This is a genomic window from Variovorax sp. V116 (assembly GCF_041154435.1).
GTDB classification, from domain to species: domain Bacteria; phylum Pseudomonadota; class Gammaproteobacteria; order Burkholderiales; family Burkholderiaceae_C; genus Variovorax; species Variovorax paradoxus.
Map to the genome: position 1 here is coordinate 4,801,688 of NZ_AP028661.1, position 111,930 is coordinate 4,913,617.

The window sequence follows — 111,930 nt, forward strand, 5'->3', positions numbered from 1 at the left end:
TGGGTCAAGTACTACCGGCAGGACGAGCAAACGCCCAACGGCACCGTCAGCTACTACACCAAGGGCGCGCTGGTGGCGCTGTGCTTCGACCTCAGCTTGCGCCGCGAAGGCAAGGGCACGCTCGACGACGTGATGCGCCACCTGTGGACCCAAGGCGGCGGCCCGATCAGCGAAGCCGACATGGCCGCCGCGCTCCAGGCCGTGGGCGGCCGCTCCTATGCGGCGGAAATCGCGCAGTGGATCCACTCGACCGACGAGCTGCCGCTGGCAGATTTGCTGCGCGCGCACGGCGTGGCTGCGCTCGAGGATCCGTCGCAGCAGGCGCAGGCGCTGGGCCTGCGCGTGGCCGAGGCCAACGGCAGCGTCCAGGTCAAGGTAGTGCTGCGCGGCGGCGCCGCCGAAAAGGCCGGCTTCTCGGCCAACGACGAATGGATCGGCATCGAACTGCCCGCCATCGGCCGCAAGGGCCAGCAGCGCCCCGCGCAGGCTTGGCGCATCGCCAAGCTCGACGACCTGGCGCTGTACCTCGGCGACGCCACCCGCTGCACCGCGCTGGTGGCGCGCGACCGCAAGCTGCTGAGGCTGCCGCTGGTGCTGCCGGAGGGCGCCACCACCTGGCGCCTGTTCTCGCACGACGCAGCAAAGATCGCGGCCTGGCTCGCGCCGGGCGCGCGGCGCTGATCCGCGCCTATAGCCTGTATACAGTGAATCGCGTATTCACCTTCCCTTGGAGACACCCATGAGCTACGAAAACATCGAAGTGCGGACCGAAGCAGGCAAGGTCGGCATCATCACCCTCAACCGGCCCAAGGCGCTCAATGCGCTCAACGACGCGCTCATGACCGAGCTGGGCACCGCGCTCAAGGCCTTCGATGCCGACGACGCCATCGGCTGCATCATCGTGACGGGCAGCGAACGCGCCTTTGCGGCCGGCGCCGACATTGCCGCGATGGCCAAGTACAGCTTCATCGACACCTACAAGGGCGACTACATCACGCGCAACTGGGAGACCATCCGCTCGATCCGCAAGCCCGTGATCGCGGCCGTGAGCGGCTTTGCACTGGGCGGCGGCTGCGAGCTCGCGATGATGTGCGACTTCATCATTGCGGCCGACAACGCCAAGTTCGGCCAGCCCGAAATCAAGATCGGCGTGATCCCCGGCGCCGGCGGCACGCAGCGCCTGCCGCGCGCGGTGGGCAAGAGCAAGGCGATGGACATGGCGCTCACCGCCCGCATGATGGACGCCGCCGAAGCCGAGCGCGCGGGCCTCGTGAGCCGCGTGGTGCCTTATGCGCAGTTGGCCGACGAAGCGCTCGGCGCTGCGCTGATCATCGCGGGCTACTCGCAGATCGCGGTGATGGCGGCCAAGGAGTCGGTCAACCGCGCGTTCGAGAGCGGCCTCTCCGACGGCGTGATGTTCGAGCGCCGGCTGTTCCATGCGCTGTTTGCCACGGCCGACCAGAAGGAAGGCATGGACGCCTTCCTTGCCAAGCGCCAGCCGGACTTCAAGAACGCCTGAGCGATCAGCGCGCGAGCAGCGCCTTCAATTCGGCCAGCGCCTGCGCCGGCGGTGTGCCGACCGAGGCGCCGGCTGCCGTGCCCTGCGGCGTCCAGCGCACCTTGTTTCCCGCGATCTCTAGCACTGCGAGCAGGGTGGTGCCGCGGTAGAGCTCCAGCCGCGTCTCGACGGGCGCGGCCGGTTCAGCGCCCGGCGCGGTGGCCGAACGAGCCAGCGTGTTGACCAGTGCGGCCAGCCCCTCGGTGTCGCCGCGGGCATGGCGCACGCTCTGCCCGGCGCGTGTTGCGTTCAACGACGTCCATTGGTCGAGCGCCGAGAACGCACCTTCAGCCGGACTTGCCGCGGCCTTGCCTGCCATCACGGCCGCGCGCGGCGCGGGGGCCGAGCGCAGCATGCCGGAGGCGGCGTCGGCGCTGGGGCTGCGCTGCGGTGCCGACAGGGCTGGAGAAGACGCAGAAACGCCTCCACCGGCGGCCTCGCGGGTGGCGGGCGGCGCTGCGGGGGCCATGGGCGCAGGAGGCAGCGGCGGCGCGATCGCTGCTGGTGATGATGCTGGTGCCGGTGGAACTGCTGCAGGTGGCGCAGGTGCGGGAAGCGACGCTGGCAGGGGCGGCGGCTCTGGCGCGACCTGGCTGGCCTGGGGCTCGGGCGCTGGTGCAGCAGCCTGCTTGCCGGAGGGCGGCGGCGCCGATCGGCGCACTGCGATCTCCCTGCTTCGCATGGACTCTTCGCTCACCGTGTCTCGCGCCGCTTCGGCCTGCAGCTGCGGCTGGGCTTGCGCTGGTGCCGGTGGCGGGGCCGATGCGGTAGCTGGCGCGGGCGCGGGTGCCGCGGCCGGTGCCGGAACCGCAGCCGCAGACGGCGCCGCCTCCTGAGCAGTCGCAGGCGCGGAGGCAACTCCCGCCTCTCCATCCAGCCGCGCATCGGGCACCGGTTCGCGATGCCAGAGCACGGTCACGAAGGTGGCCAGCAGCACGGTCGCAAAGGCCGCGTTCCACGGCATGCGGGCATGCGATCCCCCACCGCCGAACAGCCGGCGCCACCACGGCACGGCACTCTTGTCTTCGGCCGCTGGCGCCGCCGCGGGAACGGGTGCGAGGTTGTGCGCCATCTTCCGGATCGCGTCGCGAGTGCGCGGATCGGGCAGTGCGTCGCTGTCAGGCGCGTGGTCGAGCGCACGGCGCAGTGCGGGATCTCGCAGCGCCGCGTCCTCGCCGCCATCGTCGAAGCCGGGGGTGCCGTTGCCGCCGCCGGTGTTCATGCGCGCTGCTCCAGCACCGACAGGTAGCGCTCCATGCAGCCGCGCAGTTTCTGCAGCCCATAGCGCAGGCGGCTGCGCACGGTCTCGAAGCCGATCTGCAGGCTGGCCGCGAGCGCTTCGACCGTCAGCCCGTCTTCGTGGTGCAGCAGGAACGCGGCGCGCTGCTCGGCAGGCAGTTCGTCGAGGCAAGCCAGCAGGCGCCGGCCGGCGGCGCGCCAGAACGCGAGTTCTTCGGCCGATGGATGCGCCGCGGCATCCATCGCGCCGCGCACGCCGCGGTCGAGCGTGGGAAAGGCGTCCTCGCCATCGTCCGGATGCGCGGCGTCGAGCGCCACCTCGCGCCCGCTCACGCGCAGCCGGTCCATCGCCAGGTTGTGCGCGATCGTGAAGGCCCAGGTGCGCCAGGCGGCGCCCTGCGGCGAAAAACTGTCGCGCGCCGAGATGATGCGCACCCAGGTGTCCTGGAACACCTCGTCCGCCTGCGCGGCCAGCCGGGCGCCCAGCAGCCGCTTGACGAAGCGGAACAGCCCGCCCTCGTGGCGCGCGTAGAGCACGTCGAACGCCGCGCCGTCGCCGCGCGCGTAGGCCAGCATCAACTGGTCGTCGGGCATGGCGTCGCGCTCGGTGGCGGCTTTGGCGGAAGGGGCGCGGGGCAGCGCAGACATCGGCGGATTTTCACCCGGGGTTGTACGGGCGGCGCCCGGCTTCGGGGTTGGCCATCGCAAAAAAGACACCGTGTGCGGCTCGGCGGGCTTGATTCCGGGCCCGCAGCCTGCGCTATAATCTTGGGCTCGGCACAAAACTGTGCCGAACGGCTCTTTAGCTCAGTCGGTTAGAGCGATGGAATCATAATCCACAGGTCCGCGGTTCGAGTCCGTGAAGAGCCACCAACACCACTTCTGCGGTGCTCCGCAAAAGTCAAAAAGCCCTAAGTAAATCAACTACTTAGGGCTTTTTTGTTTGGGGCTTCGCACGCCCCGAGCAAGGGCCCGGCGGCGCAGCAAAGCCTGGCGGCGGCCTATTCGCCGCCCAGGCTCACCAGCACCCAGCCGGATTCATCCAAATGGAAATTGGCTTCCTGGCCGTGCCCCTCACACCTTCATGCCGCCGGCAGCCGCCACCCTGCGGTAGTCCAGCCATCGGCGTCCGCCGATCGCGTAGATGAGCACGGCCCACGCCAAAGCGCCGAGTGGCTGATACGTGAACACGATGCCGGTGAACACCACATTGAACAGCATCGCGAAGTAGAAGAACGGATTGATCGTGCCGTAGTACCGCGTGTCGTCGCCGACCTGCACACCCATCACGATCTTGCCGCCGTTGAGAAACCAAAGCCGCGTGGCCTTCTCCGTCTCGACCCCGTCCTGCAGGAAGTTGTTGAGCTTGCGGTCGATCATCACGTTCGTCAGCGTCTTGTCGCCGATCTGGATGAGCGAATACTTGACCACCTCGTTCTTCATGTTCACGGTCGACTCGCCCAGCCGCGTGAGCCTGCCTTCGATCAGTTTCATTGCGTCCCCTCCTTCAGTTCTTGTCGATCTGCTTGATGAGGACGGACGCCTTGGGCGTACCGATGGCGTTCGCATAGAGCGTCGCCAGCACGGGCCAGAACTCCGGCCCGATGGCCCCGTCGTCATCGCCAAAGCCCTTGAAGTGGGTTGCAAGGCCCAAGGCATGCCCGATCTCGTGGATGACGATGGCGCCGTCTGCCACGCATTGCGGGTTGTCCAGGTTCACGTACATCCGCCCAGTGAGTTCGCCCGGGTTGAGCAATGAAGCGGACCAGCCGCCACCAAAGGGCGCATCGCTGACGTTGGCGCAGAAGCCCTGCGGATTGGCGCCGGGCGGCAGATAGGCCGTGCCCTGGCGGAACACGATGCCGCGGGTGATCGTCGCCTCGTCGGCGGCGGCGATGCTGGCGCGGTCGAAGACGGCAAACCCAAGCTTCGCTTCGATCTCGTCCATCGCAGGCACCGCGCGGGCTTCGCCATTGGTCTTGACCGGGATGGGCAGGCTCCAGCGCTTCACCACGCCCGCGTACCGGCCGTTCCACGGGTAGCCGGCGCTGGAGAGATTGGTGGAATCGACGAGGCCGAGGATTTCGGTATCGGTCGGGCCGGCGGAAGCGACTGGCGCCACGGGCTCGGCCGGAGCCTGTGCCTCAGGTGTCGCCGGTGCCGTGGGCGTCGTCGTTTGCGCCGGCGTGGAGGGAAGCCCCGCGACAGGTCCCATTGGCGCGCCACCACCTCCACTTCCGCCGCCGCAAGCCGCCAGCACGAGGGCGGTGCTCAAGAAAACCATCCTGCTTTTCATTTTTGATCCCTGATTTCTATCGATAAAAAGGCCAAAGTGACATCATTGGCTCGAGAGAATCATAATCATAAAAGGTCAAAATGGCCTTTTTCGGGGCGGCAATGAGCATCGATGAATGCTGCTGTCCATCCACCATCGCCGATACGAAGTCCTGCGCAACCACCTGCGTGCGGTACGGCTTACCGCAGGGCTGACGCAGGCCGAACTGGGCGCGCGGCTAAAGGTCGACCAGTCCTATGTTTCGAAGGTCGAACGGGGCGAGCGATACATGGACGTCTTGTTCTATTTGGACTGGTGCCGCGCCTGCAAACTCCGACCGGAGAGCACCATCGTGGATCTGATAAAGGCCGGGGCGTAGCAGTCCACGGCTGCACCTGTGGTCAACCCTGCCGCGCCCTGCGGCAAGCGTGAGCAGGTTGTCCACGAGCAGACGAAGCTAAGCGGTGGGCTGCGGAAAAATCCAGAGGGCAGCAGCGTGCGGCTACAGTCGGCTGAGAACTAGCCGCTCGCTTGGTTGCATCAACCGGGTGAATCCGCAACTGTTTGCGGAGATTCGCGTCGTGCCCGCCTCGGCGCAAGCGTTCGGCGTGGTGGGAATTTTCGATCTAGCTCGCACGCGCGAGGATCGGCTCGAACCGAGCCCGAAGTCGCTCTCGTCGCGCGTTGTAGAAGGCAAGAAACTCCTGGTGAGTTGCAGGCGCGAATCCGAGGTCATGCCGATCCAGTACAGCCCCGCGGATGGCAGGATCCTGATAAGTTGCTTCAAGCCATGGGCCGGGCAAGCTGTCGTTCTTTGACACGTTTAGCAGTCCTTCAAGCAGTTGCAGGTTAGCCAGGCGATCACGAGCGGCGAGGGATTCTTCAACGTACACAGCGTCGCAGCCAGCTCGCTCCAGCTTCCGGCGCTGCAGTTGGCTTTTCGGGAAGAAGTGGTCTATGTGGTGCAACTGACGCACGTCGATGAACGGGAACAATATCGAGAGTGCCGGAAACAGTCGGCGGTCGCCATATTCCATGTCCAGCAGGTCTTCCACCTCTTCAGGCCCAAATGACAACGACTTGCCGCGGCCGGCCATGACCTTCTCCAGTGCCTCGCTCGGGAAGATCTGATGATCGATACGGATCACGTCTCGCAAGGCTGTGAGCAGCGTGTCAAGGCCGCTTCCCCAGATTCCGGAAGACTTCAATAGCGAACGAATCAGCCAGCTCCGGATGCTCTCGCGCTCTGCCGCATGGGACGGGTGGCCTAGCCAGTTTTCGGGCGGCTTCCGCTTGAAGATGTAATACGCAATCGGCAGGAGCGCGCTGTCGGCGCGTAGCGTCTGCTCCGCAAGGCCAAATGAGGCGGCTAACTCCACCGTAAGGATGGTGGCACGGCGAACGTCAGACCACACGTTCTCGAGCGTGATCATGTTGGCACGATTGAAATTCTCCACCTTGAAACCAACACTAGCGATGTCCGCGAGCATCAGACCGGCCTTGAGCACGAAATCCTTCGAAAGATTGAATCCGGCGCCGATGTTGTTGATTTCATCAACCAAGCCATGGATCTCCTGCCGTGCGTCGAGCTTCGACCACTGCGCAACGGCAATGCTGAGCAGCAGGTCCGAGTACGACAGCACCGTACCGCCAGAATTCATCCGAATGAAGATGCGCAGGACTCTATCAAGTTCTTGGCTGCGCTCGGTGTAGAAAGTCAGTGTCGGAGCGACTTGAACAACCTGATAGAGCTGATGCAAGGTATCGCTCGCGCGATTGAACACATCGCTGTCCGCAGTGATGCCGCGCGCGGTCAACTTGCCGTAAAGCCATTGGGAAAGCTTGGCGGTATTTGGGACCATCAGAATGTCGGGAACCGGATACCACAAAGCTCCATCATCAGCGGCGGCCTTCTGCGTTTCGAGAAACCGGAACCGGTAGGCCTCGCCTTCGTCGTCCTCCCCGCGGGATGCCATCAGATCGAGGTGAAGAATTTTCTTCGGGAACGCATTCGGATTCGAACGCCACTTGTTCGGCTCCTTGATCGATACTGATCCGCGAAGGCCGATGTTTAGCGCGGTCAGGCGTTGCTGTCCATCCAGGACCGCGGTCAACTCGCGATTCGGCAAGGTGCCCAATTCGGGGCAGTGGGCTGCGTCGCGCTCGTGGAAGTTCTGAACGAAGCCAAAGAACTTGAACTCAGCACTCTTTTCTGGCTCGACCTTCCAGAAGAGAAAGGTACCGAATGGATAGCCCTGCATGAGGCTGTCGAAAAGCCTGCTGATCTGCTCTGGCTTCCACACGAATTCCCGCTGGATTGCGGGCAGAACATAGTGGTTCTTGCTCACCGCGTCGAGCGCGTCCTTGATCGTCAATCCCGACTGGTACATATTTTCAAGCCTCCCAAATCAAAATCTTATTGCTCTCGCAGGAATCTTTTCCGGATCGTTCTGGCCGAATGCAAAGTCTAAGTGCGGTAGTCTTGGACGGTATCCTCACAGAAGGCCGTAACCTGCGGAATGCGCTCCACGCGCGGTTCAAAGTGCACCATCCCCCTGATGTCCCTAGCGGTTCATGCTGAAAGCACCTTATGCATCGGACGGATGTTTGTGCTGTGACGGTATTGCACAGAGGAGGAGAAGAACCCACCGCAATCGGCCTTGCGCTCGCAACTCTCGCATTCATCCAGAAATTCGTTCTTCCAGTCGGAGATTGACTTCTTGTAGATGGGGTACACGTCAGGATTCACTAGACAAAGCTGATGGTTGTAGATCGACGTGTTTATCCCGTAGTCCGTCAACACCGCCGCCGCTTCAGAGAGCGTGTCTCGGTATTCGACTGGGTCGATCCAAAGCTGATCGAGATTGGCACGCGTAAATCCCGTGATCTCCAACCCCATCAGCGCGACATGTCTAACAAAGAGGAGATTGCGAGCAATGAAGCGGCAAGTTTGTACCAAACGCGGAAGTGTTTCACGATGGATGACGATGCGCAGTTCAACGCCAACATTTGCTCGCCTCAGGTTCAGGATGCCCCGCACCGTCTCATCGAAAGCTCCAGAGGATTGCACCACAAAGTCGTGGCGCACGGGATCGTCGGAATACAGCGGGATGCCCAGAAGGAGACTTGGATGGCGAACATCTCCGAGAGCGTCGGCGAAGCCTTGGTCCTTAAACGCCCGCCCATTGGTCAGGATATCGACGTGTGTGTGGGGAAGATGGTTCTTCACGTGGCGAACCAGACGCACAAAGCGATCACCGTAGAGTGTTGGCTCTCCTCCCGAGAATCCAAGTGAGGGCGTACCTGGAGGAATCAGGCGGATTAGCTCAAGAACTTCTTCCATGATCCAAAAATCGTCGACTGCCCTCGGTGGCTGCGAGCACATCAAGCAGTAGTGATTGCACTGCTCGGTCAGAAGAATCGTGTTGTTTGGTGATCTGACCCGAAAGAGGGCGCCCAAGGTATCCTGAGCCGGATTGAGGCGAACAATGTCACCTTCATCAAGGTAGTGATATTCATCGCCCAGTCTGTACACATCGGTGGCGCCGGACGCATCCAGTTGTGCATCGCTAACCGCCCCTCGTACCAGCACTGCCGCAAAGCCTTCCGAACTCGGCAACTCGCTATCGGTAAGAAAGGCGAAGTTGGCCCGCAGCCTCTCAGGGATGTCGGCTCTGTATGTGATGATGAGGAGTCTTGGCTCTTGAAACGATTTCCTTAGGGCGACTGTTCGTCCACGTAGCTTTAGCATGAGATCTTCCTATTGTGCCCACGTCGTGAACAACCGTTTGATCCCGGCATCGGACTCCATGAGCTTGATGAGATGCTTGAAGATCGCCATATTTCTGGCGCAAAACTCGGACTCGGTCTTCCGTCCCACAAAGTCCTTCTGCAAACCCCAGTGTTGCACGGGGTCGGCACCACAGTATGGTTCAAAAGCGCAGTCGGTGCACATGGGGACGCTGTAACTGAAGCTGGCCTCCAATGCCTCAAGAAGCGTCTCGTTTAGAAAGATCTCCTCATAGGTGTTCTCGAGCACGTGGCCAAGGCGAAACTTATCGTCCCCCATTTCGGCGAGCATTCGGGCTTCGTCGGAAGCGAATACCGCCCCGTCGTAGTTGTAGACAATAGCGCCCAGTGCAACACCTGCCGGGCTCATCAAGTCAACGTAGCCTGGGTCTTCAAAAGTCAGCATCTTTTTCAGGACCATTGACGCATAGAACTCCCTGAAGGCAATCCCCTTTCGGTTGAGTTCAATAACGTAGTCCAAACCCTCTTTGTAGAACTCGAGCCAGCGGTCAACGCTATACGCCCGATAGGACTTGGTTTTGATCGCGAACCCATATGGCGACAACGGGCGCAAGAAAATACCCTTGAAATCGAGCGCGAGATACTCGTCGATGATCTCCTTAACGTGACCAAGGCTAGCCTCAGTAGTGGTCATCAGCGCAGAGACATTCTCTTTTCCAATCGCGTCGCGAGCCCGTTTGATGCCGCTAATGGCTCTCTGATAGCTATCTCTACCGGTACGCGGGCGGTTTTTGTTATGCAGATCCTGCGGGCCGTCCAGCGACGTCGAGATGCACACGCCCTCTTCGCGGCAAAATTCGAGCACCTCGTCAGTGACGATGGCTAGATTCGTAGCGATCACAAAACCGAGCTCTCTGCTTCCCTGCGCCTTTCGCTTCGTCTCTGCGACGATGTAGCGAATCAGTGGAAAGTTGAGCAACGGTTCCCCACCCTGAAACTCAATCTTGATTGCCTTGGAAGGCGACCGCAAGGCGAGATCGATGGCAGCATCGGCCTGCTCACTCGTCATGTCAAAGGCGCTGCTGTCCTCTGATTGCCGCGAGACTTGACAATACGGACATGAATGCTCGCATCGCAGCGTGACGACGAAAATATGTAGGCCCGTGAAGTTTGCTACCCGCTCATATCGGGTGCGAACCTTGATAGCCAGCAGTTCCTTCGCTACGTTTGTGTGAGCGTCGATAAGAAACTGATGCGAACGCAGATCAAGATATGCCTCTGTCGTGGCATCGAGCCTGTGTTCGGCGAAGTCGTACAGATCCTTTTTTGGCAAGACCAGATACTCTCCAGCCTGATTGCTTAGCACGAAACGCTGCGGGTCCAACTCTGTGAATCGGAACGGCATCAATTCGTAGCTTGGTTTGCCAGCACCGCGCCCGGCACCTCCATTGCGATCGTAGAAGGTGAGAGGCTGAAATTTGCTCATGACGGCTACTGGTTGACTAGGCCCGTCCGCGAAAAAGCATGCGCCAGAATGAGGTTGCGCACGCTCTCAGTTTCTGCTCTCACCTTCTCTCTCAAATTCTGGTCCAGCACTTCTGTCCGAAAGTCCTGCATCGCCAAATGCAGCGCTTCGGGGCTGATGTCATGTCGCCTGCTTTCGACGTGGACTTCGATCTTGCTGGACTCCGACTTGACGTCAAAGACAAACCGATCGCTGAATCGATAGCAAGCCTTGAGCAAGGCGGGAGTCGAGTAGACCTGGGGATCGAAACTGAGCAAGGTAGTTGACATACAGGACCTGAAGCTATCGCTGAGTTGCGCGTTCGTTACGAGGCTAGTTGCCAATAGTCATTTGTCAGCGCGCATGGGGCCGCTCAACCTTTTGCACCGTCACTCGCCAGCAGGACATTCGCTCGACGATCTGCGCTAGTTCTGCTGCGCCAATGCGCATCAGTACGCTGAGGATCGGTGAGACGAATGGGACGAGTGACTGGAATGCGAGGAGTGGGACTGGTGATAAGCCATCACAACGCCAGTGTCATCCCGCTGCATAAGCATTAGGTGCCGTTCGCCACCACGAAGGTACTGCAGGTACTGCGTGGTGGACGTGTCGCCAAGGCCCAGCTCGGGCATCGATTTGGCCGCGGGGGCTTGCTGCTCAAGCGCTTTGCTCGTGTTTGCAGCAATGGCGCCCGTGGCGAGAGACGCCACTGCACTCGCGACAGGGATCAGAAACGAATACTTGATCATGGGTCACTCTCTCCGTTCTCTCTGAGCAAACAGGCGCTCACGGCCTTTGGTAGCACCCAGTATTACAAAAAATGTGAAAAAAAGTAATTCATTGGCATTCTGAATACTTTCTCGCGCAATATTTCGCTTTTTTAACGGCGTTTTCCCTCTTCCGGATCAGGCGCCAGTCTGCTAGGGCTCTGATCTCTTGCTCTGAAGCTGAATCCCCTTCGCTTCCTCCTACAACTGCCGCTCCGGTCCTGCCATGGCGCAAGGATTTTTTTGTTTTTTTCGAGACGCCCGTTCCACGCGCCCCCGATTTTTCCACCGCCCCACCCCCTGCCCATTCCGCAGGCAACCTAGTGCCAACCCCCGTCAATGCTGGCTCTGGCGACTCCGGTCCTCAGACAACCCACAGAGTTGTGCACAGAAAAAAGGAACAAGTCATCAATTTGACTTGAGCGGCCGCTTCATCCCGCTTTGCGAAAAGTCAGGTTGATGCGCCGGCTGCCCAGCAGCGTGTGCGGCCGGTCTTCGAGCGGCAGCACGCCGTGGTAGCGCAGCCGGTCGGGCCCGCCCCACACCACCACGTCGCCGTGCACCAGCGGAATGCGCGCGGCCTTGTCGCTGCGGGCGAGTCCGCCGAAGAGAAAGGTGGCCGGCATCCCGAGCGACACCGAGACGATGGGCGCGCCGTAGTCGCGCTCGTCCTTGTCCTGGTGCAGCGACAGCCGCGTGCCGGGCTCGTAGCGGTTCACCAGGCAGGCGTCGGGCTGGAAGCCCGCAAACCCGGCCTCGGCGGCCGAGGCTTGGGCCAAGCGCGCAAAGGCCGCTGGCATGGCGGGCCAGGGCAGGCCCGTTTCGGGATCGTGTTCGCCATAGCGGTAGCCGCGCCGGTCCGAGATCCAGCCGAGCCGGCCGCAGTTGGTCATGGCGACCGACATCGTGAAGCCGCCGGGGGTCACGAGGTGGCGGAAGGCGGCGCGCTGCTCGACCTCGTGCAGCGCGGACAGCAGTTCGTCGACATACGGCAGCGCAAACCCGCGCAGCACGAACGCGCCAGGGCCGATCGCCTCCTTGCCGCGCGGCAATGCGGCGTCTTCGAGGTCATCGGAGAAAAGATCGAAGGTCACGGCAGCGCGATTTTCTCGCGCGGCGGGCTGCCTGCCGCGGCGGCTGCCACCAATCGCCCCAGGGTCTGCATCGCCTTTTCGCTCTGCGCGTCCCAGGCATGCCCGTAGTTCAGGCGCAGGCAGTGCGCGAAGCCGCGCGTGGCCGAGAAGATGGGCCCGGGCGCCACGCTGATGCCGCGCTCCAGCGCCTGGGCATGGATGGCGAGCGCATCGACCTGCGCCGGCAGCTCGACCCACATGAAGTACCCACCCAGCGGCCGCGTGGCGCGCGTGCCCGCGGGAAAGTAGTGGCCCACTGCCTGCGCAAAGCTCGCCTGCTGCACGGCCAGGACCTGGCGCAGCTTGCGCAGGTGCTTGTCGAGGCCGCCTTTTTCCAGGTAGCTTGCGAGCGCGAGCTGCGCGGGCACCGAGGTGCTGAGCGTGGTCGTCAGCTTCAAGCGCGCCACGTTGCGCGCAAAGCGCCCGGCCGATGCCCATCCGATGCGGTAGCCCGGTGCCAGGCACTTCGAGAACGACGAGCAATGCAGCACGAGCCCCTGCGCGTCGAAGGCCTTGGCCGGCGGCGGGCGGCGGTCGCCGAAGTAGAGCTCGGCGTACACGTCGTCCTCGATCAGCGGCAGCGCGTGCCGCGCGAGCAGTTCGACCAGCGCCTTCTTCTTCGCGTCGGGCATCAGGCTGCCGAGCGGGTTCTGGAAGGTGGTCATGAGCCAGCAGGCCTTGGGCTGGTGGGCCGCGATGGCGAGCTCCAGCGCGGCCAGGTCGATGCCTTCGCCGGGATGCGTCGGCACCTCGATGGCGCGCAGGCCCATGCGCTCCAGCGCCTGCAGGGCCGCATAGAAGGTGGGCGATTCGACGATCACCGAATCGCCGGGGCGCGTGACCGCCGCGAGGCACAGGTTGAGCGCCTCCAGCGCGCCGTTGGTGACGACGATTTCGTCGGCCGCCACCTGCATGCCGTCGCCCAGGTAGCGCAGCGCAATCTGCCGGCGCAGCGCCGCGCTGCCGGGCGTGAGGTCGTCCACGGTGCTCCACGGGTCGAGCGACTTGGCGCTCGCGGCCATGAACTGGCCCAGCCGCGCCAGCGGAAACAGGAGCGGGCTCGGAAAGGCCGAGCCGAAAGGAATCACCTTGCGCGACATGCTGGCTTCGAGGATGTCGAACACGTGGTCGCTCACGTCGAGCGACCTGGGCCCCTCGGCCGGGCGCGAGGTGAGGTTGGCCTCGGGCGGCGCATCGCGCAGCCCACCGCCGGTGACGTAGTAGCCCGAGCGGTCCCGCGCGCGCACCAGCCCGCGCGCCTCCAGCAGGTAGTACGCCTGGAACACGGTGGAAGCGCTCACGCCCCGGCTCTCGCCGGTGTGCCGCACCGAGGGCAGCCGGTCGCCGGTCTTGAGCGTGCCGTGGCGGATCGATGCCTCGATGTCGGCGGCAAGGGCTTCATAGCGCTTCATGGCGGGGCGGTCTTCATTCGGTGGTGGGACTTTATCTGCTCCGGTGATTTGGTTTGGAACTGCATCTGTTTTTTTGGCTGCGCTTGCGGCACAGTCGGTGCATGTCCAATCTCATGCGCGCGGTACGCGCGGTTCTCTGGAGTTTCATCGGGCTGGGCGGCCGCCGCGCGGATGCGGACCGGCGCACCGCACAAGTCGGGCTGCTGCCGCTCGTCGGCGTCGCGCTGGCCACGGTGCTGCTGCTCATTGCGGGGCTGCTGGCGCTGGCGCACTTCGCAGCCGGCACATGACGAAGAACAACGTCGTCCGCCGCATCGTCGCAATTGCATTGCTGCTGCTGAGCCACGGCATCTGCGCCATGGCGGCAACACCTGCCCCGCCAGCCGCCCCTTCCGCGAGCGGCATCGAGCAGCGCGTGGCCGCCTGCATCGCCTGCCACGGGCGCGAAGGCGCGACCACCAATGCCGGCTACTTTCCGCGCCTCTCGGGCAAGCCCGCGGGCTACCTGTTCAACCAGCTGCGCAGCTTTCGCGACGGCCGGCGCTTCAATGCCGACATGAACTACATGGTGCAGCACCTCTCCGATGCCTACCTGATGGAAATGGCCGAATACTTCGCGGGCCTGGACCTGCCCTACCCGCCCGTCTCGCCCGTGAGCGACGCGCCACCCGCGCAGCTGGCGCGCGGCCGCCAGCTGGCGCTCGAAGGCGATGCGGCGCGGCAAATTCCCGCCTGCGTGCAATGCCACGGCGCCGCGCTCACCGGCGTGCAGCCGGCCATTCCGGGGCTGCTGGGGCTGCCCCGCCTCTACGTGTCTTCGCAGCTTGGCGCCTGGCTCACCAGCGAGCGGCATGCGCTCGCACCCGACTGCATGGCCGACATCGGCCGCCGCATGACCACGGCCGACATCAACGCCGTGGCCAGTTGGCTCGCGGTGCAGCCGATGCCGGCCGATCCGAAGCCTGCCGCATCGCTGCCCGCCGCACTGCCGATGCGCTGCGGCGGCATGCCGAAGTGAGGCGCCGATGAAGATGCGACACCTCGGCTGGACGCTGCTGGTTCTGGTGCTGCTGCTGGGCGCCGCGGCCGGCGGCATCGTCGCGCTGAACCTGCGCGGCGAAGACCCGCTGCCCGAACAGGCCGAAGCCTTCAATGCCACGCCGCAGCGGGTCGAGCGCGGGCGCTACCTTGCACTGGCCGGCAACTGCGCCGGCTGCCACACCACGCGCGGCGGCCAGCCCTATGCCGGCGGACTGCCGATCGAGACGCCCTTCGGCACCGTGTATTCGAGCAACCTCACGCCCGACGCGCAGAACGGCATCGGCAGCTGGAGCAGCGCGCACTTCTGGCGCGCAATGCACAACGGCCGCAGCAAGGACGGCCGCCTGCTGTACCCCGCGTTCCCGTATCCGAACTTCACGCAGGTCACGCGCGAAGACTCGGACGCGATCTACGCCTACCTGCGCAGCGTGCCGCCCGCGCCAGCGCCCAACCTGGCGCACCGGCTGCGCTTTCCCTACGACACGCAGGCCGCGCTGGCGGTCTGGCGGGCGCTCTCCTTCAAGCCCGAGGCTTTCGTGGCCAACACGGCCAAGCCGGCCGAATGGAACCGCGGCGCCTACCTGGTCGGCGGGCTGGGCCACTGCATCGCCTGCCACGGCAGCCGCGATTCGCTCGGCGCCACGCAGGTGAAGCTGGGCCTTTCGGGCGGGCTGATCGCGGCGGAGAACTGGTATGCGCCATCGCTTGCCGACCCGCACGAGGCCGGCGTGGCCGACTGGCCGACGGCCGACGTGGTGGCGCTGCTCAAGAACGGCGTGGCGCCGCGCGGCTCGGTCATGGGGCCGATGGCCGACGTGGTCTTTCGCAGCACGCAGCACCTGAGCGAGGCCGACCTGGCCGCGATGGCCAGCTACCTGAAGGACCTGCCCGGCGTGCCGGCGCAAGCCGCGGCCCCCGTGCGCCCGGCCGCCGCAACCACGCGCCGCGATGCCGGCACCATGGCCCGCGGCGCCAAAATCTACGACCAGCAATGCGCCTATTGCCATGGCGACCAGGGCCAGGGCGCGCCCGGCGCCTTTCCGCCGCTGGCGGGCAACCGCGCCGTGAACATGGCCGAGACGACCAACCTGATCCAGGTGATCGCGCACGGCGGCTACCTGCCCTCCACCGCGGGCAATCCGCGGCCCTACGGCATGCCGCCGTTCGGACAGGTGCTCGATGCGGGCGACGTGGCCGCGGTGCTGACCTTCATTCGCGGGTCATGGGGCAACGACAGCGCGCCCGTGACGCAGCTCGACACGATGCGGCGCTGAAGAAGAACCGGCAGGCGGGCCCGGCCCAGGCTCAGGCCGCGACGGCCTCGCGCGGCGCCCCCGCTTTGGCCGGCACCGGCATGTGCTGCGCCCAGTCGATGATCTCCAGCGTGCCATCGGCATGCTCGGCCAGCGCCGTGAGGCTCTCGACCCAGTCGCCGTCGTTGCAGTAGAGGATGCCGTCGATGTCGCGCATCTCGGCATGGTGGATGTGGCCGCAGACCACGCCCTGCACGCCGCGCTTGCGGGCCTCGCGCGCCACGGCGTTCTCGAAGTCGCCCACGTAGCTCACGGCGCGCTTGACCTTGCCCTTGAGGTACTTGGAAAGCGACCAGTACGGCAGCCCCATGCGCGCACGCAGCGAGTTGAGGTGGCGGTTGAGCTTGAGCGTGAATTCGTAGAGCGAATCGCCCACGTGCGCGAGCCACTTGGCGCACTGGATCACGCCGTCGAACAGGTCGCCGTGGATGATCCAGAGCTTGCGGCCGTCGGCGGTTTCGTGGATCCATTCCTCGGCCACGTCGATGCCGCCAAAGTTGTGGTTCAGGTACTTGCGCGCGAACTCGTCGTGGTTGCCCGGGATGAAGATCACGCGCGTGCCCTTGCGCGCCTTGCGCAGCAGCTTCTGGATCACGTCGTTGTGCGCCTGCGGCCAGTACCAGTTCCGCTTGAGCTGCCAGCCGTCGATGATGTCGCCGACCAGGAACAGGGTCTCGCACTCGGTGTGCTTGAGAAAGTCGAGCAGCGCGCGGGCCTGGCAGCCGGGCGTGCCCAGGTGCAGGTCGGAGATCCAGAGCGTGCGGCAGCGCAGCGGCGGGCGCGCAAGATCGTCGTCCTCCGGCTCGGGAGCCCGGGTCGCGGTGTCGCGCCATGCGCGCAGGAAAGCATCGTCGCGTTGCATGGACGGGTAGGCTCCCACCAACGCGTGACCGGGCGATGGCGGTCCCGTGACATATCGATGACGCGCCGAAGCCCGCGCTTCGGGGGCGTCCTCAGCAGCGCTGGATTTCCACGGTCGAGTGGCGGATCTCCTCGTGCATCGAGAAGCAGGCGCGCACCTCGTCCGCCGTGAGCGTGGGCGAATGCGTCACCACAGTGAGCGCGCAGGCATAGGCCTCGCGGCCCACGCGCCACACGTGCAGGTCGGCCACGCGGGTTTCCGAATCGGCCAGCATCGTTTCCACGCCTTCGCGGATCTCGGCCGTCACGGGGTGGTCCATCTCTCGGTCGAGCAGCACCTTGCCGGTTTCCTTGAGCAGGCCCTTGGCCCACACGGCCACCAGCACCGCGCCGACGATGCCCATCACCGGGTCGAGCCAGGACCAGCCGAAGAACCAGCCGCCGAGCAGCGCGCCGATGGCCAGCACCGAGGTGGCGGCATCGGCCACCACGTGCAGGTAGGCGGAGCGCAGGTTCAGGTCGTGGCCGTGTGCGTGGCCATGGTGGTCGTGAGAGTGCGCATGGCCGTGGTCGTGCCCATGCCCATGATGGTGCGCCGAGCCCAGCAGCCGCGCGCAGACCAGGTTGACCACCAGCCCGAGCACGGCCACCGCCACGGCTTCGCGGTAGTGGATGACCGAGGGCGAGAGGAGCCGCTCGATCGAGCCCACCACCATCAGCGCCGCAACGCCGAGCAGCATCAGCGCGCTCGCAAAGCCGCCCAGCACCTCGATCTTCCAGGTGCCGAAGGCAAAGCGCGGATCGCGTGCATAGCGCCGCGCCGCCGCATAGGCGAAGGCGCTCAGGCCGATGGCCAGCGCATGCGAGCTCATGTGCCAGCCGTCGGCCAGCAGCGCCATGGAGTTGAACCACCAGCCGGCGCCGATCTCGACCACCATCATCGCGGCGGTGATCCACATCACGAGGCGGGTGCTGCGCTCGGCCGATTCATTGCCTGCGCCGAAATGATGGTCGTGCTGCCAGGCACTCAGGTCATGGGTATGCATGGGTCGTCAGATTCCGAATAGGTCTTGTCCGTCGGAGCGGCTCGAAGGCGGCGTCACGCCCAGGTGGCGGTAGGCCGCCAGCGTGGCGATGCGCCCGCGCGGGGTGCGCTGCAGGTAGCCCTGCTGGATGAGATAGGGCTCGATCACGTCCTCGATGGTGTCGCGCTCCTCGCCGATGCTGGCCGCCACGTTGTCCAGGCCCACCGGGCCGCCGTCGAAGCGGTGGATCACGGCTTCGAGCAGCTTGCGGTCCATCAGGTCGAAGCCCTGCGGATCGACGTCGAGCATGGCAAGCGCCTTGTGCGCGATCTCTTCGGTGATGCGGCCGTTGCCCTTCACCTCGGCATAGTCGCGCACGCGCCGCAGCAAGCGGTTGGCGATGCGCGGCGTGCCGCGCGAACGGCGCGCGATCTCGAAGCCGCCGGCCGCGTCGGTGTCGACCTTGAGCAGGCCGGCGCTGCGCCGCACGATGAGCGCCAGTTCCTCGGGCGTGTAGAACTCCAGCCGCGCCACGATGCCGAAGCGGTCGCGCAGCGGGTTGGTCAGCATGCCGGCGCGGGTGGTGGCGCCCACCAGCGTGAAGGGCTGCAGGTCGAGTTTGATGCTGCGCGCCGCAGGCCCCTCGCCGATCATGATGTCGATCTGGTAGTCCTCGAGCGCGGGGTAGAGGATTTCCTCGACCACCGGGCTCAGGCGATGGATCTCGTCGATGAAGAGCACATCGTTGGGCTCCAGGTTGGTCAGGAGCGCCGCCAGGTCCTTGGGCTTCTCGAGCACCGGCCCGGAGGTCTGGCGCAGGTTCACGCCCAACTCGGCCGCGATGATGTGCGACAGCGTGGTCTTGCCGAGGCCGGGCGGGCCGAACAGCAGCACGTGGTCGAGCGCTTCCTTGCGCTTGCGCGCCGCGCCGATGAAGATCTCGAGCTGCTCGCGCACCTTGGCCTGGCCGACGTATTCGTCCAGCAGCTTGGGGCGCAGCGCCCGCTCGATGGCCTCTTCCTGGGGCGAAGCGGGGGCGGCGGACACCACGCGGGGCGGGGCTGGGGCGAAATCGTCGGTCTGGATGGTCATGGAATGAGAGGCTGCAAGGGCAAGTTTAGTGCCTGCCACACTGGCAGAATGCTTCGGCCATATAACAAACGAGGGGAAGCCGGCACGTGTCGATCTACGAACTGAAACCCCGGTTCCAGGGCCTGCTGCGGCCGCTCGTGGGGCGCCTGCATGCCATGGGCGTCACCGCCAACCAGGTCACGCTGGCCGCGTGCGCGGTTTCGGTCGCCCTCGGGCTCTGGCTTTTCTTTGCGGCGCCGTCGCTGGCCGCCTTCGGGCTGATCCCGGCCTGGATGTTCGTGCGCATGGCGTTCAACGCGATCGACGGCATGCTGGCGCGCGAGCACGGCCAGCAAAGCCGGCTCGGCGCCTTCCTCAACGAACTGACCGACGTGGTGTCCGACGCCGCGCTGTACCTGCCGTTTGCGCTGGTGCCGCCGTTCAGCCCGTTCTGGGTCGGCGCGGTGATCGTGCTCGCGGGGCTGAGCGAATTCGCGGGCGCGCTGGGCCCCACGGTGGGCGCCTCGCGCCGCTACGACGGGCCGCTCGGCAAGAGCGACCGCGCCTTCGTGTTCGGCGCGCTCGGCCTCTACGTGGCGCTGGGCTGGCCGCTGCCGGGCTGGGCGGCATGGCTGATGCCGCTGGCCGCGGCGCTCGTGGCCTGGACGGTGGTCAACCGCGTGCGCCGCGCGCTGGCCGAGGCGGCGTAGACCGCACACGACGAACAAACATATGAATAGCGACAGGGATCCGATGACCGATACAAGCACCCATCCACAACGCAGTCCGCAGGAGCGCCAGTTCCGCACGCACGACGGCGAATCGCTCTTCTACCGGCACTGGCCGGCCACCGGCGGCGCACGGCGCGGCGCCATCGTGCTGTTCCACCGCGGCCACGAGCACGGGGCGCGCATGGCGCACCTGGTCGACGAGCTCGACCTGCCCGACTTCGACTTCTTCGCCTGGGACGCGCGCGGCCACGGCCGCTCGCCGGGCCAGCGCGGCTTCAGCCCGAGCTTTTCCACGTCGGTGCGCGACGTGCAGACCTTCGTCCAGCACATCGGCAGCGCGCACGGCGTGGCGGAGCACGACATCCACGTGATCGCGCAGAGCGTGGGTGCCGTGCTGGTCTCCACCTGGGCGCACGACTACGCGCCCAAGGTGCGCGGGCTCACGCTGGCCTCGCCGGCCTTCAAGGTGAAGCTCTACGTGCCCTTTGCACGCGCCGGGCTCGCGCTGATGCACAAGCTGCGCGGCCTGTTCTTCGTCAACAGCTATGTGAAGGCGAAGTTCCTCACGCACGACCCCGAGCGCATCGCAAGCTACGAAAGCGATCCGCTGATCTCGCAGCCGATCGCGGTCAACATCCTGCTCGGCCTCTACGAAGCCGCCGACCGCGTGGTGGCCGACGCCAACGCGATCACGCTGCCGGTGCAGCTGCTGATCTCGGGATCGGACTGGGTGGTGCACCACAAGCCGCAGCACCAGTTCTTCGAGCGGCTGGGCAGCGCCGTCAAGACCAAGCTCGAACTGCCGGGCTTCTTCCACGACACGCTGGGCGAGAAGGACCGCGCGCCGGCGGTGCAGGCGATCCGCGAATTCATCCTGCAGCTGTTCGACCAGCCGCCCGCGCCGGTCGACCTGCGCACCGCGCACCTGGCTGGCAACACCGCCGACGAGTCGCGTGCGCTGGCCGAGCCGCTGGCGCCGCTCTCGCTGCGCGGCGCCTACTGGGGCATGACGCGCGCCAGCCTGCGCCTGGGCGGTGTGCTCTCGCGCGGCGTGAAGCTCGGTCACGACACCGGCTTCGATTCGGGCAGCACGCTCGACTACGTCTACCGCAACGAGCCGAAGGGCAAGGGCGCGCTGGGCCGCTCCGTCGACAAGACCTACCTGAACTCGATCGGCTGGCGCGGCATCAGGCAGCGCAAGATCCACGTCGAGGAGCTGATCCGCATCGCCATGGAGCGCCTGGCCGAGATGCACCGCGAAGTGCGCGTGATGGACATCGCGGCCGGCCATGGCCGCTACGTGCTCGACGCGGTGCTTGCGAGCCCGGTCAAGGCCAGCTCGATCCTGCTGCGCGACTACAGCGACATCAACGTGCGCGACGGCCGCGCGCTCATTGCCGAGAAGGGCCTGGAAGACGTGGCGCAGTTCGTGCAGGCCGACGCCTTCGACCGCATCAGCCTGGCCACCGTGACGCCGCGCCCCACGCTGGCGGTGGTGTCGGGCCTCTACGAGCTGTTCCCCGACAACGAAATGGTGCGGCGCTCGCTCGCGGGCGTGGGCGATGCGGTGGAAGACCGCGGCTACCTGGTCTACACCGGCCAGCCTTGGCATCCGCAGCTCGAGATGATTGCGCGCGCGCTCACCAGCCACCGCCAGGGAGAAGCCTGGGTGATGCGCCGCCGCACGCAGGCCGAGATGGACCAGCTGGTGGAGGAAGCGGGCTTCCGCAAGATCGACCAGCGCATCGACGAATGGGGCATCTTCACCGTCTCGCTCGCGGTGAGGGTCGCGTGAGCCACGGGCTGCGCGCCAGATGACCCCCCCGCCCGCACCACGGCCCTGGAAGCGCGCAGCCGCCTGGCTCGTGTTCCTGGGACCGCTGTTCTATGCGACCTACGGCCTGGCCAACTGGTGGGCCACCACGCGCGCGCAGGTGCCCTCGATGGCCTTCGAGTGGGAGCGGCAGCTGCCGTTCTGGGCCTGGACGATCTTTCCGTACTGGACGATCAACGTCTTCTACGCGCTCTCGCTCTTCCTCGCGCGCAGCAGGCACACGCTCGACCGGCACGCGCTGCGGCTGGTGAGCGCAACGCTCATCGCCTGCACCTGCTTCGTCATCTGGCCGCTGCATTTCAGCTTCGGCCAGCCGGCGGTCGAGGGCGCACCGGCCTTCCTGTTCAACGCGCTGCGCGGCTTCGACCAGCCCTACAACCAGGCGCCGTCGCTGCACATCGCGCTGGCGGTGATCCTGTGGGACTGGTATCGGCAGTTCCTGCGCGCCGCATGGGCCAGGCTGGTGCTGCATGTGTGGGCGTTCGCGATCTGCGCCTCGGTGCTCACGACCTGGCAGCACCATTTCATCGACATTCCGACCGGCGCGCTGCTCGGGCTGTTCTGCGTGTGGCTTTGGCCGCTGGAGCGCACGGTTTCGATGCCGCGCGCCTGGCGCTGCACGCGCGATGCGCAGCGCTGGAAGCTCGCGGGTTTCTACGCCGTGGGTGCGGCACTGTTCCTCGCCGTGGCCGTGCAGCTGGGCGGCGTTGCGCTGTGGCTCGCCTGGCCTTCGGCCTCGCTGGCGCTGGTAGCGCTCAACTACGTCGGCTTCGGCGCCCGCGGCTTCCAGATGGACGGCCAAGGCCGCATGGGCTGGGCGGCGCGCTGGCTGCTCGCGCCCTATCGCCTGGGCGCAGCCGTCAACGCATGGCTCTGGACGCGCAAGCTGCCGGCCTTCGTCGAAGTGGTGCCGGGCCTGCTGCTCGGGCGGCAGCCCACGCGCGCCGAATGGATGGCCGCCGGCCGGCCCCGGCTCGTGAGCCTGTGCGCCGAGCTGCAGATGCCGGCCGGCGTGCCGCATGCGCGCTGCGTGCCGATGCTCGACCTGACCGTGCCGCCGACCGTGCGCCTGCAGCGCGCGGCCGCGGTCATCGAAGGGCAGCGCCGCAATGCCGACGGCGCGGCCGTTTGGGTGTGCTGCGCGCTGGGCTTCTCGCGCAGCGCCGCCGCCGTGATCGCCTGGCTGGGCCGCTATGGCGCGATGGGCGGACTGGCGCAGGCCGAGGACGCCGTGCGCCTTGCGCGTCCGCAGGTCGTGCTGCGGCCGGCGTGGCGGATGTCGCTCGCGCCATTGGACACCGCGGTTCCAGGAGCACCACCCCATGACTGACGACGAACGCGCCACCTGCGCATCGCTCGCCGCACTGCTGCGCGCGGCGGCGGTGCTGGCGGCGTGGGGCTTCGCGCTCACATGCATCGCGGCGCTGGTGCTCGCACTCACGCTGCGCTCGCTGTCGAGCACGGCCGCCATGGCGTTTGGCGCGGTACTGGTGCTGGGTGCGCTCGAGCGCTATTTCGCGTTCAGGCTGCGCTTGGACCAGGCGCTGTTCGCCGACCTGGCGCGCGGCGCCATCGCCTCGCTGGACGCGCTCGACAACGCGCTCGACCGGCTGGGCCTGCGCAGTGCCGAGGCGTCGAAGGCGCTGCGCCCGCTCGACGACCGCGTGCAGGGCACGCGCCAGCTCATGCAGCGGCATGCCATCGTGGTCGCCTGCCAGAGCGCGATGTTTCTTCTTGCCTTGATGACACAGGATCTCTCTTGACCGAAGAAGACCACAACAACAAAAAAGACCGCCGCCCCGAAAGCACCGTGCTGCGCCGCGCACTGGCCGTGGTCGCGGGCAAGCTCATCATCGGCGCGGCCGGCCTCCTGACCGGCGTGCGCGCCATCTGGAGCGGCACCACGCCCAAGGCCGAGCAGACGCTCTACTTCGCCAACCACACGAGCCACGGCGACTTCGTGCTGCTGTGGGCCACGCTGCCGCCCGACCTGCGCGCGCTCACACGGCCCGTGGCCGGGCAGGACTACTGGATGGCTTCCAAGTTGCGCCAGTTCATCGGCGCCGACGTGTTCAACGCGCTCATGATCCGGCGCGACGGCTCAGGCCAGGGCGAGAACCCGGTCGAGCAGATGAAGGAGGCGCTGGACGGCGGCGACTCGCTCATCATGTTCCCCGAGGGCACGCGCAACACCGGCGACGAGATCCTGCTGCCGCTCAAGAGCGGCCTCTACCACCTGGCGCGCGCCTGCCCCAATGTGCGGCTGGTGCCGGTGTGGATCGAGAACCTCAAGCGCGTGCTGCCCAAGGGCACGCTGGTGCCGATTCCGCTGGCCTGCACGGTGCGCTACGGCACGCCGATCCGGCTCGAAGAAGGCGAAGACAAGAATGCCTTCATCGCCCGCGCGCGCGCCGCCATGCTCGACCTGCGGCCCGAGTACGACCGCCTGTCCGAACAAGAAAAAGCAGCAGCAGCAACGGCAACGCCATGAACATCTCCGCTTCCACCCAGACCACGCTGCAGTTGTTCGGCGGCGTGGCCGGCGTGCTGATCCTCGCCTCGGCCATCGGCGCGCTGCTCAAGTGGCGCGTGGCGGCCGGGCAGCCGAACTCGGTGATCGACAACCTCAATGCGCGCGTCAATGCCTGGTGGGTGATGGTCGCGGTGATCGGCCTGTCCTTCGCGTTCGGCAAGGGCGGCGTGATCGTGCTGTTCTACCTGATCTCGTTCTATGCGCTGCGCGAGTTCATCAGCCTGGCCTACACCCGGCGCGGCGACCATCATGCGATTGCGGCGGCTTTCTACATCGGGCTGCCGGTGCAGTATTTTTTGGTGTGGATCGACTGGTACGGGCTCTATTCGATCTTCATCCCGGTCTACGCCTTCCTCGTGCTGCCGATTCTCGCGGCCGTGGGCGGCGACACGCAGCGCTTTCTGGAGCGCACCTCCAAGATCCAGTGGGGCCTGATGGTCTGCGTGTTCTGCATCAGCCACGTGCCCGCGCTGCTCACGCTGCAGATCCCCGGTTTCGAAGGCCGCAACCTGCTGCTGATCGCGTTTCTCGTGATCGTGGTGCAGGGCAGCGACGTGCTGCAGTACGTGTGGGGCAAGCTCTTCGGCCGGCGCAAGGTGGCGCCCGAGCTCTCGCCTTCCAAGACCTGGGAAGGCCTGGTAGGCGGCGTGGCCAGCGCCACGGCATTGGGCGCGGCGCTCTACTGGGCCACGCCGTTCAACCCCTGGCAGGCCGCGCTGATGGCGCTCACCATCTGCCTCATGGGCTTCTTCGGCGGCCTCGTGATGTCGGCCATCAAGCGCGACCGCGGCGTGAAGGACTGGGGCTCGATGATCGAAGGCCACGGCGGCATGCTCGACCGGCTCGACTCGGTGATCTTCGCGGCGCCGATCTACTTCCACGCCTTGCGCTACTGGTGGGTGCCGTGAGCACAGCCCGCGCCCGCACGAAGAACCCCACGACCGCCGAGCGCGTCGCGCACGACACGCCGGTCGATTGCACCACCGTGGCCGGCTGGACGCGCTGGCTCAAGCGCCATCACGCCACCGCGTCCGGCGTGTGGCTGCGGATGGCGAAGAAGGACAGCGGCTTTCCCACCGTGAGTTACGCCGAGGTGCTCGAAGCCGCCCTGTGCTACGGCTGGATCGACGGCCAGCGCAAGAGCCAGGACGCGCAGTTCTTCCTGCAGCGCTTCACGCCGCGCACCGCGCGCAGCGTCTGGTCGAAGATCAACCGCGACAAGGCCCTGAAGCTGATCGACGAAGGCCGCATGCAGCCCGCCGGCCTGGCCGAAGTGGAGCGCGCCCGCGCCGACGGCCGCTGGGACGCGGCCTACGATGCCCAGAGCATTGCCACCGTGCCGCCCGACCTGCAGGCCGCGCTCGACGCCAACCCCAAGGCCGCCGTCTTCTTCGCCACGCTCGATTCGCGCAACCGCTATGCGGTGCTGTTCCGCACGCAGGGCGCGAAGAGGCCCGAGACGCGGGCGAAGCGCATTGCGCAGTTCGTGGAAATGCTGGCCAAGGGCGAGAAGATCCATCCCTGAGCGGGTCCGGCGCGGTTCATTGCGGCCCGGTGCCGGCCGCAATGTGCGCGAGCTTGTCCGGGTCCACGATGCGGATGCGCTTGTAGCTCATGTCGATCACGCCTTCGGCGACCAGCCGCCCCAGCTCCTTGTTGATGGTCTGGCGCGACAGCCCGAGCATTGCCGCCAGGTCGTTCTGCGACAGGCGCACGGGCAGGCTCGCCGCCGCCTTCACCTGCATGCCATAGAAGTGGATCACGCTCATCAGCGTGGCGGCCACGCGCCCGCGAACCGAGTTGAGCATCTGGTTCTGCAGCAGCACCACGCTGAGCCGCTGGCGCTTCAGCGCCATCTTGGCCACGTCGCGCCACAGCACGGGCTCGGCATCGAGCAGCGCGATCACGGCGTCGCAGGGCAGATGGACGATCACCGAGTCTTCGTGCGCGTGGTAGTCGTAGGGCAGCGGCACGTCCGCGAGCAGGCGCACCAGCGGCGCCACCTGCCCGGGCCCGAGCAGCGCGTTGACGTACTTGCGCCCCTGCGAACTCATGCTGCTGATTTCCAGGCAGCCCGACACCACCGCCAGCAGCTCGCGCTTGTGGCGGTCGCTCGCCAGCACCTGCGTGCGGCGGCGGTAGCGCACCAGGCGCGCCGACTTCATGAGCTCGGCGCGCAGCGCGTCGGGCCAGTGCGAGAAAAGTTCGTTCCAGCGCAGAGCGCGGTCGAGCAATTCGGCGCTCTCTTCGGCGTCTTGGGGGGAGGAAACAGTCGATCGGGCCAGCGGGTTCTCCCTGCCTTGATGTTCACGAATCTGTCAAGGCGTTGACAGATTCAGCGGGTCTTCATTTCTATCGTAAGCCCCGGACCTCGACAAGCACACAAGCGGCACCGCCCTGCACCCGCAGGCGGCAGCCACACCCGGAGACAAAGCAAATGAAGAAGACAGCCACCGCCGGCCTCGCGCTGACGGCCTGCGCCCTTGCGCTCGCGCAAAGCACCGTGACCATCTACGGCACGGTCGACCTGTACATGGCGCACGCCAAGTCGGGCGCCGCCTCCTCCACGCGGCTCGAAGACGGCGGCCAGACCGCCTCGCGCATCGGCTTTCGCGGCACCGAAGACCTGGGCGGCGGCCTGGGCGCGCACTTCACGCTCGAGAGCGGCTTTGCGCCCGACACCGGCAACGGCACGCTGCCCGGCCCCGCGATGTCGTTCAGCCGGCAGTCCTTCGTCGGCCTTTCGGCGCCGTGGGGGCAGATCGATGCGGGCCGCATGTACACGCCGATGTTCTACGCGCTGTTCAAGGCCGACCCCTACGGCCTGAACTCGGTGTTCTCGCCCATCAACCTGGTGGCGGCCACCGACGCACAGCCGGGCCTCACGCCCTTCGCGGCCCGCGCCAGCAACATGGTGCGCTACCGCACGCCGGCCAGCATGGACTTCTTTGCCGACATCGCCTATGCGCCGGGCGAATCGAGCGCGCCGAGCCACCAGAGCGGCAACGTCTACGGCGGCAGCATCGGCTGGGCGCGCAAGCCCTACTACATTGCATATGCATTCCAGCGCGCGCGCTCCGGCTCGGCCGCAGCGCCCGTGGCCTTGCCCGCCACCACGACCTACCAGGCGCTGACCGGCTCCTACGAGCTGCCGTCGATCGGCCTGCAGCTGTACGCCAGCTACGTGCGCAACGCATCGAGCCTGCCCGGCGTGCCGGCCGCGAAGCTCAGCAACCTGGGCCTCACCTACAACGTGACGCCGGCCTCGAACCTGATCTTCGGCGCCACGCAGCGCAAGGTGGCCGAGAGCGAACGCTCGCAGCTGGCCTGGACGCTGGGCTACGACTACTACCTGAGCAAGCGCACGGTGCTCTATGCGCGCTGGCTGCGCCTGCTGAACCGGCACGGCGCCTCGGCCTCGCTCGCCACCATCGCGGTCACACCCAACAGCGGCAACGACGTGCGCGTGCTCGCCACCGGCATCCGCCACAACTTCTGACAGCTGCCATGTCCATGGACTTCTTCTCCTCGCAAGCCGAATCCCTGTCGGCGCTGTTCGCACCGCGTGCCATTGCGGTGGTCGGCGCCTCGTCCAACGCGCAGAAGATCGGCGGCATCCCGGTCGACTACCAGCGCCGCTTCGGCTTCGACGGCCCGCTCTACCCGGTCAACCCGAACGCCGAGCGCATCCAGGAGCTGCCTGCCTTTGCGAGCCTGCGCGCCATCGGCCAGCCGGTGGACCTGGCCATCCTCGCGGTGCCGTCGGCGCTGGTCGACGGCGCGCTCGACGACGCCATCGCGGCGGGCGTGAAAGGCGTGGTGCTGTTCTCCTCGGGCTTCGCCGAAGTGGGCGCCGAGGGCGCGGCGGCGCAGGCCCGGCTCGGCGACAAGGCGCGTGCCGCGGGCGTGCGGCTGGTCGGCCCCAACTGCCTGGGCTTCATGAACATTGCACGCCATGTGTATGCGACCTTCTCCCCGGCGCCCAGCGTGGGCCGCGTGGTGCCGGGGCGCATCGGGCTGGTGAGCCAGTCGGGCGCGTTCGGCGCTTATGCGTACGCGATGGCGCGGGCGCGCGGCGTGGGCCTGTCGCTGTGGGCCACCACCGGCAACGAGGCCGACGTGCAGGTCGCCGATTGCCTGGCCTGGCTCGCGCAGGACCCCGGCACCGACGTGATCATGGCCTACATGGAAGGCTGCCGCGACGGCCCGCGGCTGCGCGCGGCGCTGGCCCTGGCGCAGGCCAACGGCAAGCCGGTGGTGATGGTCAAGGTCGGGCGCACCGCGCTGGGCGCCGAGGCCGCGGCCTCGCACACCGCCGCGCTGGCGGGCGACGACGCGGTGTACGACGCCGTGTTCCGCCAGTACGGCGTGCTGCGCGCGCGCAACCTCACGGAGTTCTTCGACCTGGCCCACAGCGCGGCCGTGGCGGGCCGCCCGCGCGACCGCTCGATCGGCCTGTTCACGCTCTCGGGCGGCGTCGGCGCGCTGATGGCCGACGAGGCCTCGGCGCAGGGCCTCGATGTCCAGCCGCTGGGCGATTCCGCGCAGGACACGCTGCGCAGCTGGGTGCCCTTCGCAGCACCGCGCAACCCGGTCGACATCACGGGGCAGGTCACCAACGACATGACGCTGATCGAGCGCACGGCCCGCGTGATGCTGGACGATCGCGGCTTTGCATCGTGGATGGGCTTTCTCGCGGCGGCCGGTGCGTCGGATGCGTTCTGGCCGGTGCTGCGCTCGCTGGTGACTTCGCTGCGCGAGGCGTATCCCGACACGCTGCTGGCGGTGAGCACGCTGCTGTCGCCGGAGCGCCGCGCCGAGCTCGAGGCGATGCGCTGCCTGGTGTTCGCCGATCCGTCGGACGGCATCCGCACGATCGCTGCGCTGGCGGGGCTGAAGCCTGCGTCCGCTGCTGCAGTGGCTGAGGCACCAGCCGCTGAACCGTTGACGCTCTCCCCCGGCGCGATGTCCGAGCCCGAAGCACTCGCCCTGCTGGCCGACGCCGGCGTGCCCGTGGTCGCGCACCGCGTGGTGCGCAGCGCCGACGAGGCCGCGGCCGCCGCCGATGCGCTCGGCGAGGCGGTGGTGGTGAAGATCGTCAGCGCCGACATTCCGCACAAGTCGGACGTCGGCGGCGTGGCGCTCGGCCTGCGCGGCGCGGCGCAGGCGCGCGCGGCCTTCGAGCGCACGCGCAACCACGCGCTCACGGCGCGGCCCGATGCGCGGCTCGACGGCGCGCTGGTGGCGCGCATGCTGGCAGGCGGCGTCGAGTGCATCGCGGGCGTGCACCGCGACCCGGTGTTCGGCCCGGTGCTGATGTTCGGCCTGGGCGGCATCCACGTCGAGACGCTGCGCGACGTGTCGCTGCGCGCGCTGCCCATCACGCGCGACGACGCGCTGGCCATGGTGCGCGAGCTGCGCGCCTTCGCGATCCTGAACGGCGCGCGCGGCCGTCCGCCGGCGGACCTCGCGTCGATTGCCGATGCGCTGTGCGCGCTCGCGGACTTTGCACAGCGCGCCGGCGACTCGCTCGACAGCGCCGAGATCAACCCGCTGATCGCACGGCCGCAGGCGGAGGGCGGCTGTGTGGCGGCCGATGCGCTGGTCATCGGCCGCGCGCCCTGACGAACGACAACCCCGGAGACATCGCATGACCACGACATCGAAGAACGGACTTGGACGCGCACTCAGCCTGGGCGCCGGGCTGGCCCTCGCGGCGGGCGGCGCGGCGTCGGCGGCGGAGCCGCCCTTCCCCTCCAAGCCGGTGCGCATCATCGTGCAGTACCAGGCGGGCGGCTCGACCGACATCCTCGCGCGGCTCCTGGCGGAGGGGCTGTCCAAGCGGCTGGGCCAGCCGGTGGTGGTCGAGAACCGCAGCGGCGCGGGCGGGATCATCGGCACCGACTACGTCGTCAAGAGCCCGCCCGACGGCTACACGCTGCTGCTCACGGTGCCGGGCCCCGTCACCGCGAACCTGGTGCTCTACAGCAAGCTGCCCTACGACCCGCGCACCGACCTGCGCATGGTGTCGGACATCGCCACCACGCGCACGGTGCTGGCGGTGCACCCTTCCGTGCCGGCCACCGACTTCAAGAGCCTGATCGCCACCGTGAAGGCCGCGCCCGGCAAGTATTCGATGGGCTCGTGGGGCCCGGGCACGCAGCCGCACCAGGTGCAGGTGTACATGGACAAGGCCTACGGCCTGCAGACGATGCACGTGCCCTACAAGGGCGAGAGCCCGATGGCGATCGACCTGATCGGCGGCGTGATCCAGATGACCGTGGGCTCCATCACCACGCTGCAGCCCTACATCAAGGCCGGCAAGCTGCGCCCGCTGGCCGTGGCCGGCACCCGGCGCGCCCGCGCGCTGCCCGAGGTGCCGACCTTTGCCGAGCAAGGCTATGCGGACGAGGTCTACGCGATGACCGGCCCGACCTCGCTGATGGCGCCGGCGAAGACGCCCGATGCCATCGTCGAGCGCCTGGGCCGCGAAGTCAGCGCGGTGGTGCGCCAGCCCGAGGTGAGCCGGCGCATCGAGGAACTCGGCGCCGAGCCCGTGGGCAACCTGCCGGCCGAAGCCGCCGCGGCCTACAAGGCCTTCCTGCCCGTGACGCTGAAGCTCACGCAGGCCACGGGCGTGAAGCTCGATTGAACCGTCTTCCCACATCTTCCTTTCGAACCCCAGCCCCGAGGTCCTCCCCCATGAACGCTCCCGTCTCCGTTCCCGACATCGCCATTGCCCGCAAGGCGCTCGCGCGCTCCATCGGCCTGGCCGCCTTCGTCTACGGCTATCCGCTCACCGAAACCTACCGCACCTGCGCCATGCAGACCGCGCCCCGCGCCGAACGCCGCAACGGCGCCTCGGCGGGCTCGGACGTGCGTGCGCCGATGAACACGCTGCACCATGCGCCGCGCCCCTCCACCCACGAAGACCGCGACGTGGTCACGCCCGCCAACGACCTGCTCTACACCATGGCCTGGCTGCACCTGGCCCATGGGCCGATGCTGCTCACGGTGCCCGCGTCGTCGCGCCATCCCGGGCGCTACTTCGTGCTGCCGCTGTACGACGCCTACACCGAAAACTTCGAGAATCTCGGCCCGCGCAACTGCAACTCCGAGGGCGAGACCGTGGTGCTCGTGGGCCCGGGCGGCACGGTGCCGGAGTCGCTCGCCGCCCACCGCGTGGTGCGCTGCCCGACCGATCTGGTCTGGCTCATCGGCCGCATCCTGGTGGGCGACGAAAGCGACTGGCCGGCCGCGCGCGCGCTGCAGTCGGAGATCCAACTGAAACCCGCGCCCGGCACCGTGCTGCAGGGCCGCCCAGCCGCCATCGAGCAATGGGCCGGTCCGTACGAGGACGCCATGGCCGCCGCCTTCGAGCATGGCGAGCCGGCCGCAGAAGTGGCGCCGCGCTTCTTCACCAACGTGTGCCACGCCCTGGCCGAGGCGCCGGGCCGCGTGGAAGACCGCGGCCTCGTGGCGTGGTTCGGCCAGGGCGGTCTGCTGGCGAATGCCGCGTTCTCGTGGGACGCGCTCGAAGCGCCACTGCGCGAAGGCCTCATCGAAGGCTTCGCCGAGGGCGTGCAGCTGGTCGGCGCGGTGGGTCGCAACCGCCGGCCCAAGCCCTGGTCGATGACGCCGGCCACCGGCCGCTACGGCAACGAGTTCCTCGGCCGCGCGCGCACGGCCTACCTGGGCCTGGGCGCGCTCGCCACCAGCGAGGCGGTGTACGCCGCCGCGCACCACGACGCCAACCAGGAGCCGCTGGACGGCCAGCGCCGCTACGCGATGCGCTTCGAGGCCGGCGACCTGCCGCCCGCGGACGCCTTCTGGTCGGTCACCCTGTACGGCACCGACCGCTTTCTCTACCCCAACGAGATCCGCCGCCACGCCATCGGCGACCGCACGCCCGGCCTGAAGCGCGCCGCCGACGGCAGCCTCGAGCTGGTGGTGAGCCACGCGCGCCCCGCCGACGCCGCCAACTGGCTGCCGGCACCGGCCGGACGCTTCTACCTGATCCTGCGCATGTACTACCCGCGCGAGGGCGTGCAGAGCTGGCGCATTCCGGCCTTGCAGGCGCAGCAGGACTGAGCACGATGCAGCCGCACACCGACACCCTTCAAGCCCTGGCCGAAGAGGCCGTGGTCTACGCCTACCCGCTCTACGAGATGTGCCGCATGCGCGCGGCCACCTCGCCGCAGCGCACCGATGCCGCCGGCGAGGCGCCGCGCCCGCAGCGCTGGTGCAACGTGTTCACGCACGCGCGCCAGCTGCTGCGCGCAGGCAAGAGCCGCGTCGTCACGCCGAACAACGACACGCTCTACACCAACGCCTGGCTCGACCTGGGCGACGGCCCGCTCGTGATCGACGTGCCCGACACCGCCGGCCGCTACTACGTGCTGGGCCTGCTCGACTTCTTCACCAACCCCTTCGCCCACCTCGGGCAGCGCCTCACGGGCACGGCGGCACGGTCCTTCGTGGTCACGCCGCCGGGATGGCGCGGCCCGCTGCCCGCGGCTTTCGACGCACCGGGCGCGCGCATCGAGGCGCCCACGCGCTGGCTGTGGATCATCGGGCGCCTGCTGGTCGATGGCCCGCAGGACGTGCCCGCCGTCAATGCGCTGCAAGACGGCTTTGTCGTGCGCACGCTGGCCGACTGGCAGGCCGGCCGCGCTTCGAAGCCGCGCGCCTTCGACCCGGCCTGCGATCCGAAGGCGCCGCTCACGGCCGATCACTTCGCCGCGCAGGTGAACGCGGCGCTGCGCGACAACACGCCGCCGGCCGGCGATGCGGCGCTGCTTGCGCGCTATGCCGCGCTCGGGATCGGCCCCGGCGCCGGCATGCTCGACGACGGCCAGCGCGCCGCGCTGCAGGCCGCGCTCGACACCGTGCTGCCGCGGTTGCGCGAAGCGCAGTCGGGCCGCACCACGGCCTCAGGCTGGGTGCAGATGCCGCTGGTGGAAGGTTCCTTTGGCGAGGACCACCTGGCGCGCGCGCTGGTCGCGCTCAAGTACATCGGCATGCTCGAAAGCCGCGAGGCCACTTACCCGATGGCCTGGCACGACGCCGCGGGCGAGGCCCTTACCGGCCAGCGCCGCTACATGCTGCGCTTTGCACCCGGCGCGCTGCCGCCGGTCGAGGCCTTCTGGTCGCTCACGATGTACGACACGCGCGACTACATGCTGGTCGACAACCCGATCGACCGCTACGCCATCGGCGACCGTACGCCGGGCCTGCGTCGCGATGCGGACGGCGGGCTCACGCTGCACATCCAGCACGCCCGGCCGGAGGGCGAGGCTGCGCAGGCCAACTGGCTGCCGGCGCCCGAAGGCCGCTTCTACCTCTGCCTGCGCGCCTACGTGCCGCGCGCCGAACTGCTCGAGGGCCACTACCTGCTGCCGCCCCTCACCGTCACCAAGGAAACCGCATGACCGCCACCGCTGAAAAGCCCTTCCTCATCGTCGGCACCGGCACCGAGACCGTGGCGCCGGGCCTGCACATCCTGCGCGGGCAGGGCCAATCGTTCGTGGCCGAGACCGACGCGGGCCTGGTCGTGGTCGACGCCGGGCCGGGCGGCTCGGTGACCGAGGGCATGATCGATGCGCTGCGCCAGCTCAGCGACGCGCCGGTGCATGCGCTGTGCTTCAGCCATGGCCACATCGGCTACAACGCCGGCGTGCCGATGTGGCTGGCCCATGCCGCCGCGCGTGGCGATGCGCCGCCGCGAATCATTGCGCACCGCAACGTGCCGCGCCGCCTGGCGCGTTACCGCGAGACGCTGGCCCTGCAGCACCGCATGGCCGAGATCCAGTTCAACCGCCCCGCGGGCTTCTTCGACCACCGCCTGGTGATGCACCCGCCGACCGAAACCTTCGACGGCCTGCTGCAGATCGGCAGCGGCGAGCGCCGCATCGAGCTGCGCTGGGCACCGTCGGAAACCGACGATGCGATCGCGCTCTGGAGCCCCGCGCAGCGCGTGCTGTACGGCGGCGCGGCGCTGATCGACTCCATTCCCAACATCGGCACGCCCTTTCGCACGATGCGCGACACGGTGCGCTGGGCCGACACGCTGGAGGCGCTGGCGGCGTTGAAACCGCGCAAGGCGGTGCGCGAATTCGGCGCCACGCTCGAAGGCGAAGAGCAGGTGCAGCACGTGCTCCTGCACACGGCCCGCGCGCTGCGCTGGCTGCGCGCCGAGGTGGTGCGGCTCATGAACGAAGGGCTCAACGAGCGCGACATCCTGGCGCGCATCCGCTTTCCCGACGAGCTCTTCGCGGTCGACTGGATGAAGCCCACCTACGGCGACCCCGGCTACATCGTGCGCGACATCTACCGCTCGGAGAACGGCTGGTGGGACCGCAACCCGACCTCGCTGCACCCGGCCGCGCCCGAGGCCATCGGCCGCGCCGTGGCCGACGCCATCACCGACAAGCGCGGCGTGGTCGACCAGGCGCGCAAGCTGGCGGCGGCCAAGCAGTGGCAGCTCGCGCTGCACGTGATCGACCTGCTGGCCACCGCCGAGGGCGACGCGCCCGAGATCGCCGAGGCGCGCTCGCTCAAGGCCGAATGGCTGCGCGAGCGTGCGCGCGAAGTGCCCAGTTACGTCTCGCGCAACCTGTACCGGGTCGGCGCGGACATGATCGAACAAGGCACGCAGGCGCGCTTCGGCATCCGCTGAAGCCTTTCCATCGGAGACACGGACTATGACAAGCACAACATCCTTGCGCCGCAGCCTGCGCACGCTCGCCGCCTGCGGCCTGGCCGCACTGACCGCCGCCAGCCATGCGCAGGCCGACAGCTACCCCGACAAGCCCGTGACGCTGGTGGTGCCTACCGCGCCGGCCGGCGGCACCGACACCATCGCGCGCCTGATCGCCGACGCACTCGGCAAGAAGCTGAAGCAGACCTTCATCGTCGACAACCGCCCGGGCGCCAACGGCATCCTCGGCACCGACCTGGCAGCGCGCGCAGCGCCCGACGGCTACCGGCTGCTGTTCACCTATGCCGCGGCCATGGTGGTGAACCCCAGCCTCTACAAGAAGCTGCCCTACGACCCTTTGAAGGACTTTGCGCCGGTGGCGCAGGTCGGGCGCGGCGGCAACCTGCTGCTGGTGCGCAAGGACCTGCCGGTGAAAACGATCCAGGAGTTCGTCGCTTACGCCAAGGCGCGGCCCGACAAGCTGAGCTACTGCTCCTGGGGCAACGGCTCGGGCGGCCACCTGGCGATGGAAAGCCTCAAGAAGCAGGCCGGCCTGGTGATGACGCACGTACCGTACAAGGGCAGCGGCCCCTGCGTGCAGGACCTGGTGGGCGGCCAGGTGGATGCGGCGTTCGCCGACATCTCGTCGACCGTGGAGATCGTGCGTGCCGGCCGCATCCGCGCGCTGGCCAACAGCGGCCCCTCGCGCATCCCGATGCTGCCCGACGTGCCGACCATGACCGAGAGCGGCTACCCCTTCACCACCTACGCCTGGTACGGCCTGCTGGCGCCGGCCAAGACGCCGCCGGCCGTCGTGAAGAAGCTCAACGAAGCCGTGAACCAGGTGCTGCGCGACCCTGCGGTGGTGCGCCGCATGTATGAGCTGAACTTCAACGACCTGCCGCAGAACACGCCCGAGCAGTTCGCGGCGACGATCCAGAAGGACATGCGCGACTGGGGCGCGCTGGTGAAGGAGATCGGGCTGACGCCCGAATGACCGGCGCCGCGCACGCGCCCGGTTATTTCGCCAATGCCCTCAGCGCCAGCTTGATCCCTTCGCTCACCGTCGCGTCCTTGGGCAGCGCCTTGAGCGCCAGCGCGGCTTCCTTGTCGCTGTAGCCCAGCGCAACCAGCGCCTGCAGGATGTCGGCCTGCGCGTCGGTGGCCGCATGGGCGGGCAGGCCGATGTCGGCGCCCAGCTTGCCCTTGAGTTCGAGCAGCAGCCGCTCGGCGGTCTTCTTGCCGATGCCCGGGATCTTCACGAGCCGGCCGAGCTCCTGCGTGGTGATCGCCTGCGCCAGCTCGCCCACGCTCATGCCCGACAGCAGGCCGAGCGCGGTGCGCGGGCCCACGCCGCTGATCTTGATGAGTTGCCGAAAGGCCGCACGCTCCTCGGCGGTGCCGAAACCGTAGAGAATCTGCGCGTCCTCGCGCACCACGAAGTGCGTGAGCAGCGAAACGCGCTCTCCGGTGCCGGGCAGGTTGTAGAACGTGCTCATCGGCACATCGACCTCGTAGCCGACGCCGTTGCAGTCCACCACCACCTGCGGTGGGTTGCGCTCGGCCAGGATGCCGGTGAGTTTGCCTATCATGGGTGCCCTTTTTCCTTGAAATGTCCGGCGTGATTCTGCGACACACCTTTGCTCCCCCCAACAACTCGCGCCTGGGCCACCTGTGCGGCCCGCTGGACGCGCACCTGCGCCGCATCGAGGAGGCCTTGGGCGTGAAGATCGCGCACCGCCACGAGCAGTTCAAGGTCGACGGCCCCAAGGCCGCCGCGCAGCGCGCCATGGACGTGCTGCAGGCGCTCTACGAGATCGCGCAGCGCCCGATCGATCCGGCCGTGGTGCAGCTCACGCTCGCGGGCGACGGCTCGATGAGCGACGAGGACTCGGCCCTGCTCGTCACCCGCCGCGCCGACCTGCGCGCGCGCACGCCCACGCAGGCGCTGTACCTCGACAACATCGCCAAGCACGACATCACCTTCGGCATCGGCCCGGCCGGCACCGGCAAGACCTACCTCGCGGTGGCCTGCGCGGTCGATGCGCTGGAGCGCGCCGCGGTGCAGCGCATCGTGCTCACGCGGCCGGCGGTGGAAGCGGGCGAGCGCCTCGGCTTCCTGCCCGGCGACCTGACGCAGAAGGTCGACCCCTACCTGCGCCCGCTGTACGACGCGCTCTATGACCTGATGGGCTACGAGAAGGTGCAGAAGGCCTTCGAGCGCAATGCGCTCGAGATAGCGCCGCTGGCCTTCATGCGCGGGCGCACGCTGAACAACGCCTTCGTCATCCTCGACGAAGCGCAGAACACCACGGTCGAGCAGATGAAGATGTTCCTCACGCGCATCGGCTTCGGCGCCAAGGCGGTGGTGACGGGCGACGTGAGCCAGATCGACCTGCCCAAGCAGCAGCTGAGCGGGCTCATCGATGCCGAGCGCGTGCTCAGGCGGGTGAACGGCATCTCGATCACGCACTTCACCAGCGCCGACGTGGTGCGGCATCCGCTGGTGGCCAAGATCGTCGATGCCTACGACGGGCAGCGCAAGCGCAGCGGAGCGCATTGAGATGGCGCTGCCCGCACTGTCCCTTTCGCTTCAGTTCGCGCGCTTCAAGGGCGTCGAACGGCACCGCGCCGCGCTGCCGCGCCACAGCGTCACGCGCTGGATCCGCCATGCACTCGAGATCGACGCGGAGATCACGGTGCGCATCGTCGATGCCGAGGAAGGCCAGCGCCTGAACCGCGAGTTCCGCGGCAAGGACTACGCCACCAACGTGCTGACCTTCGACTACACCCAGAGCCCGATGGTGATGGCCGACCTGGTGCTGTGCGCGCCGGTGGTCGCGAGCGAGGCGAAGGAGCACCGCAAGACCCTGGCCGCGCATTACGCGCACCTGCTGGTTCACGGCACGCTGCATGCGCAGGGCTGGGACCACGAGACCGGCGAGGCCGACGCCGAAGCCATGGAAGCGCGCGAGATCGAGATCCTCGCAGGCCTCGGCATCCGCAATCCGTACGGCCGCTGAGGCCCGCGCGCGGCGGCGCTACGCCATCTGCAGCGGGATGGTGACCGGCCCATCGTTGACCAGGTGCACCTGCATGTCGGCGCCGAACTCGCCGGTGGCCACCAACGGATGGGCGGCGCGGGCCCGGTCCACGAAATAGTCGTAGAGCCGCCGCCCCTCGTCGGGCGCTGCCGCCTGCGTGAAGCTGGGCCGGTTGCCGCCGCTCACGTCGGCCGCCAGCGTGAACTGGCTCACCACCAGCAGTCCGCCGCCGATGTCCTGCACGCTGCGGTTCATCTTGCCCGCCTCGTCCGAAAAGATGCGCAGCTTCAGGAGCTTGGCAAGCATGCGGTCGGCCATGGCATCGGCATCACCGCGCTCGGCGCACAGCAGCACGAGCAGGCCGGCGCCGATCGCGCCGACGGTCTGCCCTGCGATGTCGACGCGCGCGCTGGCCACGCGCTGGACGATGGCTTTCATGCGGCTTCCTCCTCGATGCGCGGCCCGCGCGCTTCCATGCCCAGCGGCAGCAGCTGAATGGTCACGCGCAGGCCCGGCACGGCGTCCATCAGTGCCTGTTCCAGCTCGTCGCGCATCGCGGCGGCATGCTGCAGCGTCCACTCGCCGGGCACATGCATGTGCAGGTCGGCAAAGCGGCGCTGGCCCGCGCGCCGCGTCACCATGTCGTCGAAGCGCATGCGCGTGCCTTCCGGCATGCGTGCGGCAAACTGGTCGAGCGTGGCGCGCAGCGTGGCAATGGTCTCGGCGTCGAGCGCCTCGTCCATCAGTCCCTGCGACGAGCGCCACACCAGCCTGACGCCTTCGCGCACGATGTTGAGCGCCACGCCAATGGCCAGCACCGGGTCGAGCCAGAGCCAGCCGCTGAAGTGCACGGCCACGATGCCGACCACCACCCCGGCCGAGGTCCACACGTCGGTCATCAGGTGCCGCGCATCGGCTTCGAGCGCAATCGAGCGGTGCGTCCGCGCGGCGCGGAACAGCGCAAAAGCCAGGGCCGCGTTGAAGCCCGAGCTGACCACCGAGAGTCCGAGCCCCCAGCCCAGCTGCTCGAGCGGCTGCGGCGCAAGCAGCCGCTGCACCGAGACCCAGAGGATGGCGGCCGCGGCGCCGACGATCAGGATGCCCTCGAAGCCCGAAGAGAAATATTCGGCCTTGTGGTGGCCGTAGGGATGGTCTTCATCGGCCGGCCGCGAGGCGATGGTCACCATGCCCAGCGCGAACATCGCGCTGGCAAGGTTGACGAAGGACTCCATCGCATCGGAGATCAGGCCCATCGAGTTTGTCACATAGCCCGCCAGGCCCTTGAGCAGGATGGTGACGAGCGCAACCACCACGGAAACACGAAGCAGCGTCTTGGGCGTGAAAGTCATGCAGGAAAGGCGTTGGCGATAAAAGTCGGCAAGAATGCGGCAAAGGTCCGCATCCGCGATCGAATTATCGAGCGCGGCCTCCATCCGCCGACTCCATGTATTTAATATTTGTGGCACCGCGAGACATTCGCAGAAGAATGATGATGAAAAAAATCCTGATCGCCGTGGGAGGCTTCGCCTTCTGGGGCGCAGCGGCGTTGGCGCAGACGCAGGCGCCTGCGCGTCCTGCAGGCTCCATGCCCACTGCAGAACCACAGGCAGGGTTCGTGAAATCGGTGCGGGGCAACGTGCAGCTGCTCAGTACCGCCGGCACGCCCCGCGCGGCCAATGCGGGCGATGCGCTGGCCGCCGTGGACCGCATCGTGACCGGCCCCGATTCTTCCGCCTCCGTGGTCCTGCGCGACGACACCACGCTGGTGGTCGGGCCTTCGTCGCGGCTGGACCTGAAGGAATTCCATTTCAACGCCACCACGCACGAAGGCGGCGTGCTGGTCTCGCTGCTGCGCGGCTCGATGCGCATGATCACCGGCCTGATCGGCAAGACCAACCCCGACGCGATACGGGTGGAGACGCAAACCGCCACCATCGGCATTCGCGGAACCGACTTCATCGTGCAGAGCGACGGCCAGCCATGAGGAAGACGACGACGGACCGGACCTTTCTTCTTGCTGCCACGCTGGCCACTGCGCTGCTGGCCGCATGCTCGACGCCGGGCACCCGCGTGGTGCTGCTGCCCCAGGCGGACGACAAGCCTTCTGCCGTGATCGTGCGCGCAAAGGACGGCGAGGAAGTTCTTTCCAGGCCCTATCAGCGCGCAACCGCTGCGGTAGGCGCCTCCGGCGCGCCGGTGGTCGACCAGGCCGACCCGGCCAAGGTGCAGGCGGACCACAAGGTCCTGTTCGACATGCGGCCGCCCGCGCCGCAGCGCTACACGGTGTATTTCGAAGTGGGCGGCACCACGCTCACGCCTGCGTCGCAACAGGTCATGAACGAAGCGCTGATGGCCGCGCAAAGCCGCAGCGGCAGCGACATCGTGGTGACCGGGCACACCGACACCAAGGGCGCGCTCGAGCAGAACGACATGCTCTCGCAGCGGCGCGCGCAGGAAGTGGTGCAGCTTTTCGTGGAACGGCAGTTCCCGGCCAAGCGCATCGAGGCCGTGGGCCGCGGCGAGCGCGAACTCGCGGTACCCACCGCCGACGAGGTGGACGAGCCGCGCAACCGGCGCGTCACGATCGAAGTCCGCTGACGGCCAAGCGCGCGGTGCGCCAGCCGGCGGCCCCTCAGCCGAGGGTCACGCGCGCGAACTTGCGCTTGCCCACCTGCACCACGTAGCGGCCCGCGGGCAGCTTGAGCGCCTTGTCGCTGACCACCACCGAGTCGACGCGCACGCCGCCGCCGTCGATCAGCCGGTTGCCTTCGGAGGCCGAAGGCGCGAGCCCGGCCTGCTTGAGCAGCTGCGCGATGCCCAGCGGGGCCCCGCCCAGCGACAGCTCGGGAATGTCGTCGGGCACGCCGCCCTTGCTGCGGTTGATGAAATCCTGTTCCGCGGTCTCGGCGGCGGCCGCGCTGTGGAAGCGCGCGGTGATTTCCTTGGCCAGCGCCACCTTCGCATCCTTGGGATTGCGGCCGGCCGCGATCTCGGCCTTGAGCGCCTCGATCTGCGCGAGCGACTGGAAGCTCAGCAGCGTGTACCAGCGCCACATCAGCTCGTCGGAGATCGACAGCACCTTGGCGAACATGGTGTTGGCGTCTTCGCTGATGCCGATGTAGTTGTTCTTGCTCTTGGACATCTTCTCGACGCCATCGAGCCCTTCCAGCAACGGCATAGTGAGTATGCACTGCGGTTCCTGGCCGTATTCCTGCTGGAGATGCCGGCCGACGAGCAGGTTGAACTTCTGGTCGGTGCCGCCCAGCTCGAGGTCGCTCTTCAGGGCCACCGAGTCATAGCCCTGCATCAGCGGGTAGAGGAATTCGTGCACCGAGATCGACTGGCCGGCCTTGAAGCGCTTGTTGAAGTCGTCGCGCTCCATCATCCGCGCCACCGTGTACTTGGCGGCCAGCTGGATCATGCCGCGGGCGCCCAGCGGGTCGCTCCACTCGGAGTTGTAGCGGATCTCGGTCTTTTCGGGGTCCAGCACCAGGCTGGCCTGCCGGTAGTAGGTCTGGGCGTTGGCCTCGATCTGCTCGCGGGTCAGCGGCGGGCGGGTGCTGTTGCGGCCCGAGGGATCGCCAATGGTGGTCGTGAAGTCGCCGATCAGGAAGATGACCCGGTGCCCCAGGTCCTGCAGCTGCCGCATCTTGTTGAGCACCACCGTGTGGCCGATGTGGATGTCCGGGGCGGTCGGATCGAGCCCCAGTTTGATGCGCAGCGGCGTCCCGCTGGCTTCCGAGCGCTGCAGCTTGCGCACCCATTCATCCTGCGGCAGCAGTTCGTCGGTGCCCCTGAGCGATATTTCGAGCGCTCGTCTTACACCATCCGAGAGGCTTGTGGATGTAACAGATTCGGCATTCATAGGCTTTTTTAGCTGATTTTCAGGTTGCCGAAGCTATACTCAGCCCGACTTTTCTAGCGCCGAATTCTAAGCGGCGCTTTTTCCGCACCGCCCTGCCGCCCCGTCCGACCTGGGCTTTGCAGCGCGGATTTGCAGAACCTGAGCTGGAATTCATAGTTTGATCAACGGCATTCTCGCCGCCGAGGAGCTTTTGGCTTCTCGCGTGGCCTATACATTCCGGACCTATCCCAAGCAGATCACCGCGCTCATCGCGGCTGCCTTGCTGAGCGCCGGAACCCTGGCGGTGGCCTCCCTGGGCCCCGACGCCGCCGACCTCCCGGTGCAGCAGGTCCTCGAAGCGACCGCTCCGCTGTCCTTCGCCGAACAGAGCGAATCGCTGGAAAACTTCAGCTTCACGCTGTTTCGCACCGACATCACGCGCTCCAGCGACACGGCCGAGGCCCTGCTGAAGCGCCTGGGCATCTCCGACCCGGCCGCCACCGCCTTCGTGCGCGGCAGCAGCGAAGCCCGCAATGCCCTGTTCGCCCGCGCCGGGCGCACCGTCACAGCCGAAGCCACGCAGGAAAACCAGCTCAAGAAGCTGAGCGCCCGCTGGATTCCCGACGGCGACGGCGGCTTCAAGCGCTTCGTCATCGAGCGCACGCCGGTCGGCTTCGTGGCGCTCACCGAGCGCGACACGCTGACGCCGGGCACGCGCCTGGCCAGCGGCGTCATCCGCACCTCGCTGTTCGCCGCCACCGACGACTCCCGCGTGCCCGACGCGGTGGCCAGCCAGTTGGCCGACATCTTCGCGGGCGACGTCGACGTGCGCGCGCTGCGCAAGGGCGACCGCTTCGCCGTGGTCTACGAAACCTTCGAGGCCGACGGCCAGGCGCTGCGCAGCGGCCGCGTGCTCTCGGCCGAGTTCGAGAGCGGCGGCAAGGTGCACCAGGCCGTGTGGTTCCAGCCCCAGGGCCAAAAGGGCAGCTATTACCGCCCGAACGGCGATAGCCTCCGCAAGGCCTACCTGAGCTCGCCGGTCGAGTTCTCGCGCGTGTCGAGCGGCTTCGCAATGCGCATGCACCCGATCCTCAACAGCTGGCGCCAGCACAACGGCATCGACTTCGCAGCCCCCACGGGTACCGCGGTGCGCAGCGTCGGCGACGGCACGGTCGATTTCGCGGGTACGCAAAGCGGCTACGGCAACATCGTCATCATCAAGCACCGCAACAACCAGCAGACGGCCTACGCCCACCTGAGCCGCATCAACGTCAAGGCCGGCGAGAGCATCACCCAGGGCCAGACGATCGGTGCCGTGGGCTCCACCGGCTGGGCCACCGGCCCGCACCTGCACTTCGAGTTCCGCGTGAACGGCGAATACCAGGATCCGACCTCCATCGCCCAGGAGGGCGGCGCGCCCATCACGGCTTCCCTGCGCCCGGCCTTCGAGCGCATTGCGGTCGGCGCGCGCACCGAGCTGGCGGCCGCCTTCTCGGTCATCCAGGCCAGCGCGGACTGAGCCCCGGCGCGCGGCTCGCCTTCCCATCGACGTGGCCGGCGAACTGTTCATCGGCCTGATGTCCGGCACCTCGCTCGACGGGGTCGATGGCGTGCTGGCCGATTTCGCGGATGGCCGCATCGCCGTGCGGGCCTATGCCACGGCGCCCTTTCCGGCCGCCTTGCGGGCCGAGCTGATGGCGCTCAACACCCCCGGCGACAACGAACTCCATCGCGCCGCGCTGGCCGGCAACGGCCTGGCCCGGATCTATGCCGGCGTCGCCAGCCAGCTGCTGGCGGACAGCGGCACTCCTGCCAGCCAGGTGGCGGCCCTCGGCGCGCACGGACAGACGGTGCGCCACCGGCCCACCGAGTTCGACGGCGTCGGCTACACCCTGCAGATCAACAACCCCTCGCTGCTGGCCGAGCTGACCGGCATCGACGTGGTGGAGGACTTCCGCAGCCGCGACCTGGCGGCGGGTGGACAGGGCGCGCCGCTGGTGCCGGCCTTCCACCGCGCACTGTTCGCGCGCGCGGGCCAACCCGTGGCGGTGCTGAACATCGGCGGCATTTCCAACCTGAGCCTGCTGCCCGCGGCCGATGCGCCGGGGGAGCCGGCGGTGCTCGGCTTCGACTGCGGCCCCGGCAATGCCCTGATGGACCACTGGAGCCAGCTCCATACCGGCCAGCCCTTCGACCGCGGCGGCCGGTGGGCCGCCAGCGGACAGGTGCTGCCCGGCCTGCTTGCGCGGCTGCAGGCCGATCCGTATTTTGCAAAGGCGCCTCCCAAGAGCACCGGGCGCGACCTGTTCAATCCTGCATGGCTTTCCGCCTGCCTGGCCCCGGCCATCGGCGCGGCGCCCGCCGACGTGCAGGCCACCCTGACCGAATTCACCGCCAGCGTATGTGCAGCCGACGTTCTCCGCTATGGAAGCGATAGCAAACTGCTGATCGTCTGCGGCGGCGGAGCGCTGAACGACCATCTGATCGAGCGCCTGCGCGCGCACTTGCCCGGCGTGGAAGTGGCCGCCTCCACGGCCCACGGCCTGCCTCCGCTGCAGGTCGAGGCCGCGGCCTTTGCCTGGCTGGCCCGCAGCACCCTGCGGCGCGAAGCCGGCAACCTGGCCAGCGTGACAGGCGCAAGAGGCGGGCGCGTGCTCGGGGCGATCTATCCGGCCTGACCGGGCGAAGTTGCCCTCACCCCTGGCCTGAAACTTCGGGCTGGGCGGGATGGGCGGCACGCACTTCTGCTGGCAAATGCCAGAAGATCAGCGCAGAAGCGATCGTGACGAGCCCCATGGTGGCAAAAGTGGCCTGGAAGGCATCGAGCGTCTGCTTTGCCGTCTCGAGGCCAAAAACACCGTTGTAGCCGGCCAGCACTGCGCTCGCAGCCGCCACGCCAAGGCTCATTGCAAGCATCTGGACCATCGAGAGCAGGCTGTTGCCGCTGCTGGCCATGCTGCCGTCCAGGTCCTTCAGCGTGATGGTGTTCATGGCCGTGAACTGAAGCGAGTTGACAGCGCCGAAGGCCAGCAACTGCAGGATGTGCAGCGCAGCCGGCTGGTCCGGCCCGGTCAGGCCGAAGCTGCCCATCGCCAGGCCCACCAGCACGGTGTTGGCCACCAGCACCTTGCGGTAGCCGTGGCGCGTGATCAGCGGGGTCGCGAAACGCTTCATGGCCATGCCGGCCAGCGCGATCGGCAGCATCATGAGCCCCGCCCGAAGCGGCGAATAGCCCAGCGACACCTGCAGCAGCAGGGGCACCATGAACGGCATGCAGCTGCTGCCGAGCCGCGAGAACAGGTTGCCGAGCAAGCCGATGCTGAGCGTGGGCACGCCGAACAGCGAGGGCGAGAACAGCGGCTCGGGCCGGCGCGCGGCATGCAGCCAATAGGCCACCACGCTCGCAAAGCCGAACACCAGCAACAGCAGCACGCTGACCTGGCGCAGCCCCGCGCCCGAGACACCGTCGAGCGCCAGCGAGATCGCGACCATGCCGAAGGCCAGCATCGCATAGCCCGCGCCATCGAAGCGGCGCTGGATGGCCCCGCGCAGGTCGGGCATGAAGCGCAGCGTTGCCAGGCAGCCCGCCAACCCCACAGGCACATTGATCAGGAAGATCCAGTGCCAGGAGGCGTACTGCACCAGCCAGCCGCCCAGCGTGGGCCCGAGCAGCGGCCCGATCAGCCCCGGAATGGCAACGAAGCTCATCGCCTGCAGGAACTCCCCGCGCGGCACCGTGCGCAGCAGCGTCAGCCGCCCTACCGGCAGCAGCAAGGCGCCGCCCAGGCCCTGCACCACCCGCGCAGCCACCAGCTGCCCCACGCCCACCGACAAGGCGCACAGGACCGAGCCGACGACGAACAGCACGATGGCCGAGAAGAACACGCGCCGCGTGCCGAACCTGTCGGCGATCCAGCCCGAGGCCGGAATCAGCATTGCCATGGTCAGCGCGTAGGCCACCACCACCGACTGCATGCGCAGCGGGCTTTCGCCAAGGCTCGCGGCCATGGCGGGCAGCGCGGTGTTGATGATGGTGGCGTCGAGCGTCTGCATGAAGAAGCCGATCGCCACGAGCCAGAGCAGGCTCTTGCGGGCAGGATCGATGGCCGTGGCGGCGGATGTCATGGGGCAGCGAGGGGGAAGGAAAAGCGGCAGGCAGCAAAAAGCCGCCCGAAGGCGGCTTTTTTCAAGGAACGAAGGCTGGCGGGGGCAGCATCAGCCCGGCATCAGGCCGAGAAGCTCGATCCGCAGCCGCAGGTGCTGGTGGCGTTCGGGTTCTTGATCACGAACTGGGCGCCCTGCAGGTCTTCCTTGTAGTCGATCTCGGCGCCGACCAGGTACTGGTAGCTCATGGCATCGATCAGCAGCGACACGCCGTTCTTGGTCATGGTGGTGTCGTCTTCGTTGGTGATTTCATCGAAGGTGAAACCATACTGGAAGCCCGAGCACCCGCCGCCCTGCACGAACACGCGCAGCTTGAGGTCGGGATTGCCCTCTTCGGCGATCAGGTCGGCCACCTTGGCAGCCGCGCTGTCGGTGAAGACGATCGGTTCGGGCATCTGGGTCTGGATGTTTTCGGCAACAGCGCTCATGGGGGATAACTCCTTGGGGGCCGTACATGCGGCCAATGAACCAATGCTACTGCAATGCCGCATTCCTGGCTGGCGGATGGCAGCGAGCACCCAACGCAAGTGGGGTCGAACGCACATCCGCCAAGGCCGCGGCAATGAAAAAGCCGCCCGGAGGCGGCTTTTGTTCGCAATGAACAGGATCAGCGCTTGCTGAACTGCTTGCGGCGGCGTGCAGAGTGCAGACCGACCTTCTTGCGCTCGACTTCACGTGCATCGCGCGTGACGTAGCCGGCCTGGCTCAGCACCGGCTTGAGGCTTGCGTCGTAGTCGATCAGCGCACGGGTGATGCCGTGGCGCGTTGCGCCGGCCTGGCCCGATTCGCCACCGCCATTGACGTTGACCATGACATCGAATGCTTCGAGGTTGTTGGTCAGCACCAGGGGCTGCTTGGCAATCATGATCGAGGTTTCGCGGCCGAAGAACTCTTGGATGTCCTTGCCGTTGACCGTGATCTTGCCGGTGCCCTTTTTCAGAAACACACGGGCGACGCTCGATTTGCGACGGCCGGTGCCATTGTTCCATTCACCAATCATTCTCAAGGCTCCTTACAGTTCCAGCACTTTGGGCTGTTGGGCGGTATGCGGGTGCTCTGCACCACCGTACACCTTGAGTTTCTTGATCATCGCGTAGCCGAGCGGGCCCTTGGGCAGCATGCCCTTGACGGCCTTTTCCAGGGCGCGGCCCGGGTGCTTGGCTTGCATGTCGCGGAAGTTCGTGGCCGTGATACCGCCCGGGTAGCCCGAGTGACGGTAGTAGACCTTGTCGATCGGCTTGGCGCCGGTGACGCGCAGCTGGGCTGCGTTGATGATGACGATGAAGTCACCGGTATCGACGTGAGGCGTGTAAATGGCCTTGTGTTTGCCGCGCAAACGGAGAGCAACTTCGCTGGCTACTCGTCCGAGGACCTTGTCGGTCGCGTCAATCACAAACCACTCGTGCGTCACGTCAGCGGGCTTGGCGCTGAACGTTTTGGTCATGAGTTTTCTCTATAAAGAGGGTTTGGCGAGCCCTTTTCCACGGTCGGCGTTCCTCTGACGGGAATCTCTTAGGTGGGGATAATCTCCGCCGCGGGGCTACAAAAACGCTGCGAAGCCCGCGATTATACGAAGAATCGGCCAATCGGGGCAAATTTGGGCCCAGCGGCCGTCCAAGCCGTTACCATCGACCCCATGTTCAGTTACCGCCACGCCTTCCACGCCGGCAACCACGCCGACGTGCTCAAGCACACGGTGCTGATTGCCACGCTCGACCACCTGCTCGAAAAAGAGGCAGCTCTGACCGTGGTCGACACCCACGCCGGCGCCGGCCTGTACCGCCTGGACGGCGACTACGCCGGCACCAGCGGCGAGGCCGCCGAAGGCGTGCTGCGCCTGCTGGCGGACAAGAAAGCACCTGCCGCCCCGGCCCCTGCCGCCAAATCCGCCGCCAAGAAGGCCGCCCCCGAAGCCGAGGCGCCCCTGGCCGATGCGATTGCGCGCTACCTGAGCGTGATCCACGACTTCAACCCCAAGGGCGGCGCCCGCATCTATCCGGGTTCGCCTTTCATCGTGCAGCACCTGCTGCGCGACCACGACAAGCTCAAGCTGTTCGAGCTGCACCCCACCGATGCCCGCACGCTGGACGCCAACATCGCCCAGCTCGAGGCGGGCCGGCAGATCGCGGTGCTGCGCGAGGACGGCTTCGGCAGCGCCACCAAGTTCCTGCCGCCGCCCTCGCGCCGCGCGCTGGTGCTGATGGACCCGAGCTACGAGATCAAGAGCGACTACGGCCGCGTGCTCGACTTCGCGGCCGAGGCGCTCAAGCGCTTTGCCACCGGCACCTACGCCATCTGGTATCCGATCATTCCGCGCCCCGAGGCGCACGACCTGCCGCGCCGGCTCAAGACCCTGGCCACCAAGGCCGGCAAGCCCTGGCTGCACGCCACGCTCACGGTCAAGTCGAGCAAGCTGACCACCACGCCCACGGGTGAAACCCAGCGTCCGGGCCTGCCGGCCAGCGGCATGTTCCTGATCAACCCGCCCTACACGCTGAAGCCGTTGCTGGCGGCCGCGCTGCCCCAACTGGCGGAGCGGCTGGCGCAGGACCGGCACGCCACCTTCTCGCTCGACGCGGGCGGCTAGGCCCGGCGGTCTTTCGCTGCTTCAGCGGCGGCGGCGCGATGGCACTTTCACCTGGCGGCGCGCGGGTGCGGGCGCAGCCGCCGGCGCCTGGGCCTGCGCCACGTCTTCCTCCACCTCGGAGCCGCCGCAGCGCATGCCTTCGCGGTCGATGATCGTCAGCGCCACCTGCTTGATGCCGAGCCCGATCAGCCCGATGCGCTCGGCCGCGCCGCGGCTCAGGTCGATGATGCGGCCCTGCGCATAGGGCCCCCGGTCGGTGATGCGCACCAGCACCTCGCTGCCGTTGACGAGGCTGCGCACGCAAACGCGGGTATTGAACGGCAAGGTCTTGTGGGCCGCCGTCATGGCCATCATGTCGAAGCGCTCGCCGCTCGCGGTCTTGCGCTGGTGGAACTGGATGCCGTACCACGAGGCCCCGCCGCGCTCGAAGATCTCGCGCGGGCCGCTGTCCCCGGGCACGCCGTCGTCGGCCTCGCCAATTCCCGATACCGCGAGGTCGTAGCGCACCGAAGGCACGCTCGAGCGGGCCGGGGCGCCCGGCGGCACCGCCAGCTTGCGCGGCAGGGGCAGCAGCTTGGCGTCCTCCTTGTCGGCCGGCCCGCCCTCGGTGGCCGGCGGCATGGCGCAGCCGGCCAGCACGCAGGTGGCCGCGACGAGCGCAATGCGAAGCGAAGTGAGCAGCCGATGGCCTGCCCCAGGACGCCACCCCTTCAACCGAGGCGCTCCAGTACAGCCAGCGTGGCCGCCGACTGGTTCATCGTGTAGAAGTGCAGCGCCGGTGCGCCTCCACCCTGCAGGCGCGCGCACAGGTCGGTCACCACGTCGAGTCCGAAGGCCTTGATGGAGGCCGTGTCGTCGCCGAAGCCCTGCAGCCGCAGGCGGATCCAGCGCGGGATCTCGGCGCCGCAGGCATCCGAGAAGCGCATGAGCTGCGTCGAGCTGGTGATCGGCATGATGCCCGGCACGATCGGCAGGTCGAGCCCGAGCTTGCGGCTGTCGTCGACAAAGCGGAAGTACGCCTCGGGACTGAAGAAATACTGCGTGATCGCCGAGTCGGCACCGGCCTTCACCTTGGCGGCGAAGGCCTGCAGGTCGGCCTCGGGCGAACGTGCCTGCGGATGCACCTCGGGGTAGCAGGCCACCTCGATGTGGAAGTCGCGCCCGGTCTCCTCGCGGATGAAGGCCACGAGGTCGCTCGCGTACTGGAACTCGCCGCCGATGCCATAGCCGCTCGGCAGGTCGCCGCGCAGGGCGACCAGGCGCTTCACGCCCATCGCCTTGAGCTCGGCCAGCTGCTCGCGCACGGTGGCGCGCGTGGCGCCGATGCACGAGAAGTGGCTGGCGGCATCGACACCCTCGGACAGGATCTCCTGCACCGCGCCGAAAGTGCCCTGGTGCGTGGAGCCGCCCGCGCCGTAGGTCACCGAGCAGAACTCGGGCTTGCGCGCATACAGCTGCTGGCGCACCGCGCGCAGCTTGACCGCGCCTTCGGGCGTCTTGGTCGGAAAGAACTCGAAACTCAATGGAAGGCGCACCTGCGTCTCCTAGGAACCGTTCGCAGTGTCCGCGCGAACGGCGTGAATGAAAAACTCGCGGTTGCCGTCGCCGCCCGCAATCGGGCTGTCGAACCACCGCAGCACGCGCAGCCCGAGCGCCTCGCAGGCGTCGCGCAGGCGCTTCTCGACCACCGCGTACATCGACGCGTCGCGCACGATGCCGCCCTTGCCGACCTGTCCCGGCTGCAGCTCGAACTGCGGCTTGACGAGCATCAGCAGCTGGCCGTCGCCGGCCAGGAACGGCACCACGGCCGGCAGCACCAGCGTGAGCGAGATGAACGACAGGTCGCCGACGATCAGGTCGAAGCGCAGGTCGGAAGGCGCTTCGCCTTCTTCTTCCTGCAGGTCGTCCGGCGACAACGCACGCGCATTGACGCCTTCGATGGCCACCACGCGCTCGTCCTCGCGCAGCTTCGGATGCAGCTGCCCGTGGCCGACGTCGACGCCCACCACCTTGGCCGCGCCGGCTTGCAGCAGGCAGTCGGTGAAGCCGCCGGTCGACTGGCCCACGTCGAGGCACAGCTTGCCGGCGGCGCTGACGCCGCTCGCCGCCAGCGCGCCTTCGAGCTTGAGCCCGCCGCGCGAGACGTAGCGCGCCTCGGCCGCGTCGTCGAGCTCGACCTCGGCGGACTCGGGCACCTCGTCGCGGTTCTTCACCACCGAGCGCCACGCGTCCGCGCTGCCCGCATCGCGCCAGCGCATGCCGCCGGCAATCAGCCGCACGGCCTGCGAACGCGACGCGGCCAGGCCACGCTCCACCAGCAATTGGTCGGCGCGCATCAGTACCGGTACGTGTCCGGCTTGTAGGGGCCGTTCTTGCTCACGCCGATGTAGGCGGCCTGCTCGTCCGTCAGCTCGGTCAGCATCGCGCCGACCTTCTTCAGGTGCAGGCGCGCGACCTTCTCGTCGAGGTGCTTGGGCAGCACATAGACCTTGCCGGCCTGGTAGGCGTCGGGCTTGGTGAAGAGCTCGATCTGGGCGATGGTCTGGTTGGCGAACGACGACGACATCACGAAGCTCGGGTGGCCCGTGCCGCAGCCCAGGTTCACGAGGCGGCCCTTGGCCAGGAGGATGATCTTCTTGCCGTCCGGGAAGGTGATGTGGTCGACCTGCGGCTTGATCTCTTCCCACTCGTACTTCTCGATCGACGCAACATCGATCTCGTTGTCGAAGTGGCCGATGTTGCAGACGATCGCCTGGTCCTTCATGGCGGCCATGTGCTCGTGGCGGATCACGTCGCGGTTGCCCGTGGTGGTCACGAAGATGTCGGCCTTGTCGGCGGCATATTCCATGGTGACGACCTTGTAGCCTTCCATCGCGGCCTGCAGCGCGTTGATGGGGTCGATCTCGGTCACCCACACCTGGGCGCTCAGCGCACGCAGCGCCTGGGCCGAGCCCTTGCCCACGTCGCCGTAGCCGGCCACGCAGGCCACCTTGCCGGCGATCATCACGTCGGTCGCGCGCTTGATGCCGTCCACCAGCGATTCGCGGCAGCCGTAGAGGTTGTCGAACTTGCTCTTGGTGACCGAGTCGTTCACGTTGATGGCGCGGAACAGCAGCGTGCCCTTGGCGCTCATCTCGTTCAGGCGGTGCACGCCGGTGGTCGTTTCCTCGGTCACGCCGATGATCTCGGCCGACTTGCGGGTGTACCAGGTCGGATCGACCGCCAGCTTGGCCTTGATGGCGGCGTAGAGGATGCGTTCTTCCTCGCTGGTGGGCTTGGCGAGCACGCCCAGGTCCTTCTCGGCGCGCTGGCCCAGGTGCATCAGCAGCGTGGCGTCGCCGCCGTCGTCCAGGATCATGTTGGGGCCTTCGCCCTGCGAACCCTTGGGGCCGAAATCGAAGATGGCGTGGGTGTAGTCCCAGTAGTCCTTCAGCGACTCGCCCTTGATCGCGAACACCGGCGTGCCGGCGGCGGCAATCGCGGCGGCGGCATGGTCCTGCGTTGAGAAGATGTTGCACGAAGCCCAGCGCACGGTGGCGCCGAGCGCCTGCAGCGTCTCGATCAGCACGGCCGTCTGGATCGTCATGTGCAGCGAGCCCGTGATGCGCGCGCCCTTGAGCGGCTGCGCCTTCGAGAATTCCTCGCGGATGGCCATCAGGCCGGGCATTTCGGTTTCCGCGATCTTGATTTCCTTGCGGCCCCAGGCGGCCAGCGAGAGATCGGCAATCGCCTGGTCGGCGGTGGAAACGGGGGTGGGCTTGAGAACAGCGCTCATGAGAACTCCAACAAAGCTAGTTTGAAAGGTGCCACTGCGTTCGGGGAAAAGACTCACCGCGAGAACAGCGGGTGAGCGTGGTTGCGATGTGGTCCGAGCCTCACGCCTGGCGGCGCTGCAACGCTCCTCGGAACCGCGGATTGTAGACGGGGCGCCAAGGCGAGCCAATCGCCGGGGCATCCCACATGCCGGAAAGCGCAATTCGCATCCGGGGCGTACATTGACTTGACCCCAACCCCGGAAGTTCCACCCATGCGCTTGTCCAGACTCTCCACTGCCCCTGCCCTGCTGGCCTCGGCCGCCTTCCTTCTTCTTGCCGCCGGCGCGCCGGTCCCGGCCTCTGCGCAGGCCGCCTCCGATCCGGTGCGCATCCGCGGCACCATCGTGCGCGTCGACGCCAAGGCCCTCGTGGTCCAGGACCGCGGCGGCGAGGTCGTCAGCCTGGCGCGGCCGGCCGACATGGCCGTGTCGGAGGTCTACCCGATCAAGCTGTCCGACATCAGGCAGGGCAGCTTCATCGGCACCGCCGCCATGCCGCAGGCCGACGGCACGCAGAAGGCGCTCGAGGTGGTGGTGTTCCCCGAGGCCGCGCGCGGCACCGGCGAAGGCCACCGCCCCTGGGACCTGCTGCCGCAGAGCACCATGACCAACGCCACCGTGGCCGACCTGGCCGCGGCGCCGAAAACCGTGCGCGGCGGGCAGCAGCTGCGGCTGACCTACAAGGGCGGCGAAAAAACCGTCATCGTGCCGCCCGACGTGCCGGTCGTGACCTTCCGCCCCGGTACCGAGGCGCTGCTGGTGCCCGGCGCCAAGGTGCTGGTCAATGCGCAGGAAAGGAACGGCGTGCCCACGGCGCTGCGCGTCACTGCCGGGCGCAACGGCTTCGCGCCGCCGATGTAGCCCAAGGGAAATCCCGCAGGCAAATCCTGCCGCCGCGGCGCCGCGGGCGGGCTGCCGCGGCGTATCGTGGCGAGGCCCGGCCCGCCGGTCCTTGCCATTCACCCGTTCCTTACCCGACACAGGAGATACCGCACCATGGCCACTGCCAAGAAAGCCGCCGCGAAGAAGACCACCGCCAGCAGCAGCACCCGAGCGGCTCCCGACGCCGCCGACATGCTCGACCCCATGAAGAATCTCAAGGCCATGACCGACCGCCTGCAGGACCTCAACCTGACCGGCGGCGCGAGCAAGCTGCTCGAGAGCGGCCAAAAGGACCTCCAGGCGCTGATGCAGGCGAACCAGAAGTCCTACCAGGGCCTGCAGACCGTGGTGCAGCGGCAGACCGAGATGATCAAGAGCGCCATCGCCGAATGGCAGACGGCCGCAAAGGAAATGCCCGGCAAGGATGCCAAGGCCAACCTCGCCAAGCTCGACGAGCTCGGCCGCCAGTCGTTCCAGCGCGCCATCGACGACATCAAGGAGCTGGCCAACCTGGCCGCCAAGTCGCAGGCCGATGCGTTCGAGCTGGTGCGCCAGCGGATCCAGGCCAATGTGGATGAAGTGACGAAGCTGCTGCAGCGCAAGTAAGGCGTTTTCGGCGGGTCGGGCAGGCGGCTCGGGGCTGCCTTCTAAAATCGGGCCATCCCCCCGCAGATTGCCCCATCTTGTCTTTTCTCTCCGAAACCCGCCGCCGTCGCACCTTCGCGATCATTTCCCACCCCGACGCCGGCAAGACCACGCTGACCGAGAAGCTGCTGCTGTTCTCGGGCGCGATCCAGATCGCCGGCTCGGTGAAGGCGCGCAAGGCCTCGCGCCACGCCACCTCCGACTGGATGGAGATCGAGAAGCAGCGCGGCATCTCGGTAGCCTCGTCGGTGATGCAGATGCTGTACCGCGACCACGTGATCAACCTGCTCGACACGCCCGGCCACAAGGACTTCTCGGAAGACACCTACCGCGTGCTCACGGCGGTCGACTCGGCCCTGATGGTGATCGACGCGGCCAACGGCGTGGAGGCGCAGACGCGCCGGCTGATCGAGGTCTGCCGCCAGCGCGACACGCCCATCATCACCTTCGTCAACAAGATGGACCGCGAAGTGCGCGAGCCGCTCGACATCCTCGACGAAGTGGAGCGCGAGCTCGGCATGCCGTGCGTGCCGATGACCTGGCCCGTGGGCCAGGGCAAGAGCTTCCGCGGGATCATGAACCTGCGCACGCAGACGATGACGGTGTTCGAGTCGGGCAGCGAGCGGCTGCCGCACGACTTCGAGACCATCGCCCTCACGGAGCGCGACACGCTCACCAGGCGCTTCGGCGCCGATTTCGAATCCGCCATGGACAGCATGGAACTGGCCACCGGCGCCTCGCCCACCTGGGACCGCGAAGCCTTCCTGGCCGGCAAGCAGACGCCGGTGTTCTTCGGCTCGGGCGTGAACAACTTCGGCGTGATGGAGGTGCTCGATGCGCTGGTCGACCTTGCGCCCTCCCCGCAGTCGCGCACCAGCACCACGATGGTCAACCGCCAGCCGGTGGTGAAGGAGATCCAGCCCGAGGACCGGGACTTCGCGGGCGTGGTGTTCAAGGTGCAGGCCAACATGGACGCCAATCACCGCGACCGCATCGCCTTCGTGCGCATGGCCTCGGGCAAGTACACGCCGGGCATGAAGCTCAAGGTGCAGCGCACGTCGAAGGAGCTGCGGCCGACCAGCGTCGTGACCTTCATGAGCCAGCGCCGCGAGGCGGTCGAAGAGGCCTACGCCGGCGACATCGTGGGCTTCACCACGCATGGCGGCGTGCAGCTGGGCGACACCATCACCGACGGCGCGAGCCTGCAGTTCACCGGCCTGCCCTTCTTTGCGCCCGAGCTGTTCATGACGGTGATCCTGAAGAACCCGCTGCGCACCAAGCAGCTGCAGCAGGGCCTGGCCCAGCTCGGAGAGGAAGGCGCCATTCAAGTGTTCCGCCCCGAGATCGGCGGGCCGATGCTGCTGGGCGCCGTCGGGCAGCTGCAGTTCGAGGTGGTGCAGCACCGCCTGAAGGCCGAGTACGACGCCGACGTGCGGCTCGAAGGCTGCCAGTACACCGGCGCACGCTGGATCACCGCCGATTCGCCGGCCGAGCTGCGCGAGTTCGTCAACGCGTACCCGCAGCGCATGGCCAAGGACGCGGCCGATACGCTGGCCTTCCTGTGTACCTCGCCCTACGACGTGCGGCTGGCGCAGGAGCGCTTTCCGAAGATCCATTTCCATCCGCTGCGGGAGCACGCGGGGCTGGCGCTGCAGAACGCGGGCTGACGCGGGCTCAGCTGCCCGTCGAGGCGTAGTGGCGCAGCCCGATGCGCCATGCGCCGAAAGCCGCCGCGAGGAACGCAAAGCCCGCGAGCGGCGACACCATGCCCACCCAGGCGGGCGCGCCCAGCGGATCCGGCTTGCCGAGGATCACGAGCGCCGGGTAGTACGCCACGCAGGCCAGCGGTACGATGAAGGTCAGCACGCGCCGGAACCACTGCGCATAGAGCGCCAGCGGGTACTGCGCCGCCTGCACGCCACCGTAGGTGAGCACGTTGGCGATCTCCAGGCTCTCGACGGTCCAGAATGACAGCGTGCCCTGCAGCACCAGGATGCCAAGGAAGAGCGCGATGCCACCGGCCAGCGCGAACAGGAAGATGGCCACTGCCCCGGGGGTCCACGCGATGTCGGCCTGCACGGTCGCGAACACCAGCACGCTCAGGCCCTGCAGCAGCCGGCCCAGGCGGCTGATGCGCACGTCGTGCCCCATGAGCTGCAACGCCAGCGGGCGCGGACGCAGCAGCAGCCGGTCGAAGGTGCCGGTGCGCAGGAACTCGGTGCCCAGCACGTCGAAGCCGCGGCCCAGCGCGTCGGCGATGGCGAACATGCAGTTGACCAGGCCGTAGAACAGCGCCACTTCGCCGATGGCCCAGCCCTGCACTTCGCCGAAGCGATGGAACAGCGCCCAGACGGCAACCGCCTCGATGCCTGTGCCGAGGAACTGGCCCAGGGTCAGCAGCAGGGCCGAGACGGGGTATCTCGCCTGGCCGCTGATCGAGGCGGCCATGAGGCGGAAAAAAAGAGGGAGCGAACCCATTTCAGTGGCTTCCGCTGGTTGTGTTTTTTGCGCTGCTGTTCTTGTTCAGGGCGCGTGCACAGGCCACCGGGTACTCCCCTCCGCGAATGTCCCCCGCCCTTCGGGCTCCTCCTTGATTTCGCTGCGGGGAGCACCCGATGCCCTGTGCACTGGGGCACGCTCGGTGTGCATCGCTGATCAACGACTGCTCCGCATAACGCTCCCGTCGATGGGGTGCCTTGCGCAGCGAAATAAAGGAGGAGGCCGCAGGCCGGGGGACATTCGCGGAGCAAGGTACCCCGTCGGCGGGAGCGCGCTCTGAACGACGGCGCGCAGCAAGGAAACAACAAGTCACCCTAGCCACCCTGCACCTGCAGACTGCGCATCGTGCGCCCCATCGCGAGGCGCCCGAACGCGACCAGCAGAGCGATCCAGAAGCACTGCAGCCCCAACGCACCCATGGCATGCCAGCCGCTCAGCTGCCCGAAGTACAGCCGCGCCGGAATGTCGAACAGCCCCGCCAGCGGCTGTACCAGCAGTGCGGTCTGCCAGGCGTCGGGCAGCAGCGCCAGCGGCAGCAGGTTGCCCGAGAACACGATGACCACGGGGGTGGCCACCGCGCTGATGCCGCGCTCGTTGAGCGCCGCCGTGGCCGCCACGTTGAGCAGCATCACCATCGCGGTGGACAGCAGCAGCGCGAGCCCGATCGACAGCAGGAACGCCAGGCCGGCCACCGCATTCGCGGGCGGCTGCCAGGCCCACTCGCCGAGCCCCGCCAGCGGCAGCGCGACCGCCGCGAAGGCCGCCATCAGCGCCACGCGCGGCAACAGCCGCGCCGCGATCCAGCCGGCGCTGCGCGCGAACCACAGCGCGTACGCATCCACCGGCCGCAAACGGTCGTAGGCGACCGCGCCGGTGCGCACGGCCTGCGCCACCTCCGGGTCGCCGAGCCAGGGCAGCAGCACCAGCAGGCCTTGTGCGAGCCAGGTGTAGCTGACGGCCTGGGCGAGCGACATCGGCGACGCCGCGCCTGCGACGGCGCTGCCGCCGTAGAACGCCGCGAACACCATCACCTTGATGCCGCCCCACCAGCACTGCGTGGCAAAGCCGGCGAGCGCCGCCGTGCGGTACTGCAGCATCTGCATGAAGCGCGACACGAAGGCCGCGGCATAGGGGCGCAGCAGCTCGCGCGGGCTCACGCTTCGGCCGCTCCGTGCATGGCATAGAAGCGCGCGATCACGGCCTCGATGGCCATGCCTTCGAGGCGGATGTCTTCCACCGCGTGTTCGGCTGCGATGCGTGCGATCAGCGCGGGGGCGGAGGTCAGCGCGGGATCGAAGTCGAGCACCAGCGTCTGGCCGTTGCGCGCGTGCACCGTGGCGCCGGGCACCTGGTCGGGCAGCGCCGCGTCCTGCGCAAAGTCGACCACCAGCCGGCGCTCGGCCATCACCTGCGCGCGCAGCGCCTCGACCGGGCTGTCGGCCAGCACGCGGCCATGGCCGATGACGATCACGCGCTCGGCCAGCGCCTCGATGTCGTGCATGTCGTGCGTGGTCAGCAGCACGGTGGTGCCGCGCTCGCGGTTGGCGCGGCGCACGAAGTCGCGCACCGCGAGCTTCGAGGGCGCGTCGAGGCCGATGGTCGGCTCGTCGAGAAACAGGATGTCGGGCTCGTGCAGCAGCGCCGCCGCGATCTCGGCGCGCATGCGCTGGCCCAGCGAGAGCTGGCGCACCGGCTGGCCGAGCACGCGCTCCAGGTGCAGCAGCGCGACCAGTTCGTCGCGCGTGCGCCGATAGCGCGCCGGCTCGACGCGATAGATGTCGCGCAGCAGGTCGAAGCCGTCGCCCACCGGCAGGTCCCACCACAGCTGCGTGCGCTGGCCGAAGACCACGCCGATGCGCGCCACGTGGCGCTCGCGGTCCGCGAAGGGATCGCGTCCGTCGATCTCCACGCGCCCGCCGTCGGCCCGCAGGATGCCCGAGAGAATCTTGATGGTGGTCGACTTGCCCGCGCCGTTCGGCCCGATGAAGCCCAGCAGCTCGCCGCGCTCGAGCGAGAACGACACGCCCGACAGCGCCTGCACCGTGCGGTGGCGGCGCCGCACGAGGCCGCGCAGCGCGCCCATCACGCCGGGGTCGCGCTCGGAGATGCGGTAGCTCTTGAGGAGTTGGTCGACGAGGATGTGGGGCATGGAAAAAAAGCGCCGCGCCGGCGTGAACGCGCGGCGGGGGCGGGATGCTACACGAAACCGCCGGTACGATCACGGGCTCTGCAGAGATTGCCCGCCCGCCATGCCCTCGCCGACTTCCCTTCCGCCCTCGCCCACCCACCTGCTGCCGCTGGACCGCTGGGCCGCGCCCACGCGCCATGCGCTCGCCGGCGTGTTCACCGACATCGACGACACGCTCACCACCGAGGGCGCGATCACGCCCGATGCACTGCAGGCCCTCGGCGCCCTCAAGGCCGCGGGCCTTGCCATCGTGGCGATCACGGGCCGGCCCGTCGGCTGGAGCCTGCCCTTCGTCAACACATGGCCAGTCGATGCCATCGTGGCGGAGAACGGCGCGGTGGCGCTGCTGCCCGCGGCCGAGGGCAGGATCGAGAAGCGCTACATGCAGGATGCGCCCACGCGCAGCGCCAACTTCGAGCGCATGCAGGCCGTGCTGGCGCGCATCGAGCGCGAGATCCCGGGCGCGCAGCGCGCCACCGATTCACCGGGCCGCGAGACCGACATCGCCATCGACCACAGCGAGTTCGTGCAACTGGGCGAAGAAACCATCGCACAGGTCGTCGCGCTGATGCGCAGCGAAGGCATGCACGCCACCGTGAGCAGCATCCACATCAACGGCTGGTACGGCGACAACGACAAGCTCGAAGGCGCACGCTGGATCGTGCGCGAGCTCTGGGGCCGAACGCTCGACGACGAACTCGACCGCTGGGCCTACGTGGGCGACTCCACCAACGACCAGCTCATGTTCCGCACCTTCGCGAGCAGCATCGGCGTGGCCAACGTCGCGCGCTTCGTGCCGCAGCTGGAGCACCTGCCGCGCTACGTGACCGAGGGCGAGCGCGGCGCGGGCTTTGCCGAGGCGGCGCGCGCTGTGCTGTCTGCGCGCTGACCGGCCCGTCGCGCCATCCCTGCAAGCCGGCTCACTTCTCCTTCGCCAGCCCCAGCTTCTCGATCACCGCCTTCTCGCGCACCACCGTGTCCTGTGCAAACTTGGTGTAGGCCGCCGAGCTCATGTAGTTGGGCAGCATGTCGTAGCGGCCGAGCGAGGCCACGTAGCTCGGCTCTTCCATCGCCTGTTTGAAGGCGTCGTGCAGCTTCTTCACCACCTCGGGCGGCGTGCCCTTGGGGGCGCCGATGCCGAAGGGCGAGTTCTGCACGATGTCGTAGCCCAGCTCCTTCAGCGTCGGGGCCTCGGGGAACTTGGCGAGGCGCTTCTCGCCCCAGGTGTTGAGCACGCGCAGCTTGCCGGCCTCCACCTGCGGCGCAAAGCCGGTGCTGTCGGCGGCGGCCATGAGCTGGCCGCTGACCACCGCGAGCATCAGGTCGGCGCTGCCCTTGTAGGGCACGTGCTGCAGCTGGATGCCGGCTTTCTGCGCGATCAGCTCGGTCGTGAGGTGCGGGCTCGTGAGGTTGCCGGTGGAGCCGTAGGTGAGCCTGCCGGGGTTGGCCTTGGCGTAGGCGACGAAGTCGGCCCAGGTCTTGAACGGGCTGTCGGCCGGCACCACGATGCCGAAGGCATAGCCCGTGACGTTGAGCACGTAGCTGATGTCCTTGAGCGGATCCCAGTTGATCTTGGTGGTGTAGCCGAGGCGGAACACGCCGAGCGGGATCTGCGCGACGGTGTAGCCGTCGGGCTGCGCGGTCTGCAGCGCCTGCGCGGGCAGGGTGCCGCCGGCGCCGGGCTTGTTGTCGATGATGACGGGCTGGCCGAGGATCTTGCTGGCGTTGTCGGCCAGCTGGCGCATCGTGATGTCGGTGGGCCCGCCCGCGGGGAAGGCGATGACCAGCTTGACCGGCTTGGAGGGAAAGGCCTGCGCGAGCGCCGCCAGCGGAGAAAGAAGAAGCCCGCAGGCTGCGGCAAGCGTGGCGGCACGGAAAAGGGATCGGCGGGGCATGGTGGCGGGTTCCTGGAACGGGAAAAAAAGCAAAGGGCGCATTGGGCCCTGCCCTTGGCGCGGCGGCAATCGGTGCTCACCCGACTGCTGTCGCCTGCGGCTCAGCCCGCGGCCTGCTGCTCGAAACCCTGCAGCACGTTGACCGCGTTGACACCCACCTCGGCCACCGCATAGCCGCCCTCGAACACGAACACCGTGGGCAGGCCGGCGCGCGCCAGGTCTTCGCCCATGCGCAGGTAGTCGTCGCTCCGCAGCCGAAAGCCCGCGACCGGGTCGCCTTCGAAGGTGTCGAGGCCGAGCGACACCACCAGCGCGCCTGCGCGCACCGCGGCAATGCCGTCGAGCGCGGCCTTCAGCGCCGCGCGCCAGATGGCGAAGCCGGTGCCGCGCGCGAGCGGCAGGTTGTGGTTGAAGCCGAGCCCGGCGCCCGCGCCGCGCTCGTCGGCATGGCCCAGGTAGTAGGGATAGTCGGTCAGCGGATCGCCATGCAGGCTTGCGAAATGCACGTCGCTGCGCTCGTAGAAGATGGCCTGCGTGCCGTTGCCGTGGTGGTAGTCCACGTCGAGCACCGCCACCCGCTCCACGCCCGCATCGCGCAGCGCCTGCGCGGCCACCGCGGCGTTGTTGACGAAGCAGTAGCCGCCGAAGAAATCGGCGCCCGCATGATGGCCGGGCGGCCGCGTGAGCGCGAAGGCGGCGCGCTCGCCGCCGATGACGCGCTGCGCCGCGGTCCAGGCGCAGGCGGCGCCGTGGCGCGCGGCGGCCCAGCTGCCGGCCATGAGCGGCGTGCCCGCGTCGAAGGAGAACAGCCCCATGCGCGCGGGAAAGCTCTTCGGCAATACATCGGTGCGCATGCCGCGCGTGGGCCAGTACGAAGGCAGCGCATCGCGCGATGCGTTCGACGGATTGAGCGCCACCCACTCGTCCCAGGCATGCGCAATGAAGTCCAGGTAGCGCGGCGCGTGCACCCTGGCCAGCAGCGCCTCGTCGAAGGCATCGGGCACCTGCAGCGGGCCCAGGCCGCGGCGCTCCAGTTCATGTTTCACATGGTCGACGCGGGCGGGCACCTCGAAGCACGGCACCAGTTCGCCGCGGAACATCTCGACTTTGCCCTGGTGCAGCGCGTGCCGGTCGTTGTAGATGGTGAGCATGCCGCCCATCATGCCGCACGCCGCAGCACGGCACGGCGCCGGCCGGACGCCGTCAGCCCGAACAGGTCCTTCGGGTCGTCGAGCTCGGGCACCAGTGCGATCTGCTGGCCGATGCCGCGCTCCAGCGACAGCTGGTGGATATAGCGCAGCGCCGTGTAGTCCTCCAGCGCAAAGCCGACCGAGTCGAACACCGTGACCTGCTCGGCACTCTCGCGCCCGGGCACGCTGCCGAGCAGCACCTTCCAGAGCTCGTGCACCGGAAAGTCGGCCGGCAGCTGCTGGATCTCGCCCTCGATGCGGGTCTGGGCTTCGTACTCGACGAACACGCGCGCGAGGCGCAGCACGTCGGGATGCAGCTCGGTCTTGCCGGGGGAATCGCCGCCCACCGCATTGATGTGCATGCCCGGCTCGATCATGCCGGGCGAAAGCACGACCGCATGGCCCTGGTGCGCCGTGACCGTGGTCACGATGTCGGCGCCGCGCACCGCATCGGCGACCGATGGCGCGCGCACCACCTCGAGCGGCGTGCAGGCCGACAGGTGGCGCACCAGCTTGTCGGTGGCGCGCGGATCGATGTCGAACACGCGCACCTCCTCGATGCCCAGCAGCGCATGGAAGGCCAGCGCCTGGAACTCGCTCTGCGAGCCGTTGCCGATCAGCGCCATGCTGCGCGAGCCGGGCCGCGCCAGCGCCTGCGCCGCCATGGCCGAGGTGGCGGCGGTGCGCAGCGCGGTGGTGAGCGTGAGCTCCGACAGCAGCACCGGGTAGCCCGTATCGACCTCGGCCAGCACGCCGAAGGCCATGACCGTGGGCAGGCCCACGGCCGTGTTGTGCGGATGGCCGTTGACGTACTTGAAGGCGTAGGCGCCGTCGTCGGCCACCGGCATCAGCTCGATCACGCCGAGGTGCGAGTGGCTGGCCACGCGCGCCTTCTTGTCGAACTCGCGCCAGCGCATGAAGTCGTCGCGCAGCGCGTCGGCCAGGGCCTTGAGGAATTGCGGAACGCCGGTTTCGTCCACCAGGCGAACCAGGCTGTGAACATCGATGAAGCGGGTCATGGCGCGGCTCCTTGCGTAGCCCGGACGCGGCGCTTCATTCCTTCAAGTATTCACTCCACCATGGCTGATCCAGGATGCGCCTGCGCCAGGGGTTGCAGCCATTGTGCGCCTGCTTGCAGGCCATGGCGAGCCCCCGCCGGGTCCTGGCGGAAGCACGGCTTCAGTCGTGCCTGTGCTCTTCGATGCTGCGCTCGAGGAAGCGCCAGAGCCGTTCGTCTTCGCTGAAAGCCACGTTGAAGCGCAGCCAGCCGGTGGGATGCGGGTTGACCAGGAACAGCTGGCCCGGGCCGAGCATGATGCCTTCGGCCGCGGCGCGGCGCGAGAGCTCGGCGCTGTCGGCAATGTCCGGGTGCCGGGCCCACAGGTACATGCCAGCCGCGGCTTCGTGGAACAGCTCGAAGCCCAGCCCGTCCAGCCGCCGCGCGACGCTGCCCTGCGCCTGCGCGAGGCGTTCGCGCAGCGACTTGAGGTGCTTGCGCCAGCGGCCATCGGTCACGATGCCGAAGGCCAGCCGCTCGGTGATGTCGGACGAGGTCAGGCCCGAGATCATCTTGAGCTGCGCCAGCTCTTCGAGCAGCTCCGGCCGGGCGACCACGTAGCCGACGCGGATGTTGGGCGAGATGGTCTTCGAGTAGCTGCCCACGTAGACCACGCGGCGCAGCTGTCCCAGGCTGGCGAGCGAGGGGCGCATCGAGGCGTCCATCTCGGCATAGATGTCGTTCTCGACCAGCGTGAAGTCGTGCGCCTGCGCGAGCTGCAGCAGTTGCACCAGCTGCGGCAGCGATGCCATCGAGCAGGTCGGGCTCTGCAGCCGAGGCTGGGTGAAGAAGGCCTTGGGCCGATGCGCCGCGAGCAGCGCCTCGAGCGCCGGCATGTCGTAGCCCGTGGGGATGCGCGGCACGCCGACGATCTCCACGCCCAGGAAGCGCAGCATGAACATCAGGTTCGGATAACCCGGATCGTCCACCAGCACCGAATCGCCCGGCTTGAGCAGGCGGCGCGCCACCAGGTCCAGCGCCTGGCTGGAACCCTGGGTCAGCAGCACCTGGGCGGCGTCGACCACGATCTGCTGCTCCGAGAGCGCCTCGGCCGTCGCCATGCGCAGCGCCATGTGGCCGAAGGGCAGGCCGTAGCCGCCGATGTCGGCGCCTTCGGAGGCCAGGTGGCGAAGGCTCCGGCGCATGCCGTCCTCGAACAGCCAGTCGTGCGGCAGCCAGCCACAGCCGGGTTTGAGCGGCAGGTTGCGGTTCTCGAAGATCTGCTGCAGGTACCAGCGGGCGTCGAAGCGGGGGTCCGGGCGGGGCGCACTGGCCGCGCCGGCGGCGCTGTCCTCGATGCGCCGCTTGACGAAGAAGCCGGCGTTGGCGCGCGAGACCAGGAGGCCCTGCGCCACCAGCCGGTCGTAGGCCTCGACCACCGTGAACACACTGACGCCGTGGGCCGCGGCAAAGGCGCGGATCGACGGCAGCTTGCTGTCGGCCTTTAGCTTCTGGGAGCCGATCAGTCCGCGCAACCCTTCCACGATCTGGCTGACCAGCGGCGTCGGCTGTTCGGGGCGAAGAATGAGCATCGGGGGCGTCTGCAGCAGTCCGGCCTGCACCATATTGAGGAAAGTATGTACAGGATACAAGACCAGTACAGTCTTCCGGGCGATCACTTCCGGTGTACATGGCTGGATCGATTCGTGGGACCTAGAGTGCCGGCATTCCTTCTTCAAAGCACAGGCCGCACCCATGCAACGCGAACCCCACCTCAGCAATGCCGCCCTCATGGCCCGCCGCAATGCGGCCGTGGCCCGCGGCGTCGGCCAGGCCCATGAGATCTTCGTCAGCCGCGCCGCCAACGCGGAAGTGTGGGACGTCGAGGGGCGACGCTACATCGACTTTGCCGGCGGCATCGCGGTGCTCAACACCGGCCACTGCCATCCGGAGATCAGCGCCGCCGTGAAGGCGCAGGTCGATCTTTATTCGCACACCTGCTTCCAGGTGCTGGCCTACGAGCCCTACGTGGAGCTGGCCGAGCGCCTGAACGCGCTGGCGCCGGGCAATTTCGCGAAGAAGTCGATCTTCCTGAGCACCGGCGCCGAGGCGGTCGAGAACGCGGTCAAGATCGCCCGCGCCCACACCCGGCGGCCCGGCGTCATTGCCTTCAACGGCGGCTACCACGGCCGCACCATGATGACGCTCGGCCTGACCGGCAAGGTGGCGCCCTACAAGCTCGGCTTCGGCCCGTTCCCGGGCGAGGTGTTCCATGCGCTGTACCCGAACGCGCTGCACGGCGTGAGCGTGGACGATGCACTGCATTCGGTCGAGCTGCTGTTCAAGAACGACATCGAGCCCGAGCGCGTGGCGGCCTTCATCCTGGAGCCGGTGCAGGGCGAGGGCGGCTTCTATGTGGCGCCCAACGACTTCGTCGAGGGCCTGCGCGCGCTGGCGGACCGCCACGGCATCCTGATCATTGCCGACGAGGTGCAGACCGGCGCCGGGCGCACCGGCACCTGGTTTGCGAGCGAGCAGTGGCCCGTGGCGCCGGACCTGATCACCACCGCCAAGTCGATGGCCGGCGGCTTTCCGATCTCCGGCGTGGTGGGCCGCGCCGAGGTGATGGATGCGCCCGCGCCCGGCGGCCTGGGCGGCACCTATGCGGGCAGCCCCATCGGCTGCGCCGCGGCGCTCGCGGTGCTCAAGGTGTTCGACGACGAGCAGTTGCTGGCGCGCAGCCGGGCGCTGGGCGGGCGGCTCACGGCGGGGTTGCGCCGCATCGCCGCCGGGGTGCCGGCCATCGGCGACGTGCGCGGGCTCGGCGCCATGGTGGCCATCGAGCTGTTCGAAGACGGCGACACCGCGCGGCCTGACGCCGGGCTGACCCGCCGGGTGGTCGCGGAGGCGGCGCGGCGCGGGTTAATCCTGCTGTCATGCGGCACCTATGGCAATGTAATTCGCGTGCTGGTGCCGCTCACGGCATCCGACTTGCTTGTGGACGAAGGCCTGGCGCTTCTCGCGGACAGCTTCGCCGCGTTGCGCTGACCGACCCTTTCCTGAAATCTTCCATGACAGCAGAACCCTTGGTGCGCTTCCAGCGTGTCCAGAAGACCTACGACGGCGAGCACCTGGTGGTGCGCCAGCTCGACCTGGACATTCACCGCGGCGAGTTCCTGAGCCTGCTCGGGCCTTCGGGTTCGGGCAAGACCACCACGCTGATGATGCTGGCGGGCTTCGAGTCGCCGACCTCGGGCGAGATCCTGCTCGACGGCAAGCCGATCACCGGCACGCCGCCGCACAAGCGGAACTTCGGCATGGTGTTCCAGAACTACGCGCTGTTTCCGCACCTGAGCGTGGGGCAGAACGTGGCCTATCCACTGACCGTGCGCAGGGTGCCCAGGGCCGAGCAGCAGCGCCGCGTGCAGCGCGCGCTCGACATGGTGCAGCTGCGCGGCATGACCGACCGCCTGCCCGGCCAGCTGTCGGGCGGCCAGCAGCAGCGCGTGGCGCTGGCGCGCGCGCTGGTGTTCGAGCCCCAGCTGGTGCTGATGGACGAGCCGCTCGGCGCGCTCGACAAGCAGCTGCGCGAGCACATGCAGCTCGAGCTCAAGGACCTGCACCGCCAGCTGGGCGTGACCTTCGTCTACGTGACGCACGACCAGGGCGAGGCGCTCACCATGAGCGACCGCGTCGCGGTGTTCAACGAAGGCGTGATCCAGCAGCTGGACACGGTCGACGGGCTGTACGAAACGCCGTCCAACCGCTTCGTGGCCGGCTTCGTCGGCGACAACACGGTGCTCAAGGGCCAGCTGGGCCGCGGCGGCGAGCGCGCCGAGATGACGCTGCCCGACGGCCGCGTGCTGCACGGGCTCAACGTCGGCGGTGCGGCCGCGGGCGCGGCTGTGGAGGCCTGCATCCGCCCCGAGCGCGTGGTGCTGCACCGCAGCCCGGCCGCACAGGGCGCCAACATGCTCGCCGCCCAGGTGTCGCGCGTCATCTACTTCGGCGACCACCTGCGGCTGCTGTGCAGCGTGGGCGACGGCCAGGCCGACGCCACCGTGAAGCTGCCGCTCGATGGCGCGGGCGGCACCGCCGCACCGCAGGCCGGCGAAGCGGTGGTGCTCGAATTCCCGATGGCGCATGCGCGCATCTATGCCCACTGAATCCGGCTCGTTGTTCCCCCGTTTCCTTTCATCACCCAGGAAGATTCCCACCATGAAAAAGACCCTTCTCGCCTGCATCGCTGCCGCCGGCTTCGCGCTGCCGGCCTTGGCCCAGCAGCAGCTCACCGTGGTCAACTTCGGCGGTGCCAACGCCAACGCCCAGAAGAAGGCCTATTACGAGCCCTACGAAAAGACCGGCACCAAGATCATCCCGGTCGAATACAACGGCGAGCAGGCCAAGATCAAGGCCATGGTCGAGACCAAGAAGGTCACCTGGGACGTGGTCGAGGTCGAGTCGCCTGACGCCGCCCGCGGCTGCGACGAGGGCCTGTTCGAGAAGCTCGACTACTCCAAGATCGGCAGCAAGGCCGACTTCCTGCCGGCCGCGGTCACCGACTGCGGCGTCGGCCTGTTCGTGTGGTCGACCGTGATGGCCTACAACGGCGAGAAGCTCAAGACCGCGCCCACCAGCTGGGCCGATTTCTGGGACGTGAAGAAGATCCCCGGCAAGCGCGGCATGCGCAAGGGCGCGCGCTACAACCTCGAGTTCGCGCTCATGGCCGACGGCGTGAAGCCGGCCGATGTCTACAAGGTGCTCGCCACCAAGGATGGCGCCGAGCGCGCGTTCAAGAAGCTCACCGAACTCAAGCCCAACATCCAGTGGTGGGAAGCCGGCGCACAGCCGCCGCAGTTCCTGGTGGCCGGCGACGTGGTGCTGACCACCGTGTACAACGGCCGCATCGACGCGGCCAACCGCGAAGGCCGCGACCTCAAGATCTACTGGCCCGGCGGCATCTACGACCTCGACTACCTGGTGATTCCGAAGGGCGCGCCCAACAAGGAAGCCTCGCTCAAGTACATCCAGTTCGCGATGCAGCCGGCCAACCAGGCGGTCTATGCCCAGAACATCGCCTACGGCCCCACCAACACCAAGGCGCTGGCTTCGCTCAGCCCCAAGGTGCTGGCCGACCTGCCGACCTCGGCCACCAACGCCAAGGAGGCGCTGCAGTTCAACGTCGGCTTCTGGGCCGACCAGGGCGAGGCGCTCGAGAAGCGCTTCGCATCCTGGGCCACGCAGTAAGCGGGCAGGCAAGAGGCCATGCAAGCGGCAATGCCTGTCCCCCAGGCCTTCGCAGAGGCGCCGCCGGGCGAGCTCCGGCGTGCGCTGGCGCGCGCCGAGTCGCGCCGCAAGTGGCGCGCCTTTGCGCTCACGGCGCCGCTCCTGGTGTTTTTGCTCCTGACGCTGCTGGTGCCGATCGTGGCGCTGCTGCAGCGCGCGGTCGAGAACCCCGAGGTTGCCAACGCGCTGCCGCGCACCGTGCGCGCGCTCGACGGCTGGAGCCGCAAGGAGGCGCCTGCGCCCGCGGCCTATGCCGCCATCGCGGCCGACCTCGCCCAGCTGCCCGACAGCTCCGACGCGGGCGCCCTGGCGCGCCGCCTCAACACCGAGATCGCAGGCGCCCGCTCGCTGGTGATGGGCACCTTCCGGGCATTGCCGATCGCCGGCACGCCGGACGAGGTCAAGGCGCGCATGCTGGAGATCGATCCGCGCTGGGGCGAGCTGCCGTTCTGGCAGGCGATTGCCAAGAACGGTTCGCGCTGGACGCCCGACTACCTGCTCGCCTCGGTCGACCTGCGGCGCGACGTGGCCGGCGAGGTGGAGCGCATGCCCGCCGACCAGCGCGCCTTTGCCGGCATCCTGCTGCGCACCTTCAACATCAGCGCCGTGGTCACCTTCTTCTGCCTGCTGCTGGCCTATCCGCTGGCCTGGTGGCTGTCGACGCTGCCGGCGCGCAAGGCCAACGTGCTGATGATCCTGGTGCTGGTGCCGTTCTGGACCTCCATCCTGGTGCGCGTGGCGGCCTGGATCGTGCTGCTGCAGTCCGAGGGGCTGGTCAACCGCGGCCTGATGGGCATCGGCCTGATCGACCATCCACTTGCGCTGCTGTTCAACCGCACCGGCGTGATCATCGCGATGGTGCACATCCTGCTGCCCTTCATGATCCTGCCGCTCTACAGCGTGATGAAGAGCGTGCCGCCCACCTACCTGCGCGCGGCCGTCTCGCTGGGCAGCTCGCCGCTGGCGGCCTTCTTCCGCGTGTACGTGCCGCAAACCTATCCGGGCATTGGCGCCGGCGCGCTGCTGGTGTTCATCCTGGCCATCGGCTACTACGTGACGCCGGCGCTGCTTGGCGGCGCGGACGACCAGATGCTCAGCTACTACATCGCCCGCTACACCAACGTGGAAATCAACTGGGGCATGGCCTGCGCGCTGGGCGCCGTGCTGCTCGCCGCCACGCTGGTGCTGTATGCCGTGTACCGCCGCATCGGCAAGGCCGAGCTGAGCCTCGGCTGAGCGGCACGAAGGACACACACGCATGTTCAAGCTTCCCCAATTCCCGGCCTATGCCACCTTCGCCGACAAGCTCGGCTGGTGGGCGGTGCGCGCGGGCTGCATCGCGGTGCTGGCCTTTCTGCTGGCGCCGATCCTGGTGGTGATTCCGCTGTCGTTCTCCGACAGCTCGTTCCTGGCCTACCCGATCCGGGGCTGGTCGCTGCAGTGGTACCGCAACCTCTTCGATTCGCCCGAGTGGGGGCGCGCGGCGCGCAACAGCTTCATCGTTGCGCCGGCCGCCACGGTGCTGGCCACTGTGCTGGGCACGCTGGCGGCGGTGGGGCTGTCGCGCACGAGCTTCGCCTTCAAGGGCCTGCTCATGAGCGTGCTGATCTCGCCGATGGTGGTGCCGATCGTGGTGGTGGGCGTCGCCACGTATCTCTACTTCGCGCCGCTCGGGCTGGCCGACACCTACATCGGGCTGATCGTGGTGCATGCGGCGCTGGGTGCGCCCTTTGTGCTGACCACCGTGCTGGCCACGCTGGCCGGCTTCAACCACAACCTGGTGCGCGCATCGCTGAGCCTGGGCGAAACGCCGTTCAGGACCTTCATGCGCGTCACGCTGCCGGTGATCGCGCCGGGCGTGATCTCGGGCGCGCTGTTCGCCTTTGCCACCTCGTTCGACGAAGTGGTGGTCACCTTGTTCCTCGCGGGGCCGGACCAGGTCACGCTGCCGCGCCAGATGTTCACCGGCATCCGCGAGAACATCTCGCCCACCATCGCCGCCGTGGCAACGCTGCTGATCGTCTTCACCACCACGCTGCTGCTCGCGCTCGAATGGCTGCGCGGCCGGCGGCGCTGAACCCGCACACGCACGATGCCCAACGCCACACCGAACCAGCCGCTCGGCGGCAACACGATGCCGCGCTTCGCCGGTCCCGGCACGATGATGCGGCTGCCGTCCGCAACTTCGCCTGAGGGGCTGGACGCGGCCTTCATCGGCGTGCCGCTGGACATCGGCACCTCCAACCGGCCGGGCGCGCGCTTCGGGCCGCGCCAGATCCGCGCCGAGTCGGCATTGCTCAGGCCCTACAACATGGCCACCGGCGCGGCGCCTTTTGACAAGCTGAACGTGGCCGACCTGGGCGACGTGCCGATCAACACCTATTCGCTCGAAAAATCGATCGACATCATCTCGGACTTCTACGGCGCGGTGCTGGCCGCCGGCTGCGCGCCGCTGACGCTCGGCGGCGACCACACCATTGCGCTGCCGATCCTGCGCGCGGTGGCGCGCAAGCATGGCCCGGTCGCGCTGGTGCATGTGGATGCGCATGCGGACGTGAACGACGACATGTTCGGCGAGCGCATTGCCCACGGCACGCCGTTCCGGCGCGCGGTCGAGGAAGGCCTGCTGGCCTGCGACAAGGTCTGGCAGATCGGCCTGCGCGGCACCGGCTATGCGGCGGATGATTTCGACTGGCCGCGCCAGCAGGGCTTCACGGTGGTGCAGGCGCACGAGGTCTGGCACCAGTCACTGGCGCCTCTGATGGCGCAGGTGCGCGAGCGCATCGGGCCGGCGCACCCGGTATACATCAGCTTCGACATCGACGGCATCGATCCTTCGTTTGCCGGCGGCACGGGCACGCCCGAGATCGGCGGACTCACCGTGCCACAGGCGCTGGAGATCGTGCGCGGCTGCCGGGGCTTGAACGTCGTCGGGGCCGATCTGGTGGAGGTGAGTCCGCCCTACGACGTCAGCGGGAACACCGCGCTGCTGGGGGCCAATCTTCTGTATGAGATGTTGTGTGTGCTGCCTGGGGTGCCTTATCGGTGACTGTGCGTGGTCCTTTTAGGCGCTGCTGTTTTCAGGGCGCGTGCACAGGCCACCGGGTACTCCCCTCCGCGAATGTCCCCCGCCTTCGGCTCCTCCTTTATTTCGCTGCGGGGAGCACCCGATGCCCTGTGCACCTGGGCACGCTGCTGTTGTTCCGCCGATCAACGGCCGCTCTGTCCAACGCTCCCGCTGATGGGGTGCCTTGCGCAGCGAAATCAAGGAGGAGGCCGAAGGCCGGGGGACATTCGCGGAGCAAGGTACCCCGTCGGCGGGAGCGCGCCCTGAACAGCAGCAGCCTCACCAAACAAGACTCTTCAACCCAACAGATCGCAAAACAAAACCGAGACCATCGACCATGAAAACATCTCCTCTCGCATTGCTGAACGACCCGACCCTCCTGAAGACAGACGCGCTGATTGCCGGCGAATGGATTCAAGGCAAGAGCCGCTTCGACGTGAACGACCCGGCCACAGGACAGAAGCTGGTCGACGTAGCCAACCTCACGCGTGCGGACGCCACGCTTGCCATTGCCGCCGCCGACAAGGCGCTGGCTGCCTGGCGCGGCAAGACCGGCAAGGAGCGCAGCATCGTGCTGCGCAGGTGGTTCGACCTGCTCATCGCCAACACCGAGGACCTCGGCCGCCTGATGACCGCCGAGCAGGGCAAGCCCTTTGCCGAGGCCAAGGGCGAGGTCGTCTACGGCGCGAGCTTCGTCGAGTGGTTTGCCGAGGAAGCCAAGCGCGTGAACGGCGAGGTGCTGCCGCAGTTCGACAACAACCGGCGCCTCCTGGTGATGAAGCAGCCCATCGGCGTGTGCGCGGCGATCACGCCGTGGAATTTTCCGCTCGCCATGATCACGCGCAAGGTGGCGCCGGCGCTGGCCGCGGGCTGCACGGTGGTCATCAAGCCGGCCGAGCTCACGCCGCTCACGGCGCTGGCCGCCGCCGAACTGGCCATGCGCGCCGGCATTCCGGCGGGCGTGCTCAACGTGCTCACGGCCGACAGCGGCAACAGCATCGCGGTCGGCAAGGAGCTGTGCGAGAGCGGCGTCGTGCGCCATCTGAGCTTCACGGGCTCCACTGAGGTCGGCCGCATCCTCATGAGCCAGTGCGCGCCGACGGTCAAGAAGCTGTCGCTCGAACTGGGCGGCAACGCGCCCTTCCTGGTGTTCGACGATGCGGACGTGGATTCGGCCGTCGAGGGCGCCATGGCCAGCAAGTACCGCAACGCCGGCCAGACCTGCGTGTGCGCGAACCGGCTGTATGTGCAGGACGGCATCTACGACGCCTTCGTCGAGAAGTTCGCGGCCAAGGTCAAGGCGCTGAAGGTCGGCAACGGCTTTGAAGATGGCGTGGTGCAGGGCCCGCTGATCGAGGATGCGGCCATCGACAAGGTGCAGCGGCATGTGGCCGACGCCGTTGCCAAGGGAGGCCGTGTGCTGGCGGGCGGCCACCGGATGCAGGGCCAGTTCTTCGAACCCACCGTGATTGCCGACGCCACCGCCGACATGCTGTGCGCGCGTGAAGAAACCTTCGGGCCGTTTGCGCCGGTGTTCCGCTTCAAGACAGAGCAGGACGGCATCGATGCGGCGAACAACACCGAGTTCGGCCTCGCGAGCTACTTCTACACCCGCGACGTGGGCCGGATCTTCCGCGTGGCGGAAGCGCTGGAATACGGCATGGTGGGCATCAACGCCGGCGTGATCGCCACCGAGCATGTGCCCTTCGGCGGCGTGAAGCAGTCGGGTCTGGGACGCGAAGGCTCGCACCACGGCATGGACGACTACGTCGAGATCAAGTACCTCTGCCTGGGCGATATCCAGAAATAGGAAACCAGGCTGGGCGGGGGCCGCGCCCCGCCCTGCCCGCTACCGCGCCAGCACCGGCGCCAGGGCCACGCCGGTGTGCGTGCCGAGCCGCACCACTTCCTCCGGCGGTGCCGCGGCCACGATGCGCCCCCCGGCGTTGCCGCCCTCGGGACCCAGGTCGATGATCCAGTCGGCCTCGGCGATCAGGTCGAGGTCGTGCTCGATCACCACCACGCTGTGGCCGCCGTTCACCAGCCGGTGCAGCACGTGGATCAGCTTCTCGACGTCGGCCATGTGCAGGCCCACGGTCGGCTCGTCGAGCACGTACAGCGTGTGCGGCGCCTTCTGGCCGCGGCGCGTGACGTCGTCGCGCACCTTGCTGAGTTCGGTCACCAGCTTGATGCGCTGCGCCTCGCCGCCCGAGAGCGTGGGCGAAGGCTGGCCCAGCGTGAGGTAGCCCAGCCCCACGTCCTTCAGCAGCTGCAGCGGATGGCTGATGTTGGGCATGGCCGCAAAGAACTCGACCGCCTCGTCCACTTCCATCTGCAGCACCTCGCCGATGCTCTTGCCGCGCCAGCTCACGGCCAGCGTTTCGGGATTGAAACGCGCGCCATGGCAGACCTCGCAGGGCACCTTCACGTCGGGCAGGAAGCTCATCTCGATGGTGCGCACGCCGGCGCCGTCGCAGCCGGGGCAGCGGCCTTCGCCGGTGTTGAAGCTGAAGCGTGCCGGGCCGTAGCCGCGCGCCTTGGCTTCGAGCGTGTCGGCGAACAGCTTGCGGATGGTGTCCCAGAAGCCGATGTAGGTGGCCGGGCAACTGCGCGGCGTCTTGCCGATGGGGGTCTGGTCGACCTCGAGCACGCGGTCGATGCTTTCGTAGCCTTCGACGCGTTCGCAGCCGGACCACGCCGGGCGCTTGCCCGCGGCATCGGCGTCGCGGCCGGCCTTGGTCATGCGCTGGACCACGATGCCATGCACGCTGGCCAGCAGCACGTCGCGCGCGAGCGTGGACTTGCCCGAGCCGCTCACGCCCGTCACCACCACCAGGCGGTGCAGCGGCAGCGTGGCGGTCACGTCCTGCAGGTTGTGCAGATCGGCGCCGTGCACCGTGAGCCAGGCATTGGCACTCGCTCCCTCCCCTCCCGGGGGAGGGGAGGGGTGGGGGCTCGCGGCGTTTGCACGGCCAGCGGTCTTCTTCGAGGCCGTCGCGCCCCCTCCCCGGCCCTCCCCCGGAAGGGGAGGGAGAGGAACCAATCGCCGTTCGTGCAAGGGATGCTTGATCGCATCGCGCAGGTAGCGCCCGGTCTGCGAATCGCCCGCCTTCTGGATGTCGGCGACCGAGCCCTCGGCCACGAGGCGGCCGCCGCGCTTGCCGGCGCTCGGGCCGATGTCGATGATGTGGTCGGCGCGGCGGATGGTGTCTTCGTCGTGCTCCACCACCACCAGCGTGTTGCCCTTGTCGCCGAGCTTGTGCAGCGCGTCCAGCAGGATCTGGTTGTCGCGTGCATGCAGGCCGATGGTCGGCTCGTCGAGCACGTAGCACACGCCCTGCAGGTTGCTGCCGAGCTGCGCCGCGAGGCGGATGCGCTGCGCCTCGCCGCCGCTCAGCGTGGGCGCGCCGCGGTCGAGCGTGAGGTAGCCCAGGCCCACTTCTTCGAGGAATTCGAGACGGCTCCTGATCTCGGGCACCAGGTCGCGCGCGATCTCGGCTTCGCGGCCCGTGAGCGCCAGGCCTTCGAACCACTGCCGCACCTCGGTCACGCTCATGCGCGCGAGCTCGGTGATGCCGATGCCGCCCATGCCGTCGGCCGGCGAGGCGCCGAAGCCCACCGCGCGCGCCGTGGCATTGAGCCGCGTGCCTTCGCAGGTCGGGCAGGCGGTGTCGGCCAGGTCTTCGATCTCGGGCTCGGCGAAGGTCTGTTCGCGGCCCTTGTTGTCGTCGTCGCGGATCGAGTCGTCGAAGACCTTGCGCTGGTCCTTGCTGAGCTTGACGCCGGTGCCCACGCAGTCGGGGCACCAGCCGTGCTTGCTGTTGTAGCTGAACAGGCGCGGATCGAGTTCTGCGTAGCTGGTGCTGCAGACCGGACAGGCGCGCAGCGTGGAGAACACGTTGACGCGGCCGATGCCCGAGGCCGACACGCCGGCCATCATCGCGGCCTTGAGGCCGTCGAGCTGGCTCAGCACATGCACCACGCCCTTGCCGTGTTCGAGCGCCTTGGTGAGCGCCTCGCGCAGCTCGGTCTCCTTCGAGGGCAGCACGTCGAGGCTGGCCACCGGCAGCTCGATGCTGTGCTCCTTGAAGCGGTCGATGCGCGGAAAGCCGGTGGTCGGCAGGAACTCGCCGTCCACGCGCAGGTGCGTGAAGCCGCGCGGCCGCGCCCAGTCGGCGAGTTCGGTGTACACGCCCTTGCGGTTGCTCACCAGCGGCGCGAGCAGGCCGATGTGCTGGCCCTTGAAGTTGCGCATCAGCTGCGCCGCGATGCTGTCGGGCGTCTGCGGCTGCACCGCCGCGCCGTCGTGGATGCAGTGCTGGATGCCGAGCTTCACGTACAGGAGGCGCAAGAAGTGCCAGACCTCGGTGGTGGTGCCCACCGTGCTCTTGCGGCCGCCGCGCGAGAGGCGCTGCTCGATGGCCACCGTGGGCGGAATGCCGTAGACCGCATCCACTTCAGGCCGGCCCGCGGGCTGCACGATGCTGCGCGCATAGGCGTTGAGCGATTCGAGATAGCGCCGCTGCCCTTCGTTGAACAGGATGTCGAAGGCCAGCGTCGACTTGCCCGAGCCGCTCACGCCCGTCACCACGCTGAACTTGCCGCGCGGAATGTTCACGCTGAGGTTCTTGAGGTTGTGCTCGCGCGCGTTGACGATCTCGATCGCATGGCCGCCCGGCGCCGTCTTGGCATTGGCGATGTAGCGCCGCGCGGCGCGCTCCGCCACCTTGTAGGCCTCGGGGCCGATGGCCAGGTCGTAGTCGGCCAGCGCCGCGCCGGTGAGCGAGGCGCGGTTCTCGCGCAACTGCTCGGGCGTGCCCTCGGCCACCACCCGGCCGCCGCCCTCGCCGCCTTCGGGGCCGAGGTCGATGCACCAGTCGCTGGCGCGGATCACGTCGAGGTTGTGCTCGATCACGATCAGCGAATGGCCGGCGTCGAGCAGCTTGCGCAGCGCGCGCATCAGCCGCGCGATGTCGTCGAAGTGCAGGCCGGTGGTGGGCTCGTCGAACAGGAACAGCGTGCCTCGGCGCGCGACCGATTGCTTGCTGGCCGTTGCGCTCTTGGCCGCCTCGGCCAGGAAGCCCGCGAGCTTGAGGCGCTGGGCCTCGCCGCCGCTCAATGTGGGCACGGGCTGGCCGAGCTTGACGTAGTCGAGCCCCACGTCGGAGATCGGCTGCAGCACGCGCAGCACGTCGCGGTCGGCCTCGAACACCGCCGCGGCTTCGGCCACGGTGAGGTCCAGCACGTCGGCCACGTTGTAGCTCCGGCCCTTGCGCTCGACCTTCACTTCGAGGATCTCGGGACGGTAGCGCTTGCCGTCGCAATCGGGGCAGCGCAGGTACACGTCCGAGAGAAACTGCATCTCGACGTGCTCGAAGCCCGAGCCGCCGCAGGTCGGGCAGCGGCCGTCGCCGGAGTTGAAGCTGAACTTGCTCGCGGTGTAGCCACGCTGGCGCGAGAGCGCGGCGGTGGCGAAGATCTCGCGGATCGCGTCCCATGCGCCCACGTAGCTCGCGGGATTGGAGCGCGCGGTCTTGCCGATCGGCGACTGGTCGACGAAGACCACGTCGCCCAGGTGATCGGCGCCCAGCAGGCGGTCGTGCGCGCCCGGTGTTTCGGTGGCCTTGCCGAAGTGGCGCATGAGCGCGGGTGCCAGCACGTCCTGGATCAGCGTCGACTTGCCCGAGCCGCTGACGCCGGTCACGCAGACCAGCCGCGCGAGCGGAAACTCGACCGTGATGTTCTTGAGGTTGTGCTCGCGCACGCCTTCGAGGATGAGCCGGTGCGTGTTCTCGCTCACGAGCCGCTTGAAGCCCATGCCGATCTTCTTGCGCCCGCCCAGGTACTGGCCCGTGAGCGTGTCGGCATCGCGCAGCTGGTCGGTGCTGCCGTCGAACACGATCTGCCCGCCGCGGATGCCCGGGCCGGGGCCCATGTCGATCACGCGGTCGGCCGCGAGCATCACGGCCGGGTCGTGCTCGACCACCACCAGCGTGTTGCCGGCGTCGCGCAGGCGCAGCATGGCCTCGGTGATGCGGTTCATGTCGCGCGGATGCAGGCCGATGCTGGGCTCGTCGAGCACGAACAGCGTGTTGACCAGCGAGGTGCCGAGCGCGGTGGTGAGATTGATGCGCTGCACCTCGCCGCCCGACAGCGTGCGGCTTTGCCGGTCGAGCGTGAGGTAGCCGATGCCGACGTCGTGCAGGTAGCGCAGGCGGGTGGTGATTTCTTCATGGAGGAGCTTGAGCGCCTGGGCTTCGCCCTGTCTTGCTCCTTCCCCCGCCGGGGGAAGGCCGGGATGGGGGCTCTCGGCCTCCACCACCGCCGCAGCTTTTGCAGAGGCCGCGTGCCCCCACCCCTGCCCTCCCCCGGCGGGGGAGGGAGCCAAGCCCATGCGGTCGAAGAACCGCCGCAGCCGCTCGATCGGCAGCAGCATCAAATCATGCAGGCACAGCCCCGGCAGCGCCTCGAGCTGCGCGCGCGTCCACTTCACGCCGGCCGGCATGAAGCGCTTGGCGGGCTCCAGCACCGCGTCCGCGTCTTCCTTGCTGCCGATGCGCCAGATCAGGCTGTCGAGCTTCAGGCGCGCGCCGCTGCAGGTGGGGCACGGCGTGTAGCTGCGGTACTTGGACAAGAGCACGCGGATGTGCATCTTGTAGGCCTTGCTCTCCAGGTACGCGAAGAAGCGGCGCACGCCGTACCACTGCTTGTTCCAGTTGCCCTCCTTGTAGTTGGGCGTGCCCTCGATCACCCAGTGCTTCTGCTCGTCGGTGAGCTTGTTCCAGGGCGTGTCGCGCGGGATGCCGGCCGCCTCGGCGTGGCGCATGAGGTCGTCCTGCGCCTCCTTCCACGCGGGGGTCTGGATGGTCTTGATCGCGCCGGCGCGCAGGGTGAGCTTGTCGTTCGGGATCACGAGGCCCAGGTCGACGCCGATCACGCGGCCGAAGCCGCGGCAGGTGTCGCAGGCGCCGACGGCCGAGTTGAACGAGAACATCGACGGGATCGGGTCGGCGTAGCGGATGTCGCTTTCGGGGCAGTGCAGGCCGGTGGAGAACTTCCACACGTCCGCGGGTGCGTTCTCGTCGGCGCCGGTGGCATGCACCGTGACCCGCCCGCTGCCGCGCTTGAGCGCCACCTCGATGGCCTCGACCACGCGCGCGCGCTCGGCGCTCGAGATGCGGAAGCGGTCGGCCACCACGTCGAGCATCTTGCGCGGGCCGGTGGGCGTGGCCACCTCGCGCTCGGCCTGCACGCGCGTGAAGCCGCTGGCCGAGAGCCATTGCGTCACTTCATCGGCCGAGGTGCCGGCCGGCAGCTCGACCGGGAAGGTGACCACCAGCCGCGGATCGCCCGCCGCAGCCGCGCGCTCGGCGATCTGCGCATAGATGCTGTCGGGCGAGTCGTGGCGCACCGGCAGCGCGGTTTCGCGGTCGAACAGCTGGGCCGCGCGCGCGTAGAGCAGCTTCAGGTGGTCGTTGAGTTCGGTCATCGTGCCGACCGTGGAGCGCGAGGAGCGCACCGGGTTGGTCTGGTCGATGGCGATGGCGGGCGGCACGCCCTCCACCTTGTCGACGGCCGGCTTGTCCATGCGGTCCAGGAACTGGCGCGCGTAGGCGGAAAAGGTCTCCACGTAGCGCCGCTGGCCCTCGGCATAGAGGGTGTCGAACACGAGGCTCGATTTGCCCGAGCCGCTGGGCCCGGTGACCACGGTCATCTCGCCGGTGCGGATGTCGAGGTCGAGGTTCTGGAGGTTGTGCTGGCGCGCGCCGCGAATCCGGATGGAGCCCTGTGTCATGAATGCCTTGGGGGGTGGGGCAAACATTCTAGGGAGTGGCCGGTGACGTATTCGTGCACTCCGTCACATGGTCTGTGGCCGCGCAGGGGTTTGTACGGATTCCGCAAATAACACTTTATGTAACAAATAGCACCTTTGTTTACGTTCCAACACCGCCCTTGAAGTTATCCATGAACAAGCTGCACGTTCTTTGCGCGGCCCTGCTCGCCCTGGCCGCGACATCCGCGCCGGCCCAGGTCCTGATCGGCCAGACCGCGGGCATGACCGGCTCGGTGGCCGCCAGCGTGAACGAAACCATCGGCGGCGCCCAGCTGTTGATCGACGCCGCGAACGCCCAGGGCGGGGTGCACGGCGAGAAGATCGAGGTGCTGCGCATGGACGACGGCTTCGACGTCAAGCGCGCCGCCGAGAACGCCCGCGTGCTGCTCGAGGAGAAGAAGGTGGTGGCGCTCTTCATGAGCCGCGGAACGCCGCATTCGCAGGCCATCATCCCGTGGCTCGACAAGCACGACGTGGCGCTGATCGGCCCTTCGACCGGCGCCATGGTGCTGCACAAGCCGGTGCAAAAGCACGTGTTCAACGTGCGCGCCACCTACCAGCGCGAAGCCGAGAAGGCGATCCAGCACCTGCTCACCACCGGCATCGCGCGCATCGCCGTGGTGCATGTGACCGATTCCTTCGGGCAGGACGCGCTCGAGGGCGCCATGACCGGCTTCGCCAAGGCGCAGGCCAAGCCCGTCGTGACCGTGCCGGCCGACCGCGAGAAGCCCGACTACAAGGCCATCGTGCCGGCCATCCGGGACGCCAATGCACAGGCGGTGCTGTGGATCGGCTCGGGCGTTGCCGTGGTCGAGGGCATCAAGGCGCTGCGCGCCTCCGGCTCGGCCGCGCAGGTGGTCACCCTGTCGAACAACGCCTCGTCGGGCTTCATCAAGCAGCTGGGCGACGCGAGCAAGGGCGTGATCGTGACCCAGGTGTTCCCGAACGAGCGCTCCATCAGCTACCCCATGGTCAAGGAAGCGCTGGCGCTGGCGCGCGCCAAGGGCCAGGCCGAGCTCTCGCCGGCCGCGCTCGAGGGCTTTGCCTCGGCCAAGGTGCTGCTCGAGGCGCTGCGCCGCGCCGGCCCCAAGCCGACGCGGGCCAAGGTGCTGGCGGCGCTCGAGAGCCTGCGCGGCTACGACCTCGGCGGGCTCGAGATCAGCTACTCGCCGCAGGACCATTCGGGCATCGACTTCGCCGATCTCGCGATCATCAGCGACGGCCGCTTCAAGCGCTGAGCGCGGCGCCGGCGGCGGCGCGAGGGCACTGTCAACTATGGTTTGACAGGGTTTCCACGAGCGAGTGATTGTCACTTGCGGCAACACATTACACATCTTCTGACAGAAGCATCCGCTTCGCCCAAAGGCTGTTCGATGATGAAGATGTTGTCCACGTCCCGCGCTGCTGCGCTGCTCTTCGCCCTGTCCGCGCTCGGCGCGTCGGCGCAGATCGTGATCGGCCAGTCGGCCGACCTGTCGGGCCCGGTGGCCGCCAGCGTGAAGGAAACCATCATGGGCTCGCAGCTGGTCATCGACCAGGTCAACGCCCAGGGCGGCATCAACGGCGAGCAGGTCGAGGTGATCCGGCTCGACGACGGCCTGGACGCGAAGCGCTCGCTGGAGAACACGCGCATCCTGATCGAGGACAAGAAGGTGCTGGCGCTGCTGCTCAACCGCGGCACGCCCAACACCCTGGCCGTGATCCCGCTGCTCGACAAGTACGGCGTGGCGCTGGTGGGCCCTTCCACCGGCGCGATGGCGCTGCACAAGCCGCTGCAGAAGAACATCTTCAACGTGCGCTCGACCTACCAGCGCGAGGCTGAAAAAGCGGTGCAGCACCTGCACACCACGGGCATCCAGCGCATTGCCGTGGTGCAGGCCGACGACTCCTTCGGCAAGGACGCGATGGAAGGCGCGAGCAAAGGCTTCGAGAAGGCCGGGCTCGCACCGGCGGTGCTGGCGCTGGCCGACCGCAGCAAGCCCGACTATTCGGCGATCGTGCCGCAGCTGGTCAAGGCCAATGCGCAGGCGGTGCTGTGGATCGGCTCGGGCACCGCGGTGACCGAAGGCGTGAAGGCGCTGCGGGCCGCGGGCTCGGCGGCGCAGATCATCACGCTGTCGAACAATGCGGCCTCGGGCTTCATCAAGGAGCTGGGCTCGGCCAGCGCCGGCGTGATCGTCACGCAGGTGCTGCCCTACGAGCGCTCGTTCGGCCATCCGCTGATCAAGGAGGCGATGGCGCTCGCCAAGGCGAAGGGGCAGACCGAGCTGTCGCCCGCGCTGCTCGAAGGCTTCGTCGCCACCAAGGTGATGGTGGAGGCGCTGCGCCGCACGGGGCCCAAGCCCACGCGCGCCCGGCTGATTGCCACGCTCAACAGCTTCCAGTACGACCTGGGCGGCAACATCGACGTGAGCTATTCGCCGACGGACCACACGGGCATCGACTACGTCGACCTGTCGATCATCAGCGAAGGCCGCTTCAAGCGCTGATCGCCGCCGCGCGGCGGCTTGCCTACTTGGGTGCGGCGGCGGGCGCGGGCTCGTGCTGCGCCGCGTCCCCGCCATGCTTCTCGCCCGACATGTCGATCTTGTCGCCGGCTTTCGAGATCACGTACAGGGCAATGGCGGCAAAGACGACGAAGCCGACAACGAGTTTCCACATGGGTTCTGTCTCCTGGGGATGGAATGCGGGGGTTCAAGAAAAAGGCCTCATGCCGACGGCATGAAGCCCCTTTGTTGAACGGAGGGCCGGCTCCCGCCGCCCTCCTGCGCTGCCGAACGTGCGTCAGTCGTTCGCGTAGATGTCGACGTTCTTGGTTTCGCGGATGAACAGCGTGCCCACCACCAGCGTGACGCCCGCGATGATGATCGGATACCACAGGCCGTTGTACATGTTGCCGGTCGAGGCCACGATGGCAAAGGCGGTGGTCGGCAGCAGGCCGCCGAACCAGCCGTTGCCGATGTGGTAGGGCAGGCTCATCGAGGTGTAGCGGATGCGGGTGGGGAACAGTTCCACCAGCATGGCGGCGATCGGGCCATAGACCATGGTCACCAGCAGCACCAGCCAGAACAGCAGCGCGACCGTCAGCGGCTTGTTGATCTTGGCGGGGTCGGCCTTGGCCGGGTAGCCCGCGACCTTCAGGTCTTCGGCCACGCCCTTCTTGAAGGCGGCGATTTCCTTGGCGGAGGTCTCGTCGAACTTGAGGTTCACGACGTTGCCCACGGGCGCCTCGACCGACTTGTCGCCGATCTTCACGACCGCCTTCGAACCCGGCGCGCCGGCCACGTTCTCATAGCTCACCGAGTTCTGCACGAGGTAGCGCTTGGCGATGTCGCAGGAGCTCCTGAAGTCGATCTCGCGCGCCACCGGGTTGCCCTGGAACGAGCAGGTGGCTGGGTCGGCCGTGACGGTGACGCCGGCGGTGGCCTGCGCCTTGGCGAGGTCGGGGTTGGCGGCCTCGGTCAGCATCTTGAAGACCGGGAAGTAGGTGACCACGGCCAGCAGGCAGCCGGCCATGATGATCGGCTTGCGGCCGATCTTGTCCGACAGCGTGCCGAACACCACGAAGAACGGCGTGCCGATCAAAAGCGCGGCCGCGATCATCAGGTTGGCCGTGGTCGCGTCGACCTTAAGCTGCGCCGTCAGGAAGAAGAGCGCGTAGAACTGGCCCGAATACCAGACCACCGCCTGGCCCGCCGTGAGGCCGACCAGCGCCAGGATCACGATCTTGAGGTTCTTCCACTGGCCGAAGGACTCGGACAGCGGCGCCTTCGAGGTCTTGCCCTCGGCCTTCATCTTCTGAAAGGCCGGCGATTCGCTCAGCGACAGGCGGATCCACACCGAGACGCCCAGCAGCAGGATCGACACCAGGAACGGAATGCGCCAGCCCCAGTCGTTGAACACCGCTTCGCCCAGCCATTCGCGCACGCCCAGGATCACCAGCAGGCTCAGGAACAGCCCGAGCGTGGCGGTGGTCTGGATCCACGAGGTGTAGGCACCGCGCTTGCCGTGCGGCGAATGCTCGGCCACATAGGTGGCGGCGCCGCCGTACTCGCCGCCGAGCGCGAGGCCCTGCAGCATGCGCAGCGCGATCAGGATCACCGGCGCCGCGACGCCGATGGTCGCGTAGCTGGGCAACAGGCCGACGATGAAGGTCGACAGGCCCATGATCAGGATCGTGACCAGGAAGGTGTACTTGCGCCCGATCATGTCGCCGAGCCGGCCGAACACGATGGCGCCGAACGGCCGCACCAGGAAGCCCGCGGCAAACGCCAGCAGCGCGAAGATGAAGGCTGCGCCGGCATCGAGGCCGCTGAAGAACTGCTTCGCGATGATCGCGGCCAGCGAGCCGTAGAGGTAGAAGTCGTACCACTCGAACACCGTGCCAAGGGAGGAAGCGAAGATGACCTTCTTTTCCTCCGCGGACATGGGCCGGGGGGCCGGATGCGGCATCCCCCTCGAATCCAGTGTTGCTGCCATTTGCGTCGTCTCCTGTGTATGCGTTCGATCGGCCCCGGCATTCGGGACCGTGAAGCATTCTTGGAGGCGCGACTGACCCGAGCCTTTCGCGAAACTGAACCGGCGCTTACGGATTAAGGTGAAACCCGCGGGGTCCGTTTCAGCTTGTAAGAAATCGGCCTTCTGCTCAGCTTTTGCTGCTTCGCAGCAAGGACGGCCGCTGGTCGGCCGCGGCCCATTGCGGGCCGTCGAACCATGCGTCGCCGGCGAGATAGGCGCGCAGCATCGCGAGGCCGTCGAAGCCCCAGAACAGGCGGCCGTCGACCCTGCAGGTCGGCGTGCCGAACACGCCCAGCTGCAGCGCTTCGTCGGTGTTGCGCTTGAGCAGCGCCTTGTTCTCGTCGCCGTTCATGTCGCGCTTCGGTTCCAGCTGCGCCGCCAGCGCAGCCAGGCGCGCGGAATCGCCGGCTTCCTCGCCGCCGCGCCACACGTTGCGCAGGATGGTCTCGGCCACCAGGCGGCTGATGCTGCCGTCGTCCGAGGTCGACAGCGCGAGCCGCAGGTGCGGCAGCGGGTTGTACGGGTGCGAGGCCGGCATCTCGATCTGGATGCCGTTCGCATGGCCGAGCCAGAGCACATGGCGGTAGGTCCAGCTGCGCTTGGCCGGAATCTCGGCCGGGCCGAGCTGGCCGTGGTGCTTGAGGATGGCGCCGAGCAGCACCGGCTTGTAGGCCACGCTGCAGCTCAGGCCCTCGAGCGCCTGGGGCAGGTGCTCGAACGCAAGGTGCGCGTAGGGCGAGATGAAGTCGAGATAGAAGTCGATGTGCTTCATGCGTGCTTGTCTCCTGAGGGTTCCGGGATGCGCCAGAGGCCGGCCCGCGCCCGCAGCTCGATCGCGCGCCACACGCCGCGCCGCGCCGCGCCGTCCATCCGGCTCCAGCCCGCGATCTCGGGGAGGGTGCGCAGGCAGCCTTCGCAGAAGCCGCTCTGGCTGTCCATGCGGCAGACCGAGGTGCAGGGCGATGGCACATCGGGTGCATCGCCGGCGGCCGGGCGCTGTACCGCCTCGGCGCGTTCGGCCAGCGTCAGCGCGGCCTCGGCGTTCACACCACGTCCGCCACCGGCGCGCCGGTGAGCTTCTCGAGGTCTTGCGGGCGCAGCTGGAACACCGCATGCGGATGGCCCGCGGCAGCCCAGATCTCCTCGAAGCGGAACAGCTCGCGGTCGATCAGCACCACCGGCGGCGTGGCATGCGCCACCGGCGACACGCCACCGATCGTGAAGCCGGTGCGCGCCTTCACGAACTCCGCATCGGCGCGGCCGGTCTTGCCGACCAGCGCATCGACTTTCTTCTCGTCGACGCGCTTGTCGCCCGAGGTGATGACCAGCACCGCCGCGTCGTCGCTCTTGCGCCGGAAGATGATGCTCTTGGCGATCTGCCCGACCAAAATGCCGAGCGCGTCGGCCGCCTGCTGGGCGGTGCGGCAGGCGTCGTCGAGCATGCGCGGCGAATGGGGGTGGCCCGCGTCCTGAAGCATGCGCGAGACGCGCTGCACGCCCTCGGGCAGCGAATGGAGTTCAGCGCCGCACATCGTTCAACCCGCCCGTTTGATGCGCAGGGCCTTCGAGGCGCGCGAGTTCGGCTCGCGCTCCAGCGCCTCGCTGATGTACACGCCGGCGTCGATCAGCTTGTCCAGGTCGATGCCGGTCTCGATGCCCATGCCGTGCAGCATGTAGACCACGTCTTCCGTGGCCACGTTGCCGGTCGCACCCTTGGCGTAGGGGCAGCCGCCGAGGCCCGCGGAGGACGACTGGAAGTTCCAGACCCCCAGCTCCAGCGAGGCCAGCGTGTTGACCAGCGCCTGGCCGTAGGTGTCGTGGAAGTGGCCCGAGATGTGGTCCACGCCGAAGTGCGCCAGCGTGGCCTCGATGGCGGCCTTCACCTTGCGCGGCGTGCCCACGCCGATGGTGTCGGCCACGTCCACGCGCTGCACGCCGATATCCTTCATCAACTTCGCCAGCATGCCCACGCGCTCGGGTGCGACCTCGCCTTCGTAGGGGCAGCCCACGGTGCACGACATGGCGCCGCGCACATCGATGCCCTTCTCGCGCGCCGCGGCCACCACGGGCGCGAAGCGCTCGATGCTCTCGGCAATGGAGCAGTTGATGTTCTTCTGGCTGAAGGCCTCGCTCGCGGCGCCGAACACCACGATCTCGTCGGGCCACTCCTCGCGCGGCGCGGCAATGGCGGCCTCGAAGCCCTTCATGTTGGGCGTGAGCACCGAGTAGCGCACGCCGGGCTTGCGTTTGATGCCGTGCATCACCTCGGCGTTGTCGGCCATCTGCGGCACCCACTTGGGGCTCACGAAGCTGGTGACCTCGATCTCCTTCAGGCCGGCGTCCTGCAGGCGGTGCACGAGGCCGATCTTGATTTCGGCGGAGACCGGTTGCTTCTCGTTCTGCAGTCCGTCGCGCGGACCGACGTCGATGATCTGGACCTTGGCGGGGAGTTTCATGGGATGTCTCTGGGTTCGCTGGAGAAAGAAAAGAGCGTCCGCCGATTGTCGGCCGTCTGCGTCTTGCATGCTCGGCCGCGCCCGCCGCAGGGGTTGCAATGCCTGCCAGCGGCGTTGCAGATCGCGCCAGCGCCGCGGTTCACGCCGTTTCGCGCTGCACGAAATCCGATGGCGGCTCAGCGGGCGCGGGCGCCTCCACGGCATCGAGCGCATCCACGCGCGCGCCGTCCGGCCCGCTGCGGGCCCATGCGACAAGCGCATCGACCGCAGCGGCCGGGCCCGAGGCCAGCGCCTCCACGCTGCCGTCGCGGCGGTTGCGCACCCAGCCGCGCACGCCCAGGCGCCGCGCGGCCTGCACCATCGACCAGCGATAGCCCACGCCCTGCACCAGGCCGCGGACGACGAGATGGCGGGTGACGGCGGATGGATTCATGGCATGGGCAGCATCAGTACGACTTGGGCAGGCCGAGCGCCTTTTCCGCGATGAAGTTCAGGATCATCTGCGGACTGACCGGCGCAATGCGCGGAATGTAGCTCTCGCGCAGCAGCCGCTCGACATGGTATTCCTTCGCATAGCCCATGCCGCCCAGCGTGAGAACCGCGTTCTGGCAGGCGTCGTGCGCCGCCTCGGCCGCGAGGTACTTGGCGGCGTTGGCCTCGATGCCGCAGGGCTCGCCCGCGTCGTACAGCGTGGCGGCCTTGAACACCATCAGGTCGGCCGCCTCGAGGTTGGCCCAGGCGCGCGCCAGAGGGTGCGCCACGCCCTGGTTCTGGCCGATCGGCCGGCCGAAGACGACGCGCTCCTGCGCGTACTGCGCCGCGATGCGCAGCGCGGCGCGGCCGATGCCGATGGCCTCGGCCGCAATCAATATGCGCTCGGGGTTGAGCCCGTGCAGGATGTATTCGAAGCCGCGCCCTTCCTCGCCGATGCGGTCTTCCTCCGGCACTTCGAGGCCGTCGATGAAGAGCATGTTCGAATCGACCGCCGCGCGGCCGAGCTTGTGGATCTCGCGCACCTCGACCTTGGCGCGGTCCAGCGGCGTGTAGAACAGCGTGAGCCCCTGCGTGGGCTTCTTCACCTGATCGAGCGGCGTGGTGCGCGTGAGGATCAGCATGCGGTCGGCCACCTGCGCGGTCGATATCCATATCTTGCGGCCATGCAGCAGATAGCTGCCGTTCGGCTGGCGCACCGCCTGCGTCTTGAGGCGGGTGGTGTCGAGCCCCGCGTCGGGCTCGGTCACGGCGAAGCAGGCCTTCTCGGTGCCCGCGATCAGCGGCGGCAGGAAACGCTGGCGCTGTGCCTCGCTGCCGAACACCACCACCGGGTTGAGCCCGAAGATGTTCATGTGCACCGACGAAGCGCCCGACATGCCCGCGCCCGACGCGCTGATGGCGCGCATCATCAGCGCCGCCTCGGTGATGCCCAGGCCCGCGCCGCCCTGCGCCTCGGGCATCGCGATGCCGAGCCAGCCGCTGTCGGCCACGGCGCGGTGGAATTCGTGCGGGAATGCGGCGCGGTCGTCGTGGTCGCGCCAGTAGTCGGCGGGGAAGTCTTCGCACAGCCGCTCGATGGCGGCCACCAGCGAGCGCTGGTCTTCATTGAGGGAGAAGTTCATTTGTCGTTGTCCTTGGGTGGAGCCGGCTGCAGCGTGACGCCGCGCGCGAGCAGGTGGTCGATGGCTTCATCGCCATAGCCCGCTTCGCGCAGCAGCTCGACGCTCTGCTCGCCGATGCGCGGCGCCATGCGGCGGATGCCCGCGGGCGTGGCGCTGTAGCGTCCGACCGGCGCGAGCGTGCGGATGCGGCCTTCGCTCGGGTGGTCGAACTCGGGAAAGAAATCGACCGCGCGCAGGTGCGGATCGTCGATCAGGCTCTCGGTGCTGTGCAGGCGCGCGACCGGAATGTCGGCCGCTTCCAGCAGCGCCATCCATTCATCGCTGCCGCGCGTGGCCATCACCTCGGCCACGAACGCATAGACCGCGCCGATGTTCGCGGCGCGCGCCGTGTGCGTGCCGAACATCGGCGAGGCGCGCAGCTCGGGCCGGCCGATCAGGTCGAAGAAGGCCTGCCAGTGCTTGTCGTTGTAGATCAGCACGCTCAGGTAGCCGTCGGCCGTGGCGTAGGGCTTGCGGTGCGCAGCGAGCAGGCGCGCATAGCCGGTGGGGCCGAGCGGCGGCTCGAAGCTGTGGCCGCCCAGGTGGTCGCCCATCACGAACTGCGAGAGCGCCTCGAACATCGGCACCTCGACCGCCTGGCCGCGGCCCGTGCGCTGCGCGTGCAGCACAGCCGCGAGCAGCGCGATGGCGGCCTGCAGCCCCACGGCACGGTCGGCCAGCGTGACGGGCGCGTAGCGCGGTGCACCGCCGCTTTGCTGCGCGAACAGCGAGGCCACGCCGGCCGCGCCCTGGATCAGGTCGTCGTAGGCGGGCTTGCCGGCATAGGGGCCTTCTTCGCCATAGCCGAAGGCGCCGAGGTAGACGATCTTCGGGTTGGCCGCGGCCACGGCCTCGTAGCCGAGCCCGAGCCGCGCCATCGCCTGCGGACGCGTGTTGTAGATCAGCGCATCGCAGCCCGCCGCGAGCCTGAGGCAGGCCTCGCGGCCTTCGGGCTGCTTGAGGTCGAGCACGATCGAGCGCTTGTTGCGGTTCAGGTGCAGCGACATCGCGCCCATGCCGGCATGGCGCATCGGGCCGACCGCGCGCAGGTTGTCGCCTGACGGTGGTTCGACCTTGATGACGTCGGCACCGAGGTCGCCGAGCGTCTGCGTGGCGTAGGGACCCATCACCACGGCCGTGAGGTCGAGGATGCGGATGCCGTCGAGTGGTCCCGTGGGGTTCATGTCTTTGCTCCTTCCCCTTCCGGGGGAAGGTTGGGATGGGGGCAGGCAGGGCGTGCGATGGAGGCGCCGCTGGCCCCCACCCCTGCCCTCCCCCGGGAGGGGAGGGAGAAAGTCAGGTCTGCTTTCATTCGGGCTGGATGCCGGCGGCCTGGATCAGCTTCTTCCACTTGGCCAGTTCCGAAACGGTGAACGCCCCGAGTTCTTCCGGCGTGCTGCCGAAGGCATCGAAGCCCAGCTTCGCCACGCGCTCGCGGAAGGCCGTGCCGTTCGCCATCTCCGACAGCACCTTGTTGAGCTTCAGCACCACATCGCGCGGCGTGCCGGCCGGCGCGAACACGCCGTTCCACGAAGTGATGTCGAAGCCCTTGAGCTCGGGCGTCTCGGCCAGCGGCGGCAGTTCGGGAAACAGCTTGGTGCGCTCCTGCGTGGTCACGGCAATCGCGCGCATCTTGCCGGCCTTCACGGTGGCGAGCCCCGCGGCCAGGTCGACCACCATCATCGACACCTGCCCGCCGATCAGGTCGGCAATCGCGGGCGGCGTGCTCTTGTAGGGCACGTGCAGCATCGGCACGCCGCTCATGCGCGAGAGCGTGGCGCCGCTCACGATGCCGGTGCTGTTGCCGCTTGCATAGGTCAGCTTGCCGGGGTGCGCGCGGCCCCAGGCCAGCAGCTCGGCCACGCTCTTCACCGGCAGGTCGTTGTTGACCACCAGCATGAACGGCAGGTTGCCCATGCGGCTCACGGGCGCGAAGTCCTTCACCGGGTCGTAGGGCAGCGACTTCATCAGGCTCGGATTGGCCGAGTGCGTGGTGTTGGTGGTCATGAAGAGCGTGTAGCCGTCGGGCGGCGCCTTGGCCACGAACTCGGCGGCGATCACGCCGTTGGCGCCCGCGCGGTTGTCGACGATGACCGAGGCCTTGAGCGCCTCGCCCAGCATCTGCGCCGTGATGCGCGCCACCGCGTCGGTGCCGCTGCCGGCCGCGAAGGGCACGATCAGCTTGATCGGCTGCTTCGGGTAGCCCTCCTGCGCAAAGGCCCAGGGCGCCGCGCCGGCCAGGCCCGCGGCGGCGCCGATGGAAATGAAACGGCGGCGGCTTGCCACCGCGACCGTGGTTGTCGCGTTCTTCATCGTCTGCATGGTTCTTGTCTCCGGGGGTTGTCGTTCAGGGCCGGATCACGCGCTCCGGCGATTCCTCGTACGGCGGGCTGTAGATGACCAGCACGCGCACCGGCTCGTCGCTCACCACCGTGAAGGTGTGCATCGCATCGGCCGGAAAAAAGCAGCTGTCGCCCGGGTGCAGCTCCTGCCGCTGGCCGCCCACCTCGGCGACCGCGCGGCCTTCGAGCATGTAGCAGACCTGCTCGATGCCCGGGTGCGCATGGGGCAGCGCGCCCTTGCCCTTCTGGATGTGGCCGACCAGCACCTCGAGCTGCTTCGCGCCCACGGTCTCGGGGCCGATCAGCCGCTTGTTGAGCGTGCCGGTGTGGTTGGCCGGGTGGTAGCCGGCGATGTCGCTTTCGCGGACGAAGTAGCGTGGGGAGGTCATTGTTTCGATCAGCCTTTGTGTTCGATGGCCAGGCAGGCGGAGCGCAGCATGGCGGCCGCCTCGTCGATGCGCGGCTCGAGCCGGTAGCGCGGGCCCGCCACCGAGATGGCGTAGGCCTCGCCGCCGATGCGCAGCGGCCATGCAAGGCCGACGAGGTCGGGGATGCTTTCGCCGAGGTTGCCGTACCAGCCGCGCGCGGGCGAGCGTTCGAGCTCCTGCTCGATGGCCTCGGGCGTGGTCAGCGTGGCGTCGGTCAGCGGCGCCAGCGGCGTGGCGGCCAGCAGCTTGCGGCGCGCCTCGGGCGCGAGCGTGGAGAGCAGCGCGCGGCCCATCGAATTGGCATAGGCCGGGCGCGTCTCGCCTGCTTCGGCCGAATAGCGGATGCTCTGCGGCGCGCTCAGCACTTCCAGGTAGACGACCGTAGTCGGATCGCGGAACTTGCCGAACAGCACGGTCTCGCGCGCGCCGTCGCGCAGCTCCTCGAGCGCGGGCCGCACGCGGTCGAGCACCGGGTCGTGCGCCGCAATGACCTGCGCCATGGCCAGCAGCCGGCCGGTCGGGTAGTAGCCCTGGCGGCGGCCGGTTTCGTACATGTAGCCCTGCTCTTCGAGCGTGCGGATCAGCCCGAGGCAGCTGGACACCGGCATCTCGAGCAGGCGCGCCATCTCGGACAGCGCCAGCGGCTGCTTCTCCCGGGCAAAGAGCTCGACGATCTCGATCACGCGAAACGCTGTTTTCACAACCATGAAGAAATTTTCGCGTATGTGAAAAACAAAAGCCTCAGGGTTTGCCCCTGGCTGCGCCTCCTTTCAGCGTAATCGCCGGTAACGCATGCCGTCGTCAGTAGTTTGTCATCGGGCAGGCCCGACCCCGGGGCATGAAGCGTGGGTCGTGGCTGGCGATCGATGACGCATGGTCATAGGATGGAGCTCGGCACTGCTGACGAGGTCGGCGTTTGCTTGGTGTTGCGAACCCGTTCAGTAGTTGGACCCGCAGTCCTGCGAGCACCCCGGAATGTGGCAGAGGGCGGCGACGCCCCGAAGCACGCTTAGTAGAGTTCGACGACGAGGACTGCCTGCGGTGCCCCTCAACCGTCAGGAGGTTCTCATGCAAGTGCTTTATCCGCGCTGTGCGGGCCTGGACGTGCACAAGGACACCATCGTGGCCTGCGTGCGATGCGTCTCCCCGCCCATGCATCAGGAGGTGCGCAGCTTCGGCACCACCACCACCGAATTGCTCGCGCTGGGCGATTGGCTGGCCGAGCACGACTGCACCCATGTGGCGATGGAGGCCACCGGCGTGTACTGGAAGCCGGTGTGGCACGTGCTGGAGGCTGAGTTCGAGTTGGTGCTGGCCAACGCCGCGCACATCCGCAACGTGCCCGGCCGCAAGAGCGACGTCAACGACGCGATGTGGATTGCCGATCTCTTGGCGCACGGCCTGATCCGCTCCAGCTTCGTGCCGCCGCAGGCGATCCAGCAGCTGCGCGACCTCACGCGCACCCGCAAGCAACTCGTTCGGGAGCTCTCCCAGCACTCGCTGCGCATCCAGAAGGTGCTGGAGGACGCTAACCTCAAGCTGGGCAGTGTGTTGTCGGACGTGCTGGGCAAGAGCGGCCGCGCGATGCTCGATGCCATCGTGGCCGGCCAGAGCGATCCGGCGCAACTGGCTGCGCTGGCTCAGGGCACGGCGCGCAACAAGAGCGCCGAATTGCGCGAGGCACTGCGCGGGCGCATCACCGAGCACCACCGGACCATGCTGCGGCTGCACCTGCAGGTGATCGACGCCTTGCACCACACGTTGGCCGAACTGGATGCGGCCGTGGGAAAAGCGCTGGCGCCGATCCGGCAGCGCGCCCGCCTGCTCACGACGATGCCCGGGGTCAGTGACCTGACGGCCAGTGTCGTGGTGGCGGAGATCGGCGTGGACATGTCGCGCTTCCCCACTGCCGGGCATCTGATCTCCTGGGCAGGCCTGTGCCCGCGCAGCGACGAGAGCGCCGGCAAGCGCCGATCCACCCGCGTTCGCAAGAGTGGCACCTGGATCAAGACCACCCTGGTGACCGCCGCCTGGGCCGCGGTGCGCGTCAAGTCCAGCTACCTGCGAGCGCAGTTCCTGCGTATCAAGGCACGTCGCGGAGCCAAGAAGGCCATCCTCGCGGTGGCCGCCTCGATGCTCACCGCCGCGTACCACATGCTTCGTGACGGCACCGAGTACAACGACCTCGGCTGCGAGCACTTCGACCGCCAGGATCGCACCAAAACCATCCGTCGCCTCATGAAACGACTTCAAGATCTCGGCTGCGAGGTCCCTGTACTGGCTCATACGGGGTAGCGCTTCTTAGTAGCCCCGGACCGGATCGACCACGCCGCTGACCGGCAGGCCCTGTTCCATCGCGCGGATCTTTCCGGCGATCTGCGCGATGGACTCCTCGCGCAGCGTGCGCGCCGAGCCGTGCGGCGTGACGGTGATCTTCGGGTGGCGCCAGAAGGCGTGGTCGGCGGGCAGCGGCTCGACCTGGAACACGTCGAGCGTGGCGCCGGCCAGCTGGCCCGCATCGAGCATCGGGATCAGGTCGTCTTCCACCAGGTGCGCGCCGCGCGCGATGTTGATGAGATAGCCGCCCGGCCGCAGCTTGCCCAGCGTCTCGCGGTTGAGGATGCCGCGCGTGGCCTCGGTCAGCGGCAGCAGGTTGACCAGCACGCGCGTGGACGACAGGAACTCGCCCAACTGCGCCTCGCCGCTGAACACCTGCACGCCCTCGATGGCTTTGGGCGAACGGCTCCAGCCCAGCACCGGAAACTCGAACTGCGTGACTGCCCTGGCCACGCGCTCGCCGAGCACGCCCAGGCCCATGATGCCGACCGGAAAATCGCGCCGCAGCCGCGGCTTGCGGTAGCTCCAGCGGCCTTCGCGCGCATCGGCCTCGTAGACGTCGAATTCGCGGAAGTGCCGGATCAGCGTGTGGCACACGTACTCGGCCATCTGCACCGACATGCCGGCGTCGTCGAGCCGCACGATGCGCGTCTGCGGCGGCACGCGCAGCTTGAGCAGCGCATCGACGCCCGCGCCGATGTTGAACAGGCCGCGCAGCCCGGGCTGCTCGTCGAGCAGCTGCTGGGGCGGCGCCCACACCACCGCATGGTCGGCCTGGGCGGCGCCCGGCTTCCAGGTTTCGATCTGCGCATCGGGCAGTTCGGCCCTGAGGCCTTCGATCCAGGGTTCGGGGCGGTTGTCGGTCAGGGAAACGATGATTTTCATGAGCCGGATCTTAGGGGCCCGGGCCCATGAACCGAACCCGCGGCTTGTGGCGCCCGGGGCCTTCTTCTATGCTCGTGCGCGACCATCCAGAACATCGACACCACACCCGGAGACCGAAGCATGATCAAAGTCAGCGTGATGTACCCCTACACCGAAGGCGCGCGGTTCGACCACGCCTACTACCGCGACAAGCACATGCCGCTCCTGAAGGCACGCATGGGCGACGCCTGCAGGTCGTACACCATCGACAAGGGATTGGCCGGTGGCGCGCCCGGCATGCCGCCGACCTACGTCGGCATGTGCCACGTGTTCTGCGACTCGGCCGAAGCCTTCCAGACGGCGTTCGGCCCGCATGCCAAGGAGATCCTGGGCGACATCAAGAACTACACCGACATCGCGCCGGTGATGCAGATCAGCGAAGTGGTGGTGGGTTAAACCGCCGCCGCCGCAGCCATTCGCAACAGTTCGTCGCCTTCGGCCACCTGCTCGCCGGGCGAGAACATCAGTTCTTCGACCGTACCGTCGGCCGGCGCGGCGATGGTGTGCTCCATCTTCATGGCTTCCATCACCGCGAGCGGCTGGCCGCGGCTGACCTTGTCGCCGGCCTTGACCGCGAAAGAGACCACCTTGCCGGGCATCGGCGCGGTGAGCCGGCCGGCTTCGGCATGGGTGTCGCCGGCATGGGCCAGGCGGTCGATGGCGGTGATCTTCGTGGCGCCCTTCGACGCGAACACATGGGCCGTGGCGCCGTCCAGGTGCACGTCCACGGTCTGCCGCGTGCCGGCGAACTCGACCTCGAACTCGCCTGACGGAAACTGGCCCACGACCAGCGGGCCTTCAACGCCGCCGGCTTCGAGCCACAGGCTGCCGTCGCGCCTGTAAGTCAGCAACGCGGTCTGCTCGGCGCCGCGGAACTCGAAGTCGAAGTGGCGCCGGTACTCGCCATGCGAGCGCCAGCCGTCGCGCCGCTCGAACGGATAGTGCGCGCCCACCGGCCGTTCGGTGACCAGCGTGCGCGTGATGGCGGCGGCCGCGGCCAGCGGCAGGCCCAGCGCCTCGCGGTCGAACAGCACGGCGCGCTCGCGCTCGATCAGCGCGGTGTCGAGGTTGGCCTTGGCGAACGATTCGGTCGCGAGGATGCCGCGCAGGAACTGCACATTGGTCGACACGCCCACGATCTGCACCTGCGCCAGCGCGGCGTCGAGCCGCGCCAGCGCCTCGTCGCGCGTGCTGCCGTGCACGATCAGCTTGGCGATCATCGAGTCGTAGAAGGGCGAGATCTCGCCGCCCTCGCGCACGCCGTCGTCGATGCGCACGCGGCTGCGCTGGAAGGCCGTCGCCTGCGGCTTGCGGTAGACACGCAAGCTGCCTGTCGCAGGCAGGAAGTTGTTGTCGGGGTTCTCGGCGCAGATGCGCGCCTCGATCGCGTGGCCGTGGATCTGCAGCTCCTGCTGCTTTGCGGGCAGCGCTTCGCCCGAGGCCACGCGCAATTGCCATTCGACGAGGTCGAGGCCGGTGATGGCTTCGGTCACCGGGTGCTCCACTTGCAAGCGGGTATTCATCTCCATGAAGAAGAAATTCATCTCTCCGCCTTCCCGCTGCTCGACGATGAACTCCACCGTGCCGGCACCCACGTAGTTCACCGCGCGCGCAGCAGCCACCGCCGCCTCACCCATCTGCTTGCGCATTGCCTCGGTCATGCCGGGTGCTGGCGCTTCTTCCAACACCTTCTGGTGCCGGCGCTGCACCGAGCAGTCGCGCTCGAACAGGTAGACGTAGTTGCCGTGCGTGTCGCCGAACACCTGGATCTCGATGTGGCGCGGGCGCTGCACGTACTTCTCGATCAGCACCGCGTCGTCGCCGAAGCTGTTGATCGCCTCGCGCTGGCACGAGGCCAGCGCCGCCGCAAAGTCTTCGGCCCGGTCGACCGCGCGCATGCCCTTGCCGCCGCCGCCCGCGCTCGCCTTGATGAGCACCGGGTAGCCGATGCTGTCGGCCTCGCGCTGCAGCAGCGCCGGGTCCTGGTCGTGGCCGTGGTAGCCGGGCACCAGCGGCACGCCGGCCTTTTCCATCAGCTGCTTCGACTCGGCCTTCAGGCCCATGGCCTTGATGGCCGAAGGCGGCGGGCCGATGAAGACCAGGCCCGCGTCGGCGCAGGCCTGTGCGAACTCCTCGTTCTCGCTCAGGAAGCCGTAGCCCGGATGCACGGCTTCGGCGCCCGTGGCCTTGGCCGCTTCGAGGATCTTTTCCCAGCGCAGGTAGCTGTCTTTCGGTGCGCTGCCGCCGAGGTGCACCGATTCGTCGCAGGCGCGCACGTGGTTGGCATGCGCGTCGGCATCGGAGTACACGGCCACGGTGCGAATCGCCATGCGGCGGGCAGTGGCCGCGACACGGCAGGCGATCTCGCCTCGGTTGGCAATGAGGATCTTCTTAAACATTCGGAGTGTCTCCCGGAGGATTCTTTTTCAGTTGGAATGCAGGCGTGACGCCCGGATCGGGCCGCCCGCTGAAGATGCGGGCCACGCGAGTGAACAGCGCCTTGAGAAAGCGCCAGCTCTTGCGGATGAGCCAGACGCTGAGCACCAGCACCAGGACGAACAGCACCAGGAAGACCAGCGGATGCGCCACCGCGAGCCACAGCCCGGTTGGCACCATCGTGTCCTCGACCAGCGACGCGCCCACGTTCGAGAAGGGCTCGGGCGATGTGTTGATGGCCGCGCGTGTCGTGGCCTTGGCCGCATGCGCGGTGGCCGCGAAGCCGCCGCCCACGAGCGCGGCCACGATGGCCATCGCGCCATGGTCGGCACCAAACACGCTGGCCGCGAGCGCCGCGCCGGCGGGAATGCGGATGGCCGTGTGCACCACGTCCCACAGCGAATCGAGGCCCGGGATCTTGTCGGCGAAGAATTCGATGAACACCATGAAGCCGCTGGCCGCGATGACCACCGGATGCGCCAGCAGCTGCAGCCCGCTGGGCAGCGGCACCCAGCCGAAGTAGCCGGCCAGCCCGGTCAGCAGCACGACCAGGTACAGCCGCACGCCGCTGGCCCAGCCGATGGCCGCGGCCAGTGCGAGCAGCTGGGGCATGTCGAGCGCATTCATTGCCTGGCGCTCAGTGGCCCAGCCATGACGGCTTGCGCTTCTGCAGGAAGGCCTGCACGCCTTCGCGGCCTTCGTCGCTGGCGCGGATGTCGGCGATGCCTTCGACGGTCTTGGCGATCAGCGCGTCGTCGATCTCGCGGCCGTCCACGTCGGCGATCAGTTGCTTGCAGGCACGCACGGCGGCGGGGCTGGCGCCGGTGAGCGCCTTCAGGAGCTCGTCGACCTTGGCATCGAGCGCATCGGCCGCGACCACTTCATGCACGAAGCCGATGCGGTGCGCCTCGGCCGCGGTGAAGCGCTCGGCCGTGAGAAAGTAGCGCTGCGATGCGCGCGTGCCCATGGCGCGCAGCACGTACGGGCTGATGGTCGCTGGCACGAGGCCGATCTTGACTTCGCTCAGGCAATACCACGCGGTGTCCACGCTCACGGCCACGTCGCAGGCCGCGACGAGGCCCATGCCGCCCGCATACACATCGCCCTGCACGCGCGCGATGGTGGGCTTGGGGCATTCGGCAATGGTGCGCAGCATGGCGGCCAGCTTGCCCGCGTCGGCGATGTTCTCGCTGCGCGTGTAGTCGGCCATGCGGCGCATCCAGTTGAGATTCGCGCCCGCGCAGAAGGCGGGGCCGTTGGCGCCTAGCACGATGGCCTTCACCTTCGGCGTAGCGCCGGCGTCGGTGAAGGCCTGCGTGAGCTCGGCGATGACCACGTCGTCGAAGGCATTGCGCGCGTCGGGCTGGTCTAGCCAGATGCGCGCTGCTGTGTCCTGGATTTCTAGTTTCAGTTTGGTGAAGGTCATGTCGATGATCCGTGGCGCGGTGCATGAAATGGTTGCAGTTCGTTCGGGGCGTGTGCACAGGCCACCGGGTACTCCCCTCCGCGAATGTCCCCCGGGCTTCGCCCTCCTCCTTTATTTCGCTGCGGGGAGCACCCGATGCCCTGTGCACTGGGGCAAGCTCTGAGTGAACCGCTGATCAACGACCGGCGTGCATAACGCTCACGTCGATGGGGTGCCTTGCGCAGCGAAATCAAGGAGGAGGCCGCAGGCCGGGGGACACTCGCTTCGCCGCGTACCCCGTCGGCGGGAGCGCACCCCGGAACGCGATGCCTGTATCGACCCCAAGCGCAAGAAAGCTGTGCCACGGCTACATCCGGAAGATGCCGAATTTCGGCTCGGGAATCGGCGCATTGCGCGACGCAGCCAAACCGAGCGCCAGCACCCGCCGCGTGTCCGCCGGGTCGATGATCCCGTCGTCCCACAGCCGCGCCGTCGCGTAGTAGGGGTGGCCCTGGTCTTCGTACTGCTGGCGGATCGGTGCCTTGAAGGCTTCTTCCTCTTCCTTGCTCCAGCTGCCGCCCTTCAATTCGATGCCGTCGCGCTTCACCGTGGCCAGCACGCTCGCGGCCTGCTCGCCGCCCATCACGCTGATGCGTGCGTTGGGCCACATCCAGAGGAAGCGCGGGCTGTAGGCGCGGCCGCACATGCCGTAGTTGCCGGCGCCGAAGCTGCCGCCGATGATGATGGTGAACTTGGGCACGTTCGCCGTGGCCACGGCCGTCACCATCTTGGCGCCGTGGCGCGCAATGCCTTCGTTCTCGTACTTGCGGCCCACCATGAAGCCCGTGATGTTCTGCAGGAACACCAGCGGCGTCTTGCGATGGCAGCACAGCTCGATGAAGTGCGCGCCCTTCTGCGCCGATTCGGAAAACAGGATGCCGTTGTTGGCGATGATGCCCACCGGCATGCCCTCGATCTCGGCAAAGCCGCAGACCAGCGTGGCGCCGAAGCGGGCCTTGAACTCGTGGAACTCGCTGCCGTCGACGATGCGCGCGATGATCTCGCGCACGTCGAAGGGCTTGCGCGTGTCGGTCGGGATCACGCCGTAGAGCTCTTCGCGCGGGAATGCGGGCTCGCGCACCTCGGCCTTTGCAGCGGCCTCGGCCGAGGCCGCGTTCGCATTGAGATTGGCCACGGCCGAACGTGCGAGCGCCAGCGCATGCAGGTCGTTCTGCGCCAGGTGGTCGACCACGCCAGAGAGGCGCGTGTGCACGTCGCCGCCACCCAGGTCCTCGGCCGTGACGACCTCGCCGGTGGCAGCCTTCACGAGCGGCGGGCCGCCCAGGAAGATGGTGCCCTGGTTCTTCACGATGATCGACTCGTCGCTCATCGCCGGCACGTACGCGCCGCCCGCCGTGCACGAGCCCATGACCACCGCGATCTGCGCGATGCCCTGGGCGCTCATGTTGGCCTGGTTGTAGAAGATGCGGCCGAAGTGGTCGCGGTCGGGAAACACCTCGTCCTGGTTCGGCAGGTTGGCGCCGCCCGAGTCGACCAGGTAGATGCAGGGCAGGCGGTTCTGCTCGGCGATCTCCTGCGCGCGCAGGTGCTTCTTGACCGTCATCGGGTAGTAGGTGCCGCCCTTCACCGTCGCGTCGTTGCAGACGATCATGCAGTCGATACCGTTCACCCGGCCGATGCCCGCGATGAGGCCCGCGCCGGGTGCCGACTCCGCGCCCTTGGCATCGAGGTACATCGCATGCGCGGCCAGCGGCGCGATCTCGAGGAAGGGCGTGCCGGGGTCGAGCAGCTCGGCCACGCGGTCGCGCGGCAACAGCTTGCCGCGGGCCGTGTGCTTGGCGCGCGCGGCCTCGCCGCCGCCCTGCTCCACTTTCGCGAACTGCTTATGCAGGTCGTCGACCAGCGCACGCATGGCTGCGGCATTGGCCTGGAAGTCGGCCGAGCGGGCGTTGAGTTTGGTTTCGATCTTGCTCATGCTGTCTTTTCTTGTTCGAGGCCCAGTTGCTCGGCCATCGCTTCGCGGATCTTGAATTTCTGGATCTTGCCCGTCACCGTCATCGGAAACTCGGTGACGAAGCGGATGTACTTCGGCACCTTGTAGTGCGCGATCTGGCCCTTGCAGAAGTCGCGGATCTCGTCTTCGGTCGCGGCCTGGCCGGGCTTGGCGATGATCCAGGCGCACAGCTCCTCGCCGTACTTCCGGTCGGGCAGGCCGACCACCTGCACGTCCTGCACCTTCGGGTGGCGGTACAGGAATTCCTCGATCTCGCGCGGGTAGATGTTCTCGCCGCCGCGGATCACGAGGTCCTTGATGCGGCCGACGATGTTCACGTAGCCCTCGGCGTCCATGGTGGCCAGGTCGCCGGTGTGCATCCAGTGCTCGGTATCGATGGCTTCGCGGGTCTTGGGCTCGTCCTCCCAGTAGCCGTGCATCACCGAGTAGCCGCGCGTGCAGAACTCGCCGGAGCTGCCGCGCGGCACGATGGCCCCGGTCTCGGGGTCGATGATCTTGATCTCCAGGTGCGGCTGCACCGTGCCCACGGTGGACACACGCTTGTCCAGCGGCGTGTCGGTGCTGCTCTGGCAGCTCACGGGGCTGGTCTCGGTCATGCCGTAGGCGATGGTGATTTCGCCCAGGTGCATCTCGTTCACCACGCGCTTCATCACCTCGGTCGGGCACGGCGAGCCGGCCATGATGCCGGTGCGCAGCGTGGACAGGTCGAACTCCTTGAAGCGTGGATGGTCGAGCTCGGCGATGAACATGGTGGGCACGCCGTGCAGGCCGGTGCATTTTTCGGCCTGCACGGTCTCGAGCACCGTGAGCGGATCGAAGCCGTCGTTCGGATACACGATGGCCGAGCCATGCGTGAGGCAGGCCAGGTTGCCGAGCACCATGCCGAAGCAGTGGTAGAGCGGCACCGGAATGCACAGCCTGTCGGCCGGCGTGAGCTTCATGCATTCGCCGATGAAGAAGCCGTTGTTGAGGATGTTGCGGTGCGTGAGCGTCGCGCCCTTGGGAAAGCCCGTGGTGCCGCTGGTGAACTGGATGTTGATCGGGTCGGTGGCCTTGAGCGTCTTTTGCGTGGCGGCCACGCGCGGGTCGGCCGCATCGCCGCTTGCGAGCAGCTCGCTGAAGCGCTGCATGCCGGGCTCCTGCATATCGGCCGCGGCCTTGCCGTCGATCCAGAAGGTGTGGCGCAGCTGCGGCAGGCGCTGGGGGCCGAGCTCGCGCAGCATGCCCAGGTAGTCGCTGGTCTTGAACTGCGCCATCGTCACCAGCGCCTTGCAGCCGACCTTGTTGAGCGCGTATTCGAGCTCGGAGGTGCGGTAGGCCGGGTTGATGTTGACGAGGATCAGCCCGGCCTTGGCGGTCGCGATCTGCATCAGCACCCAGGGCGCGTTGTTGTGCGACCAGATGCCCACGCGGTCGCCGGGTGCGAGCCCCAGCTTCAGCAATGCGCTGGCCAGCTTGTTGGACTCGGCCCGCAGCTCGCGGTAGGTGAAGCGCTTGCCTTCGTGGCGGCTGACGAGCGCCTCGCGGTCGGGCTGCTTCGCGGCCATGCCGTCGAAGAAGTCGCCGATGGTTTGTTCGATGAGGGGGACGTTGGTGGCGCCTTGCGCCAGGCTCTGCGTCAGTGGCATCGTCTTGTCTCCTTGTCTTGCTCCCTCTCCCCCTGGGAGAGGGTTGGGGTGAGGGCGCTCGGCCCTCGATGAGGCATGGCGCTCGACTCGATCGCTGCTGCCCTCACCCCGGCCCTCTCCCAGGGGGAGAGGGAGGAAGAAGGGGCGGCGCGCGTCATCCTAGGCGGTTTCAGCAAACAGCTCGCGCCCGATCAGCATGCGGCGGATCTCGCTCGTGCCCGCACCGATCTCGTACAGCTTGGCGTCGCGCCACAGCCGCTCGACCGGAAAGTCCTTCGTGTAGCCCACGCCGCCCAGAGCCTGGATCGCCTCGCCGGCCATCCACGTGGCCTTCTCGGCCGAATAGAGAATGGCGCCGGCCGCGTCCTTGCGGAAGGTGCGCGCGTGGTCGTTGCGGTCGCAGGCCTTGCCCACCGCGTACACATAAGCGCGCGTGGCCTGCCAGGTCGAGTACATGTCGGCGAGCTTGCCCTGCATCAGCTGGAACTCGCCGATGCTCTGGCCGAACTGCTTGCGCTCGTGGATGAAGGGCAGCACCGCGTCCATGCAGGCCGCCATGATGCCGAGCGGCCCGCCCGAGAGCACCGCGCGCTCGTAGTCGAGACCGCTCATCAGCACCTTGGCGCCCATGCCTTCGCCGCCGAGCACGTTCTCTTCGGGCACTTCGCAGTTGTCGAAGAACAGCGGATAGGTGTTGGAGCCGCGCATGCCGAGCTTGTCGAGCTTGGTGCCGGCCGAGAAGCCCTTGAAGCCCTTCTCGACGATGAAGGCCGTCATGCCGCGCGCGCCCATCTCGGGTTCGGTCTTGGCGTAGATCACGAGCGTGTCGGCGTCGCCGCCGTTGGTGATCCACATCTTGCCGCCGTTGAGCACGTAGTAGCCGTTCTTCTTCTCGGCCTTGAGCTTCATGCTCACCACGTCGGAGCCGGCGTTGGGCTCGCTCATGGCCAGCGCGCCCACGTGCTCGCCGCTCACCAGCCTGGGCAGGTATTTCTTCTTCTGCGCATCGCTGCCGTTGCGGTGGATCTGGTTCACGCACAGGTTGGAGTGCGCGCCATACGAAAGGCCGACCGAGGCCGAGGCGCGCGACACCTCTTCCATCGCCACGATGTGGGCGAGGTAGCCCAGCTCGGTGCCGCCGAACTCTTCCTTCACCGTCATCCCGTGCAGGCCGAGCTCGCCGAGCTTCTGCCACAGGTCGTGCGGGAACAAGTTGTCGCGGTCGATGTCGGCGGCGCGCGGGGCGATCTCGTTCGCGGCAAAGTCCTGGATCGCGCTGCGCAGCGAGTCGATGGTGTCGCCCAGGTCGAAGTTCAGGCCGGGATCGTGCATGTGTGTTGTCTCCTCTGAGGGGTCGGCGCGCAGGCAGGCTGTCCCACGCGGATGGGCGCTTGGAAGAATGCAGCTTACGCCTCGCCGCGCCGCAATTGGCGCCACAATGGTTGCAAATTGCGCCACGCCGGAACCACCTGACCATGTCGTCCCCGTCCTTCCTCCGACCCGCCCGCGCCGTCACGCCGATGGCTTTCGTGAGAGCCATCGTGCAGGGCTACGAGCGCTACGGCGTCGATCCGTCCGCGGCGCTGCAAGCGGCACAGATCACGCCGCGCGAGCTGGCCCGGCCGGGCGCGCGGGTGACGGCCGCGCAGTTCGAGGCGCTGTCGGGCCATGCGATGCAGGAGCTGGACGACGAGGCGCTCGGCTGGTTCTCGCGGCGGCTGCCCTGGGGCAGCTACGGCATGCTGTGCCGCGCCTCGCTGACCTCGCCCGACCTGGGCGTGGCCATCAAGCGCTGGTGCCGCCATCACCGCCTGCTGACCGAGGACATCACGCTGGCGCTGGAGGTGTCGGGCGGCGTGGCCACGCTGCGCATCGCCGAGCACCGCCCGCTGGACGAGGCGTTCCGCGAGTTCTGCCTGGTGACGAGCCTGCGCTTCTTGCACGGGTACGTCTGCTGGGCCATCGATTCGCGCATCTCGCTGCGGGACGCGACCTTTCCCTTTGCCGCGCCGCCGCACCGCGACGCCTATCCGCTGATGTTCACGCCCGAGGTGCGCTTCGATGCGCCCGAGGCGAGCATCAGCTTCGACGAGCGCTACCTCGCGCTACCGCTGCAGCGCGACGAGCGTGCGCTGCGCACCATGCTCAAGCGGGCGCTGCCGCTCACGGTGCTGCAGTACCGGCGCGACCGCCTGCTGGGCCAGCGCGTGCGCGAGCTGCTGCGTTCGCGGGCCGCCGAGGCCACCACGGCGGAGGCGCTGGCCACGCTGCTCAATGTCTCGAGCCGCACGCTGCACCGGCAGCTGCACGAGGAAGGCACGTCACTGCAGACGCTGAAGAACGAAGTGCGCCACGAGATGGCGGTGGAGCAGTTGCGCCGCACCAACCGGCCGATCAAGCAGGTGGCGCTGGCGGTGGGATTTCGCAACGAGAAGAGCTTTTCGCGTGCGTTCCTGCAGTGGACGGGACATGCGCCGCGGGACTTTCGGCTGCGGGGGTTGTGACGCCTTTTTTCGGGGCGCCTTTGTTCGTGGGGTCACTGTCCGGGGCGCCGTCGTTCAGGGCGCGTGCCCAGGCCACCGGATACTCCCCTCCGCGAATGTCCCCCGCCTTCGGCTCCTCCTTGATTTCGCTGCGGGGAGCACCCGATGCCCTGGGCACAGGGCACGCTGCTATTGATCCTGCGATCAACGACCGCTCCGCATAACGCTCCCGTCGATGGGGTGCCTTGCGCAGCGAAATCAAGGGGGAGGCCGCAGGCCGGAGGACATTCGCGGAGCAAGGTACCCCGTCGGCGGGAGCGCGCCCTGAATCAGCGGCTTCCCAAACAAGGCACCGACTCAGCCCGGCTGCGCAATCAACGCCAATGCATCGGCGATGGACTGGCTGTCTTCGGGACGCACCAGCTTCGCGACCTGCTGGCCGTCGCGCATGAACACCAGCGTGGGCCACAGCCGCACGTTGAACGAGCGGCCCAGCGGGCGTCCGCTGCCGTCCTCGACCTTGATGCGCGGGATGTCCGGGTACTTGGCAAAGGCCTCGGCGATATGAGGTTGCGCGGCCTTGCAGATGCCGCACCAGTTGGTGCCGAACTCGACCACCGCCGGGCCCTTCAGGGCATCGATCTCGGCGCGGTCGGGCTGCTCGGTCTTGTATTCGGAAGTCATGGGATCCGGCTCCTTGTGGACTGGCTTGCTTGATGCCATTGCAGCAGAAACACCGCGGGCTTGCTGGCGGCAGGGGCGGGCTTGGTTTTTCCAGGCCCGTTTTTCAGGCCGGCTGCAGGCCGTGCGAAGCGAGCAGCGCGGGCAGTTCCCGCATGTCGCTGAACACCTGCAGTGCGCCGACGCTGCGCAGCGCCTCGGGGCCGCTGTGGCCCGATTCGCCGGTGCTGTAGCCGAACACCGTGGCACCCGCAGCCACGCCGGCCATCGCGCCCGTGACGGTGTCCTCGACCACCGCGCAGCGCTTCGGATCGACGCCCAGCGCCTCGGCGGCGGCCAGATAAACGTCAGGGTGCGGCTTGGAGCGCGGCATCTCGTGGCCGCTGAAGATGCGGCCTTCGAAACACTCGAGCAGACCGACCTTCGCCAGTTGCAGCTCGACCTTGTGGCGGTCGGCGCCCGAGGCGCAGGCGATGCGGCCCCGGAGCCGCGCATGAATTTCGCGAATGGCCGCGGGGGCGTGCGCAATGGCCACGAGGTCGCGCTCGAGGGCTTCGTTGCGGCGGGCCCTGAAGGCCTTGAGCCAGTCTTCGGTGATCCTGACGCCGGTCTTCGATTCGATGAGCGCGGTTTCGTCCTTCACGGCCTTGCCGGTGAAGGTGTTCATCGACTCTTCGGTGGTGAGGTGCCAGCCGAGTTCGCCGAGCATCTCGGCGAGCACGCGGTTGGTGATGGGTTCGGAATCGACGAGGACGCCGTCGCAGTCGAAAAGGACGGCGTCGAAGGGGAATGGGGTCATTGCGCGGAGGGGTTCGGGGGAATCCCCCATGGTAGCAATGACCCCGGCCGGGCTCAGGACGCGGGCTGGATCGGGATGTAGATCTCGCCGCCGCCCGCCATGAACTCCCTGGACTTCTGCGCCATTCCTTCGGCCATGGCTTCCGCCTCGGCCACGCCCTTCTTCGCCGCGTACTCGCGCACTTCCTGCGTGATCTTCATCGAGCAGAACTTCGGGCCGCACATCGAGCAGAAATGCGCCACCTTGCTCGAATCCTTGGGCAGGGTCTCGTCATGGAATTCGCGCGCCGTGTCGGGGTCCAGGCCCAGGTTGAACTGGTCCTGCCAGCGGAATTCGAAGCGCGCCTTGCTGAGCGCATCGTCGCGCGAGCGCGCGCCGGGGTGCCCCTTGGCCACGTCGGCCGCATGCGCGGCGATCTTGTAGGCAATGATCCCCTGCTTCACGTCGTCGCGGTCGGGCAGGCCCAGGTGCTCCTTGGGCGTCACGTAGCAGAGCATCGCGGTGCCGGCCCAGCCGATCATCGCGGCGCCGATGGCGCTGGAGATATGGTCGTAGCCCGGCGCGATGTCGATGGTCAGCGGGCCGAGCGTGTAGAACGGCGCCTCGTGGCAGTGCTTGAGCTGCTCGTCCATGTTGGCCTGGATCATGTGCATCGGCACGTGGCCGGGCCCCTCGATCATGGTCTGCACGTCGTGCTTCCATGCGATCTGCGTGAGCTCGCCCAGCGTGCGCAGCTCGGCGAACTGCGCTTCGTCATTCGCATCGGCGCCCGAGCCCGGGCGCAGGCCGTCGCCGAGCGAGAAGCTCACGTCGTAGGCCTTCATGATGTCGCAGATGTCCTCGAAGCGCTCGTAGAGAAAGCTCTCCTTGTGGTGCGCGATGCACCACTTGGCCATGATCGAGCCGCCGCGCGAGACGATGCCCGTCATGCGGTCGGCCGTCAGGTGGATGAACGGCAGCCGCACGCCGGCGTGGATGGTGAAGTAGTCGATGCCCTGCTCGGCCTGCTCGATCAGCGTGTCGCGGAAGATCTCCCAGGTCAGGTCCTCGGCCACGCCGCCCACCTTCTCGAGCGCCTGGTAGATCGGCACGGTGCCGATGGGCACGGGACTGTTGCGCACGATCCAGTCGCGCGTGGTGTGGATGTTCTTGCCAGTGGAAAGGTCCATCACGTTGTCGGCACCCCAGCGGATCGCCCACACGAGCTTTTCCACTTCTTCCTCGATGCTCGAGGTGACGGCCGAGTTGCCGATGTTGGCGTTGATCTTGACCTTGAAGTTGCGGCCGATGGCCATCGGCTCGACTTCAGGATGGTTGATGTTGGCCGGAATGATGGCGCGGCCGCGCGCCACCTCGTCGCGCACGAACTCGGGCGTGATGATGCGCGGAATGCTCGCGCCCATCGGGTTGCCGGCCACGCGCTTGGCGCGCTCCTCGTTGGCGAGGTATTCGGCCATCCACTCGCGCTTGCCGTTCTCGCGCAGCGCCACGTATTCCATCTCGGGCGTGACGATGCCGCGGCGCGCGTAGTGCATCTGCGTGACGTTGGCCCCTGACTTGGCGCGGCGCGGCGTGCGCTGCAGCGCCGAGGCGCCGGCGCGCAGTTCGGCCAGGCGCTGGGCATCGTGGTCGTGCGCGTGCTTCAGGCCCTCGTCGAGCGCCTGGTGCGAGCGGCCTTCGTAGCTTTCGGTGTCGTTGCGCTCGGCGATCCAGGCGCCGCGCACGCCGGGCAGGCCGCGGCGCACGTCGATCTCGACCTTGGCATCGGTGTAGGGGCCCGAGGTGTCGTAGAGCGACACGGTCTCGCCGTTGGTCAGCAGCACGTCGCGCACCGGCACGTTGAGGTCGGGCCGGCTGCCCGGGATCAGGCACTTGTGCGATGCGGGAAAGGGCTCGCGCGTGAGCGAGAGCAGGGAGGTGAACTTGTCGGGGGCATTCATGCGGGGCACTCCTTGTTGAGGGAAAGGGTGCTCCGCAATCGCTCTGAGGACTTTGGGCCGCCACGTTGGTGGGTGGGTGGCGGGACCGGAGTCGGGGAGTGCAGCTCTTCTTACGCCGGTATGACCCGGATCAAGTTCGCGGGTCGGCACTTTGCCATCTCAGCACGCCACATGCGTGCACCCCGGAGCGGGGACTATTGTGCGGGCCATGGCCCGGTGCGTCAACCGGGGGTCTGCAGATCGCCTTCGAGGTAGAACCAGCGGTCGCCCTCGCGCACGAAGCGGCTGCGCTCGTGCAGGCGCGTGGCGGCGCCGGTGCTGCTGCGCTGGCGGGCGACGAATTCGACCTCGGCATGGTCGGCGTCCAGCACCGAGCGCGAGCGGATGTCCAGGCCCAGCCACTTCACGCCGGGTTCGAACTCGATCGACGCCGGCCGCGTCGACGCATGCCAGGTGGCAAGCAGGTAGGGGCCGCGTTCCAGCACGAACGCGGTATAGCGCGAGCGCATCAGCGATTCGGCGTCGGGCGCGGGCGTGCCCTCGAAATCCTCGAGGTAGCGGCCGCAGCACAGGGCATAGCCGATGGGCTTGTCTCGGCGGTCCGTGCGGCCGCAGGGGCAAGGTCCGGTGGGGGGAACAGTGGCGCTCATGAAGGCCTCTATTGGAACATCCTCCGGGCCCTTCGCCCGATGGGGCAAGCCCGGGGCGCCGTCCAGGAGCCTTCCGAGCGCCCGGTTCAGGCCAGTGCGCGCTGGATCAGCAGCTTCTGGATGTCCGAGGTGCCTTCGTAGATCTGGCACACCCGCACGTCGCGATAAATGCGCTCGAGCGGAAAGTCGTTCACGTAGCCGTAGCCGCCCAGCGTCTGGATCGCGGCGCTGCAGACGCGCTCGGCCATTTCGCTCGCGAACAGCTTGGCCATGGCGGCTTCCTTGAGGCACGGGCGGCCGGCGTCTCGCAGGCTGGCGGCGTGCCAGATCAGCTGGCGCGCGGCTTCGAGCTGCGTGGCGCACTCGGCCAGCCTGAAACCGACGGCCTGCTGGTCGAAGATCGCCCCGCCGAAGGCCTGGCGTTCCTTGGCATAGGCCAGCGCCACGTCGAAGGCGCTGCGCGCCATGCCCACGCTCTGCGCCGCAATGCCGATGCGGCCGCCCTCGAGCGCGCCCAGCGCGATCTTGTAGCCCTCGCCCTCGGCGCCGATGAGGTTTTCCACCGGGATGCGGCAGCCGTCGAAATTGATCTGCGCGGTGTCGCTGCTGTGCTGGCCCAGCTTGTCCTCGAGCCGCGCCACGCTGTAGCCCGGCGCATCGGTCGGCACGATGAAAGCGCTCATGCCGCGCTTGCCCGCGCCCCTGTCGGTCACCGCGATGACGATGGCGACCTGGCCGTTCTTGCCGCTGGTGATGAACTGCTTCACGCCGTCGATCACGTAGCCATCGCCGTCCTTGCGCGCCGTGGTGCGCAGGCTCGATGCATCGCTGCCGGCCTGCGGCTCGGTGAGGCAGAAGGCGCCGAGCATCCGGCCCTGCGCCAGCGGCTCGAGCCACTGCTTCTTCTGCTGCGCGTTGCCATAGCGCATGAGGATCGCATTGACCGGGCAGTTGGTCACGCTGATGGCGGTGCTGGTGCCGCCGTCGCCGGCCGCGATTTCTTCCAACACCAGCGCGAGCGTGAGGTAGTCGAGGCCCGCGCCGCCGTGCTCCTCGGGCACGCAGATGCCGTAGGCACCGAGCGCCGCGAGGCCCTGGTGGGCTTCCTTGGGGAAGCTGTGCTCGCGGTCCCACTTGGGGGCGTTGGGCCAGAGCTCGGCCTGCGAAAAATCGCGCACCGCGTCGCGGATGGCTTCCTGGTCGGCACTGAGCAGCATGGCGTTGTCTCCTGTCCTTTTTCTTGCTTACTTGCCGGCGCCCAGGTCCATGATGAGCCGCGCCGCCATGTACAGGCGCCGGGGAATCGCGCTGATGTCGACGTACTCGGCCTTGTCGCTGTGGTAGCCGAAGCCCGGCAGGCCCAGGCTCTCGATCACGGGCTTGCCCGAGAGCGCCGCGTAGGCCGCGTCGGTGCCGCCGCCGGTGCGCTCTTCCACGCCCAGCGTGCCGCCGGCTTCCTTGTAGTAGGCCACGGCCTTGTCGACCAGCTTCTTGCCGCCTTCGCCGGCGTTGAAGGCCGGACGGCCGCGCGTGACCACCACCTTGACATCGGATTCGGGCAGCTTCTTCTGCTGCGCCTTTTCTTCGAGCGTCTTCATGGCGGCCTCGAAGTCCTCGTTCTGCGCATAGCGCACGTCGGCGTTCAGCGTGGCGCTGGCCGGAATGATGTTCGACACGTTGCCGGCCTTGGACATGGTCCAGTTGAAGCGCAGGTGCCTGGCCTTGTCGTCGATGCTCATGGTGCGCAGCACGAGGTCCGACGCCTCGACCAGCGCGTTCACGCCCAGGTCGGGCGCGGCGCCCGCATGCGAGGCCTTGCCGGTGATGTTGACCTGCACGTAGGCAATGCCCGAAGTGCCGAGCGAGAGCTTCTCGTCGCCCGCGCTCGTGGGTTCGAACGAGAGCACGTAGTCGGCCTGCTTGGCTTCTTCCTGGATCAGGTCGCGCGAGCCGAAGGAGCCTTTTTCCTCGTCGGTGTTGAACAGCACGGTGATGGTGCCGTAGTCGCGCACGCCGTAGTCCTTGAGCAGCTTCAGCGTGTGCAGGATGACGGCGTTGCCGCCCTTGTCGTCGGCAATGCCGGGGCCGTAGGCCTTGTTGCCTTCGATGCGGAACGGCGCCTTGGCGAGCGTGCCCTTGAGGTACACGGTGTCCATGTGCGACATCAGCAGCAGGTTCTTGCCGCCCCGGCCCTTGAGCTTGCCGACGATGTTGTCGCCCACCACGAGGCCGGCCGACTTGCTGCGCGTGACGGTGAAGCCAAGATTCTTGAGCTCGCCCTCGAGGTAGTTGCCCGCGGCCGCAATGCCCTCGGCATCCCCCGTGCCGGTTTCGATGTTGACCAGCTGCTCCAGCGTCTTGAGCACGGCGGGCTGCGCATCGGTGGCGGCCTGGAACAGCACGTTGTCGCGCTTCTGCGCCCAGCCGGCGGCTGGCGCCAGCAAGGCGGTGGCCAGCAGGGCTGCGAGCATGGTGCGTTGATTGAATGGGCGCATGAAGAATCTCCTGGCGTCTGTCTGCAGTATTCGTAGAGAGAAAACCACGAAGCGCCCCGGCAAGGGGCGCTTGCGGCGTTTGTTTTTTGTTAAAGCAACTCGAGTGCCACGGCGGTGCCTTCGCCCCCGCCGATGCACAGCGTGGCCACGCCGCGCTTCTTGCCGCGCGCCTTCAGCGCATGGATCAAAGTGACCATGATGCGCGCGCCGCTGGCGCCGATCGGGTGGCCCAGCGCGCAGGCGCCGCCGTTCACATTGACGATCTCGTGCGACACGTCGAGCTCGTGCATCAGCGCCATCGGCACCACCGCGAAAGCCTCGTTCACTTCCCACAGGTCCACGTCCTTGACGCTCCAGCCGGTCTTCTTGAACAGCTTGGCCACGGCGCCGACCGGCGCGGTGGAGAACCATTCGGGCTGCTGCGCATGCGTGGCGTGGCCGACGATGCGGGCGATCGGCCTGGCGCCGATCTTCTTGGCGTGCGACTCGGTCATCATCACCAGCGCGGCGGCGCCGTCGTTGATCGACGAGCTCGATGCGGCGGTGATGGTGCCGTTCTCTTTCTTGAACGCGGGCTTGAGCGTGGCGATCTTGTCGAGCTTGACCTTGCCCGGGCCTTCGTCGATGGAAATGACGGTGTCGCCGCCGCGGCCCTTCACGGTGATGGGCGTGATCTCGTCCTTGAACGCGCCGGATTCGGTGGCGGCCTTGGCGCGCTGCACGCTGGCAATGGCAAACGCATCTTGCTGCTCGCGCGTGAACTTGTACTTGGCGGCGCAGTCCTCGCCGAAGGTGCCCATCGAGCGGCCCGGCTGGTAGGCGTCTTCGAGGCCGTCGAGCATCATGTGGTCGAAGATGCGGTCATGGCCCATGCGGTAGCCGCCGCGGCCCTTGAGCATGAGGTAGGGCGCGTTGGTCATGCTTTCCATGCCGCCGGCCACCATCACCTCGTGCGTGCCGGCCAAGAGCAGGTCGTGCGCGAGCATCGCGGCCTTCATGGCCGAGCCGCACATCTTGCTGAGCGTGACCGCGCCCGCGCTGTCGGGCAGGCCGCCCTTGTAGGCCGCCTGGCGCGCCGGCGCCTGGCCCTGGCCGGCCATCAGGCAATTTCCGAACAGCACTTCGCCCACGCTGTCGGGCGCGATGCCGGCGCGCTCCACGGCGGCCTTGATGGCGGCGCCGCCGAGGTCGTGCGCGGCAAGGGAAGAGAAGTCGCCCTGGAAGCTCCCCATGGGGGTGCGGGCGGCGCCGACGATGACGATGGATTCAGGCATGGTGGTCTCCTTCGGAAAAGTGGAAAGAAAAAAGGAAGCGGTCGTTGCCGACCGGGGCTCAATCAGAAATGGGTCGCATGGCCCTCGTGCGGAAAGCGCTGCGACTCCTCGTACGGGAACACGTCGAGCATCTGGCCGGCCCGGATGCGCTCCTTGTGGTGCTGCCAGAAGGCAGCGTCGAGCAGGTCGGCATGGTGCGCCATGAAGGCTTTGCGCACCGCGTCGTTGCCGAGCAGGAAAGGCTCGAAGGTTTCCGGGAACACGTCCTTCGGGCCCACCGAATACCAGACCTCGCCGCTCATCTCGTCTTCCTCGTTGCGCGGCGCCGGCACCTTGCGGAACTGGCAGTCGGTGATGTATTCGATCTCGTCGTAGTCGTAGAACACCACCTTGCCGCCGCGCGTGACGCCGAAGTTCTTCCACAGCATGTCGCCCGGAAAGATGTTGGCTGCCACCATGTCCTTGATGGCGTTGCCGTACTCGACCACCGCATGCTCGAGCTGTTCCTGCGCGCGCTTGGCGTGGGCCGGGCTTTCGGGGTTGGCGAGCGTGTCGAAGGCCTCCTGCAGAAAGATGTTGAGCGGGATCATGCGGCGCTCGATGTAGACGTGCTTGAGCACGAGCTCCATCTCCCCGTTGCCGTCGCGGTCGCCGATCTCGAGCTGGCTGGGCGCGAACTTGCGGATCTCGTCGATCAGCTCGGGCTCGAAGCGGTCGAGCGGAAAACCGACGTCGCTGTATTCGAGCGTGTCGGCCATGCGG

Annotated in this window: 105 protein-coding genes, 1 tRNA gene and 2 riboswitches (2 of these 108 only partly in view); of the genes, 44 read left to right on the forward strand and 62 right to left on the reverse strand. The window is 67.8% G+C overall.

Annotation, left to right across the window (positions count from 1 at the left end; genetic code table 11):
- Both ACAM58_RS22950 and ACAM58_RS22955 read left to right on the forward strand, forming a co-directional pair.
- Nucleotides 1-681 carry the final stretch of a M61 family metallopeptidase gene (locus tag ACAM58_RS22950; protein WP_018906229.1) on the forward strand. The gene continues 1,173 nt to the left of window position 1, outside the view, so only the last 681 of its 1,854 coding nucleotides appear in the window; its start codon lies off the left edge, out of view; its stop codon occupies nt 679-681.
- A 58-nt stretch (nt 682-739) separates the two neighbouring features.
- The gene (locus ACAM58_RS22955; protein WP_018906228.1) at nt 740-1,519 is read left to right on the forward strand and encodes an enoyl-CoA hydratase; all 780 of its coding nucleotides are present in this window, start codon (nt 740-742) and stop codon (nt 1,517-1,519) included.
- Between the two features lie 4 nt (nt 1,520-1,523).
- Here ACAM58_RS22955 and ACAM58_RS22960 read toward each other — a convergent pair whose 3' ends face one another.
- Nucleotides 1,524-2,780, reverse strand: a complete 1,257-nt coding sequence (locus ACAM58_RS22960; RefSeq protein ID WP_230537919.1) for a hypothetical protein — start codon at nt 2,778-2,780, stop codon at nt 1,524-1,526.
- Nucleotides 2,777-3,445, reverse strand: a complete 669-nt coding sequence (locus ACAM58_RS22965; protein ID WP_018906226.1) for a sigma-70 family RNA polymerase sigma factor — start codon at nt 3,443-3,445, stop codon at nt 2,777-2,779. The genes ACAM58_RS22960 and ACAM58_RS22965 overlap by 4 nt, the downstream gene beginning before the upstream one ends.
- A gap of 148 nt (nt 3,446-3,593) precedes the next feature.
- Here ACAM58_RS22965 and ACAM58_RS22970 point away from each other — a divergent pair.
- Nucleotides 3,594-3,670 (forward strand) — tRNA-Met (locus ACAM58_RS22970).
- Nucleotides 3,671-3,871: 201 nt separating this feature from the next.
- On the opposite strand, the gene ACAM58_RS22975 is transcribed toward ACAM58_RS22970, so the two are convergent.
- The gene (locus ACAM58_RS22975; RefSeq protein WP_018906225.1) at nt 3,872-4,291 is read right to left on the reverse strand and encodes a hypothetical protein; all 420 of its coding nucleotides are present in this window, start codon (nt 4,289-4,291) and stop codon (nt 3,872-3,874) included.
- 13 nt (nt 4,292-4,304) lie between these two features.
- On the reverse strand, nt 4,305-5,072 hold the full coding sequence (locus ACAM58_RS22980; protein WP_155247882.1) for a hypothetical protein: 768 nt from the start codon (nt 5,070-5,072) through the stop codon (nt 4,305-4,307).
- Between the two features lie 136 nt (nt 5,073-5,208).
- On the opposite strand from ACAM58_RS22980, the gene ACAM58_RS22985 reads away from it, so the two are divergent.
- Nucleotides 5,209-5,451 (forward strand): helix-turn-helix transcriptional regulator, encoded by a 243-nt coding sequence (locus tag ACAM58_RS22985; RefSeq protein ID WP_018906223.1) that lies wholly within the window; start codon nt 5,209-5,211, stop codon nt 5,449-5,451.
- Nucleotides 5,452-5,698: 247 nt separating this feature from the next.
- Here the strand turns inward: ACAM58_RS22985 and ACAM58_RS22990 are convergent, their stop codons facing one another.
- The 7 genes from ACAM58_RS22990 to ACAM58_RS23020 form a co-directional block, all read right to left on the reverse strand.
- Entirely contained in the window at nt 5,699-7,447 is a 1,749-nt protein-coding gene (locus ACAM58_RS22990; protein WP_230537918.1) for a DUF262 domain-containing protein, read from the reverse strand.
- Nucleotides 7,448-7,644: 197 nt separating this feature from the next.
- A complete protein-coding gene (hxsC, locus tag ACAM58_RS22995; RefSeq protein ID WP_038107842.1) occupies nt 7,645-8,823 on the reverse strand; it encodes a His-Xaa-Ser system radical SAM maturase HxsC in 1,179 nt (392 codons plus the stop codon).
- Between the two features lie 9 nt (nt 8,824-8,832).
- Complete coding sequence (gene hxsB / locus ACAM58_RS23000; protein ID WP_026284192.1) at nt 8,833-10,308, reverse strand: His-Xaa-Ser system radical SAM maturase HxsB; 1,476 nt, start codon at nt 10,306-10,308, stop codon at nt 8,833-8,835.
- Between the two features lie 5 nt (nt 10,309-10,313).
- Complete coding sequence (gene hxsD / locus ACAM58_RS23005; RefSeq protein WP_018906218.1) at nt 10,314-10,616, reverse strand: His-Xaa-Ser system protein HxsD; 303 nt, start codon at nt 10,614-10,616, stop codon at nt 10,314-10,316.
- A 159-nt stretch (nt 10,617-10,775) separates the two neighbouring features.
- A complete protein-coding gene (hxsA2, locus tag ACAM58_RS23010; protein WP_018906217.1) occupies nt 10,776-11,075 on the reverse strand; it encodes a His-Xaa-Ser repeat protein HxsA2 in 300 nt (99 codons plus the stop codon).
- A gap of 449 nt (nt 11,076-11,524) precedes the next feature.
- On the reverse strand, nt 11,525-12,187 hold the full coding sequence (gene alkB, locus ACAM58_RS23015; protein ID WP_018906216.1) for a DNA oxidative demethylase AlkB: 663 nt from the start codon (nt 12,185-12,187) through the stop codon (nt 11,525-11,527).
- Nucleotides 12,184-13,638 carry a PLP-dependent aminotransferase family protein gene (locus ACAM58_RS23020; RefSeq protein WP_369663617.1) on the reverse strand — a complete coding sequence of 485 codons (1,455 nt, stop codon included), beginning with the start codon at nt 13,636-13,638 and terminating at the stop codon, nt 12,184-12,186. The genes alkB and ACAM58_RS23020 overlap by 4 nt, the downstream gene beginning before the upstream one ends.
- 101 nt (nt 13,639-13,739) lie before the next feature.
- Between ACAM58_RS23020 and ACAM58_RS23025 the strand changes: the two genes are divergently transcribed.
- The 3 genes from ACAM58_RS23025 to ACAM58_RS23035 are packed head-to-tail and all read left to right on the forward strand — an operon-like array spanning nt 13,740 to nt 15,953.
- The gene (locus tag ACAM58_RS23025; protein ID WP_015867414.1) at nt 13,740-13,928 is read left to right on the forward strand and encodes a DUF2970 domain-containing protein; all 189 of its coding nucleotides are present in this window, start codon (nt 13,740-13,742) and stop codon (nt 13,926-13,928) included.
- Nucleotides 13,925-14,656 (forward strand): cytochrome c553, encoded by a 732-nt coding sequence (locus ACAM58_RS23030; RefSeq protein WP_015867415.1) that lies wholly within the window; start codon nt 13,925-13,927, stop codon nt 14,654-14,656. Before ACAM58_RS23025 ends, ACAM58_RS23030 begins: the two co-directional genes overlap by 4 nt.
- A 7-nt stretch (nt 14,657-14,663) precedes the next feature.
- Nucleotides 14,664-15,953, forward strand: a complete 1,290-nt coding sequence (locus ACAM58_RS23035) for a c-type cytochrome (protein ID WP_369663618.1) — start codon at nt 14,664-14,666, stop codon at nt 15,951-15,953.
- A 31-nt stretch (nt 15,954-15,984) separates the two neighbouring features.
- Here ACAM58_RS23035 and ACAM58_RS23040 read toward each other — a convergent pair whose 3' ends face one another.
- From ACAM58_RS23040 to ruvB, 3 genes are all read right to left on the reverse strand, one after another.
- The gene (locus ACAM58_RS23040; RefSeq protein WP_018906211.1) at nt 15,985-16,854 is read right to left on the reverse strand and encodes a UDP-2,3-diacylglucosamine diphosphatase; all 870 of its coding nucleotides are present in this window, start codon (nt 16,852-16,854) and stop codon (nt 15,985-15,987) included.
- A 91-nt stretch (nt 16,855-16,945) separates the two neighbouring features.
- Entirely contained in the window at nt 16,946-17,899 is a 954-nt protein-coding gene (dmeF, locus tag ACAM58_RS23045; RefSeq protein WP_369663619.1) for a CDF family Co(II)/Ni(II) efflux transporter DmeF, read from the reverse strand.
- A 6-nt stretch (nt 17,900-17,905) separates the two neighbouring features.
- Nucleotides 17,906-18,970 carry a Holliday junction branch migration DNA helicase RuvB gene (gene ruvB, locus ACAM58_RS23050; RefSeq protein ID WP_018906209.1) on the reverse strand — a complete coding sequence of 355 codons (1,065 nt, stop codon included), beginning with the start codon at nt 18,968-18,970 and terminating at the stop codon, nt 17,906-17,908.
- A gap of 86 nt (nt 18,971-19,056) precedes the next feature.
- On the opposite strand from ruvB, the gene ACAM58_RS23055 reads away from it, so the two are divergent.
- The 7 genes from ACAM58_RS23055 to ACAM58_RS23085 are packed head-to-tail and all read left to right on the forward strand — an operon-like array spanning nt 19,057 to nt 25,572.
- Nucleotides 19,057-19,659: a CDP-alcohol phosphatidyltransferase family protein gene (locus ACAM58_RS23055; RefSeq protein WP_018906208.1), complete on the forward strand. Its 603-nt coding sequence runs from the start codon at nt 19,057-19,059 to the stop codon at nt 19,657-19,659.
- Between the two features lie 43 nt (nt 19,660-19,702).
- Nucleotides 19,703-21,475: a bifunctional alpha/beta hydrolase/class I SAM-dependent methyltransferase gene (locus ACAM58_RS23060; protein ID WP_018906207.1), complete on the forward strand. Its 1,773-nt coding sequence runs from the start codon at nt 19,703-19,705 to the stop codon at nt 21,473-21,475.
- A gap of 19 nt (nt 21,476-21,494) precedes the next feature.
- Nucleotides 21,495-22,844 (forward strand): phosphatase PAP2/dual specificity phosphatase family protein, encoded by a 1,350-nt coding sequence (locus ACAM58_RS23065; RefSeq protein ID WP_369663620.1) that lies wholly within the window; start codon nt 21,495-21,497, stop codon nt 22,842-22,844.
- Complete coding sequence (locus tag ACAM58_RS23070) at nt 22,837-23,277, forward strand: hypothetical protein (protein WP_369663621.1); 441 nt, start codon at nt 22,837-22,839, stop codon at nt 23,275-23,277. Before ACAM58_RS23065 ends, ACAM58_RS23070 begins: the two co-directional genes overlap by 8 nt.
- A complete protein-coding gene (locus tag ACAM58_RS23075) occupies nt 23,274-24,005 on the forward strand; it encodes a lysophospholipid acyltransferase family protein (protein WP_369663622.1) in 732 nt (243 codons plus the stop codon). The genes ACAM58_RS23070 and ACAM58_RS23075 overlap by 4 nt, the downstream gene beginning before the upstream one ends.
- Nucleotides 24,002-24,955 (forward strand): phosphatidate cytidylyltransferase, encoded by a 954-nt coding sequence (locus ACAM58_RS23080; protein WP_062367197.1) that lies wholly within the window; start codon nt 24,002-24,004, stop codon nt 24,953-24,955. Before ACAM58_RS23075 ends, ACAM58_RS23080 begins: the two co-directional genes overlap by 4 nt.
- Nucleotides 24,943-25,572 carry a YdeI family protein gene (locus ACAM58_RS23085; RefSeq protein ID WP_369663623.1) on the forward strand — a complete coding sequence of 210 codons (630 nt, stop codon included), beginning with the start codon at nt 24,943-24,945 and terminating at the stop codon, nt 25,570-25,572. The genes ACAM58_RS23080 and ACAM58_RS23085 overlap by 13 nt, the downstream gene beginning before the upstream one ends.
- Nucleotides 25,573-25,588: 16 nt before the next feature.
- On the opposite strand, the gene ACAM58_RS23090 is transcribed toward ACAM58_RS23085, so the two are convergent.
- Nucleotides 25,589-26,281 carry a Crp/Fnr family transcriptional regulator gene (locus tag ACAM58_RS23090; protein ID WP_278881301.1) on the reverse strand — a complete coding sequence of 231 codons (693 nt, stop codon included), beginning with the start codon at nt 26,279-26,281 and terminating at the stop codon, nt 25,589-25,591.
- Nucleotides 26,282-26,484: 203 nt separating this feature from the next.
- On the opposite strand from ACAM58_RS23090, the gene ACAM58_RS23095 reads away from it, so the two are divergent.
- The 7 genes from ACAM58_RS23095 to ACAM58_RS23125 are packed head-to-tail and all read left to right on the forward strand — an operon-like array spanning nt 26,485 to nt 35,743.
- Nucleotides 26,485-27,546: a porin gene (locus ACAM58_RS23095; RefSeq protein WP_369663624.1), complete on the forward strand. Its 1,062-nt coding sequence runs from the start codon at nt 26,485-26,487 to the stop codon at nt 27,544-27,546.
- Nucleotides 27,547-27,560: 14 nt separating this feature from the next.
- Nucleotides 27,561-29,672, forward strand: coding sequence for an acetate--CoA ligase family protein (locus tag ACAM58_RS23100; protein WP_369664509.1), 2,112 nt, complete (start codon nt 27,561-27,563; stop codon nt 29,670-29,672).
- Between the two features lie 25 nt (nt 29,673-29,697).
- On the forward strand, nt 29,698-30,699 hold the full coding sequence (locus ACAM58_RS23105; protein ID WP_369663625.1) for a Bug family tripartite tricarboxylate transporter substrate binding protein: 1,002 nt from the start codon (nt 29,698-29,700) through the stop codon (nt 30,697-30,699).
- A gap of 50 nt (nt 30,700-30,749) precedes the next feature.
- Complete coding sequence (locus ACAM58_RS23110; RefSeq protein WP_369663626.1) at nt 30,750-32,138, forward strand: DUF1254 domain-containing protein; 1,389 nt, start codon at nt 30,750-30,752, stop codon at nt 32,136-32,138.
- Nucleotides 32,139-32,143: 5 nt separating this feature from the next.
- Nucleotides 32,144-33,478 (forward strand): DUF1254 domain-containing protein, encoded by a 1,335-nt coding sequence (locus ACAM58_RS23115; RefSeq protein WP_369663627.1) that lies wholly within the window; start codon nt 32,144-32,146, stop codon nt 33,476-33,478.
- A complete protein-coding gene (locus ACAM58_RS23120) occupies nt 33,475-34,725 on the forward strand; it encodes an alkyl sulfatase dimerization domain-containing protein (protein WP_369663628.1) in 1,251 nt (416 codons plus the stop codon). Before ACAM58_RS23115 ends, ACAM58_RS23120 begins: the two co-directional genes overlap by 4 nt.
- Before the next feature lie 25 nt (nt 34,726-34,750).
- Nucleotides 34,751-35,743 (forward strand): Bug family tripartite tricarboxylate transporter substrate binding protein, encoded by a 993-nt coding sequence (locus ACAM58_RS23125; protein ID WP_369663629.1) that lies wholly within the window; start codon nt 34,751-34,753, stop codon nt 35,741-35,743.
- A gap of 22 nt (nt 35,744-35,765) precedes the next feature.
- Here ACAM58_RS23125 and ruvA read toward each other — a convergent pair whose 3' ends face one another.
- Nucleotides 35,766-36,338, reverse strand: coding sequence for a Holliday junction branch migration protein RuvA (gene ruvA / locus ACAM58_RS23130; RefSeq protein WP_369663630.1), 573 nt, complete (start codon nt 36,336-36,338; stop codon nt 35,766-35,768).
- A 20-nt stretch (nt 36,339-36,358) separates the two neighbouring features.
- Between ruvA and ACAM58_RS23135 the strand changes: the two genes are divergently transcribed.
- Nucleotides 36,359-37,309 (forward strand): PhoH family protein, encoded by a 951-nt coding sequence (locus tag ACAM58_RS23135; protein ID WP_369663631.1) that lies wholly within the window; start codon nt 36,359-36,361, stop codon nt 37,307-37,309.
- A 1-nt stretch (nt 37,310) separates the two neighbouring features.
- Complete coding sequence (gene ybeY / locus ACAM58_RS23140; protein ID WP_369663632.1) at nt 37,311-37,769, forward strand: rRNA maturation RNase YbeY; 459 nt, start codon at nt 37,311-37,313, stop codon at nt 37,767-37,769.
- 18 nt (nt 37,770-37,787) lie between these two features.
- Here the strand turns inward: ybeY and dtd are convergent, their stop codons facing one another.
- Both dtd and ACAM58_RS23150 read right to left on the reverse strand, forming a co-directional pair.
- Nucleotides 37,788-38,228, reverse strand: coding sequence for a D-aminoacyl-tRNA deacylase (gene dtd, locus ACAM58_RS23145; protein WP_307595648.1), 441 nt, complete (start codon nt 38,226-38,228; stop codon nt 37,788-37,790).
- Nucleotides 38,225-39,139, reverse strand: a complete 915-nt coding sequence (locus ACAM58_RS23150) for a cation diffusion facilitator family transporter (protein ID WP_369663633.1) — start codon at nt 39,137-39,139, stop codon at nt 38,225-38,227. Before ACAM58_RS23150 ends, dtd begins: the two co-directional genes overlap by 4 nt.
- Nucleotides 39,140-39,279: 140 nt before the next feature.
- Between ACAM58_RS23150 and ACAM58_RS23155 the strand changes: the two genes are divergently transcribed.
- Both ACAM58_RS23155 and ACAM58_RS23160 read left to right on the forward strand, forming a co-directional pair.
- Nucleotides 39,280-39,774, forward strand: coding sequence for a FecR family protein (locus ACAM58_RS23155; protein WP_341461361.1), 495 nt, complete (start codon nt 39,280-39,282; stop codon nt 39,772-39,774).
- Nucleotides 39,771-40,388, forward strand: coding sequence for an OmpA family protein (locus ACAM58_RS23160; protein WP_369663634.1), 618 nt, complete (start codon nt 39,771-39,773; stop codon nt 40,386-40,388). The genes ACAM58_RS23155 and ACAM58_RS23160 overlap by 4 nt, the downstream gene beginning before the upstream one ends.
- 34 nt (nt 40,389-40,422) lie before the next feature.
- On the opposite strand, the gene tyrS is transcribed toward ACAM58_RS23160, so the two are convergent.
- On the reverse strand, nt 40,423-41,655 hold the full coding sequence (gene tyrS / locus ACAM58_RS23165; protein WP_018906186.1) for a tyrosine--tRNA ligase: 1,233 nt from the start codon (nt 41,653-41,655) through the stop codon (nt 40,423-40,425).
- Between the two features lie 157 nt (nt 41,656-41,812).
- On the opposite strand from tyrS, the gene ACAM58_RS23170 reads away from it, so the two are divergent.
- Entirely contained in the window at nt 41,813-43,153 is a 1,341-nt protein-coding gene (locus ACAM58_RS23170; RefSeq protein WP_015867435.1) for a M23 family metallopeptidase, read from the forward strand.
- A gap of 31 nt (nt 43,154-43,184) precedes the next feature.
- Nucleotides 43,185-44,312, forward strand: a complete 1,128-nt coding sequence (locus ACAM58_RS23175; RefSeq protein ID WP_369663635.1) for an anhydro-N-acetylmuramic acid kinase — start codon at nt 43,185-43,187, stop codon at nt 44,310-44,312.
- A 16-nt stretch (nt 44,313-44,328) separates the two neighbouring features.
- Here the strand turns inward: ACAM58_RS23175 and mdtD are convergent, their stop codons facing one another.
- The 4 genes from mdtD to rplM form a co-directional block, all read right to left on the reverse strand.
- Nucleotides 44,329-45,759, reverse strand: a complete 1,431-nt coding sequence (mdtD, locus tag ACAM58_RS23180) for a multidrug transporter subunit MdtD (protein WP_278875008.1) — start codon at nt 45,757-45,759, stop codon at nt 44,329-44,331.
- A gap of 101 nt (nt 45,760-45,860) precedes the next feature.
- Nucleotides 45,861-46,226, reverse strand: a complete 366-nt coding sequence (erpA, locus tag ACAM58_RS23185; protein ID WP_007827949.1) for an iron-sulfur cluster insertion protein ErpA — start codon at nt 46,224-46,226, stop codon at nt 45,861-45,863.
- Between the two features lie 179 nt (nt 46,227-46,405).
- Nucleotides 46,406-46,798 (reverse strand): 30S ribosomal protein S9, encoded by a 393-nt coding sequence (gene rpsI, locus ACAM58_RS23190; protein ID WP_015867438.1) that lies wholly within the window; start codon nt 46,796-46,798, stop codon nt 46,406-46,408.
- A 12-nt stretch (nt 46,799-46,810) separates the two neighbouring features.
- Nucleotides 46,811-47,242 carry a 50S ribosomal protein L13 gene (gene rplM / locus ACAM58_RS23195; protein ID WP_015867439.1) on the reverse strand — a complete coding sequence of 144 codons (432 nt, stop codon included), beginning with the start codon at nt 47,240-47,242 and terminating at the stop codon, nt 46,811-46,813.
- 192 nt (nt 47,243-47,434) lie between these two features.
- Between rplM and ACAM58_RS23200 the strand changes: the two genes are divergently transcribed.
- A complete protein-coding gene (locus ACAM58_RS23200; protein WP_018906183.1) occupies nt 47,435-48,385 on the forward strand; it encodes a 23S rRNA (adenine(2030)-N(6))-methyltransferase RlmJ in 951 nt (316 codons plus the stop codon).
- Nucleotides 48,386-48,406: 21 nt separating this feature from the next.
- On the opposite strand, the gene ACAM58_RS23205 is transcribed toward ACAM58_RS23200, so the two are convergent.
- From ACAM58_RS23205 to ahcY, 4 genes are all read right to left on the reverse strand, one after another.
- On the reverse strand, nt 48,407-49,006 hold the full coding sequence (locus ACAM58_RS23205) for a septal ring lytic transglycosylase RlpA family protein (protein ID WP_307595703.1): 600 nt from the start codon (nt 49,004-49,006) through the stop codon (nt 48,407-48,409).
- Between the two features lie 89 nt (nt 49,007-49,095).
- Nucleotides 49,096-49,920 (reverse strand): methylenetetrahydrofolate reductase [NAD(P)H], encoded by an 825-nt coding sequence (gene metF, locus ACAM58_RS23210; protein WP_018906181.1) that lies wholly within the window; start codon nt 49,918-49,920, stop codon nt 49,096-49,098.
- A gap of 9 nt (nt 49,921-49,929) precedes the next feature.
- Entirely contained in the window at nt 49,930-50,721 is a 792-nt protein-coding gene (locus ACAM58_RS23215; protein ID WP_015867443.1) for a TlyA family RNA methyltransferase, read from the reverse strand.
- Complete coding sequence (gene ahcY / locus ACAM58_RS23220; RefSeq protein ID WP_018906180.1) at nt 50,721-52,160, reverse strand: adenosylhomocysteinase; 1,440 nt, start codon at nt 52,158-52,160, stop codon at nt 50,721-50,723. The genes ACAM58_RS23215 and ahcY overlap by 1 nt, the downstream gene beginning before the upstream one ends.
- Nucleotides 52,161-52,226: 66 nt before the next feature.
- Nucleotides 52,227-52,295: riboswitch (S-adenosyl-L-homocysteine riboswitch) on the reverse strand.
- 117 nt (nt 52,296-52,412) lie between these two features.
- On the opposite strand from ahcY, the gene ACAM58_RS23225 reads away from it, so the two are divergent.
- The 3 genes from ACAM58_RS23225 (at nt 52,413) to ACAM58_RS23235 (ending at nt 55,393) form a co-directional block, all read left to right on the forward strand.
- Nucleotides 52,413-53,060: a hypothetical protein gene (locus ACAM58_RS23225; RefSeq protein WP_015867445.1), complete on the forward strand. Its 648-nt coding sequence runs from the start codon at nt 52,413-52,415 to the stop codon at nt 53,058-53,060.
- 135 nt (nt 53,061-53,195) lie between these two features.
- Nucleotides 53,196-53,687, forward strand: a complete 492-nt coding sequence (phaP, locus tag ACAM58_RS23230) for a TIGR01841 family phasin (protein ID WP_015867446.1) — start codon at nt 53,196-53,198, stop codon at nt 53,685-53,687.
- Between the two features lie 77 nt (nt 53,688-53,764).
- Complete coding sequence (locus tag ACAM58_RS23235; RefSeq protein ID WP_369663636.1) at nt 53,765-55,393, forward strand: peptide chain release factor 3; 1,629 nt, start codon at nt 53,765-53,767, stop codon at nt 55,391-55,393.
- A gap of 7 nt (nt 55,394-55,400) precedes the next feature.
- On the opposite strand, the gene ACAM58_RS23240 is transcribed toward ACAM58_RS23235, so the two are convergent.
- From ACAM58_RS23240 to ACAM58_RS23250, 3 genes are all read right to left on the reverse strand, one after another.
- A complete protein-coding gene (locus ACAM58_RS23240) occupies nt 55,401-56,204 on the reverse strand; it encodes an ABC transporter permease (protein WP_369663637.1) in 804 nt (267 codons plus the stop codon).
- 335 nt (nt 56,205-56,539) lie between these two features.
- Entirely contained in the window at nt 56,540-57,382 is an 843-nt protein-coding gene (locus tag ACAM58_RS23245; RefSeq protein ID WP_369663638.1) for an ABC transporter permease, read from the reverse strand.
- Nucleotides 57,379-58,374 carry an ATP-binding cassette domain-containing protein gene (locus tag ACAM58_RS23250; RefSeq protein ID WP_369663639.1) on the reverse strand — a complete coding sequence of 332 codons (996 nt, stop codon included), beginning with the start codon at nt 58,372-58,374 and terminating at the stop codon, nt 57,379-57,381. Before ACAM58_RS23250 ends, ACAM58_RS23245 begins: the two co-directional genes overlap by 4 nt.
- 100 nt (nt 58,375-58,474) lie before the next feature.
- Here ACAM58_RS23250 and ACAM58_RS23255 point away from each other — a divergent pair, with 100 nt between their 5' ends.
- Nucleotides 58,475-59,302: an HAD-IIB family hydrolase gene (locus tag ACAM58_RS23255; protein WP_278880461.1), complete on the forward strand. Its 828-nt coding sequence runs from the start codon at nt 58,475-58,477 to the stop codon at nt 59,300-59,302.
- A gap of 31 nt (nt 59,303-59,333) precedes the next feature.
- Here ACAM58_RS23255 and ACAM58_RS23260 read toward each other — a convergent pair whose 3' ends face one another.
- The 4 genes from ACAM58_RS23260 to ACAM58_RS23275 all read right to left on the reverse strand — a co-directional run bounded on the left by ACAM58_RS23260 (nt 59,334) and on the right by ACAM58_RS23275 (nt 64,087).
- The gene (locus ACAM58_RS23260) at nt 59,334-60,308 is read right to left on the reverse strand and encodes a tripartite tricarboxylate transporter substrate binding protein (protein WP_369663640.1); all 975 of its coding nucleotides are present in this window, start codon (nt 60,306-60,308) and stop codon (nt 59,334-59,336) included.
- 101 nt (nt 60,309-60,409) lie between these two features.
- Nucleotides 60,410-61,459, reverse strand: a complete 1,050-nt coding sequence (locus ACAM58_RS23265) for a histone deacetylase family protein (protein WP_369663641.1) — start codon at nt 61,457-61,459, stop codon at nt 60,410-60,412.
- An 8-nt stretch (nt 61,460-61,467) separates the two neighbouring features.
- The gene (locus tag ACAM58_RS23270) at nt 61,468-62,517 is read right to left on the reverse strand and encodes an ornithine cyclodeaminase (RefSeq protein WP_369663642.1); all 1,050 of its coding nucleotides are present in this window, start codon (nt 62,515-62,517) and stop codon (nt 61,468-61,470) included.
- 160 nt (nt 62,518-62,677) lie between these two features.
- The gene (locus ACAM58_RS23275) at nt 62,678-64,087 is read right to left on the reverse strand and encodes a PLP-dependent aminotransferase family protein (protein ID WP_278874478.1); all 1,410 of its coding nucleotides are present in this window, start codon (nt 64,085-64,087) and stop codon (nt 62,678-62,680) included.
- A 163-nt stretch (nt 64,088-64,250) separates the two neighbouring features.
- On the opposite strand from ACAM58_RS23275, the gene gabT reads away from it, so the two are divergent.
- The 7 genes from gabT to ACAM58_RS23310 all read left to right on the forward strand — a co-directional run bounded on the left by gabT (nt 64,251) and on the right by ACAM58_RS23310 (nt 72,658).
- A complete protein-coding gene (gene gabT, locus ACAM58_RS23280) occupies nt 64,251-65,543 on the forward strand; it encodes a 4-aminobutyrate--2-oxoglutarate transaminase (RefSeq protein WP_369663643.1) in 1,293 nt (430 codons plus the stop codon).
- A gap of 23 nt (nt 65,544-65,566) precedes the next feature.
- The gene (locus tag ACAM58_RS23285) at nt 65,567-66,661 is read left to right on the forward strand and encodes an ABC transporter ATP-binding protein (protein WP_369663644.1); all 1,095 of its coding nucleotides are present in this window, start codon (nt 65,567-65,569) and stop codon (nt 66,659-66,661) included.
- A 52-nt stretch (nt 66,662-66,713) separates the two neighbouring features.
- The gene (locus ACAM58_RS23290) at nt 66,714-67,742 is read left to right on the forward strand and encodes an ABC transporter substrate-binding protein (RefSeq protein ID WP_369663645.1); all 1,029 of its coding nucleotides are present in this window, start codon (nt 66,714-66,716) and stop codon (nt 67,740-67,742) included.
- A gap of 18 nt (nt 67,743-67,760) precedes the next feature.
- Complete coding sequence (locus ACAM58_RS23295; protein ID WP_369663646.1) at nt 67,761-69,017, forward strand: ABC transporter permease; 1,257 nt, start codon at nt 67,761-67,763, stop codon at nt 69,015-69,017.
- Nucleotides 69,018-69,039: 22 nt separating this feature from the next.
- Nucleotides 69,040-69,858, forward strand: a complete 819-nt coding sequence (locus tag ACAM58_RS23300; RefSeq protein ID WP_015867460.1) for an ABC transporter permease — start codon at nt 69,040-69,042, stop codon at nt 69,856-69,858.
- A gap of 15 nt (nt 69,859-69,873) precedes the next feature.
- Nucleotides 69,874-70,830 carry an agmatinase gene (gene speB / locus ACAM58_RS23305; protein ID WP_369663647.1) on the forward strand — a complete coding sequence of 319 codons (957 nt, stop codon included), beginning with the start codon at nt 69,874-69,876 and terminating at the stop codon, nt 70,828-70,830.
- 355 nt (nt 70,831-71,185) lie between these two features.
- The gene (locus ACAM58_RS23310; RefSeq protein WP_369663648.1) at nt 71,186-72,658 is read left to right on the forward strand and encodes an NAD-dependent succinate-semialdehyde dehydrogenase; all 1,473 of its coding nucleotides are present in this window, start codon (nt 71,186-71,188) and stop codon (nt 72,656-72,658) included.
- 39 nt (nt 72,659-72,697) lie between these two features.
- Here the strand turns inward: ACAM58_RS23310 and uvrA are convergent, their stop codons facing one another.
- Complete coding sequence (uvrA, locus tag ACAM58_RS23315; RefSeq protein WP_369663649.1) at nt 72,698-78,643, reverse strand: excinuclease ABC subunit UvrA; 5,946 nt, start codon at nt 78,641-78,643, stop codon at nt 72,698-72,700.
- Between the two features lie 170 nt (nt 78,644-78,813).
- Between uvrA and ACAM58_RS23320 the strand changes: the two genes are divergently transcribed.
- Nucleotides 78,814-79,920, forward strand: a complete 1,107-nt coding sequence (locus ACAM58_RS23320) for an ABC transporter substrate-binding protein (protein ID WP_018906170.1) — start codon at nt 78,814-78,816, stop codon at nt 79,918-79,920.
- A gap of 135 nt (nt 79,921-80,055) precedes the next feature.
- Nucleotides 80,056-81,171: an ABC transporter substrate-binding protein gene (locus ACAM58_RS23325; protein WP_015867465.1), complete on the forward strand. Its 1,116-nt coding sequence runs from the start codon at nt 80,056-80,058 to the stop codon at nt 81,169-81,171.
- Nucleotides 81,172-81,193: 22 nt separating this feature from the next.
- Here the strand turns inward: ACAM58_RS23325 and ACAM58_RS23330 are convergent, their stop codons facing one another.
- The 12 genes from ACAM58_RS23330 to ACAM58_RS23385 form a co-directional block, all read right to left on the reverse strand.
- Nucleotides 81,194-81,343, reverse strand: a complete 150-nt coding sequence (locus ACAM58_RS23330; RefSeq protein WP_015867466.1) for a hypothetical protein — start codon at nt 81,341-81,343, stop codon at nt 81,194-81,196.
- Between the two features lie 123 nt (nt 81,344-81,466).
- Nucleotides 81,467-83,161 carry an MFS transporter gene (locus ACAM58_RS23335; protein WP_015867467.1) on the reverse strand — a complete coding sequence of 565 codons (1,695 nt, stop codon included), beginning with the start codon at nt 83,159-83,161 and terminating at the stop codon, nt 81,467-81,469.
- A gap of 166 nt (nt 83,162-83,327) precedes the next feature.
- Nucleotides 83,328-83,972 (reverse strand): 2-hydroxychromene-2-carboxylate isomerase, encoded by a 645-nt coding sequence (locus ACAM58_RS23340; RefSeq protein ID WP_369663650.1) that lies wholly within the window; start codon nt 83,970-83,972, stop codon nt 83,328-83,330.
- Nucleotides 83,969-84,247 (reverse strand): DUF1289 domain-containing protein, encoded by a 279-nt coding sequence (locus ACAM58_RS23345; RefSeq protein WP_027730325.1) that lies wholly within the window; start codon nt 84,245-84,247, stop codon nt 83,969-83,971. Before ACAM58_RS23345 ends, ACAM58_RS23340 begins: the two co-directional genes overlap by 4 nt.
- Nucleotides 84,244-84,732: a YbaK/EbsC family protein gene (locus tag ACAM58_RS23350; RefSeq protein WP_015867470.1), complete on the reverse strand. Its 489-nt coding sequence runs from the start codon at nt 84,730-84,732 to the stop codon at nt 84,244-84,246. Before ACAM58_RS23350 ends, ACAM58_RS23345 begins: the two co-directional genes overlap by 4 nt.
- Nucleotides 84,733-84,735: 3 nt before the next feature.
- On the reverse strand, nt 84,736-85,656 hold the full coding sequence (locus ACAM58_RS23355; RefSeq protein ID WP_369663651.1) for a hydroxymethylglutaryl-CoA lyase: 921 nt from the start codon (nt 85,654-85,656) through the stop codon (nt 84,736-84,738).
- Nucleotides 85,657-85,795: 139 nt separating this feature from the next.
- Nucleotides 85,796-86,089, reverse strand: a complete 294-nt coding sequence (locus tag ACAM58_RS23360; protein WP_015867472.1) for an acylphosphatase — start codon at nt 86,087-86,089, stop codon at nt 85,796-85,798.
- Nucleotides 86,090-86,102: 13 nt separating this feature from the next.
- Nucleotides 86,103-87,272, reverse strand: a complete 1,170-nt coding sequence (locus tag ACAM58_RS23365; protein ID WP_015867473.1) for an acyl-CoA dehydrogenase family protein — start codon at nt 87,270-87,272, stop codon at nt 86,103-86,105.
- Nucleotides 87,269-88,495 carry a CoA transferase gene (locus ACAM58_RS23370; protein WP_027730326.1) on the reverse strand — a complete coding sequence of 409 codons (1,227 nt, stop codon included), beginning with the start codon at nt 88,493-88,495 and terminating at the stop codon, nt 87,269-87,271. Before ACAM58_RS23370 ends, ACAM58_RS23365 begins: the two co-directional genes overlap by 4 nt.
- A gap of 124 nt (nt 88,496-88,619) precedes the next feature.
- Nucleotides 88,620-89,633, reverse strand: a complete 1,014-nt coding sequence (locus ACAM58_RS23375) for a Bug family tripartite tricarboxylate transporter substrate binding protein (RefSeq protein WP_369663652.1) — start codon at nt 89,631-89,633, stop codon at nt 88,620-88,622.
- 25 nt (nt 89,634-89,658) lie between these two features.
- The gene (locus ACAM58_RS23380; protein ID WP_015867476.1) at nt 89,659-90,042 is read right to left on the reverse strand and encodes a cupin domain-containing protein; all 384 of its coding nucleotides are present in this window, start codon (nt 90,040-90,042) and stop codon (nt 89,659-89,661) included.
- 8 nt (nt 90,043-90,050) lie between these two features.
- Entirely contained in the window at nt 90,051-90,788 is a 738-nt protein-coding gene (locus tag ACAM58_RS23385; protein WP_369663653.1) for an IclR family transcriptional regulator, read from the reverse strand.
- Between the two features lie 361 nt (nt 90,789-91,149).
- On the opposite strand from ACAM58_RS23385, the gene ACAM58_RS23390 reads away from it, so the two are divergent.
- Entirely contained in the window at nt 91,150-92,376 is a 1,227-nt protein-coding gene (locus tag ACAM58_RS23390) for an IS110 family transposase (RefSeq protein WP_015866363.1), read from the forward strand.
- Nucleotides 92,377-92,382: 6 nt separating this feature from the next.
- Here the strand turns inward: ACAM58_RS23390 and ACAM58_RS23395 are convergent, their stop codons facing one another.
- Entirely contained in the window at nt 92,383-93,303 is a 921-nt protein-coding gene (locus ACAM58_RS23395) for a 2-hydroxyacid dehydrogenase (protein ID WP_369663654.1), read from the reverse strand.
- Between the two features lie 120 nt (nt 93,304-93,423).
- Here ACAM58_RS23395 and ACAM58_RS23400 point away from each other — a divergent pair, with 120 nt between their 5' ends.
- Entirely contained in the window at nt 93,424-93,738 is a 315-nt protein-coding gene (locus tag ACAM58_RS23400; protein ID WP_369663655.1) for an EthD family reductase, read from the forward strand.
- Here the strand turns inward: ACAM58_RS23400 and ACAM58_RS23405 are convergent.
- The 6 genes from ACAM58_RS23405 to ACAM58_RS23430 all read right to left on the reverse strand — a co-directional run bounded on the left by ACAM58_RS23405 (nt 93,735) and on the right by ACAM58_RS23430 (nt 102,178).
- Nucleotides 93,735-95,741, reverse strand: a complete 2,007-nt coding sequence (locus ACAM58_RS23405; RefSeq protein WP_369663656.1) for an acetyl-CoA carboxylase biotin carboxylase subunit — start codon at nt 95,739-95,741, stop codon at nt 93,735-93,737. The two genes, ACAM58_RS23400 and ACAM58_RS23405, sit on opposite strands and share 4 nt — an antisense overlap.
- Nucleotides 95,734-96,405, reverse strand: coding sequence for a DUF4126 domain-containing protein (locus ACAM58_RS23410; protein ID WP_015867481.1), 672 nt, complete (start codon nt 96,403-96,405; stop codon nt 95,734-95,736). Before ACAM58_RS23410 ends, ACAM58_RS23405 begins: the two co-directional genes overlap by 8 nt.
- 10 nt (nt 96,406-96,415) lie before the next feature.
- Nucleotides 96,416-97,204, reverse strand: a complete 789-nt coding sequence (locus tag ACAM58_RS23415; protein ID WP_369663657.1) for an enoyl-CoA hydratase/isomerase family protein — start codon at nt 97,202-97,204, stop codon at nt 96,416-96,418.
- A 346-nt stretch (nt 97,205-97,550) separates the two neighbouring features.
- Nucleotides 97,551-99,179: a carboxyl transferase domain-containing protein gene (locus ACAM58_RS23420; protein ID WP_027730159.1), complete on the reverse strand. Its 1,629-nt coding sequence runs from the start codon at nt 99,177-99,179 to the stop codon at nt 97,551-97,553.
- Nucleotides 99,176-100,846 (reverse strand): AMP-binding protein, encoded by a 1,671-nt coding sequence (locus ACAM58_RS23425; RefSeq protein ID WP_369663658.1) that lies wholly within the window; start codon nt 100,844-100,846, stop codon nt 99,176-99,178. Before ACAM58_RS23425 ends, ACAM58_RS23420 begins: the two co-directional genes overlap by 4 nt.
- 159 nt (nt 100,847-101,005) lie before the next feature.
- Entirely contained in the window at nt 101,006-102,178 is a 1,173-nt protein-coding gene (locus ACAM58_RS23430) for an isovaleryl-CoA dehydrogenase (RefSeq protein WP_015867485.1), read from the reverse strand.
- Between the two features lie 143 nt (nt 102,179-102,321).
- On the opposite strand from ACAM58_RS23430, the gene ACAM58_RS23435 reads away from it, so the two are divergent.
- Nucleotides 102,322-103,350 (forward strand): AraC family transcriptional regulator, encoded by a 1,029-nt coding sequence (locus tag ACAM58_RS23435; protein WP_369663659.1) that lies wholly within the window; start codon nt 102,322-102,324, stop codon nt 103,348-103,350.
- A gap of 336 nt (nt 103,351-103,686) precedes the next feature.
- Here ACAM58_RS23435 and ACAM58_RS23440 read toward each other — a convergent pair whose 3' ends face one another.
- From ACAM58_RS23440 to aceK, 8 genes are all read right to left on the reverse strand, one after another.
- Nucleotides 103,687-104,013: a thioredoxin family protein gene (locus ACAM58_RS23440; protein ID WP_015867487.1), complete on the reverse strand. Its 327-nt coding sequence runs from the start codon at nt 104,011-104,013 to the stop codon at nt 103,687-103,689.
- Nucleotides 104,014-104,116: 103 nt separating this feature from the next.
- Complete coding sequence (locus tag ACAM58_RS23445) at nt 104,117-104,809, reverse strand: HAD family hydrolase (protein WP_369663660.1); 693 nt, start codon at nt 104,807-104,809, stop codon at nt 104,117-104,119.
- Between the two features lie 53 nt (nt 104,810-104,862).
- Complete coding sequence (thiC, locus tag ACAM58_RS23450) at nt 104,863-106,749, reverse strand: phosphomethylpyrimidine synthase ThiC (RefSeq protein ID WP_027730154.1); 1,887 nt, start codon at nt 106,747-106,749, stop codon at nt 104,863-104,865.
- Between the two features lie 90 nt (nt 106,750-106,839).
- Nucleotides 106,840-106,944, reverse strand: a riboswitch (TPP riboswitch).
- A 26-nt stretch (nt 106,945-106,970) separates the two neighbouring features.
- Nucleotides 106,971-107,399 (reverse strand): YchJ family protein, encoded by a 429-nt coding sequence (locus tag ACAM58_RS23455; RefSeq protein ID WP_015867490.1) that lies wholly within the window; start codon nt 107,397-107,399, stop codon nt 106,971-106,973.
- Nucleotides 107,400-107,485: 86 nt separating this feature from the next.
- A complete protein-coding gene (locus ACAM58_RS23460) occupies nt 107,486-108,616 on the reverse strand; it encodes an acyl-CoA dehydrogenase family protein (RefSeq protein WP_307595610.1) in 1,131 nt (376 codons plus the stop codon).
- Between the two features lie 27 nt (nt 108,617-108,643).
- On the reverse strand, nt 108,644-109,894 hold the full coding sequence (locus ACAM58_RS23465) for a glutamate carboxypeptidase (protein WP_027730153.1): 1,251 nt from the start codon (nt 109,892-109,894) through the stop codon (nt 108,644-108,646).
- An 89-nt stretch (nt 109,895-109,983) separates the two neighbouring features.
- Nucleotides 109,984-111,168, reverse strand: coding sequence for an acetyl-CoA C-acyltransferase (locus ACAM58_RS23470; protein WP_018907065.1), 1,185 nt, complete (start codon nt 111,166-111,168; stop codon nt 109,984-109,986).
- Nucleotides 111,169-111,230: 62 nt separating this feature from the next.
- Nucleotides 111,231-111,930: the end of a bifunctional isocitrate dehydrogenase kinase/phosphatase gene (gene aceK / locus ACAM58_RS23475; protein ID WP_027730152.1), read on the reverse strand. Its footprint extends 1,121 nt past the window's final position; only the last 700 of its 1,821 coding nucleotides appear in the window; the start codon falls outside the window, past its right edge; its stop codon occupies nt 111,231-111,233.

Coding starts and splice junctions, on each gene's coding strand:
- ACAM58_RS22955 (WP_018906228.1), top strand. CDS start 740: ATGAGCTACGAAAACATCGAAGTGCGGACCGAAGCAGGCAAGGTCGGC.
- ACAM58_RS22960 (WP_230537919.1), bottom strand. CDS start 2,780: ATGAACACCGGCGGCGGCAACGGCACCCCCGGCTTCGACGATGGCGGC.
- ACAM58_RS22965 (WP_018906226.1), bottom strand. CDS start 3,445: ATGTCTGCGCTGCCCCGCGCCCCTTCCGCCAAAGCCGCCACCGAGCGC.
- ACAM58_RS22975 (WP_018906225.1), bottom strand. CDS start 4,291: ATGAAACTGATCGAAGGCAGGCTCACGCGGCTGGGCGAGTCGACCGTG.
- ACAM58_RS22985 (WP_018906223.1), top strand. CDS start 5,209: ATGCTGCTGTCCATCCACCATCGCCGATACGAAGTCCTGCGCAACCAC.
- hxsC (WP_038107842.1), bottom strand. CDS start 8,823: ATGCTAAAGCTACGTGGACGAACAGTCGCCCTAAGGAAATCGTTTCAA.
- hxsB (WP_026284192.1), bottom strand. CDS start 10,308: ATGAGCAAATTTCAGCCTCTCACCTTCTACGATCGCAATGGAGGTGCC.
- hxsD (WP_018906218.1), bottom strand. CDS start 10,616: ATGTCAACTACCTTGCTCAGTTTCGATCCCCAGGTCTACTCGACTCCC.
- hxsA2 (WP_018906217.1), bottom strand. CDS start 11,075: ATGATCAAGTATTCGTTTCTGATCCCTGTCGCGAGTGCAGTGGCGTCT.
- ACAM58_RS23020 (WP_369663617.1), bottom strand. CDS start 13,638: ATGAAGCGCTATGAAGCCCTTGCCGCCGACATCGAGGCATCGATCCGC.
- ACAM58_RS23025 (WP_015867414.1), top strand. CDS start 13,740: ATGTCCAATCTCATGCGCGCGGTACGCGCGGTTCTCTGGAGTTTCATC.
- ACAM58_RS23030 (WP_015867415.1), top strand. CDS start 13,925: ATGACGAAGAACAACGTCGTCCGCCGCATCGTCGCAATTGCATTGCTG.
- ACAM58_RS23035 (WP_369663618.1), top strand. CDS start 14,664: ATGAAGATGCGACACCTCGGCTGGACGCTGCTGGTTCTGGTGCTGCTG.
- ACAM58_RS23040 (WP_018906211.1), bottom strand. CDS start 16,854: ATGCAACGCGACGATGCTTTCCTGCGCGCATGGCGCGACACCGCGACC.
- dmeF (WP_369663619.1), bottom strand. CDS start 17,899: ATGCATACCCATGACCTGAGTGCCTGGCAGCACGACCATCATTTCGGC.
- ruvB (WP_018906209.1), bottom strand. CDS start 18,970: ATGACCATCCAGACCGACGATTTCGCCCCAGCCCCGCCCCGCGTGGTG.
- ACAM58_RS23060 (WP_018906207.1), top strand. CDS start 19,703: ATGACCGATACAAGCACCCATCCACAACGCAGTCCGCAGGAGCGCCAG.
- ACAM58_RS23065 (WP_369663620.1), top strand. CDS start 21,495: ATGACCCCCCCGCCCGCACCACGGCCCTGGAAGCGCGCAGCCGCCTGG.
- ACAM58_RS23070 (WP_369663621.1), top strand. CDS start 22,837: ATGACTGACGACGAACGCGCCACCTGCGCATCGCTCGCCGCACTGCTG.
- ACAM58_RS23080 (WP_062367197.1), top strand. CDS start 24,002: ATGAACATCTCCGCTTCCACCCAGACCACGCTGCAGTTGTTCGGCGGC.
- ACAM58_RS23095 (WP_369663624.1), top strand. CDS start 26,485: ATGAAGAAGACAGCCACCGCCGGCCTCGCGCTGACGGCCTGCGCCCTT.
- ACAM58_RS23100 (WP_369664509.1), top strand. CDS start 27,561: ATGGACTTCTTCTCCTCGCAAGCCGAATCCCTGTCGGCGCTGTTCGCA.
- ACAM58_RS23105 (WP_369663625.1), top strand. CDS start 29,698: ATGACCACGACATCGAAGAACGGACTTGGACGCGCACTCAGCCTGGGC.
- ACAM58_RS23110 (WP_369663626.1), top strand. CDS start 30,750: ATGAACGCTCCCGTCTCCGTTCCCGACATCGCCATTGCCCGCAAGGCG.
- ACAM58_RS23115 (WP_369663627.1), top strand. CDS start 32,144: ATGCAGCCGCACACCGACACCCTTCAAGCCCTGGCCGAAGAGGCCGTG.
- ACAM58_RS23120 (WP_369663628.1), top strand. CDS start 33,475: ATGACCGCCACCGCTGAAAAGCCCTTCCTCATCGTCGGCACCGGCACC.
- ACAM58_RS23125 (WP_369663629.1), top strand. CDS start 34,751: ATGACAAGCACAACATCCTTGCGCCGCAGCCTGCGCACGCTCGCCGCC.
- ruvA (WP_369663630.1), bottom strand. CDS start 36,338: ATGATAGGCAAACTCACCGGCATCCTGGCCGAGCGCAACCCACCGCAG.
- ACAM58_RS23135 (WP_369663631.1), top strand. CDS start 36,359: ATGTCCGGCGTGATTCTGCGACACACCTTTGCTCCCCCCAACAACTCG.
- ybeY (WP_369663632.1), top strand. CDS start 37,311: ATGGCGCTGCCCGCACTGTCCCTTTCGCTTCAGTTCGCGCGCTTCAAG.
- dtd (WP_307595648.1), bottom strand. CDS start 38,228: ATGAAAGCCATCGTCCAGCGCGTGGCCAGCGCGCGCGTCGACATCGCA.
- ACAM58_RS23150 (WP_369663633.1), bottom strand. CDS start 39,139: ATGACTTTCACGCCCAAGACGCTGCTTCGTGTTTCCGTGGTGGTTGCG.
- ACAM58_RS23155 (WP_341461361.1), top strand. CDS start 39,280: ATGATGAAAAAAATCCTGATCGCCGTGGGAGGCTTCGCCTTCTGGGGC.
- ACAM58_RS23160 (WP_369663634.1), top strand. CDS start 39,771: ATGAGGAAGACGACGACGGACCGGACCTTTCTTCTTGCTGCCACGCTG.
- tyrS (WP_018906186.1), bottom strand. CDS start 41,655: ATGAATGCCGAATCTGTTACATCCACAAGCCTCTCGGATGGTGTAAGA.
- mdtD (WP_278875008.1), bottom strand. CDS start 45,759: ATGACATCCGCCGCCACGGCCATCGATCCTGCCCGCAAGAGCCTGCTC.
- erpA (WP_007827949.1), bottom strand. CDS start 46,226: ATGAGCGCTGTTGCCGAAAACATCCAGACCCAGATGCCCGAACCGATC.
- rpsI (WP_015867438.1), bottom strand. CDS start 46,798: ATGATTGGTGAATGGAACAATGGCACCGGCCGTCGCAAATCGAGCGTC.
- rplM (WP_015867439.1), bottom strand. CDS start 47,242: ATGACCAAAACGTTCAGCGCCAAGCCCGCTGACGTGACGCACGAGTGG.
- ACAM58_RS23200 (WP_018906183.1), top strand. CDS start 47,435: ATGTTCAGTTACCGCCACGCCTTCCACGCCGGCAACCACGCCGACGTG.
- ACAM58_RS23205 (WP_307595703.1), bottom strand. CDS start 49,006: ATGCCGCCGGCCACCGAGGGCGGGCCGGCCGACAAGGAGGACGCCAAG.
- ACAM58_RS23215 (WP_015867443.1), bottom strand. CDS start 50,721: ATGCGCGCCGACCAATTGCTGGTGGAGCGTGGCCTGGCCGCGTCGCGT.
- ahcY (WP_018906180.1), bottom strand. CDS start 52,160: ATGAGCGCTGTTCTCAAGCCCACCCCCGTTTCCACCGCCGACCAGGCG.
- ACAM58_RS23225 (WP_015867445.1), top strand. CDS start 52,413: ATGCGCTTGTCCAGACTCTCCACTGCCCCTGCCCTGCTGGCCTCGGCC.
- phaP (WP_015867446.1), top strand. CDS start 53,196: ATGGCCACTGCCAAGAAAGCCGCCGCGAAGAAGACCACCGCCAGCAGC.
- ACAM58_RS23240 (WP_369663637.1), bottom strand. CDS start 56,204: ATGGGTTCGCTCCCTCTTTTTTTCCGCCTCATGGCCGCCTCGATCAGC.
- ACAM58_RS23250 (WP_369663639.1), bottom strand. CDS start 58,374: ATGCCCCACATCCTCGTCGACCAACTCCTCAAGAGCTACCGCATCTCC.
- ACAM58_RS23255 (WP_278880461.1), top strand. CDS start 58,475: ATGCCCTCGCCGACTTCCCTTCCGCCCTCGCCCACCCACCTGCTGCCG.
- ACAM58_RS23260 (WP_369663640.1), bottom strand. CDS start 60,308: ATGCCCCGCCGATCCCTTTTCCGTGCCGCCACGCTTGCCGCAGCCTGC.
- ACAM58_RS23265 (WP_369663641.1), bottom strand. CDS start 61,459: ATGCTCACCATCTACAACGACCGGCACGCGCTGCACCAGGGCAAAGTC.
- ACAM58_RS23270 (WP_369663642.1), bottom strand. CDS start 62,517: ATGACCCGCTTCATCGATGTTCACAGCCTGGTTCGCCTGGTGGACGAA.
- ACAM58_RS23275 (WP_278874478.1), bottom strand. CDS start 64,087: ATGCTCATTCTTCGCCCCGAACAGCCGACGCCGCTGGTCAGCCAGATC.
- gabT (WP_369663643.1), top strand. CDS start 64,251: ATGCAACGCGAACCCCACCTCAGCAATGCCGCCCTCATGGCCCGCCGC.
- ACAM58_RS23285 (WP_369663644.1), top strand. CDS start 65,567: ATGACAGCAGAACCCTTGGTGCGCTTCCAGCGTGTCCAGAAGACCTAC.
- ACAM58_RS23290 (WP_369663645.1), top strand. CDS start 66,714: ATGAAAAAGACCCTTCTCGCCTGCATCGCTGCCGCCGGCTTCGCGCTG.
- ACAM58_RS23295 (WP_369663646.1), top strand. CDS start 67,761: ATGCAAGCGGCAATGCCTGTCCCCCAGGCCTTCGCAGAGGCGCCGCCG.
- ACAM58_RS23300 (WP_015867460.1), top strand. CDS start 69,040: ATGTTCAAGCTTCCCCAATTCCCGGCCTATGCCACCTTCGCCGACAAG.
- speB (WP_369663647.1), top strand. CDS start 69,874: ATGCCCAACGCCACACCGAACCAGCCGCTCGGCGGCAACACGATGCCG.
- ACAM58_RS23310 (WP_369663648.1), top strand. CDS start 71,186: ATGAAAACATCTCCTCTCGCATTGCTGAACGACCCGACCCTCCTGAAG.
- uvrA (WP_369663649.1), bottom strand. CDS start 78,643: ATGACACAGGGCTCCATCCGGATTCGCGGCGCGCGCCAGCACAACCTC.
- ACAM58_RS23320 (WP_018906170.1), top strand. CDS start 78,814: ATGAACAAGCTGCACGTTCTTTGCGCGGCCCTGCTCGCCCTGGCCGCG.
- ACAM58_RS23325 (WP_015867465.1), top strand. CDS start 80,056: ATGATGAAGATGTTGTCCACGTCCCGCGCTGCTGCGCTGCTCTTCGCC.
- ACAM58_RS23330 (WP_015867466.1), bottom strand. CDS start 81,343: ATGTGGAAACTCGTTGTCGGCTTCGTCGTCTTTGCCGCCATTGCCCTG.
- ACAM58_RS23335 (WP_015867467.1), bottom strand. CDS start 83,161: ATGGCAGCAACACTGGATTCGAGGGGGATGCCGCATCCGGCCCCCCGG.
- ACAM58_RS23340 (WP_369663650.1), bottom strand. CDS start 83,972: ATGAAGCACATCGACTTCTATCTCGACTTCATCTCGCCCTACGCGCAC.
- ACAM58_RS23350 (WP_015867470.1), bottom strand. CDS start 84,732: ATGTGCGGCGCTGAACTCCATTCGCTGCCCGAGGGCGTGCAGCGCGTC.
- ACAM58_RS23355 (WP_369663651.1), bottom strand. CDS start 85,656: ATGAAACTCCCCGCCAAGGTCCAGATCATCGACGTCGGTCCGCGCGAC.
- ACAM58_RS23360 (WP_015867472.1), bottom strand. CDS start 86,089: ATGAATCCATCCGCCGTCACCCGCCATCTCGTCGTCCGCGGCCTGGTG.
- ACAM58_RS23365 (WP_015867473.1), bottom strand. CDS start 87,272: ATGAACTTCTCCCTCAATGAAGACCAGCGCTCGCTGGTGGCCGCCATC.
- ACAM58_RS23370 (WP_027730326.1), bottom strand. CDS start 88,495: ATGAACCCCACGGGACCACTCGACGGCATCCGCATCCTCGACCTCACG.
- ACAM58_RS23375 (WP_369663652.1), bottom strand. CDS start 89,633: ATGCAGACGATGAAGAACGCGACAACCACGGTCGCGGTGGCAAGCCGC.
- ACAM58_RS23380 (WP_015867476.1), bottom strand. CDS start 90,042: ATGACCTCCCCACGCTACTTCGTCCGCGAAAGCGACATCGCCGGCTAC.
- ACAM58_RS23385 (WP_369663653.1), bottom strand. CDS start 90,788: ATGGTTGTGAAAACAGCGTTTCGCGTGATCGAGATCGTCGAGCTCTTT.
- ACAM58_RS23390 (WP_015866363.1), top strand. CDS start 91,150: ATGCAAGTGCTTTATCCGCGCTGTGCGGGCCTGGACGTGCACAAGGAC.
- ACAM58_RS23395 (WP_369663654.1), bottom strand. CDS start 93,303: ATGAAAATCATCGTTTCCCTGACCGACAACCGCCCCGAACCCTGGATC.
- ACAM58_RS23400 (WP_369663655.1), top strand. CDS start 93,424: ATGATCAAAGTCAGCGTGATGTACCCCTACACCGAAGGCGCGCGGTTC.
- ACAM58_RS23405 (WP_369663656.1), bottom strand. CDS start 95,741: ATGTTTAAGAAGATCCTCATTGCCAACCGAGGCGAGATCGCCTGCCGT.
- ACAM58_RS23410 (WP_015867481.1), bottom strand. CDS start 96,405: ATGAATGCGCTCGACATGCCCCAGCTGCTCGCACTGGCCGCGGCCATC.
- ACAM58_RS23415 (WP_369663657.1), bottom strand. CDS start 97,204: ATGACCTTCACCAAACTGAAACTAGAAATCCAGGACACAGCAGCGCGC.
- ACAM58_RS23420 (WP_027730159.1), bottom strand. CDS start 99,179: ATGAGCAAGATCGAAACCAAACTCAACGCCCGCTCGGCCGACTTCCAG.
- ACAM58_RS23425 (WP_369663658.1), bottom strand. CDS start 100,846: ATGCCACTGACGCAGAGCCTGGCGCAAGGCGCCACCAACGTCCCCCTC.
- ACAM58_RS23430 (WP_015867485.1), bottom strand. CDS start 102,178: ATGCACGATCCCGGCCTGAACTTCGACCTGGGCGACACCATCGACTCG.
- ACAM58_RS23435 (WP_369663659.1), top strand. CDS start 102,322: ATGTCGTCCCCGTCCTTCCTCCGACCCGCCCGCGCCGTCACGCCGATG.
- ACAM58_RS23440 (WP_015867487.1), bottom strand. CDS start 104,013: ATGACTTCCGAATACAAGACCGAGCAGCCCGACCGCGCCGAGATCGAT.
- ACAM58_RS23445 (WP_369663660.1), bottom strand. CDS start 104,809: ATGACCCCATTCCCCTTCGACGCCGTCCTTTTCGACTGCGACGGCGTC.
- thiC (WP_027730154.1), bottom strand. CDS start 106,749: ATGAATGCCCCCGACAAGTTCACCTCCCTGCTCTCGCTCACGCGCGAG.
- ACAM58_RS23455 (WP_015867490.1), bottom strand. CDS start 107,399: ATGAGCGCCACTGTTCCCCCCACCGGACCTTGCCCCTGCGGCCGCACG.
- ACAM58_RS23460 (WP_307595610.1), bottom strand. CDS start 108,616: ATGCTGCTCAGTGCCGACCAGGAAGCCATCCGCGACGCGGTGCGCGAT.
- ACAM58_RS23465 (WP_027730153.1), bottom strand. CDS start 109,894: ATGCGCCCATTCAATCAACGCACCATGCTCGCAGCCCTGCTGGCCACC.
- ACAM58_RS23470 (WP_018907065.1), bottom strand. CDS start 111,168: ATGCCTGAATCCATCGTCATCGTCGGCGCCGCCCGCACCCCCATGGGG.